A 115,343-nucleotide genomic window follows, 5' to 3' on the forward strand; every position below is an offset into this window, starting at 1 on the left:
TCGGTGCCGTTGGTGTCGCGCTGGTCGTACATGGTCAGTGCCTCGTAGCGCGCGCCGGGGTTCATGCCCCAGCCGACATGCGAGACGGCATAGGCCTCGCGGTCGCCCCAGGACGCGAGATAGGCGCGCATCATCGCGGCGTCGGCGCCCTCGCCTTCCAGGTTGGTGATGTAGTCGTCCCGCATGGTCAGCGTGACGGGTGACGACAGATAACGCTTGAAGGTGAGGTTGATGTCGCCCGGCGCCATCACGATGGTGCCGTTGACCGATTTGCTCTTGGGGAAGCTGACGACGATGCCGCCCGGCCAATGCGCCAGCGTGCCGGGACGATCGGTCCAGCCCCAGACGCCGACGGTGGAGGCACCCTCCATGACGACGTCGAGATCGGTGCCGGCCTTCGACGTCACGCGCATCCGCTTGGTGCCGCGCAGCATCTTGGCGGCGGCACGGACGCGCTTTTCCAGCGCCGCATCGGGCCGCATGCGCTCGAGCGCTTCGGGATGTTCGTTCGAGATCACGAGAATGCGCGCGCCGGCTTTGAGGATGTCCGGCGTCTCCACGGCGTGCATCAGGCCTTCGATGGTGCAGTCGACGACGAAGCCGGCCTGCTGCAAGGCCGTCACGACGGGGCCGAGCTTGCCGATCGCCTCCGAGGCGCCGGTCGAGCGCACCGGCACGGGATGCGGATTACGCGGGGTCGGCACCACGACATGGAAGGGACGCGCGCCCATGCGCAATAGCGCCAGCTCGGCGATGTGCACGTTGAGCGGACGCGACTGCGTCTCCGACAGGATGGCGGCGGTGTCGCCGGCCTTCACGGCGCAGCGCTCGAAGATCTCGCAGAATGCGTCGATCCATTTCGCCTCGATGCGATCCGCCAGCATGGTCGTTCTCCCGAATTGTTGTTGGTTGTGTATCAGACTGAAGGGAAGCCGCGCAGCAGATAGGCGCGCAAGCCCTGCAGCAGGGCGTTGAGAATGAGGCCCAGCAGCGAGATCGTGATCAGCGGCACGAACATGTCGACCGCCTGGAAGGTGCGCGCGGCGGTGACGAGAACGTGGCCGAGCCCGTCGGTCGAGGTGATCATCTCCGCGAGGAACACGACGATGCAGGAGATCACGAGGCCGATGCGGCAGCCGGTCAGGATCGAGGGCATCGCCGCCGGCAGCACCACCTTCCACAGCACGTCACGCGGCTTTGTGCCGGCGGCGAGCGCTGACCAGATCAGCTTCTGCTCGATGGTGGTCGCGCCGTAATAGGTCGACAGCAGGATCGGAAACAGCGCATCAGCCGCCACCAGCATGATCTTGGATTCGTGCCCGAAGCCGAGCAGCAGCAGGAAGGCCGGATAGAGCGCGACCTTCGGCAGCGGCGCCAGCACGCGGACGATCGGCTTAACGGCGGCGTTGATCGGCGGGCTGACGGCGGCGGCGATGCCGAGCGACACGCCGATGATGACGGCGATAGCGAAGCCGGCGAAGAGCCGGAACAGGGTTGCGGCGATGTCCTGCTGGAACGTGACGCTGGAGAGCTGCTGGCCCATACGAAGAAATACCTGCCCGGGAGGCGGCAGCAGGGTCGCCGGCGCGTAGCCGAACGACACGAGGCCTTGCCATAGCAGCAGGACCAACGCGATCGGTGCCGCGCCCAAAAGGATATCGTTGGAGGAGCGCGTCATGAGAAGCTCAGGGGCATGTCGAATTGCGGCTCCGACCAGCGCACCAGGGCGCGCCTGACGATCTCGAACGCGGCATCGAGGCAGATGCCCATCGCGCCGACGATGATGATCATCGCGAACACCGTGTCGTACTGGCCCATGTCGAGCGCGTTGAACAGGATGTTGCCGGCGCCGGACTGCCGGGCGATCATCTCGCTCGTCACCATCGTGATCAGCGCCAGCACCAGGCCGGTGCGGCAGCCGGTGAGGATCTCCGGCAGCGCGGCGGGCAGCACGATGCGCAGCAGGCGCTCGGCCGGCGACAGCCCCATGGCGGCGCCCGACCACAGCATCTTCTCCTCAACCGCCTTGGCGCCCTCAAAACTGTGATAGATCACGGGCAGGCTGACGCCGAGGAAGATCACCAGCGTCTTCGAGATGTCGCCGACGCCGAGCCACAGCATGATGATCGGCATCAGTGCGGCCTTCGGCACGGGATAGATCAGCATCAGCAGCGGATTGAAGAAGGCGGCGGTGGCGCGGCTGCGGCCCATCAGCAATCCCAGCGGGATCGAAAACGCCAGCGCGAGCCCGAAACCGATCGCCATCCGCCGCAGCGAGGCCAGGATGTTGATCAGCGATTCCTTGTCGGTGAGGATCGGCGGGATCGCGCGCAGCGATTCCAGCGCGGTCGGGAAGCTGTCGTTCTTCAGCCCGAGCGAGGCGAGCTGCCACGCAAGCAACAGCCCGCAGCAGGCCAGCACGGGCGCGAGCGGCTTCAAGACGCCATTCATGACGGCAGCTCGTTGTCGCCGGAGGCGTCGAACATGCGCTCGATCTCGACGATGTAGTTCTGATAGCGCGGATCGAGCAGCAGCTCCTCGCGGCGGCGCGGCCGCGGCAGGTCGATGTCGATGACCTCGCGGATGCGGCCGGGCGAGCGCGACATCATGACGACCTTGTCGGAGAGGAACACGGCTTCCTCGACCGAGTGCGTCACGAACAGCACGGTCTTGCGGTCGCGCTCCCAGATGTCGAGCAGGTCGTTCTGCAGCCGCGTGCGGGTGTGCGCATCGAGCGCGCCGAACGGCTCGTCCATCAGCAGCACCTCGGGGCCATAGGCCAAGGTGCGAGCCAGCGCGACACGCTGCTTCATGCCTCCGGACAGCTCCTTGGGATAGAACTTCTCGAACCCGGTGAGGCCGACCATCGCGAGCAAGGTCCGCGCCAGCGCCTCGGCCTTCGACGCCTTCATGCCCTGCTGCAGCGGGCCATACATGACGTTGCCGAGCACGCTCTTCCACGGGAACAGCGCGAACTCCTGGAACACCGGACCGCGATCGGTGCCGGGGCCGGTGATCGGCTTGCCCTTCATCTTGGCGGCGCCGCTGGTCGGCTTGACGAAGCCGCCGACGATGTAGAGCAAGGTCGACTTGCCGCAGCCGGAGGGACCCAGGATGGAGACGAAGGCGCCCTCCTCCACCGAGAGCGAGATATCCGACAGCGCGACGTGGTCGCGGCGCGACGAGGTCTTGAACACCTGCGAGACGTGATCGATCTCGATTATCGGCGTGGCCGCACGGCGGCCGAGCGGCACGCCCGCGAGTTGGCCAGGTCGGATCGGGGTCACGCCCATGTCAGCTTCTCTTTCCGATGCAGCACGCTCACACGCTCCACCATATTGCTCGAGGACTGCCGCAGATTAGCAAGAAACCTGCCAATCGTCGCTCGCGCACGGTCATTCCTGATCCTGATCGAACCAGGGCCATTCAGCAGGCCCCTCGTGCGTGACGGCACCGAGCGGGGCCTGTCCGACCAGCTTGGCATATTTCGCCAAGGCGCCGGCGCGATGGCGCGCCGGTCGCTGCGTCCAGGCACTGCGACGTGCGGCAAGCTCGCGCTCATCGAGCAGCACATCGAGCGTGCGCGCTTTCGCATCGATGCGGATGGGATCGCCATCCTTCACCAGCGCCAGCGGGCCGCCGACGAAGGCCTCCGGCGAGACGTAGCCGATGCACATGCCGCGGGTGGCGCCGGAGAAGCGGCCGTCGGTGATCAGCGCGACCTTCTCGCCCATGCCCTGGCCGTAGATCAGCGCGGTGACCCCGAGCATCTCGCGCATGCCGGGGCCGCCGACTGGCCCTTCGTTGCGAATGATCAGCACCTCGCCGGCTTGATAGTTGCGCGCGCGGACGGCGGCGACGCAGGCCTCCTCGTCCTCGAATACGCGGGCGCGGCCCTCGAACACCAGGCTCTTGAGCCCGGCGACCTTGATGACCGCGCCATCCGGCGCGAGATTGCCCTTCAGCACGGCGACGCCGCCGTCGGCCATGATCGGCTTCGCCGGCGCGAATACGATCTCGCCGTCCGGCGCATTGGCCGCGCCATATTCCTCAGCGAGCGTGCGGCCGGTCACCGTGATGCAGGAGCCGTCGATGTGGCCGCTCTCGATCAGCGCCCGGATCACCACGGCTGCGCCGCCGATGTCGTAGACGTCCTTGGCAGTGTACTTGCCGCCGGGACGGAGATTGCCGATCAGCGGCGTGCGCGCGAAGACTTCGCCGACATCGTCGAGCGTGAAGCGGATGCCGGCCTCGTTGGCGATCGCCGGCAGATGCAGCGCCGCGTTGGTCGAGCCGCCGGTGGCCGCGACGATCGCAGCACCATTCTCCAGGGATTTTCGCGTGACGATGTCGCGCGGCAGCGGTCCGCCGTTGGCGAGCATCTGCATGATCAGCCGCCCCGCGGCGCGCGCGACATGGCCGCGCTCGGCATAGACGCCGGGGATCATCGAGACGTTGGGCATCGACAGCCCCATCGCCTCCGACAGCATGCCCATGGTGTTTGCGGTGAACTGTCCGGCGCAGGCGCCGATCGTCGGTAGGCAGGAGCGCTCGATGCCCTCCAGCGTGGCGGCGTCGATCTCGCCGGTCATGTAGCTGCCGACGGCCTCATAGGAGTCGAGCACCGTGAGCGTGCGGCCCTGATACTTCCCGGGCAGCGCGCTGCCGCCATAGATGAAGATCGAGGGCACGTTGCAGCGAACCATGCCCATCATCACGCCGGGCAAGGTCTTGTCGCAGCCGCCGAAACCGATCAGCGCGTCATAGGCGAGGCCGTGGACCACGGCTTCGATCGAATCGGCGATCAGCTCGCGCGAGAACAGAGAGAACTTCATTCCCTCATGGTTCATGCTGATGCCGTCGGACACCGAGACGGTGGCGAATTCGCGCGGCGTGCCGCCGGCCTCGGAGACGCCCGTCTTGGCGGCATCGACCTGGAAGTCGTGCGTCATGTTGCAGGGCGTCTGCTCGCCCTTCTGGCTGACGATGCCGATCATCGGCTTGGCGATGTCGGCATCATCGAGACCCATCGCGCGCATGAAGGCGCGGTGCGGGGCGCGGTCGAGCCCCTCCACCGTGACGCGCGAGCGCAGCTTCCTCATCGACACAGGCTCCGCGTGCGCCCTACTGGATCGGCGCGACGATCGAGGGATGCTTGAACTGGGCGACGTCGAGCTTCGGCAGCATGCCGGTCTCGGCGTAGATATCGAGCATCTTCTGGATCGCCGGGAAGTTCGGCGCCGCGACGGGATCGCGGCCGAAATCATTGTCCTTGAGAAGATAGGTCTCGATGACGGGCACCGGCACCTTCATCACTTCGGACACGACCTTGAGCGTCTCGTCTCGGTTGGCGAGCGCCTTCTTCATGCCGGCGGTGATGTCGCGGACGTATGCCTTCACGAGGTCCGGGTTCTTGTCGACGAAGTCGGCGCGGCAGGCTTCGAGGATGTGGACGATGTTCGGCATCGCCTCCGAGAGCTGGAACAGCTTGCGGGTGCCGCCCTTGGCCTCGGCGCGCGCGGCGAACGGCTGGTTCATATTGACGGCATCGACGCGGCCCTGGCGCAGCGCGTCCTCGGCGACCGCGAAGCCGACCTCGACCAGCTTGATGTCCTTGGCGGGATCGAGCCCGGCCTGCTTCAGCAGCAGGTTGAACGGGCCCTGCGTGCCGCCGCCGATCACGGAGATGCCGACGGTCTTGCCCTTGAGGTCAGCGATGGTCTTGATCGGCGAATCGTCCTTGACCGCCCAATACACCGAGAACCCGCCCGGCTTCTCATAGACGTGCTGCGCCACGATGTAGGCCTTGAGGCCGCCGCCGACCACGCCGTTCGACAGCGACAGCGGCGCCTGGGTGGCGCAATCCAGCGCGCCGGCGGCGAGCGCCTGCGTCATCGGTGCCGTGCCCTGGAACTGCGTCCACTCGATGTTGTAGGTCTTGCCGAGATCGGGAAACTCGCTCGGCCGCTTCATCATCCAGTACTTGGATTCCTCCGCCGGAATGGTCCAGCCGACGCGGATCGTCTGCTGCGCGAAGCTCGACCCTGCACTCGTCGCCAATGCGACCGCCGACAACGCCGCCAGCATTAACCGTTTCCGCATCACGCCCCTCCGAAATCGTTTAAAAGGAACCTCGCCGGGAATGTTTCATGTCTCAAATATCGGTGCAAGCGCGGAAAACGCTCCGTGCTTGCCTCAGCCGTGAGCAAGAGCCGCTGTGCAGCGCGGCGAGGCTGTGGCGCTCAGGAATGCCGTCAACCGTGTGTCGTGGATATGTCAGCAACGCAAGGTCGTGCGGCGCAGACGACCGCTCAGCCGACTGGCGCTGCCGCGCCGCACGCGCTAGGGAGAGGCCCCGAATTGACCTTAAGGAGTTCTCTCGATGTCCATCCAGCGTTTTGAAGTCGGCCCGCGCATGAGCCAGGTCGTCGTCCACGGCAATACCGTCTATCTGGCCGGTGTCGTCGCGCAGAAGACCGCCGGCGAGAGCGTGACCAAGCAGACCGAGGAAATTCTCGCGATCATCGACGGCCACCTCGCCAAGGCCGGTACCGACAAGACCAAGCTGTTGTCCGCGACGATCTACCTCACCGACATCAAGACCTTCGGCGAGATGAATGCGGTGTGGGACGGCTGGGTCTCCGCCGGCAACACGCCCGCGCGCGCCACCGTCGAGGCTGGGCTGGCTGCGCCGCAGTACACGGTCGAGATCATGGTGATCGCGGCGAAGTAAGTTGGTGCGCTGCGCAGCTGCAGTGAGACGCACGCTTGTGCGTCTTGCTCGCTGCACCTCTCCCCGCTTGCGGGGAGAGGTCGGATTGCATCGTCAGATGCAATCCGGGTGAGGGGGTACAGGTCTCACCGCAAACGCACCTGGCGCGTTTGCCCCTATTCACACTACCCGTGCCGCTGCCCCTCACCCCGGCCCTCTCCCCGTGAAGAACGGGGAGAGGGAGCGCAGCGAGTTCGCGGCTTCTATTTAGTCTCGTGCCGGCCGGTGTTGCGATTGAGCGGGTCGCGGCGCTCGCGCGTCAGCCCTTCCGGTAGCACTGGTTCGGTGCCGGGTAAGGGCTCGGCGCGGACGTCGGCGCCCCACTGCTCCTGCTGGCGGGCTGTGGTCTCGTCCTTGACTTGCTGCGGTTGGGGCAAGCCGTCCTTGCTGACGGGGTCGTAGGCGCCGGAGCGCAGGTCGCGTGTGTCTCTGCCTGTCATGACTCTTCAACAGATGTCGTCACGCATTCGTTCCTCATGGCCACGAGGAACAGAGCGCACGTCGATGAGGCGCGACGGCCGGCCCCGCAGAGGCGCCGGCCGCGCGGGTCTCATCAGGTCAGCGCGTTGGTCGTCGGCGTCGCGTTCATCTGATCGCGCTGCGCGGCGCTGTCGGGGCGGGCCGGGCCGAGGTTGGGCACCTCGCCGAGCGGCTCGAAGCCGGGGCGGATCGAGAACTGGCCCTGGCCATCAAGCGACGGTCCCTCGGAGTAGCGGCCGGGCTCCGGCGGCGTGCCGTTGCGCTCGGTGCCCATGAACATGTAGGCGAACTCGGTCGCCTCCTTGCTGCGATCGAAGCTGTTCGGGATCGGCAGCTGGCCCGGGCCGAGGTCCTCGATCACGGCAAGCCATTGCTGCTGATGCATGGTGTCGCGCGCGATCAGATAGCTCAGCATGTCCTGCATGCCGCGATCGGCGGTCGAGTTGTAGAGCCGCACGGCGAGCGTGCGCCCCGTCGCTTCGGCTGCGACGTTGCAATACATGTCAGCAGCGAGATTGCCGCTGGCATAGATGTGCGAGCAGTCGAACGGCACGCCGTCGGAATTCGCCGGGAACGCCGCCATGCCGGTCGAGAGGATATGCCGGTGCAGCATGCCCTCGATGACGTGACGCGGCCGCTCGCCGCCGCTCATGACGGCGCCGACGACCGGGTTCGCCTGCAACGTGGTCTCCTGCATCGTCGCCGGCGCATTCTCGAGATTGAGCGCCACTGCCGTCGCCAGCATCTCGATGTGGCTGATCTCCTCGGTCGCCGTATTGAGCAGCACGTCGCGATATTTGGCGGGGCCGCGGGCACCCCAGGCCTGGAAGAAATATTGCAGGCAGACGCGGATCTCGCCCTCGACGCCGCCGATCGCCTGCTGCAGCTGACGGGCGAAGATCGGATCAGGACTCTCCACCGCCACCGGATACTGCAGCCGCTTGTCAAAGTAGTACATGCAAAGGTCTCCTGTTCGAAGTGACCTCGCGGCAATGATGTGCTGTGACGGCTGTTCCTACGGCCTGGGCGCCGCAGTTTTACAACGACTCTAAAGCGGAGCCTTCCTAATCCAGGTTAGGACGCGCACCGCATGCGCGTGACCGATCGTCGCGGATCAGTGCCGCTCGCGGATACCGTCGACATCGACCGCAAGCCGCTTGATCTTGTCGTACAGCGTCTGCTTGGGCACGCCGAGCATGGTGGCTGTCGCCTGCACATCACCCAGCTTGCGGCGGAGCGCGTCCTCGATGATCGAGCGCTCGATGTTCTCCAACTGCCGCGGCAGCGACAGCTCGGACGACGTGGCCGCGGACCGGCTCAACACCCTCCGGTCGAGCACGCCGAGCACGAAGCGATCGGCGACGTTGCGCAGCTCGCGGACATTGCCGGGCCAGGCATGGCCGAGCAGCAGCGACATGGTCGCATCGTCCACGATCGGCGCGTCGCGCTCGAAGCGCTTGGCCGCATCCAGAGTAAAGTGCTCGAACAGGATGGGAATGTCCTCGCGCCGCTCGCGCAAGGGCGGCAGCTCGATGAAAGCGACGCCGAGGCGGTAGTAGAGGTCGGCGCGGAACTGCTTGCTCTCGCTGAGCTCGTAGAGATTGGCCTTGCTGGCGGCGACGACCCGGCAATCCACCGCAACGGTCTTGTTCGAGCCGACGCGCTCGATCGCGCGATCCTGCAGCGCGCGCAGCAGCTTGACCTGGACGCTGAGCGGCATGCTCTCGATCTCGTCGAGGAACAAGGTGCCGCCATGGGCGTACTCGATCTTGCCGATGCGCTGCTTGGTGGCGCCGGTGAACGCGCCGGCCTCGTGGCCGAACAATTCGCTTTCGACCAGCGATTCCGGCAGGCCGCCGCAATTGACCGCGACGTAGTTGCCGCCACGCCTCGTGCTGTGATTATGCAGGCAGCGTGCGACGACATCCTTGCCGGTGCCGGTCTCGCCATAGATCGTGACGTCGACATTGGTCGAGGCGAGATTGGCGACCAGGCGCCGCACCTCCTGGATCTGCGGCGAGCGGCCCAGCAGGCTCGCCTCGATGCCCTGACGGTCGGCGAGCGCCGAGCGCAAGGTACGCACCTCGAGCGTGAGCCTGCGCTTGTCGAGCGCGCGGCGGACGACCGAGACGAGCTGCTCCGATGAGCACGGCTTCTCGATGAAGTCATAGGCGCCGTTGCGCATCGCCTCCACCGCCATCGAGATGTCGCCATGGCCGGTGACCAGGATGACCGGCAGGTCCGGATCCAGCCGATGCAGCTCGGCCAGCCATGCCGTGCCGCTCTTGCCGCGCAGCTGCACGTCGGAGACGACCACGAACGGCATGTCGGCGCGGACGACCGCGCTCGCCGCTTCGACCGAGGCGAACGGCGTCACCGGGAGGCCGGCGAGCTGCAGCGCCTGCACGGCGCCGATGCGCACGTCCTCGTCGTCCTCGACATAGATCACGCCGACCGGCTGTTCAGAACTCATGAGCGGACCTTCTCATGCGGCGAGCGGCAGCAGCAGGACGAACTCGGCGCCCATGGGCTCGCAATTGCGCGCCCGCAGCTCGCCGCCGAACGAGCGCGCGATGTGATTGGCGATGACGAGGCCGAGGCCGAGCCCCTTGCCGGCCGGCTTGGTCGTCACGAACGGCTCGAACATGCGCTGCAGAACATCGTCAGCGATCGCCGGCCCGCTATTGCCGATGGCGATACGGCACTGCCCCTCCTCGCGCTCGGCGCTGATGGAGATCGACTTCTGCGCCGCGCCCTCGACGGCGTCGAGCGCGTTGGCGACGATGTTGCAGAGCAGCTGTTCGAGCCGGATCTGTTCGGCGCGGACATGCAGATCCGGCGCGAGATCGATGCTGATGTCGACGCCGCCATCCTTCACCCGCGCGCCAAGGATCTTCAGCGTCTCGGCCACCGCCTGCTCGACCGCAACAGCCTCAAGAGGCGCGTTGGATTTGTAGGCGAACACCCGCAATTGACCGGTCAGGCGCGCCAGGCGGCGCACCAACTCGCCGATGCGGACGAGATTGCCGCGGGCCTCGCCGATCATGCCGCGGTCGACGAACTGCACGGCGTTGTCAGACGCGGTCTGCAGCGCCGCGAGCGGCTGGTTGATCTCGTGCACCATGCCGGCCGACATCTGGCCAAGCACGGCGAGCTTGCCGGCATGCACGAGCTCGTCCTGCGCGGCGCGCAATTCGGCGGTGCGCTCCTGCACCCGGATCTCCAGCCGGTCATTGGCGGCCTGCAGCGCGGCCTGGCTCGCCAGCCGCTGCCGGATCTCGCTGCGGCGCTGCGCGAGCAGGCCGAGCAGCAGCAGCGCCGCGATGCAGGCGAGACCCGACAGTGCACCGATGACATAGGCCACGCGCCGGATCGGCGCCTCGTCGTCGAGCAGCATCAGCTGCCATTGCCGCTCGTGCAGCGGCCGCTCGTCGATGCTGTAGACAGCGCCACGCTCGGTCGCGACCCGCCCGCCGCGATCCGCGCGCTCCATGACGGTCCAGCCGAGCGGCGCGAGGCTGGAGCTGCCATAGGGCTTGGACGTCGCGATCTCCTCCAGCGCATCGACTGCGAGCGGCGTCAGCGGCCGGAAGCGCCACTCGTCACGGGAGGCTAGAATGGTGACGCCGCGGGCGTCGACCAGCAGCATGTCCGCGCCGCGGTTGCGCCATTCGCGCTCGAAGGCATCGAGGTTGACCTTGACCACGGCGACGCCGATCGTGCGCCCATCGTGCTTGATCGCATAGGACAGATAATAGCCGGCGCGGGCGCTGGTGATGCCGATGCCGAAGAACGCGCCGCGGCCGGTCGCCAGTGCCTGGCGCATGTAAGGCCGATAGGACAGATTGCTGCCGACCGGCGTCCCCGGCTGGTCGAAATCGGCGGCCGCGATTGCGTCGCCGTCCACGGTCAGCACATAGAGGTTGTCGGCGCCGGCCAGCAGATTGATCGACTTCAGGTACAGGCTGACACTCTGCTGCAGCGCGCGGTCATCCGGCGTACCGAGCAGCCTGAAAACATCGGCCGAGGTCTCCAGCAGGGACGGCAGATATTCGAAGCGCGAGAGATAGCCGTCGAGCTGGGCGGCCTCGACCGCCAGCCGCTGCTGGGCTGCGGCGTGGCGCTGATCGAGCCCGCGGGAGAAGGCGACGGCATAGCCGAGCCAGGCCGCTGCGCCGACCAGCGCAACAGCGAGGAGTCCGCGCAGGAGCCAGCCCGCGCGCCCCCGGACCATGGCGGCATCGGGATGTCCCTCGAGGCCGATCCGGATGGGAAGGTCCGTCATCTCCTGAGCCAGGCAAATCCGGGGCGTAGCGGGCCGCGCCCATCGCGCCCGCATCAAGCCCTAAGTCTACGATCTTGCTCCGGAATTTGCGACAGTAAAATCGGCCACCCGGACCTCGCGAGCCATCCAGCGGCGGCCGGGACAAGGGCACAGCCGCGACGGTCTCGGCGATCAATGCAGCTTCACATGCGGCTCGGTGCGGCGGGTGATCAGGCGCGCCAGCGTATCCAGCGTGACCTTGGCGAGGCCGTGCAGCGCATATTCATGCATCTTGTACAGCGCCAGATACATCATGCGGGCGAACAGGCCCTCGAACACCAGATTGCCGCCGACCAGCGCGCCCATCATCGAGCCGACGGTCGAGAACTCGCCGAGCGACACCAGCGAGCCGAAATCATGGTAGCGATAGTCGCTGAGCGCCTCGCCCCGGATGAAGCGCGGGATCTGCTTGGTGAGATGTGAGGCCTGCTGGTGCGCCGCCTGCGCTCGCGGCGGCACGTTGCCGCGCTCGCCCCACGCGCAGGCCGAGCAGTCGCCGATCGCGAAGATGCGCTCGTCGCGCGTGGTCTGCAGCGTCTGCTTGACCACGAGCTGGTTGATGCGGTTGGTCTCCAGCCCCGCGATGTCCTTGAGAAAGTCCGGCGCCTTGACGCCGGCGGCCCAGACGATCAGCTCGGCCGGGATGACGCGGCCATCGGCGAGGCTGACATGATCGGCCGCGACCTCGGCGACCTTGGCGCCGACCAGGACCTCGACGCCGAGCTTTTCAAGCAGCTTGCCGGTCTCGCTCGAAACGCGCTCGGGCAACGCGGGGAGCACCCGGGGCGCGGCCTCGATCAGCGTGATCTTGATGTCCTTCTCGGCGTCGACCTGGTCGAGACCGTAAGCCACGACCTCGCGCGTCGTGCGGTGCAGCTCGGCGGCGAGCTCGACGCCGGTCGCGCCGGCGCCGATGATCGCGACCTTGAGCTGATGGGCGGCGATCGGCGACGATTGCGAATGGGCGCGGATGCAGGCGTTGATCATGCGCTCGTGGAAGCGCCGGGCGTCGCGCTGCGACTCCAGCTTGATCGCGTGATCGACCACCCCCGGCGTGCCGAAATCATTGTTCTGGCTGCCGATGGCGATGACGAGAACGTCATAGGGAATAGTCCGCTGCGGGGTCACCTCGCGCCCCTCGGCATCGAGATAGGGCGCGACCAGCACCTCGCGTTTGTCGCGGTCGAGCCCGATCATGTCGCCGATGCGGTAGTGGAAGCCGTGCCAATAGGCCTGCGCGAGGTAGTCGACCTCGTGCGCGGAGATGTCCATGCTGCCGGCGGCGATCTCATGCAGCTTCGGCTTCCAGACATGGGTGCGGTTGCGCTCGACCAGCGTGACGTCCAGCCTGCCCTTGCGGCCATATTTGTCGCCGAGCCGGGTCGCGAGCTCCAGGCCGCCGGCGCCACCGCCGACGATCACGACACGAGGGACTTCCGCCTGCGCAACGGCCATCACCAACTCTCCCCAAGGGGTGACCGTGGCGCTGCCGGTGTCACGCCGTCAGCGCCAAGTCCTCGATAACCTAGATGTCATCGATACCTTAGCAGATCATTTGATGTTGGCCGCATCACGATTGGGCCGTGCCAGCAGGTTCGCCGGCTCTGCTCGAACGGGCCGCGAGATGGCCCGCGCCGCATGGCGTCACCGCGCGCGAGCAGCGGCGACGCCTGCACGGCCACGTTGCTCAGCCGGTCGTGACGGCCACCTCGACATCAGACGGATCGATGTCGCGATCGAGCGCCATGCGCAGCTTGTCGCGGTCGAGCTCGCCCTCCCACCAGGCGACGATCACGCAGGCGACGCCGTTGCCGCAAAGATTGGTCAACGCGCGGCACTCGCTCATGAACTTGTCGATGCCGAGCACGATCGCCATGCCCGGAACGAGCTCCGGCCGGACGGCGGCCAGCGTTCCGGCCAGGGTAATGAAGCCCGCGCCGGTGATGCCCGACGCGCCCTTCGAGGTCAGCATGGCCACGAGCAGGATGGTGATCTGCTCGCCGAAGGAGAGATGCACGTTCATGGCCTGGGCGATGAACAAGGTCGCCAGCGTCATGTAGATGTTGGTGCCGTCGAGATTGAAGGAATAACCGGTCGGAACGACCAGGCCGACCACTGGCTTGGAGCAGCCGAGCCGCTCCAGCTTCTCCATCATCTGCGGCAGCGCGCTCTCCGACGAGGAGGTGCCGAGCACGATCAGGAGCTCGTCCTTGATGTATTTCAGGAACTTGAAGATCGAGAAGCCAGCGATGCGAGCGATGATGCCGAGCACGATGACGACGAAGGCGAGCGCGGTGAGATAGAAGGTCGCGATCAGGCCGGCGAGGTTGCCGAGCGCCTGCGGGCCATAGCGGCCGATGGTGAAGGCCATGGCGCCGAAGGCGCCGATCGGGGCCGCCTTCACGACGATCGCGATGACGCCGAAGATCGCATGCGCCGCATCATCGACGAAGGCCCGCATGGTGTGGCCGCGCTCGCCGAGGCTCATCAGCGCGATGCCGAACAGGATCGAGAACAGCAGCACCTGCAGGATCTCGCCCTGCGCGAAGGCGCCCACCACCGTGTCCGGGATGATGTGGAGCACGAAGTCGACCGATTTCATCTCGCTCGCCTGCTTGGCGTAGTTGGCGACCGCGGCGGCGTTGCTCTGGCCCTGGAACCCCGCCCCCGGCTGGATGAAATTGCCGACGATCAGACCCAGCGCGAGTGCGAAGGTCGAGACGATCTCGAAATAGATCAGCGCCTTGACGGCGACGCGGCCGACCTTCTTGACCTCGGAGACGTGGGCAATGCCGGAGACGACGGTGCAGAAGATGACCGGCGCGATCACCATCTTGATCAGCTTGACGAAGCCGTCGCCGAGCGCCTTGATCCATTCGTTCTTGCCGACCTCCGGCCATACCCAGCCGACGATGACGCCGAGCACGATCGCGACCAGGACCTGAACGTAGAGGACCCGATAGAACGGCTTCTTCGGGGCCGGAGCCGCCGTGGTGGTTGCAGACATCGTCTCTTCTCTCCCTGGTCCTACTCGGTCTACGTCTCGTTCAGCCGCCGACATCAGCGTCTGGAGCTGCGGGCGCGATGCTCTCCGAGCAGCTTGGCGGCCACGTCGACCCGCACGCCCGAACGCGCCGCGGCCGCGAGGGCACGCGCGCGAACGCCGCACAGGCGCAATCGCCTGCTCGCTGCGTCAAAAGCTCATGGGGATGTGGGCTAGCATCCGGACGTCCCCTCGCATCTGTTGTTGTCGAGCTGGCGCTCGTTTGGCGGCTCTTTAAGCAGCATCCGTGCCAGGGGACCGGCGGTCCGCGACCGCCGCATGTCGTCGGATATGCTCCTGTTTACAAAGCGTTAGCGATCTGACCGGGCCGCGCCCCGGTCAGCCCGTCCGAACTTTCGGAAAGCGACCTCCGAGCTCGTCCGAAAATCCGGACAGCCGATCGGGGGCGTCCGGTCAGCGTCGATCCTGTGAGTGGTTCATCAGCCGCTGGATGGTCAGCCCCGCTCCTTGGGCGGGGTCTTCGGATCCAGCCGGCGTCGGCGCGCGCCAAGCCGCGACCGCCGGATGCGCCGCTTGCGGAACTCCAATCCGCACATCGCAACGTCGATGCTCTCGGCCGGCCGCCGCAGCCGGCGGTCGTGAAACCCGAGCCATTTCTCGACCTGACGCATCAGATTGCGGTCGTGTCCAAGACGCCGCAGCAGCTCCTCGCGCGTATGCAATGACGCGATGTCGACGATGTAGTCGAGCTGCTCCGTCGTGGTCCGGCCCACCAGCCGGGCATACTCACTCGCTATCAATAAAGTCACGACCCGCTCAGGCAAATGCGGCTCAGCCATTTCCCATTCCTAGACTTCGCCGTGCCTGCTTGCCGCTCCAGAGTCCCGGCCTTCCAACATGCGCAATCACGACGACCACCGATGCTCATCCGCCGTGCCGCTTCAAAGGCGCCACGGTCATCACCAAGGAGTGGCGTGCCGGCTCATCCCGGTCGACGCCTCCGCTCCTTACGAATAGACCGGCTCGACCACGTGCGGCCCCTGCTCCGGGCTGCGCCGTCCGGCCATGCTCGGCACGAGCGACGCCGTGATCTCCTGGGCGCGCATCGGCAGCACCGACAGCAGCGTGTCGCTCAGGCCGTGCGAGATCTCCGAGCAGCCCTGCAGATAGACCTGCGGCCGAAAGCCCGGGCTGGTCTGGAGGCGATAGTCGCGCTCCAGCGCGCTGCTCTCGATGTAGCGGCTGATCGGATCGAGAAAGGTCGGGATCGGCGACCGCTCATAGCCGGTTGCCAGCACGACTACGTCATAGGTTTCCCGATGCCGGACGTCCTCGTCCTTGTTAAACAGCTCGAGCGTAATCCCGTCCAAGCCGGCTTCGGCGCTGACGATCTCGCTGCGCGGATGGAGCGCAAGCTTTCGCTCGCCAGAGACGCGCTGCTGATAGGTCATACGGTAGAGCTGATCGAGCAGATCCGGATCGACCACGGCATAGTTGGTGTTGCGGAAGCTACTGATAATCGCGGCCCGCTGGCTCTGCTCGCGTGAATGGAAATAATCGGTGTAGTCCGGATTGAAGATCTCGTTGACGAACGGGCTGCTGTCCGACGGCTTGAGCGCATGTCCGCGGAACACGAGATCGATCCGCACATCCGGATGCCGCTCGCTCAGATCGAGCGTGACCTCCGCAGCACTCTGGCCGCCGCCGATCACCGCGACGCGAGGCGCCCTCCCCTTCATCTCGCCGATGACCGGCGATTCGAGATAGCCGCTCGTATGCACCATCCTGCGATCGCCGGCGATCGCCCGGAACATGGCGGGGACATGTGGCACGCCACCGACAGCGGCGACAAGGTTCCGCGCGACGCGCGACTGCTCCGTTCCGTCCTGCGTCCGGGTCACTACGCGAAGCGCGGCGACCGACTGGCCGGAGCTGACCGGCTCGACGGCGACCACCGTCTCGCCATACGCGACCATGCTGCCGAACTGGCCCGCGACCCAGCCCAGATAGTCGTTGAACTCGATGCGGCTCGGATAGAACGTCCTGCAATTGGTGAAGTCGAGCAGCCGTCCCGATTTGTGCAGATAGTTGATGAAGGTGAACGGGCTGGTCGGATCACGCAGCGACACAAGATCCTTCAGGAACGAAATCTGCATGTTGCTGCCGGGGAGCAGCATGCCGCCATGCCATTTGAAGTTGGGCTGCCGCTCCACGAACAGCGCGCGGCAGCTCTGCCGCTGATGCCTGGCGCAATCGTCGAGCGCGATCGCCAGCGCCAGGTTGGACGGCCCGAAGCCGACGCCGACGACATCATATTCCGATGCGAGTTGATAGGACATGAGGTGATGCTCCGTCAGCGTTGGGTCTCGAGGACAGCGTCCTTGGCTGCCGGCTGCCACAGCCGATCGCCGAAGAAACGTTCACGAAGCAACATGACCAGGGTTGCTCGCTTGTGCGGGAAGTCGAAAGTCTTGATCTGGGAAAAGCCGGCGCGATCGAGGTTGCGCAGCTGCTGAACGTGGGCGGCCGCGGGCTCACCGACGATGCGCATGGTGCGGGGATCGTCGAGGAACATGTAGTGCATGAGCGAGGGCAGCCATGCGGTGATGAAGTCCCGGCCGCGAAACGCGTCCTCGCCGACGATGACATGCCAGCCGCGATCATGGTCGCCGGCGTCGTAGAACGGCGCGATCCGGTTCTCCTTGGCCCAATACAGCTCGAAATAGCCGAATGGCCGCTCGCCGAAGCAGCCGATCAACGGCAGCATGTGCGGGTCCGCCAGGATCTTGGAGAGATACTGGCGGTGCTTGTCGAGGTCTCCGGCCTCGTTCCAGAACGCATCCACCCTGGGATCGTTGAGCCAGCGGTGGACGAGCGCGAGATCCCGCTCGACGTGGACGACACGAAAGCTGATCACTTCCGAGAGCCAGGGGATAAAGCGGCCATAAACGCGGCCGGCCGGCTTCGGCGGCCGTCGCGGATGCCGTTTGCCGTCGCTCATCACATAGGACAGCGGATAGGACGGCCGCGCCGCATCCGTCAGCCAGCTCTCCCGCCGCTGCATCAGCATCTCCGGCAGCAACACCGGCGCGCCATCCACCAGCACCACGAGGCCGTCGCGCGCCAGCTCCGATGCGGTCGCCTGCCGCTCTCCGAGATCGAGCACGAGCTGTTCAAGCGACGGATGCCAGCCAAACAGCGCTTCGGCCGCGGCGGATAGCCCGCGTCCCATTTGGCGGGAATCGCCAGGACCGCTCGAGACAGCCAGCACGCCTCGCTCACTGTCGAACCGAAGCGACAGCAACGCCTCACCGTCGGCCATCACGCGGATGCTTGCATTGTCGCGGACGACCGACAGCGCGAGATCGGCGCCGGCCTGAAAGGTCCCTCCTCCGTCGACTCTCGCATCGATTCTTGCATCGAAGCGCGCGCTTGCGTTCATCTGCCCCTCACTCTGTTGCCCTGCGCGAGCTTCACCACCGTCCGCTCCCGTTCAGGATGTAAATTTGTCCAAGCGTCCAAGACAAGCCGGCCGGCGCTCTCTCGATCTAGATTAGTTACAAAGCGGCGAGCTCACGCCCGCGTCGGCTCGCGTGACGCGACGTCGTCTTTGACTCGTGACTTCGGCGAACGCTTCGCCCGCGGCACTTCGCCGCGTCGCGCAGGTTCATCCTCTTCGATCCGTCCATTGCGCAGCCGAACGATCCGGTCGGCGCAGTGGAAGTAGCGGTCATCGTGCGAGATCACGATGATGGTCTTTCCCAGCCGCTTCAGGTCGGCGAGCAGCTCGGTATAGAAGATGTGGCGGAATGCCGGGTCCTGATCGGCGGCCCACTCGTCGAAGACGAGCACCGGACGTTCCTCGATCCAGGCATTGATCAGCGCGAGACGCTTGCGTTGGCCAGTCGACAGGTCGGTGGTCGAGAATGCTCCGTTGTCGACCGAGACCTTGTGCGCGAGCTCGAGACGGTCGAGATAGCGCTGCGCGAAATCCGGCGTGGCGCCACTCTGCTGGAGCAGCGTGTCGAACAGGTAATAATCGGAGAACACCGTGGTGAAGAGCTGACGGTAGTCGTCCCGTGTCTCGCTCACGACGGGCACGCCGTCACGCAGCAGCTCGCCGCCATCGGGGACATAGAGGCCGAGCAGCAGCTTGATCAGCGTCGTCTTGCCGCTGCCATTCTCGCCGACGATGAAGACGATCTCGCCGCGGCCGATGCGCAGATCCATCGGCCCGAGCACAAACGGCTTGTCACCGGCAGCCGGCGCGAAGGCATAGGAGACTCCGCGCAGCTCGATGGAGTCGATCTGCTCGCCGGTGGCTTGCACCGGGTCGGCGAGCAGGTCCTGCTCGGCGGTTGCGAAGCGCTCGGAGAGTTCGGCGATACGCCGCATCGCGACCTGCGCGCGTCCGAGCGAGGGCAGCATGCCGATCAGCTGATCGATCGGACCGCGCATGAACAGCAGCACCAGGACGAAGCCGCTCGAGACCGATGGTGGACTGTCCGGCCAGAGCAGCGGCCGCAGCACGAGCGCGGTGCCGATCACCAGGAACAGCAGCACCGTGCCGAGTGCGCGCGCGGTCACCAGCAGATTGATGGCGCTGATCTGAACGTCGCTGATCCGCTCGACGGTGCGCTGGATCAGGTCGACATGCACATGATGCCGCCGCGGCCGGTGCAGACGCAGCTCCTTGGCGCCCTCGGCGATCGTCCGGTAATGCTTCTGGAGATCGTCCTCATATTGGCGCGCGAGATTGAACCCGGACATGCCGCGCCGGCGCGCCAGAAAATGCGCAAAAGATCCGAGCGCGATCAGCGCCGCCACGACCAGGAACAGCGGCCAGGACAGCACGGCGAGATAGACCAGGCACCCGGCCACGATGACGCCGGAGACCAGGAAGGCCGGGAAGAAGAAGGCGAAATCGCTGATCGCATCGACGTCCTTCGTCAGCACGGGAATCAGCCGGTGTGTCCGGTAGGATTCCAGCTGATCGATCGGCGCCATGAGGATCTTGGCGGCCAAGGATTTGCGCAGCGAAGCGATGATGCGCTGGCCGACGACGTTGGCGCTGATATCAGAGCCGACCGATCCGACCACGATCAGCACGCACAGCCCGACAAACGAGGCGATCAGGCTGCCGACATCGTCGGAGCCGGCATAAAGGCCTCTGTTCACCACGGCGAGCAGGCTGGCGACGCTGGCGCCGCCGACGAGGCCAAGCAGAATGCCGCAGAGAACGAGCTTCCAGTACGGCCGCAGCAGGCTGCCGGCATGGACGATCCCGGGATTGGATGAGGTCGTCATCAGCAGCCGACTCCGGTTTGCTGGGCAAAGGCGAGCGCGAGCCGGGCGCCGATGTCGCCACGCGCCTGCAGCGCGTCCGGCACGACGTTGCCCATCCGCAGGAACTCGTGGATCATGCCGGGATAGATCTTCAGATCGACGGCAACGCCGGCCGCGAGAAGCCGCGCGGCATAGTCCCGTCCCTCGGCGACCAAGGGATCGAACTCGGGCAGCAGCAGCATCGCGGGCGCGACGCCGGACAGATCCGGCGCGGCCAGCGGCGCGAACCGCCAATCGGTCCGGTCGGCGTCATCGCGCAGATAGTGATTGAAGAACCAGTCCACGGTCTCGCGCTCCAGCAGAAAGCCGGAGCCGTATTTCGCGTAGGACTCGGTGACCTGCTGCGGGCTGAGGCCGGGATAGGCCAGCACCTGGAGCAGAGGTTGCGGCAAGGTGCTGTCGTCGCGGGCGGCGATGGCCAGCGCTGCGGCCAGCGTGCCACCCGCGCTGTCACCGCCGACCGTGATACGCTGAGGATCAAGGCCGGCCGCAGGCCCCTCGCGCCCGATCCAGGCGAGCGCGTCGACGCAATCCTCGAACGCGGTGGGAAACCGATGCTCGGGCGCAAGCCGGTAGCCGATCGACAGCACGGCCGCAGCGCTGTCGCTCGCAAGCCCGCGACACAGCGGCTGGTGCGAATCGAGGCTGCCGACGACGAAGCCGCCGCCATGCATGTAGAGCAGCACCGGCAGCGGCGCGGCGCAGTCGGGTATCCGCGGCGCATAGAGCCGGGCTGCGATCTCCGCGCCGTCGCGCATCGGCAGGGACAACTGCCTCTCATGCGAGAGCGGCGGCGGATCGACATCCAGCAGCGGCGACGAGGCGTCGAAATCAGCGCGCGCCTGTGCCGGTGTGAGCTGCGGAAACGGAATGCGCGCGCCGGATTCCGTGCCGAGCTGGATCATGTCGAGCAACGCTGCGATGTCGGGATGAAGGCCCATGATCACCTCATTCTGCCGGTTCGGATTGCAGAGCTGGTACGGCTTGCGCCGTGCCGTTCGGCTCCAGCCATGACGAGATCGACGACAGGAAGGCGTCGTCGGCCAGGATCGAGAAGTGGTCGTCGCCGATGACGCCGAGATCCACCGCCGCCGTCAGCCGCGCCTCCAGCGAAGCGCGCTGCGCCAGACGTCCGGATGTCCACCAGCAGGCAGGTTCGGCGGCGAGATCCGCAGGCCAGTCCGCCGCGTAGGCCAGCCGCGCGAGCTGCCGGCCAACGTTGAATGCACTGACGATCTCATCCGCGCCGAGCAGACGATCGCGCGATTGCACTGGCGTCGTTCCGATCACGCTCGCGATCAGGCTTCTAATTGCCGCGTCCGTATCGGGCTCACCAGTATCGCGCAGCACGGCGGCCTGCGATCTGATCGTGGCCCATTCCACGCCGGGCGCTGCCACGGACAGCAATCCGAGCAGATCATCGGTCCAGTGCTGCGTTGCCTGTCTCTCCGCTCGGCGCTGCGGATCTGGAACGAAGCTGTCGATCAGCCCGAGGCTCGCAACCTCATAGCCGCGGCGCTCCAGTTCTGCCGCGACCAAAGATGCGATCAGTCCGCCGAGCGACCAGCCGATCAGATGATACGGGCCATGGTCCTGCGTCTTCAGGATCTCCTCGACGTAGTCCGCGGCCATGGCGGTCAACGATCCATCGACAAACGACGGATCGATCAAGCTCCGGCATTGCAGCCCGATCAGCTGGCGGTGGCCCTCCATGCGGCGCGCCAGCGGCGCGTAGTCGAACACCGTGCCGAAGCCGCCATGGAAGCAGAAGACAGGCTCCGTGCCCGCCGCGACCGGCGCATTCAGCGGCAGCAGCGCCGATGGCCGCGCCGCCGGGCTCGCGGCGGTGCCGAGCAGCGCCCGGATCGTGGGCTTCTGCAGGAGATCGCGGAGCTTGATCTCGGTGCCGAGGATCGGCTCGCGACGAAGCCGTGCGATCACCTTCAGGCTCAGGATCGAATTGCCGCCGAGCTCGAAGAAGTTGTCGGTGACGCCGACCTGGGGAATGCCGAGAACATCCCCCCACAGCCGGGCCATCGCGATCTCGGCGGGACTTTCGGGCGCGACGAAGCTGCGGGCCCCCGCAGCCTCCGGCGCCGGCAGCGCCTTGCGATCGACCTTGCCGCTCGACAGCGTCGGCAGCCGCTCGAGCAGGACGATCCGGGCCGGCACCATGTAGGCCGGCAGGCTCCGGCGCAGCGAGGCCGCAAGACTCGCAGACAGCCGCTCGGCCGCAGAGCCAGCGGCATTGCGCGCATCCTTCGGCGCCACATAGGCGATGAGCTGGTTGCCTCCGGCTCCTGGCACGGCGAGCACCGCGGCCTGCGCCACCGCCTGTTCGGAGAGCAGCGCCGACTGGATCTCGCCGAGCTCGATGCGAAAGCCGCTGACCTTCACCTGGTCATCGCTGCGCCCGAGATATTCGATGACGCCGTCCGCTTCCCAACGCGCGAGATCGCCGGTGCGATACAGGCGAGCGCCCGGAGCGGACGAGAATGGATCCGGCACGAAACGCTCACCCGTCAGCCCAGCCCTGGCGTGATAGCCGCGCGCCAGACCGACGCCGCCGATATAAAGCTCTCCCGCTGCGCCGGCGGGCACCAGATTGAGCTGGCCATCGAGGATGTAGGCTGAGCGATTACCGACGGGGACGCCGATCGGCGCATAGGCCTTGTCACAGTCGGCATCGCCGTCGACTTTCCAGACCAATGGCGTGACGACCGTCTCGGTCGGCCCATAGCCGTTGATCAGGATCTGCGGCTTGAGCGTCCGCTTCACCTTGTCGAAGCCCGCCTTCGGCATCGCCTCGCCGCCGAACGAATACAGCTTCACCGGCGGCGGATGGCCGGTCTGCTCGACCCAATCGGCGACCTGCTGCAGATAGGCCGGCGGCAGACCGAGATGGGTGACGCCATGCGCGCGCGCGGCCTCGACGGTCTGCTCAGGCGTCCACAACTCCGCATCGCGCATGACGAGCCGTGCCCCTTGCGACAGCACCGTCAACCAGCGCTCGTGCGCCCCATCGAAAGCGAGCGACAGGAAGTGCAGCTCGCAGGATTGCGTGTCGAGCTCGTAGAGCGCAGCGGTGGCATGGCAGTGCATCGCCAGAGGCCCATGCGCGACTGCAACGCCCTTCGGCCGTCCGGTCGAGCCGGAGGTGTAGATCACGTAAGCGAGATTCTCCGGATGCAGGCCCGGCTGCGGCGGATGATCCGGCCCCGTCTCGAAGTCAAATCCCGCAAGATCGATGCGCGCCACGGCATCCGGCGCAGCCACGTCACGCGCCCCGCTCAGCAGCAACGCGGCGCCGCTGTCCTGCAGCACATAGGCGATACGCTCGGGCGGCAGCTCGGGATCGAGCGGCACATAGGCGCCGCCCGCCTTGAGCACGGCGAGCAGCGCAAGCATCGTCGCCTCGGTGCGCTCGACCACCACGCCGACGCGCTGATCCGGCGTCAGTCCGAGGCTGATCAAGTGATGCGCCAGCCGATTGGCGCGGCGCTCGAGCGCCCCATAGGACAGGCTACTCGCGCCAATCGTCAGCGCGATCCGCTCAGGATCGATCACTGCATGCTGGCTGATTGCCTCATGCACGAGCGGAACCGATACGGCGGACACTGCATGAGAGTTACAGGTCTGCGCACGCGCCACGTCCTGGCTGGTTGCAGCATCGATCGCGCCGACCACCGTCGCGGCGTCGCGCGTCAGAGCCGCGAGCAGATGCTCGAACTGCGCCCGGATCCGCTCCGCCTGGTCGGGCGTGAAGTGGCTCGGCATGTAGGTGAATTCGACCTGCAGCGTGTCCTCGACCATGACGGACAGGTCCATCGGGTAGTTGGTGACATCGACATGGCGCAGGCCTGAAAAGCTCAGCGAGCCGTCGCCGACGAGGCCACGATCGACGGGATAGTTCTCGAACACGATGATGCTGTCGAACATCGCCTCGCCGGCCCGGCCGGCCCAGCCCTGGATGTCATAGAGCGGCGTCTGCTCATGATTGCGGATCGCGGCGTTGCGGGTCTGCATCGCGCGCAGCCAGTCGCCGATCGTGGCGGCGGACGGCGGCGTCTCGATCATCGGCAGCGTGTTGATGAACAGGCCGATCATCTGCTCGGCCCCATCCAGGCTCGCAGGCCGGCCGGCGACGGTGACGCCGAACGTCACGGTGCTCTGGCCGGTGTAGCGTTGTAGCAGCAACGCCCAGACGCCCTGGATCAGGGTATTGAGAGTCACGCGCTCGCGGCGGGCAAACGCCTTCAAGGCTGCGGTCGCACTTTCCTCGAGCCTGACGTAGCACCGACTGTGGCCATGCGCGTCGTTGCGGCGGGCACCGAATGCGTCGGCCAACTGCGTCGGCTGCTCGAAGGCGGCCAGTTGACCCCGCCAGAAGCGCTCGGCCTCTCCCGCGTCCTGGGCTGCGAGCCAGGCCATGTAGTCCCGATAATGCGACGGCGCGGGCGCGAGCTGGCGTCCGGCATAGCTCTCCAGGACTTCACCGAGGAAGCGCGCCGAGCTCCAGCCATCCATCAGGATGTGGTGGTAGGTCCAGATCAAGCGGTGGCAATCATCGTCGATCCGCAGCAGACGCACGCGCTGCAACGGCGGCCGCGCCAGGTCGAACTCCGCGTCGCGCTCGCCGGCCAAGGCCGCCGACAGCTTGGCTTCGTCGATCGCTTGCCCGCACCAATCATCGATTTCGAACGGCAGGGACGCGTGGTGATAGACGGCCTGCAGTGGCGAGCCGGACAGCTCGCGCCAGAGGAAGCCCGTCCGCAGCATCGGATGCCGCGCAGAAACGTTCTGCCATGCGGTGCGCAGGCGCTCGGGATCGAGTCCGCGGATCTCGACGCTGATCTGGTTCACATAGACGCCGCTGCCGGCGTCGCGCAGGCTGTGGAACAGCATGCCCTGCTGCATCGGCGACAGCGGATAGATGTCCTCGATCAGGTCCCAATCGAGACCAAGTCGCGCGAGCTCGTCATCGGAAAGGCCAGCCAGCGCGCCACGTGTCAGGGCCGCCTTTGGCCGATCCTCCCGCGCTTCGCGGCTGACCGACGCTAAGAGCTCGATCGTCTGGTGCCGGAACACATCTCTCGGCTCCAAGAGAATGCCGGCACGCCGCGCGCGGCTGACCACTTGCAGCGAGATGATGGAGTCGCCGCCGAGCTCGAAGAAATTGTCGGTGACGCCGACATCGTCGCGGTGCAGCAGCTCGGCCCAGATCGCCGCGAGCGCAACCTCGGTCGGCGTGCGCGGCGCGACACGCGGCGTTTCACTCGGCCTGGTATCGGGTAGCGGCAGCGCCTTGCGGTCGACCTTGCCGTTCGGCGTCAGCGGCAGCTGCGGCAGCACCATCACGCGCGACGGCACCATGTAGTCCGGCAGCACCAAAACGAGCGCCGCGCGCAGCGCTGCACTGTCGACATCATCGCCGCTGACATAGCCGACCAGCTGCCGGCTGCCGCCAAGCTCCTGCGCCACCACGACGCTGTCGCGCACCCCCGGCTGCTCGCGCAGCCGCGCCTCGATCTCGCCGAGCTCGATGCGATGGCCGCGGATCTTGACCTGATGATCGGCGCGGCCGACATGGTCGAGCACCCCATCGGCCCGCCAGCGCGCGAGGTCGCCAGTCCGATACAGCCGTGCGCCGGCAGGGCCGAACGGATCTGGGATGAACCGCTCCGCGCTCAGCGCCGCGCGCCGCCAATAGCCACGGGCGAGGCCTTCCCCGCCAATGAACAGCTCGCCGACCACGCCGACCGGCGCGAGGTTGAGATCGGCGTCGAGCACATGCAGCGTCGTGTTGCCGATCGGCCCCCCGATGACAGGCCGTGGATCCATCGTATCGAGGCGGTGACGCGCCGACCACACCGTGGTCTCGGTCGGCCCATACAGGTTCCAGACCTCGCCGCTCAGCGCCGTCAGCCGCCGCGCCAGATCCGGCGCCAGCGCCTCGCCGCCACTCAGCAGACGACAATGCTCGGGCAACCAGCTCGCCGTCTCCTCATGATCGAGCAGCATGCGCCAGCTCGATGGCGTCGCCTGGATCATGGTCACGCCATGCCGGGCCACGATCGCCTTCAGCACTGCCGGATCATGCGCCGCTATGCGATCGGCGAGCACGATCCGCGCGCCATGTGTCAACGGCAGCCACAGCTCCAGGACGGCGATGTCGAACGACAGCGAGGTCAGACCGAGCACGCGATCCTCACGCGTGAGGCCCGGCTGCTCGGCCATCGTGGCCAGGAAGTTCGTCACCGCGCCATGGCGCACCATCACGCCCTTCGGCAGCCCGGTCGAGCCAGAGGTGTAGATGACATAAGCGAGACTTTCCGGATGTCCCTCGACATCGAGATTGCCGGCATCGCCGTCACCCTGCCCAGCCTCGGCATCGAACAGCCAGGCCTTCGCACCGGTCGCCTCAAGCACCGGCGCGAAGCGATCCTGCAGCTCCGCCTGCGTCAGCAGCAGCTTAGCTCCACTATCTCTGAGCATGTGGGCGATCCGCTCGGACGGATAGTCCGGGTCGAGCGGCACATAAGCTCCGCCCGCCTTGAGAACCGCGAGCAGCGCCACCATCATCGTGACGCTGCGTTCCAGCGCGAGGCCGACGACGACGTCGGCGCCGATCCCGTGTGCCTTGAGACGAGACGCCAGCCGGTTCGCGCGTGCGTTCAGCTCGCCATAGCTGATCGTCTCATCGCCGTGGACCAATGCGATGGCATCGGGGGTACGTTTCACCTGCGTTTCGAATTGAGCAACGAAACTGGTGAACGCCGCGCTCTGCAACGTGGCATTGACGCGCGCGAGCATCGCGAGATCATCGGCGGCATGGGCAACGACGTTTCCGACCTTCCGGTCCGCATCGCCAATGACCGCCGCCAGCAGCTGCACGAACGCCGTCTGCAGCCGGTGGATCTGGACATCGTCGAAATACTGCCGCTGGAAATTGAACACGAGCCGCAGCTCGCCGTCGAGGCCGACGCTGATGAACAGCGGATAGTTGCTGGTCTCCAGGATCTGTGTCCGGCTGGCGCTGAGATCGCCACGCTTCGTCTTCAGGGCCTGGTCGACCGGATAGTTCTCGAACACCAAGATGCTGTCGAACAGCGCGCGCCCAGCCCGGCCGGCCAGCCGCTGGATATCGGCGAGCGGCATCCAGCCGTGCTCGCGCAGAGCAAGATTCCGGTTCTGCAAATCGCGCAGCCAGGCGCCGACGCCCTGCTCCGGATGCCGGGTATCGATCACCGGCAGCGTGTTGATGAAGAGGCCGATCATCTCCTCGGCGCCGGCAAGGCCAGCGGGCCGGTCGGAGACCGTCACGCCGAAGCACACCGTATCCTGACCGGTTTGCCGCCGCAGCAGCTGGGCCCACGCCGCCTGGACGACCGTGTTGAGCGTCACGCGCTCACGGGTCGCGAAGTGCTGCAGCCTCGCGCTGAGATCAGGGTCCACGGCCATGGTCAGAGAGCCGTGACCGACCATGCCTGGGCCGACCGATGTGAGAAGGCTCGGCTCGTCGAGCTCGGCCAACGTCTCGCGCCAGAATGCGGAGGACGCGTCGTGGTCGCGCGTCTGAAGCCAGGCGATGTAGTCGCGATAGCGCAGCTTCTGCGCCGGCAGCGAGCCCTGCTCCAGTAGCAACATCACTTCGGCCATGAACCGGGCCGAGCTCCAACCGTCCATCAGGATGTGGTGATGCGTCCAGATCAGCCAATGACGGTCATCGTCGAGCCTGATCAGGCTGAGGCGCTGCAATGGCGGCCGCGACAGATCGAATCCGTCTGCACGCTCGCGGCGGGCGACCGCGTTCAACGCCTCGTCGAGCGCCGCCGGAGCCATCCCAGCCGCCCGCTCACGCCAGTCCTCAACGATGAAACGCATCTCTGCGCGGCGATAGACGACCTGCTGCGGCGATCCCGACAGCTCTCGCCACACGAAGCCGGTGCGCAGCACGTCATGGCGATCGGTGACCGCCTGCCAGGCCGTGCGCAGCCGCTCCGGATCGAGGCCGCTGATGTCGGCCGTCAGCTGGTTGACATAGAGCCCGGTGTCGTCGTCGTGCAGCGCATGAAACAGCATGCCCTGCTGCATCGGCGACAGCGGATAGACATCCTCGACCTCGCGCCAGTCGAGCGCGAGCGCATCGAGTTCGTCCTGCGTCAGCTTCGACAGCGGCACGTCGGATGGCGTCACGCCGCGGACATCGCCCGCGCAATGATCGAGCAACTCCTCCAGTGCTGCCTTGAAGCCGTCCGCGAGGCGGTCGACCGTCGCCGTGCGGTAGCGCTTGCGGCTGAAGCCGAACGACACTTGCAGACGGCCACCCTGCACCCGGGCATTGATTGCGAGATGGTGCCGCAATGGACTCGACGCAGCGCGCGACGGGCCCGCGCTCTCGGACGCCATGGTGAACAGCGCAGCTTCGTCGGTGCCGTCATCCAGCTGCCCGAGATAGTTGAAGCCGATGCGCGGCTCGCCACGGGCTGCCAGCACTTTGCGCTGCGAATCGGAGCCGAGATAGCGCAGCAGGCCGTAGCCGAGACCGCGATGCGGAACGCCGCGCAGCGTCTCCTTGGTCGCCTTGATCAGCGAGGCCGGATCGAGGCCGCCATGCACGAGCCGGACGGGAAACGCTGTCGTGAACCATCCGACCGTCCGCGACAGATCGAGTCCGGCCCCGATGTCCTCGCGGCCATGGCCTTCGAGCTCGATCACGACATCCGCACAGCCCGACCATTGCCACAGCGCCCGCGACAGCGCCGACAACAGGAGATCATTCACCTGCGTGCGGTAGGCCGCATGCGCAGGTCCCAGCAGTGGCGTAGTCAGTCCGGCCTCAATCTCCAACGTGACCTCATGCGCGTCGGCCACCGTATCGCGGCCGGCGTGGTCGTCGTCGCACGGCAGATCTTCTCTCGGCTTGATGGCCGTCCAGTACGGAAGCTCGGCCGCCAGTTCGTCCGATCCGGCATAGGCGTGCAGCGCTGCGCCCCACTGCGCATAGGCATGCGTCTTGAGCGGCAGCGCTACGCCGTCGTCTGCGCGGACGAGCTGCTCATAGGAGGCCGCGAGATCCTCCAGCAGCACGCGCCAGGACACGCCGTCGACGACCAGATGGTGAACAACGATCAGCAGCCGCTGCTCGCCAGGCAGATCCATCCCGACGACGCGGAGCAGAGGACCCCGCGCCAGCGAGAGACTCGCTTGGACCTCCGCGGCGAGCGCCGTCACCGCGTCGGCATCGGCGACTTCGCATGCGCTGAACAGGTCAGTGCGCCCGGACCGATCGTGCTCTGCACGCCAGACGCTCTCGTCCCGTTCGAAGCGTAACCTCAAAGCATCATGGTGAGCGACGACCGCCTCGACTGCACGTTCCAGCGCGGTCCAATTCAGTCGCTGACGCGACTGCAACAGCAAGGCCTGGTTCCAATGGTCGGGCGTCTCCAGCTCCTGCTCGAAGAACCTGAGCTGAATCGGCAGCAGCGGATGCGCTCCGATGATCGGGCCCTGCTCCGCCTGCGTCACCGACCGCAGCTCGAGGCGTGCCTCGCGGGCGAGCGCTTCGAGGGTCTGGTGCTTGAAGACATCGCGTGGCTCGATCACGAGACCGGCGCGACGGGCGCGGCTGACCATTTGCAGCGAGATGATGGAGTCGCCGCCGAGCTCGAAGAAATTGTCGGTGACCCCGACATCCGGCGCGCGCAGCAGCTCCGCCCAGATCGCAGCGAGCTTGGCTTCGTTCGGCGTTCGCGGCGCGATCCGCCCGGCCGTCGTCTCCAGCTCCGGAGCAGGCAGCGCAGCGCGGTCGACCTTGCCGTTCACCATCAGCGGCAGACGGTCGAGCACGACGATGCGCGACGGCACCATGTAGTCCGGCAGCCGCGCCGCCAGCGCCTCGCGCAGCGCAGCACCATCCAGCGCCCCGCTGCCGCTGACATAGCCGACGAGCTGGTGCCCTGCCCCGAACGCTCGTGCGACCACGGCTGCGGCGCTGACCGCGGGCTGCTGCAACAGACACGCCTCGATCTCGCCGAGTTCGATGCGGAAGCCGCGGACCTTCACCTGATGATCGACCCGGCCGACATAGTCGATCGCGCCATCGCTGCGCCAGCGCGCCAGATCACCGGTTCTGTAGAGCCGCTCGCCGGGTTGACCGAACGGATCGGCAATGAACCGCTCTGCCGTCAGCGCCGCGCGCCCGAGATAGCCGCGCGCCAGTCCGACGCCGCCGATATAGAGCTCGCCGGTCGTCCCCTCGTCGACCAGATTGAGGTCGGCATCGAGAATGCGCAGGATGGTTCCCGGAATCGGATGGCCGATCGGCACTCGCCGTCCGCTCTGCCGGCCGCACGTCCAGAATGTCGCGTTGATCAGCGTCTCGGTCGGTCCGTAGCGGTTGTCGAAACGGACCGAAGGGAAAACGGCCCGGACCTCGTCCATCAGTTGCACCGGCAGCGCCTCGCCGCCGGAGAACAGACGCGTCAAGCTCGTGCAACGCGCAACATCAGGCTCGGCGATGAACTGCGCAAGCATCTGCGGCACGAAGTGCAGCGTGGTGACGCCATGGGCGACGACCGCATCGATCAATCGCCTGGGCTCGCGATGCGCGCCCGGCGGCGCGATCGCCAGTCGCGCGCCTGATGTGAGCGGCCACAGCATCTCCCAGACCGCGACGTCGAAGCTGAACGGCGTCTTCTGCAGCAGGGTCTCGCTCGGCGCGAGTTGGTATTCGGCCTGCATCCATGCGAGGCGCGCCGCCAGCGCGCCACGGGTGCAGCCGACGCCCTTGGGCACGCCGGTCGAGCCTGAGGTATAGATGACATAAGCGAGACTTTCGGGATGCACTGGCATCGAGAGATCGAAGCCGTCGCTCTCCGCCGGGCGATCATCATCAGCCGCATCGGTCACGATCAGATCGGCGTCGACCTCGGCGCTCACGGCGCTGAAGCGGTCGTGCAACGCTGACATCGTCAGCACCAGCCGCGCGCCGCTGTCGCGCAGCATCATCGCAAGCCGCTGGCTCGGATAGTCCGGATCGAGCGGCAGATAGCCCGCGCCCGCCTTCAGGACCGCGAGCACGGCGACGATCATGTCGATACCGCGCTCGAAGGCGAGCCCGACCGGAACATCCAGATCGACACCGCGCGCACGCAGTTGCCGCGCCAATCGGTTTGCGCGCCGATTCAGCTCGGCATAACTGATACGCTCGTTCTCGGTGACCAGGGCGATCGCGGCCCGCGCCATGGCAGCCTGCCGCTCGAACTGCGCGATGACATCATCGAACTCGTCATGGGGCGCCTGTCCGACTGGCCCCGCGCTCCAGCCAAGGACGCGCCGCACACTGGCGTCGTCCAACCCATGCAAATCGGCGAGCGGCCGCGTGCTTGCGTCGGTCATGCGCGCGAGCAGACACGCCAGGGCCGCCTGCAGCCACTCGATCTGTGAACGATCGAACCGGCTGCGGTCATAGCGGAAGCCGAGCCGGATGCTCGCGTCCGTGACGAAGACGGCGATGGTCAGCGGGTAGTTTGTGATCGAGATCTGCTCCGCCCGGCTGGCACGCGGACCGTCGCCCGAGTGATCGCGCAGGACATCGTCGACCGGATAGTTCTCGAATACGAAGATGGTGTCGAACAGCGCGCGGCCGGCGCGGCCCGCGAGCCGCTGGATCTCGTAGAGCGGCATCCAGCCGTGCTCGCGCAGATCGACATTGCGGTCCTGCAGACTGCGCAGCCAATCGCCGACCAGCGTCTTGGGGCTGGTGTCGTCGAGCACCGGCACGGTGTTGATGAACAGGCCGACGATCTCATCCACGGCGGCGATCTCAGGCGGCCGGCCCGACATCGTCGCGCCAAAGCAGACGGCCTGCTGACCGGTCAGCCGCCGCAGCAATTGAGCCCACGCGCCTTGCAGCACCGTGTTCAGCGTCACCCGCTCGCGGCGCGCCAAGGCCTGCAGCCGCTCGGTCCGCGCGGCATCGATGACCAGGTCGATCGATGCATGACCGGTCGCCGCAGGCTCGGGCGCACCAAGCGCGTCGCCCAGCAGCGTCGGCTCTTCGAGGCGTGAGAGGAGTTGCGACCAGAACGCGCTCGACGCGTCCTGGTCCTGCCGCAGCAGCCACGCGATGTAGTCGCGATAGCGCCCCCGCACAGCGGTGAGCGAAACACCCCGGGCCTGCTGCATGATCTCTGCGATCAGCCGCGCCGCGCTCCAGCCGTCGAGCAGGATGTGATGATGCGTCCAGATCAGGCGATGAACGCCGCCGCCGAGATCGATCAGACGGACTCGCTGCAGCGGTGGCCGCGACAGATCGAAGCCGGCCTGACGCTCCTCATGCGCAGCGGCGGCCAGCGCGCTGTCGCGCGCGGCGGCGTCCATCCCAGCGACACGGTCGCGCCAGTCTTCCACAACGAAGGGCACCGCGATCTGGCGATAGACCACCTGCTGCGGCGCGCCGGACAATTCGCGCCAGACGAAGGCCGTCCGCAGCACGGCGTGGCGCGCCGTGACCGCCTGCCAGGCGGCCTGCAACGATGATCCGTGAGCCCCGCTGATGTCGACCGCGATCTGGCTGACATAGCTGCCGCTCTCGGCGTCACGCAGCGCGTGGAACAGCATGCCCTGCTGCATCGGCGACAAGGGATAGATGTCCTCGATCCTGCGCCAGTCATGGGACACGCCAAGGAGATCGAGCTCGGACTGGCTGAGCCGGGACAGCGGAACATCGGACGGCGTGATGCCGTGTGCGCCGCTCGTGCAATGCGCGACAAGCTCGCGCAATGCCAGGGAATAGCAGGCCGCCAGTCGTTCGATCGTGGCGCGACGATAGCGCCTGCGGCCAAAGCTGAACGTCAGCCGCAGCTCCCGATCCAACACCTGTCCGTTGATGCTGAGCCAGCGGCCGAGCGGCGCGCTGGCGCTACGCGCGGGCCCGGCACTTTCCGGCGCGAGGCTGAACGCACTCTCCGCGCCGAGGCTCGATCCGAACTGGCCGAGATAGTTGAAGACGATGCGCGGCTCCGCCACGCTCGCCAAAGCCTCGCGCTGCGCTGGACTTCCACAATAGCGCAGAACGCCATAGCCCAGCCCACGTGCCGGAATGGCGCGGAGCTGCTCCTTGGTCGCCTTGATCAGCGTTGCATCGTCGCTCGCGCAACCAGACAGGCAGACGGGAAAGGCGGTCGTGAACCAGCCGACCGTCCGCGACAGATCGACACCATTGAACAGGTCTTCGCGGCCGTGTCCCTCCAGCTCGACGAGGATGTCGTCGAGCCCGCTCCAGCGTCCGACCGCCCTCGCCAACGCCGCGAGCAGCAGATCATTCACCTGCGTGCGATAGGCCGCAGGTGCATCCTTCAGCAGCTTCGCGGTCAGCTCCGCGTCGAACGCGATGACGACGTCCTCGCCATCGGCCACGCGATCGATATCGCCATGGTCGTCGTCGCAAGGCAGATCGACTGCGACACTGCGCGTCGACCAATAGTCGAGCTGGCCAGCGAGCTCCGCGGTCGCGGCATAGTCTGCGAGACGCTGGCCCCATGAGCGCACAGATTCGCTCTTCGGCGGCAGCGCGATCGCCATGACACCCTGCGCGGCCTGACCGTAAGCAGACGCGAGGTCCTCGAGCAGAATGCGCCAGGACACGCCGTCGACGACGAGATGGTGCAAGACGATCAGCAGCCGTTGGCTGCCATCCTTCATATCCATTCCGACCAGACGCAGCAGCGGTCCTTGCAGCGAGAGACTCGCCTGTGCGGCCGTCGCAAGCCGCGTGATCTCCGCCGCATCCGCAACGCTGCGCGTCCAGAGCAGATCGGTGGATAACGGCGCCTCACCATACTCCGCCTGCCACTCACCGTCAGCCTCCGCGAACCGCACCCGCAACGCGTCATGCTGCGCCACGACGGCAGCGACGGCCCGGGCCATGGCTGCCCAATCCAGCCGCGCATTCGGCTTCAGCAGCACGGCCTGATTCCAATGATGGCGCTCGCCGGCTTCCTCGACAAAGAAGCGACGCTGGATCGGCAGCAACGGCACCGGCCCTTGGTCGGGCTCGGTCGTCTGCTTCGCGAGATCAGGGGCCTGCTCGCTGCGCGCAACTCGGGCCAGTTGTTCGAGCGTCTGATGCCGGAACAGATCGCGCGGCTCGATCGAAAGGCCGCGTTGGCGGGCACGTCCCACCACCTGAAGCGAGATGATGGAGTCGCCGCCGAGCTCGAAGAAATTGTCGTGCAGGCCGACGCGCGCCTGTCCGAGCATCTCGGACCAGATCGCAGCCAGCGTCGACTCCGTCGAGGTCTGCGGAGCGACGTAGTTCGTGTCGGCAGCAGGAACCGTGGGGAGCGGCAAGGCATCGCGGTCGATCTTGCCATGCGCCGTCACCGGCATCTGCGCCACCGACACGATCCGCGCGGGCACCATGTAGTCGGGCAATTCTGCCAGCAGAGCCGCGCGAAGCCTCGCCTCTTCGAGCTCGCCTTCGCCGCAGACGTAGCCGACCAGTTGCTGGCGTCCGCCGAGCTCGTGCGCCACGACCACGGCCGAGCGTACCCCGCTCTGCTGGATCAGCCGCGCCTCGATCTCGCCGGGCTCGATGCGGAAGCCGCGGATCTTGAGCTGATGGTCGGAGCGTCCGACATAGTCGATCACGCCGTCCTCGCGCCAGCGCGCCAGGTCACCGGTGCGATACAGCCGTGCCCCCGGCTCACCATGGGGATCGGGAATGAAGCGTTCGGCCGTGAGACCCGGACGATTCCGGTACCCGGTCGCGAGCCCCTCGCCGCCGACATACAGCTCGGCAGTGACCCCGACGGGAACGACGTTGAGATCGCCATCAAGGATGTAGGCCGAGCGTTGCCCGACCGGCCGGCCGATCGGCGCGTAGGCGCAGTCGATGTCGGCATCGGCATCGACCTTCCAGACCAACGGCGTCACCACCGTCTCGGTCGGGCCGTAGCCGTTGATCAGCTTGCGTGGCCGCAGCGCCTGCCGGACCTTGTCGAAGCCCGATTTCGGCATCGCCTCGCCGCCGAATGAATACAGCGACACCGGCGGCGGATCGCCACGCCATGCCGCGAACTCGGCGAGCTGCTGCAGATAGGCGGGCGGAAAGCCGGCATTGGTGACGTTCTGCGCACGCATCACCTCGAGCGTCTGCTCGGCAGACCAGAGATCGGCGCCCCGCATGACCAGCGCCGCGCCGCAACACAACGCAGTCCACAGCCGCTCATGCGCGCCATCGAAGGTGAAGGAGAGGAAATGCAGCTCGCGCGACTGCCGGTCCATCTCATAGAGCTCGGCCGTCGCCGCGCAATGCCCCGCGAACGGTCCGTGCGCAACAGCGACGCCCTTCGGCAGGCCGGTCGAGCCGGACGTGTAGATCACATAGGCGAGACTCTGCGGATGAACGTCGATCGCTGGATCGATGTCGCTGCCCTCGCCGGACAGCGCGCCGACGTCAAGAACGTTCACGCCCGGCATCGCCGGTCCTTGATCGTCAGTCGCCGCAACCAGCACAACTTTGGCGCCCCCATCGCGAACCGTCGCGGACTGCCGCGCCGGCGGGTGATCCGGATCGAGCGGGAGATACGCCGCGCCGGCCTTCAGCACCGCCGTGAACGCCGCGACGAGCGCGGGCGAGCGTTGCATCGAGATGGCGACGACATCTCCAGGACGAACACCCTGCGCCAGCAGATACCGAGCCATCGCGTTGGCGCGCCGATTGAGCGCCTCATAGCTGATCGTCTCGGTGCCGAACACCAGCGCCGGCGCGGCCGGTCGCTCCTCGGCATGCCGCGCGAACATGCTATGCACCGGCACGAACGGCCCTGAGGCGCGCGTGCCCTCGTTCCACCGCCTGATGTCATCGCGCTGGCGTGCCGAGAGCAAATCGAGCGTCGCGATCGGACGTATGCAGTTCTCGGCCATCGTGTCGAGGATCGCACGCCAGTCGCAGGCGAGACGGTCAATGGTCGAGCGGTTGAACAGCGCGGTGGCAAAGGAGAACACGGCGGAGACGTCGCCGGATGGCAACTCCTCGGTGTCGAGGGCCAGATCGAATTTGACGGTCTCGATCTCCGGCGCGATCGCCTCGATCCGCAGCTCCGCAGCAGCCGGCCCATGCGACGGATCACGGCGGCGCTGATGATTGTAGAGCACTTGGAACAGCGGGTTCTGGCTCAGGCTGCGCTGTGGCTGCAGAGCGTCCAGCAATCGCTCGAACGGCAGGTCCTGATGCTCCTGCGCCTCGATCGTGACCTCGCGCAGCGCGGCAATGAAATCCGCGATCGTGCGCTGCGTATCGATCTGCGTGCGCAACACCTGTGTATTGACGAGCAGCCCGATCAGCCGCCGCGTCTCCGACCGGTCGCGGTTGGCGATGGGAACGCCGACGCAGATGTCGGACTGTCCGCTGTACCGGTGCAGCAGCAGCTTCAGGCCTGCGAGCAGAACGACGAAGATCGTGGTCTGGTGCCGCTGCGCCAATGCCCGCAGGCGGTCAGCCAGGGGACTGCCGAGCGAGAGTCGCACGACATCGCCGGATTGATCGGGCTCCGCGGCGCGGGCGCGATCGAGCGGCAGCTGCAGCATCGTCGTGTCGCGTAGCCGGTTGGTCCAATAGCGAAGCTGCCGCTCGCCCTCCGAAGCGCCCATGCAGAGCCGCTGCCAGGCAGCGAAATCGCCGTAGTCGACGTCGAGTGCAGGCAGTGCATGCGCCTCGCCTCGTAGCTCGCAATGATACAGCTGCCAGAACTCGTCGGTCAGCACCTGCAGCGACCAGCCGTCGGCCACGATGTGGTGCAGCGTGACCGTGAGGATGTGATCCTGATCGCCCAATTCGAGCAGCGCCGCACGCAGCAATGGACCGGACTCGAGGTCGAATGGCTGTGCTGCCTCGTCTCGCCGCACCCGCGCGGCCTGCTGCTCGCGATCCTCGCCGCCAAAGATGATCCGGCGCAGCGCGACCGGCTGCGGCGCACAGACGATCTGCTCAGGCTCGCCGCCGTCCTGCCGGAACACGGTGCGGAGCGAAGCATGGCGCACCACCAGCCGATCGAGCGCCCGCTGCAGGGCATCGATGTCGAGCCGACCGCGCAGCCGGATCGAGACCGGCATATTATAGGCCGAGCTGCCCGGATCCATCCGCCACAGAAACCAGAGTCGGGATTGGGCGAACGACAATGGCGCCCGCTGCAGCTGCTGGCGCGCGATCGGCAGGATCGACAGATCGATGCCCTTCGCGGCCAGCTGCGTCAGGAAGGCCTGCTGCTTCGCAGGCTCCAGCGACGCGAGGCGCCGGGCGATCTCGCTGAGCTGCTGCTTCTGAACTCCGGACTGATCATTCATGGGCGAGCTCGACTTCCTTCAGCAGATCGAACATGGCGGCGATGTCGCCACTGCGCGAATTCTCAGGTGGATCGGCCACCAGCACCGACGCCATTCGCTCGACGGTCGTCAGCTCGAACAGGCGCTTCAAAGGCAGGTCGCGCGCGAGATCGCGCTTGATGCGGCCAACGAGCTGAACCGCGACCAGCGAGTCGCCGCCGAGCTCGAAGAAATTATCGGTGACGCCGACATCGTCCCGGTGCAGCAGCTCGGCCCAGATCGCCGCGAGCGCCGCCTCCGTCGGATTGCGTGGCGCGACACGCTGCGTCTCAGTCGGTCGCGCATCTGCCAGCGGCAGCGCCTTGCGGTCGACCTTGCCGTTCGGCGTCAGCGGCAGTTGCGGCAGCACCATCACGCGCGACGGCACCATGTAGTCGGGCAGCACCGAGGCCAGCGCCGCGCGTAGCGCTGCACTGTCGACATCATCGCCGCTGACATAGCCGACCAGTTGCCGGCCGCCGCCGAGCTCCTGCGCCACCACGACGCTGTCGCGCACCCCCGGCTGTTCGCGCAGCCGCGCCTCGATCTCGCCGAGCTCGATGCGATGGCCGCGGATCTTCACCTGGTGATCGGCGCGGCCGACATGGTCGAGCACCCCATCGGCCCGCCAGCGCGCGAGGTCGCCAGTCCGATAAAGCCGTGCGCCGGCAGGGCCGAACGGATCTGGGATGAACCGCTCCGCGCTCAGCGCCGCGCGCCGCCAATAGCCGCGCGCAAGACTCTCGCCGCCAATGAACAGCTCGCCGACCACGCCGACCGGCGCGAGGTTGAGATCGGCGTCGAGCACATGCAGCGTCGTATTGCCGATCGGACCGCCGATCACCGGCGAGGGATCCGCCGCATCGAGCCGGTGGCGCGCCGACCACACCGTGGTCTCGGTCGGCCCATACAGGTTCCAGACCTCGCCGCTCAGCGCCGTCAGCCGCCGCGCCAGATCCGGCGCCAACGCTTCGCCGCCGCTCAGCACACGGCAGCCCTTCGGCAACCATGTGCTCATCTCATCATGATCGAGCAGCATGCGCCAGCTCGATGGCGTCGCCTGGATCATGGTCACGCCATGCCGGGCCACGATCGCCTTCAGCATCGCCGGATCATGCGCCGCCATGCGATCGGCGAGCACGATCCGCGCGCCATGCGTCAACGGCAGCCACAGCTCGAGCACCGCGATGTCGAACGACAGCGAGGTCAGACCGAGCACGCGATCCTCACGCCTAATGCCCGGCTGCTCGGCCATGGTCGCCAGGAAGTTCGTCACCGCGCTATGGCGCACCATCACACCCTTGGGCAGACCGGTCGAGCCCGAGGTGTAGATGACATAGGCCAAGCTCTCGGGATGTACGTCGACGTCGAGATTGCCGGCATCACTGTCACCCCGCCCAGCTTCGGCATCGAACAGCCAGGCCTTCGCACCGGTCGCCTCAAGCACCGGCGCGAAGCGATCCTGCGGCTCCGCCTGCGTCAGCAGCAGCTTAGCTCCACTATCTCTGAGCATGTGGGCGAGCCGCTCGGACGGATAGTCCGGGTCGAGCGGCAGATAGGCGCCGCCTGCCTTGAGCACCGCGAGCAGCGCCACCATCATCGTGACGCTGCGTTCCAGCGCGAGGCCGACCACGACGTCGGCGCCGATCCCCTGTGCCTTGAGACGAGACGCCAGCCGGTTCGCGCGTGCGTTCAGCTCGCCATAGCTGATCGTCTCCTCACCGTGGACCAGCGCAATCGCGTCAGGCACGCGTGCGGCCTGCGCTTCGAATTGTTGATGCAGACAGCGCGTGTCCTGCTCCCGCGCCGTCGCGTTCCACGCCTGGAGCAGCCGCGCGCGATCCTCTGCCGGAACGACATCGAGCCTGCGCACCGGCATGTCAGGCTCGACCTCCAACGCCGATGCCAGCCGATCGAGCGCCTGCTGCATCATCGCGCAGATCCGCTCCGGCGGCACGGGTCCGACCACCTGGGCCGTCAGGCGCAGGCCATCGCCATCGTCATCGACGGCCAGCATCAGCGGATAGTTGGTGCGCTCCTCGACCCCCAGCCATTCGATCGCCTGCAGCGGGCTTGCAGGCGCCACCGTGACGTCTTGCTCCCTTCGGCTATGGCGATAGTTCAGAATTGCGGTGAACAGCGGCGCCGGCGGCGCGACGCCGCTGCAGCGCTGCGCCATCGCCAATGACGCATGCTCATGCGTCGTCAGCTCGGCCAGCCGGGCATGCGCCGCGCGCACGCTGCTCGCGACCGAGGTGCCGTCGAGATCGAGGCGCAAGGGCAGCGTATTGATGAACAGTCCGAGGCTGCGATCGAGCGCGGCGCCGGCCTGCATCCGACCGAGCAGCACCGTGCCGAACACGACCTGCTCGCGGCCGCTGCTGCGGGCGAGCACCTGTCCGAAGGCGAGGTGGCAGAGGCTGGCGAGGCTGACCCCGATGCGTCGCGCCAGGCATCGGAGCCGACCGTCGAGCACAGAAGCAATCGGCAACTTCGCTTCGCGAACGCCGTCGCCATCGCTGCGCACCTCCATGAGCCCGAACGGCGCAGTTGGCGCATCGATATCGGCGAGCATGCCGCGGAAGAAAAGCTGCTCAGCTTCCTGCGTCACGGCATCGCGAGTCCGCGCGACGAGATTGCGGAACGGGGTCGGAGCCGGCAGGACATGCGCCTGGCCCGACATGATCGCCTCGACCTCCCGGTGAATGGCCTCCAAGGTGGAATGATCACCGATCAGATGGTGCAGCTGGACAAGCAGCAGCACACGATCGTGCTCCGGATCACGCGCGACGGCGAAGCGCAGCAGCGGCGCCTTGGCCAGCTCGATCCGGATCGATCTCGGATCAAACAGCGCGGCGAGTTGCAGATGCGCCGGCGCGTCGCCGTCGAGCGCGACCTCCGTGACCTCGATCCGCGCGCGGCGCCAGACCACCTGCGCCGGAACGGACAGGCCGTCCCAGACGACCGATGTCCGCAGCACGTCATGGCGGTCGATCACCTGCTGAACCGCGCCAAGATAGCGGTCGAGCAGATCGCGGTCGGGAAACGCCATCTGCGCGACCAGCACGTAGGGGTCGCCCTCCGTCGCCAGCATATGATGAAACAGGATGCCTTCCTGGAGTGGCGACAGGGCGTAGATGTCCTGGATGTTGGCGATGCCGCCGGGCACCCGATCGACGACCCGGTCGATCTCGGGCTGGCTGAGCGCGATCAGCGGCAGCATCTCCGGCGTGATCGCCTTCGTCTGGGCCGTGATGAGATTGGCGGAAATGACGGACTGCTCGATACGCCGGACGCCTGACGCGAGCTCGCGCAGGATCGGCTTCACGAACACGGTCTGCGCATTCGTCGTGAGGCCGCGACGCTGTAGGCGGTCGAGCAGACGAACGATCAGAAGCGACTGGCCGCCGAGCTCGAAGAAATGATCGTTGCGCCCGACGCGCTCGATGCCGAGAAGCTCGCTCCAGATCGCTGCGAGCACGCCCTCGATCTCGCCCTCGGGCGCCTCGTAGATCCGGCGCGGCAGAGCGCCGTCATCCGGGGCCGGCAAGGCGCGCCGGTCGACCTTGCCGTTCGGCGTCAGCGGAAGCGCCGGCAGGCAGACGATCGCCGATGGTACCATGTAGTCGGGGAGCCAGGCCTGCAGATCGGCGCGCAATCGGGCGCTCCATTGCGCGGCATCGCCGACCTCCTCGCTCGGCACGACATAGGCCGCGAGCATTGCGTCGCCTTGCGCATTGCGGCGCGCCAGCACCGCGGAGTCGCGCACACCGGCGAGCGCGCTCAAACGCGCCTCGATCTCGCCGAGCTCGATGCGGAAGCCGCGGATCTTGACCTGATGATCGTTTCGACCGAGGAACTCGATATCGCCATTGGCACGATAGCGGCCGAGATCGCCGGTGCGGTACATGCGCGCATCATCAGCGGGCGCAAACGGGTCGGCCGCGAAGCGCTCCGCCGTGAGATCATCCCGGTTGAGATAGCCTCGCGCGATCCCTGCCCCGCCGATCCAGATCTCGCCGACCGCGCCGCGCGGCACCGGCAGACCGGCGTCGTCGAGCAGATAGATGCGGGCATTGGCGATCGGACGTCCGATCGGAACGACATCATCGCTGAAGCGCGCAGGACGGCGCCAGGCAGTGGCGCAGACGGTGGATTCCGTCGGCCCATAGGCGTTGAACACCGTCACGTTTGGCGGCAACGCCGCCATGAGCTCGGCCCTCGGCAGCTCGCCAGCGAGGATCAAAACCTCCAGCGCCGCGAGGCGCGCGAGATCCGTGCGGCCCTGCAGCATCGCCGGCGGCAGCGTGGCGTGGGTAATGCGGTGGTCGGCGAGATAATCGAGCAGCGCCGAGGCGTCGCGATGGGCGTCGCGCCCGATCAGATGCAGCTCGGCGCCGGAGCACAGCGCCATGACGATGTCCCACACACTTGCATCGAAGCTGAGGGACGCGAATTGGACGATGCGGCTGTCCTCGCTGAGGTCGAACAGCGCGATCTGCGCCAGAGCGAGATTGACCAGGCCACGGTGCTCGATCATCACTCCCTTCGGCTTGCCGGTGGAGCCGGAGGTGTAGATCACATAGGCGAGATGGTGTGACGCCAGATTAGTAGTCGAAGGCGCGACATCGGGCGATCCTTGCCACGCTGACGCATCGCGCGGGACGTTGATGACAGGGCACGGGACTTCGCCGAGCGTCGCGATTGCCTCATCGTCGCATAGCAGCAGCAGGGGCGCTGCGTCGGCCAGGATCTCGCGCAACCGCTGTGGCGGGTAGACCGGATCCAGCGGCAGATAGGCGGCGCCCGCCTTGAGCACCGCGAGCAGACTGACGATCGCATCGATGCCGCGCTGCTGGCAGATCGCGACCAGGCGATCCGGGCCGGCGCCGCGCGCGACGAGATGATGCGCCAGGCGGTTGGCCCTCTGCTCGAGCTCCTGATAAGTCAGGCTGATACCGTCATGCACCAGCGCCGTCGCCGACGGCCATCGGTATGCCTGATCGGTGATCAGCTCCTGGATGCAGCGGTCGGGCGGGGTGAACAGATCCGTGCTGTTCCAGCGGTCGAGCAGCAGCGACCGCTCGTCGCTGGACAGCAGATTGATCCGGTGTACCGGCTGACCGATGTCAGTGACCATGGCCCGCAGCGCGGCGATCAGATAGGAGCGATAGCGCAGCACGGTGTCCCGGTCGAACAGCGCCGTCGCATAGTTGAGATGTCCGGTGATGCGACCGGACGTTTCGCTCAGATCAAGCTCGAGGTCGAACTTGATCTGCCGCTGCGCGGTCGCAAGACGCTCGACCTCGATGCCGGGCAGCGCAAGCCGGCCGGTCTCGTTGTTCTGCCAGGCGAACACAATCTGGAAGATCGGCGTGTACTCCGGATCGCGCGGCGGCTGCAATGCGTCGACGAGCTGCTCGAACGGCACATCCTGGTGGTCCTGCGCTGCCAGCGCGGCCGCCTTCACCCGCTCGATCAGTTGCGCCACATCAGGCGCCTCCGTCAGATCGAGACGTAGCGCCAGCATGTTGGCGAAGAAGCCGATCAACCCTTCCACCTGGGCCTGTGTCCGGTTTGCCGTGGGCGTACCGACCACGAGATCGTGCTGACCGGCCAGCCGCGACAGCACGATGGCCCAGGCTGCGAGCACGATCACGAACGGCGTGGCGCCGACCGTGCGGCCAAGCTGCCTGATGGCGCCCGACAGCTCGCTGTCGATCTCCACCGGCACGGCGGCTCCCGCGAGCGATCGCGGCGCGGCTCGTGGCCGATCCGTCGGCAGCGTCAGCACCGGCGGCGCGCCGGCCAACGCCACCATCCAATGATCAAGCTGGCGCTTCAGCCGCTCCTGCGTCAGCGCTCCGCGCTGCCACGCCGCAAAATCCGGATATTGCAGCGCGAGCGGCGGCAGTGGATCATCCTCGCCGGCAATGAATGCGCCGTACAAGGCCGAAAGCTCACGCACGATCACGCCCATCGACCACCCGTCGGCGACGATGTGATGCAGGCTGAGGAGTGCGACATGCAAATCATCGTCGAGCTGGATCAGGTCGCTACGGATCAGGGGTCCGCGAGCCAGATCGAACGGCACGCTCCGGCATCGGTCGAGCAGGTCGTGCAGCTGCTGGTCGCGATCTTGCCGGCCGCGCAGATCATGCGATGTCAACGGCACCGCCGTGTCCGGCGGCAACAGCCGCACCTGGGGCTCGCCCTGCTCGGCAACGAAGATCGTGCGCAACGCCTCGTGGCGCGCGAGCAGACGATCGAGACTGCGGCGCCAGGCCGCGACATCGAGCTGCCCCTCAAGCCGCAGCACGGCATCGAGATGATAGTTCGTGCTGGCGCCTTCGAGCTGCGTCACCAGCCAAAGCTGCTGTTGCGCAAAGGAGAGCGGCAGCTTGCCGTCGCGATCGACGATCGGGATCGCTGCGGGATCGCGCCTTCCGGTCCTGCGGCCACGCTCCCTGGCGGCGAGCGCGAGGCGCTGCAGCTCTTCGGAGCCGAGATCCTTGAGGTTGGGCTTGGCTGATGGTCGTCTCATCATGACTCCGCCTCGATCAGCTCAGCCTCGATCAGGTCTTGCAGCTCGCCCACCTCGAATTCATCCTCGATCAGGCTGATCGAGACGACGCGAGCAAACTCCGCCAATTCCGGGTGAGCGAACAGCTCGGACAGCGGCGGCGCGATGCCGAACTCCTGTGCGACTCGGCTCATCAGCCGCACCGCCAGGAGAGAATGTCCGCCCAGTTCGAAGAAGCGATCCCTGCGGCCGACGCTGTTCACCCCGAGCAGCTCCGCCCAGAGGCGAGCAAGCGTGATCTCGATCTCGCCGATGGGAGCCTCATGATCGTGCTCGGCCTGATCGCCATGGGATGGCGGCGGCAATCTGCGCCGGTCGATCTTGCCGTTCGGCGTCAGCGGCAGCTGCGGCAGCACGATCAGCCGCCACGGCACCATGTAGTCCGGCAGCACCGGGACGAGCGCCGCGCGCAGGCTCGCTGCATCGAGCGCATCGCCGCCGCTGACATAGCCGATCAGTTGCCGGCTTCCGCCGAACTCCTGCGCGACGACCACGCTGTCGCGAACGCCGGGCTGGGCGCGCAGCTGCGCTTCGATCTCGCCGAGCTCGATCCGGCGTCCTCGGATCTTCACCTGGTGGTCGGCGCGGCCGACATAATCGAGCACGCCATCGGCACGCCAGCGCGCCAGATCTCCGGTCCGGTACAGCCGAGCACCGGCCGGCCCGAATGGATCCGGGACGAAACGCTCGGCGCTCAGCCCTGCCCGGCTCCAATAGCCGCGCGCGAGGCCCTCGCCGCCGATGAAGAGCTCGCCCGCCACGCCCGGCGGCGCGAGGTTGAAATTCGCGTCGAGCACATGCAGCGTGGTGTTGCCGATCGGTTTGCCCAGCACAGGTGTCGGATCGTCAGCAGCGAGCCGACGGCGCGCCGACCACACCGTGGTTTCGGTCGGCCCATACAGATTCCAGACATCGTAACTGAGCGCTGTCAGCCGCCGCGCCAGATCCGGAGCCAGCGCCTCGCCGCCGCTCAGGACGCGGCAGCCGTCGGGAAGCCATGCGGCGCGGTCATCGTGGTCGAGCAGCATGCGCCAGCTCGACGGCGTCGCCTGGATCATCGTCACGCCATGCCTGATCACCATCGCCTTCAGCGCCGCAGGATCCTGCGTGGCGGCACGGTCGGCCAGCACGATGCGCGCGCCGCACGTCAGTGGCAGCCACAGCTCGAGCACGGCGATGTCGAAGGACAGCGACGTCAGGCCGAGCACGCAATCCACGCGCGCAATCCCCGGCTGCTCGGCCATCGTGGCTAGGAAATTCGCGACCCCGCCATGGCGCACCATCACGCCCTTGGGCAACCCGGTGGAGCCGGAGGTGTAGATCACATACGCAAGGCTCTCGGGGTGAATGGCGATGCCGGGATTGGCGGCAAGGCCCGCTCCCTGGCCGGCGTCGTCATTGAGCAGCCAGGCCTCGGCGCCACCATCATCGAGCGCCCGCGCAAATCGATCCCTCAGCGAGGCCTGCGTGAGCAGCAGCTTGGCGCCGCTGTCGCGCAGCATGTGAGCGAGACGATCGGCCGGATAGTCCGGATCGAGCGGCAGGTAGGCTGCGCCGGCTTTCAGCACCGCGAGCAGCGCCACCAGCATCGTCGGCGTGCGCTCCAGCGCGAGGCCGATCACCACGTCTGCGCCGACACCATGCGCGACCAGCCGATGCGCCAGCCGATTGGCACGAGCATTCAGCTCGGAATAGCTCATCCGGCGCTCGCCGCGGATGAGGGCGATCGCATCCGGCGTTCGCGCCGCCTGCGCTTCGATCTGCGCGACGAGGTTCTGTCCGGCCGGGATGACGTTGCCGTCACCTCGGCCCCAGCGCAGAACGAATCCGAGCGTCTCTTCGCTGGTCGCCTGCAGACTGCCTGTGGCACGAGCTGCATCCGCCGAGATCTGCAGCAGCCAGTCGCGCATCGTCGCGCTCACCAGCCGCACCGCGCGCTCGTCCAGCTGCGCCCGGTCATAGTTGAAGTCGAGCCGCAGGCCTTCGGCGCCGTCGAACACGGACACCGCCATCGCGTAATTCGTCGGCGTCACATGCTCGACACGTCCGACCTGCGGCGCGCCCGCGCTGCGATCCATCAGTGAGCGATCGAGCGGATAATTCTCGAACACCATGATGCTGTCGAACAGCTGCCGGCCGCCATGCTCGGCAAGGCGATGGATGTCGTGCAGCGGCATCCAGTCATAGTCGCGCGCCGCGAGGTTGCGCGCCTGCAACGTCCTCAGCCAATCACCGACGAGCGCTTGCGGATGCGGCGCGTCGACCAGCGGCAATGTGTTGATGAACAGGCCGACCACCTGCTCTGCGCCGGCAAGCTCTGCCGGACGCCCGGCGACGGTGACGCCGAAGCAAACGGTGGAATGACCGCAGTGCTGGCGCAGCAGCTGCACCCACGCACCCTGCAGCAGCGTGTTCATCGTCACCCGCTGCTGGGTCGCGAACCGCCTGAGGCGGGTCGCGAGACTGTCGTCCAGGACCAGCGTCAGCCGTCCATGTCCGACCGCCGGCCCCACCGCCGCGCTGCTGCGAAGTGCATCGGCAAGCAGCGTCGGCTCCGTCAGATCGTCCAAGGCGGTGCGCCAGAAGCTCGTCGCAGCGTCCTGATCCTGCGTCTGGAGCCAAGCGATGTAGTCGCGATATCTACCGGCTGAGACAGTCGGCGCGGCGCCGCCCGCGCGCTGCAAGACGTCGGCGAGCAGCCGGGCCGAACTCCAGCCGTCGAGCACGATGTGATGATGCGTCCAGATCAGCCAGAGCCGGTCGTCATCGAGCCGTATCAGCCGCAGCCGCTGTAGCGGCGGCCGGGTGACGTCGAAGCCGACGGCACGTTCACGCTGCCCCGCATCCACCAATGCGGCGTCGAGATCGGTCCCGTCACGCAGCGAGACCATGCGGCCGCGCCAATCCTCCTCGACCACCGAAACATCCAGCCGGCGGTAAACGACCTGCTGCGGCGTCTCGGAGAACTGCCAGGCAAATCCGGTGCGGAGCGCCGCATGTTGCGCGCTCGCTGCCTGCCAGGCGTCGCGCAGCTGCGCCGGCGTCACACCGCGCAGCTCGACCGCGAGCTGGTTGACATAGGCGTCGTCCTTGCCGTCGCGAAGCGCGTGAAACAACAAGCCCTGCTGCATCGGCGACAACGGATAGATGTCCTCGACGTTGTGGACATCGAGCGTCGCGCACAGCCGATCGAGCATGGCTTGGTCGAGCTGCGCCAGCGGGACGTCGGAGGGCGTCAGGCCTCCCGCGCTGTCCCGGCAATGATCGACGAGACTACGCAGCGCCGCGCCGTAGAGCTGGGCGAGTCGCTCGATCGTCGCACGCCGATAGCGGCGCCGGCCGTAGCGGAAGGCCAGGCGAAGCGCGCCGTCGCGCACCTCGGCATTGATGGTGAGCCAAGCCCGCAACGGCGTGTCTGACGCCCGCATCGGCCCGGGATCTTCCGCAGCGATCCGATACGCAGCCGCAGCGCCCAGTTCCTGGTCGAAACGCCCGAGATAGTTGAAGACGATCCGCCGGCTCGGCAGCCGCGACAGCGCCAGGCGATGCGCGGGGCTGCCGAGATGACGCAGGACACCATAGCCGAGACCGTGATCGGGAAGGGCGCGCAGCGCCTCCTTCACCGTCTTGATGAGCTCGCCATCGGCGCTGGAGCCGCCCTGCAGGCGGAAGGGGAAGGCACTCGTGAACCATCCCACCGTCCGCGTGAGATCGGCATCGGCAAAGATGTCCTCGCGGCCATGGCCCTCGAGCTCGATCGCGACGTCATCGCGGCCGGACCAGCTCCAGATCGCGCGTGAGAGCGCGGCTAGCAAGAGGTCGTTGATCCGGGTGCGGTAGGCCGACGGCGCAGCCTCGATAAGCTGAGTGGTCAGCTCCGCATCCAGCTGGAGCACCACCTCCTCCGCCTCGGCCTCGACGTCGGCGCCACCGCGATCATCGTCGCAAACAGGCTCGCCGCCTTGAGAAGCGGCCAGCCAGAACGGCAGTTCCGCAGCGAGCCGGTCGGACGTCGCATGTGCGCGCAGCCGCTGCGCCCAGGAGGACGGCGAGTCGCTGTGGGCCGGCAAGGTGACAGCCGATCCGGCTTCGATCTGCTCGCACGCGGTGGCGATGTCCTCGAGCAGGATGCGCCAGGACACGCCGTCGACCGCGAGATGATGGATTGCGATCAGCAGGCGCTGGCTGCCGTCCACCATGTCGAAGCCGACGGCCCGAAGCAGCGCTCCCGACGCCAAGGACAGGCTCGCCTGCGCGGCTGACGCGATCGCGGCAAGGTCAGTCGGCTGCACGGCCGTGCGGACCCAGAGCAGATCCGATGCCGCCGGCACCGCGGCGACCGTCGCCTGCCAGGACTCTCCCATTTGCCGATAGCTCACGCGAAGCGCGTCGTGATGCGTCACGACGGCAGCGAACGCGGCCTGCAACACACTCCACGTGACGCGATCACGCGGCGTCATCAGAACCGCCTGGTTGAAGTGATCGCGGTTGGCGATCGGCTCGGCGAAGAACCGCAATTGGATCGGCAGCAGCTCCGCAACGCCGGCGTTCACGACGCTGGGTGCTGCTGCCGGCGCCGCCACGGCCCGTGTGGAGGTGGTCACGACCACACCGGCCAGGGCCGCGATCGTCTGCCGCGCAAACACCTGCTTCGGGGTCAGGATGAGCCCGCGCTTGCGCAGCCGTGCGATGATCTGCAGGGAGAGAATGGAATCGCCGCCGAGCTCGAAGAAATTGTCGTGGCGGCCGATGCGATCGCGGCCGAGCACCTCGCGCCATACGGCCGCGATGGTCTGCTCGACCTCTCCAACGGGATCGGCGTAGGAAACGGCGGCTTCGTCCTCGGGCTGCGGAAGCGCGGCCCGATCAAGCTTGCCGTTCGCCGTCAGCGGGAGACGGTCGAGCACCATCACGCGCGCCGGCACCATGTAGTCCGGGACCCACGCTGCCAGCTGCGTCCGCAGCGCATCCGGCTGCAACGCTGCCCCCGGCGCCGGAACGCAATAGGCCACCAGTTCCAGACGGTCCTGCCCGGCATCGATCGCGCGCGTCACGACCGCGGCGTCGGCCACGCCGTCGAGCGAGTTCATCACCCGCGCGATCTCCCCCGGTTCGACGCGGTAGCCGCGCAGCTTGATCTGATCATCGCGGCGGCCGAGGAAGACGATTTGTCCCTGGTGATCGCAGCGCACGCGATCGCCGGTGCGGTAGAGACGCTCGCCCGGCGGACCGAACGGATCCGGAATGAAGCGCTCGGCCGTCTGCCCCGGCGCGCCGCGATAGCCCCTCGCAAGGCCCGCGCCGCCGACATACAGCTCGCCGGCGACGCCCGACGGCACGGCGTTCAAGGCATCGTCGAGCACATGAGCGCGCAGATTCGCCAGGGGCACACCGACCGGCACGACCGCGCCGGAGGCCTCGCTCCACTCATGGGTGGTGATCCCCACCGTGGTTTCGGTCGGGCCATAGTGATTGACGATGCGGCATTGCGGACGCAACTGACGAACGTCTGCGATGAGGCGCGGATCGCAGGGCTCTCCGCCCAGCACCAGCACATCGCGCGGCAGCATGTCGGCCGAGCGCCGCGCCTGCAGCAGACCGCGCAGATGGCTCGGCACGATCTTCAGGATGGCGACGTCCCCGTCGCGCATCGCTTGCGCAAAATCGTCGGCGTCGAAGGCCGCATCGGCGGACAGCAGGTTCAGCGTGGCGCCGCTCGCCAGCGCGCCGAACAGGACGGTGTGTCCGAGATCGGCCGCGACGGTCGAGACCATCGCCATGCTGGCATCCGCCGTCGGCCGCAGCCGCGTCAGCAGCGCCTGCACGTAGTTCGCCAGCGCACCATGTGATACGGCGACCCCCTTCGGCGCGCCGGTCGAGCCCGAGGTGTAGATGACGTAAGCGGTCTGCGCAGGATGGACAGGTCGAGGAACAAAGCTATCGGACGCCCCGCCATCGCGCCGTTCGGCGTCAAGCACCAGACATTCCAGCGCCTGGGCGGCTGCGAGACGGTCGCCGGTCGCGATCAGCGTGCGAATGTCCCCGTCTTCAAGAATGCGCTGGACGCGCGCGACGGGCCATGCCGGATCGAGCGGGACATAGGCGCCGCCCGCCTTCAGCACGCCAAGCAGCGCCGCGACGAACGCCGGCGACCGCTCGATCCACAGCCCCACCGGCGTCTCGCGCGCAACGCCGCGCGACGTCAGCGTCCGTGCAATCTGGTCCGACCAGCGTTGAAGCTCGCCGCCCGTGATGGACGTCTGCCCCTGCCGGAGCGCGATCCTGTCGCCGCGGCCTGCGGCCGCCGCGCTGATGAGGCCAAGAATGTCGGCGAACGGGAAGCTGACAGCCTCCTGCGCGATGGCCTGACGAGCGTGAGGGACGAGGACGAAGTCGGCCAGCGGCCGCTCGACGGCTTCGGCGATCTGTCGCAGGAAATCGACGAACTGGACCCCGATCCGCTCGACCGTCGACGTATCGAACAGGTCGGTCGCGTAGTTGAGGCTCGCCGCCATGCCGCCTGCATCGTCGACGACGTCGAGCGCGAGGTCGAAATGCGAGCCGGCCAGATCCATGATACGGGTCTCGGCGCGCAGATCGTCTACTGCGGCAAAGCCGCGCGGCGCCGTCATGTAGTTGAACTTGACCTGGAACAGCGGATTGTGACCACCCGAGCGCACGGGATTGAGCGTCTCGACCAGGCGGTCGAACGGCAGATCCTGGTGTGCGAGGGCCGCGATCACTTCTTCCTTCGCCTGCTTCAGCAGATCGGCGAAGCTCATGTCGTGCACCACCTCGGCGTGTAGTACCAGCGTGTTGACGAAGCAGCCGACCAGCGAAGCAAGCTCAGCCTGCCGGCGGCCGGCGACGGGCACGCCGACCCGCAGATCCGACTGGCCGGAGTAGCGGAACAGCAGCAGTTGATAGGCCGCAAGCATCAGCATGAACATGCTGACGCGCTGCTCCGCGGCCAGCCTTCGCAGCCGCTCGGCCAGATCCTGCCGGATGTCGAGGTGCAAGGTCTCGCCGCGATAGCTCTGAACCGAAGGCCGCGGCCGATCGAACGGCAACGCCATCGGCTCGTGCGTCTCGCCGAGGCGCGCGCGCCAATAGGCCATCTGCCGATCGGCCTCTGGACCGGACAGCCAGCCCCGCTGCCAGGCGGCGTAGTCGGCATATTGCAGCGGCGGCGCCGGCGGCAAAGCTGTTCGGTGCCGAAGCGCACCATAGATGGTCGAGAGTTCACGCAGCAGCACATCGAGCGACAGGCCGTCGGCCACGATGTGATGCGCCGAGAGCAAGAGCTCGTGCCGATCTTCGGCCAGCTGCAACAGGACGGCGCGCAGCAGCGGGCCATTGACGAGATCGAACGGCCTCCCAAGCTCCTCCCGAATTCGTGCCGCGGCCCGCACGGCGCGATCGGCCGCCGCGCAGCGTCGCAGATCTTCGACGGCGACGGGCACCTCCTGAACGGCATGGATCACCTGCGTCGCCCGCCCCTCCTGCGAGACAAAGGTGGTTCGCAGCGGCTCGTGGCGCGCGACGATCTCGCTCAGCGCCTGCACGAGCAGCGCCTGATCGAGCGCGCCATCGAATCTGATCACGCAGGCGACCGTGTAGGCCGTGCTGGCCGGGTCCATGCTCCAGAGAAACCAGAGCCGCTCCTGTGCCGGCGACAGCAGCCGGCGCGCCTCAGGCGCTGCGGCCTGCAGGGGCGGCAAGACGTCGGCAGTCAGCCCCGCTGCATCGATATGGGCAGCCAGCGCGCCAAGCGTGGGCGCATCGAAGAAGCTGCGCAGATCGAGCTCGACACGCAGGCGCTCGCGCACCACGCCGGCAATCTGCGCAGCCGCGATCGAATTGCCGCCGAGCATGAAGAAGTCGTCGCCGCGGCCGACGGCTGCGATACCCAGCACGTCCTGCCAGATCGACGCGAGACAAAGCTCGGTCTCGGTGAGAACGGCAGCGCCCGACTGTTCGGTCGTCTGGCGACCCCGCGCGAACACCATGAAGCTGTCGAGCGTTCCCTGCATCCAGCCCGCACGGCACGCCGAGCGCTGCAACTTGCCGCTGGTCGTCAATGGCATGCCCTGCGGATTCAACAGCACGACGACAGCAGGATATTCCTGGGTCTGCCGCATGACGGCATCGCCGATCGCCTTGATCAGGACATCGGACGGAGTGCGCTTGAGCACCGTCCTGCTGAACTCCGCGGCAATGCCGATCCCCTCGGTGCCGTCGATCTCGACGGGAAATGCCGCCACGCGTCCCTTGCGGACCTTGCTCACCCCGATCTCGACGGCCTGCTCCAGGTCGAACGGATAGATATTCTGGCCGCGAACGATCAGCAGGTCCTTGAGCCGGCCGGTCACGACCAGCGCGCCGTCGCGGAGATAGCCAAGGTCTCCGGTGCGGAGCCAACGCGAGCCGTCTCTCTCAACGAAGGTCTGCTGCGTCGCCTTTGCGTTCTTCCAATAGCCCTGCGCCACGCTCGGGCCTGCGACCCAGATCTCGCCGATCTCATCCGCATCGGCTTCGCGCGAAGCATCCGCTCGCATGATCCGCACGGCGTGATGCTCGGCGGCGACGCCGCACACCATCAGCGGCGCGCCCTCGTCCGCCTCGGCGACACGTCCGCTCGCCAGCGCGACCGGATCGAGCGTATGGCACGCCGCCTGGTTGGCGCGATCGCCGGCCGTGACCAGCAGCGTCGCTTCGGCAAGCCCGTAGCACGGCGTCAGCGCGCGCGAATTGAAGCCGGCCGGCCGGAAGCGCTCGGCAAAACGATCGAGCGTCGCACGGCGCACGAACTCGGAGCCGGAGAACGCATAACGCCAGCGGCTGAGATCGAGACGTGCGATCGTGTCGTCGGAGATCCGATCCGCGCAGAGCGCGTAGCCGAAATCCGGCCCGCCGCTGATCGTGCCACCGTGTCGATGGACGGCATCGAGCCAGCGGCGCGGCTGCTCGAGGAAATTGCGCGGCGACATCAGCACCGTCGTGTAGCCGGTGAACAAGGGGCTCAACATGCCGCCCATCAGTCCCATGTCGTGATAGAGCGGCAACCAGCTGACGAAGACGTCGTCCGTCGTCGCACCGGCGACCGCCTCCATCGCGATCTCGTTGGCCACCAGGTTTCCGTGGGTGACGCAAACACCTTTCGGCTGCGAGGTCGAGCCGGACGTGTACTGAAGGAATGCGATCGCATCGCCCTTCAGTCGGGACTCGCGCCAGGATGACGCCTGATCCACCGGCACGGCGTCGACGGCAATGACATGGGTAGCGGTCTGGCCGAGAGACGCTGTGATCGTGTCGCGCAGTCCCGTCGCGGTCAAGATGAAGCGAGGCGCCGCGTTGCGGAGAATGCCATCGAGACGATTCGTATAGCGCTCCTTGCCCTCGGGCGGATAGGCCGGCACCGCAATTACGCCGGCATAGAGACACGCATAAAACGCCACTGCGTAGTCGAGGCTGCTCGGCAGCAGGATGACCGCCCGTTCGCCGACGCCGCCGAGCTCCTGCAGTTGCGCGGCAAGGGCGCGAACCCGCTGATCGAGAGCAGCAAAGCTTAGCTCTCCAACGACATCATCGCCTTCGATGAAGCGCAGCGCCAGATGATCGCCTCTGAGGGAGGCGTGCTCACGCAATCGTTCGACGAGAGTTTCTGGGCGCATGTCGTGGATATCCGGTGGCAGCGAGGGCTCGATCAGCAGGCTCGGCGGAGGCGGCTCATTGCAGGCGGTGGGCCTGCGCCATCGCGACGATCACGCGGCGCGGTCCCTTGAACGGTTCGCGCGCGTGCGCCGTCAGCATGTTGTCCAACATCACGACGTCGCCCGTCTGCCAGGGAAAGATGATCTTGTGCCGGTCGAGCACGCCGCGCACCGCGGCGAGCGTCGCATCCTCGATCGGCGAGCCGTCGCCGTAATAGGCATTGCGCGGCAGCTCCAAGGGATCACCGACGATGTCGAGCAGGCTGTCGCGCACCTCCGGTGCGAGGCTCGAGACATGGAACAAATGCGCCTGGTTGAACCACACGACGTCCCCGGTCACGGGATGGACCGCGGTGCCCTGGCAGATCTGCCGGGTGCGCAACTCATCGCCATCCTTCCATTCGCAGGTGATCTCATGGGCGGCGCAATAGGCCTCGACCTCCGCCTTCGATTCTGTGCCGAACACCTGCCGCCAGTCGACATCGAGGCCGCTGCCGTAGTTGCGGACATACATGACGCCCTTCTCGGCAAACCGGTTTCGGATCGCAGCGGGCATGTCGCGGTAGATCAGCCGGCTGTCGGCGATCGGCGTCTCGCCGCCTTGTTGCGCGGCCTGCTGGCAGTAGAACCAGATCTTCATCGGCCAGTCGCGCGTATAGGCCTGCTCGTTGTGCAGCGGAATGCTCTGATGCGGCGGATACTCCGTCGAGGTGTAGACGCCGGAGCTGACCTGCGTGCGCGGCGTCGAGCCGAACTCATAGGTGAGCAGCGGATCGCCGAAGCTTGCGGCGAAGCTCCTGAAGCCTTCAGCGCCGTCCAGATGGAAATCACGGAACAGAATCCCGCCGCTCGCATACAGCTGGCGCTGGATCATGTCGCGCAGCTCGCTGACGACATCCGTCAGGGGCTGCTGCTTGCGGCTGGCCCGCAGAAGGAAAGGAAGCGCCTCCTGATCTATTTTAGGTTGCATCATGAACATGATTCCTCCCCACTTCCTTCCAAATCAGCATCAGCTCGTCTTCAACAATCCAGTCCAGCCGCTCGCTTGCGAGCCTCACCCCACCCCGGCTGCCGCAAGCCGCGGAGATCGCTGCCGCGCCAGCAGCGCGGTGATACGGCTCAACAGCTCGGCTTGCTGGGAGTGAATGAAGAAATGGTCGCCGGGCAGCATGTCGAGCCCGAAGCCCGCCGATGTCTCATCGCGCCAAGCCTCGAGCGCCTCACGGCGCGTCTCGTCGCTGTCGCCGCCGAACACATGGACCGGACAAGACAATGGCGGCCGCTGCCGATGGACGTAGTTGCCGCACATCAGGAAGTCGGCACGCAGGATCGGGAGCGCGTGACTCATGATCTCCATGCTCTGCAGGGCCTCCTGCGGCGTCCCTTTCAATCTCGTCAGCTCCTCGCGAAGCGCGTCATCGCCGAGCGGCTCCCGCCAGCGGCTGCCGTCACGCACGGCCGGCGCCTCGGTCCCCGACACCAGCAACATCTCTGGCTGCCCTACCCCGCGCGCGAGCAACCCGTGCGCAACCTCGAATGCAATCAATCCACCGAGACTATGCCCGAACATCACGTAAGGCGTCGTCCATCGCTCGCCGGCCAGCTCGGCCGCAAGCTGGTCCGCCAACGCAGCCGGATCCGCCTGCAACGGCTCATCCATCCGCATGCCGCGACCCGGCAGCTCCAGGGGGACGACGTCGATCCATACGGGAAGAACTCGTCGCCAGCGCGCATAGATCATTGCGCTGCCTCCCGCGTAGGGCAAACAGATCAGCCGCATCGCAGCCAGCCTCCCTTGCTTCAGGATTGCGCTGCCGGTGTGCCTTGAGAATTGTCCTGCATGAACTTGCGCAGCGAGAGCGGCCGCATGTCGGTCCAGACCCGCTCGATATGGTCCAGACATTCCTTCTTGCTGCCGGTCACGCCGACAGCAGTCCAGCCGTTCGGGATGTCCTTGAACGTCGGCCAGATCGAATATTGCTCTTCGTGATTCACGACGACGGTGAAGGTGACGTCGTCTCTGTCGAAGACCATCATGTCCGGCTACTCCTACTAACAAGCGATGGCGATGAACCAGGGGTAATGCAGTTGAGAATGACAGTCAAAAGGATACCGCCACTCCAACTTTTTAATCTCTCCAAGGTGACGTCTTCGCGACGACTCAACATCAGGGTGCAAGCGCATTCGGCGAGTGAGCAGGCATATCAATGACGGTTCGAACGACCATCACGCATCTTGCGTCAGCCCGATCGTGCGCATGAACTATAATTTTAACGAGTCGCTTTAGCGCTAATTGAGACGAACTAATCGCTCTGAAATCATTGGCCGCCGCGCATCTTCCCGCGGCGGCCTCATGGTTGGATTTCTGTCTGTCGCGTCAGAAGTTGAACGTTGTCGACACCAGATAGGTGCGCGGTGCTCCAAGCGTGATCACGCCGCTATAGGCGGATGCCCAATAGGCCTTGTTGAACACGTTCTCGACGCTGGCACGAACGACGATCGGCTTTCCATTCCAGGGAGACTTGAAGGTGTAGCGCGCGCCGAGATCGACGCGAGTCCAGTCCGGCAACGAAATGGTGTTCGTGGCATTCACGTATTGTGCCCCGGTATAGACGAAGCGTCCGGTCAGGGTCAGATCCCGCATGAAGGACGTATCCCACTCGGCACCGAGACTGACGGTGAGCTCCGGCACGCCGACCGCACGCTTGCCGTCAGTTGCTCCGCCTTGGGTCTGCTCCTGCACGCCGTGCGTATAGGCGACACCACCCAGCAGCCGCAGCGACGGCATGACCTCGCCGAACACGTTGAACTCGGCGCCGGTGTTGCGCTGCAAGCCGTTGAGCACCTGAGTTGCCTGCGTCGCGCCAGCCGCGGTCACGCTGATGACGCTCGGCCGCGTGATATCGAAGGCGCTGACGGTCGTCGTGATGCGGCCGAAATCGACCTTGACACCGGCCTCGACCTGCTTGGTCTGGCCAGGCGGGAACACTGTGCCGACATTCGTGAAATTGCCGGTCACGACGACCGGCGTCTGCAGGCCCTCGATGTAGTTGGCGTAGAGCGAGACATGCTCGACCGGCTTGATCACGAGCGCATAGGCCGGCGTCCACACCGAGGTGTCGGCAAACGGCCGGCTCGCGCCGTTGGGGAGAAAATTCGCGACTTCCGTGCCTGCCGTTTGCCGTCGAGCGCCGACCGTCAGCTGAATCCGCTTGTTGAGAATGGACATCGTGTCTGAGACACCCACGCTCCACAGATTGGCCCCGACCTGCTGATTAGCCGCCAGATTGGGAGAGAATCCGGTCAACGGGATGTTGCTCGGATCGGCATAGAGGTTCCACGACGTTGCCGGTATGGTCGCGGCCGTGACGACGCGCTGCGTATAGGTGCGGTCGGTGACGGAATAGCCGACATTGAGGGCATGGTTGATCGGCCCGGTGTCGGCCGTCAGGCGCAGCCCGGCTTCGCCGGCAAATGTCTGGTAGGTCTCGCTTCCCGTCAATGGAAGACCGCTCAGGGCGCCCGTGTTCGTAATCACCGGCGACGGATAGCGGTAGTTGATGTTGCTGTCGTGATACCCGAAGCCCGCATAGGCCGTGATGCGATCATTCAGATCGACCTCGCCCTTCACCGTGGAGAAGAAATCGGTCGGGGCATAGTACGCCCACGGCACCTGGAAGTTGGTGCCGGCCGACGGCGGCGCCGGAATGCTGGTCGTCGTCGCGCCGACGGTGAAGAACCGCAGCGGCGGATTCAGCTGATCGGCCTGATAGCCGACATCCGCGTCGATCCGCACGTTCTCGCCGTGATAGTCGACGGCGAGATGGGCGTTGCCGAACTCGTCCTTCTGACGGTCCCACGGCGTGTTGCCGTTCACATAGGTGCTGTTGAGCCGGACGCCCCATTCCTTGTGCTCGCCATACCGGCGACTGACGTCGACCTGCTCGCCGAATTGCGACTTCGAGGCGTAAGTCGTGGTCAACTGCGTGATGTCAGCATCGGGCGCATGCTTCGTCACCAGATTGACGCTGCCGCCGACGGCGCCGCCGCTCGATGCGCCGGTGCCGCCGACGGTCATGCCGTTGAGCAGAGCCGCTGGTCCCTTCAGCAGCTCGACGCGCTCGATGAAGTTGGCGCCCGTCGAGTAGTACGGCGCGATTCCGGCCAGGCCGTTCAAGGCGTAGTCGCCGCTGTCGTAGTAGAAGCCGCGGATGAACAGGCTGTCGGCGCCGCCTCCCGCCGCCTGGATCGTTCGCACCGAGGGATCGTTGACCAGCACGTCGCGGATGGTGCGGGCCTGCTGGTTCTGGATCAGTTGCGAGGTGAAGCTCGTCTGGTTGAACGGCGTGTCCATCACACCGCGATTGCCGAGCAGGCCGAGGCCGCCGCCGGTTGCGACCTGGCCGCCGGCATAGGGCGACGGCGGGGCACCGATGGTGCCAGTGGAGGGCGTCACGTAGGGCACGGGAGCCCTGGGAGGCAGGTTGCGGGTGGCAACACGGCGTTGCACGTTCCGCGTCGTCGTGGCCTGGCTTCGCTGCGTGGCCTGCCGGGTCTTGGGCTTGGGTGCATCGACGGTCACGTCGGGAAGTTTCGTCTGGGCGGATGCCTGCTGAATACCCCCGATCCCCAGAGTGAGCGCCAATGAGCTCACGAGCCCCCACGACATCGTCAACCTGACGTCTTTATCCTTCGCACGACAAACCATTCCGACACCCCAATCATTCCAAGTTCCAACTTGGTTCGTCGGCGCTCCTAACACACAGGTATTTGAGGATGGCGTCCTGCCACGTAGAACTGGTCTAACGAGCGACAGGACTGCGCGCGATTGCGATTCAAGGGATTGTCGTTACAGCGGGATTTTCTTCGCTGATGCTTCTTCGAAGACTTCCAAAGAAGCGCAGGATGAGACGACAGCGACGCAGAACTGCGCGGTCGACTCGACGGGAATGAGATCTGATCGTTCAACTCCCGGTCAGGCCTGACCTTCTTGAACAATTTTAACTCATCAGTCTACAAATTTTTGCTGTGATGTTGCTGCACGCCCGCCGCAGACGGGACGAACCACGTCCTCTCATGTGACGATAGGCGTCAGTTCATGTCTGATTGTAGAACGCGCTGCTCGCCTCCGCGGCTCTTGGACGAGCAGCGCAGTGACGGAGTGAGGATCAATGACTCCAGATAGACGCACGCCATTCAACGTCATGCGTTCGTATGGCGCGGGGCGTCGCACATGTGCGAGTGAACGGCATGACCTCGGATCCGGGTCAGCACCATTTTCGATAACGATGTGCTCGGCTTGGATGCGAGACGCGCGATCACTCAGAAAGCCGCGTCGCTCGGGTGGGCCTGACGGCCATCATCGACAGCCTTTCCCCGCCGATTCCACCGCGTGCCATAGATCAACGACAGCAGCACCGGCACCGACAGTCCGAGCCAGCAGAGGCCATCCCACAGGCCTTCGCCAAACAGCCCGAAGGCGAGCCCGGCTGCGGCGACGAGGCCGATCAGCAGCGGGGCGCGGAACACCTGCCAGGTCGAGAGTTGCGGCAGCCGCGCCGCCGATGTCGCAGACGAGCTCATGACGACACCACGGCGGCTGCCGCCTGTGCGGGGACGCTGGACGTCCTGCGCCTGCTGCCCCATCGCTTGGCCACCCAGAGATACAGGCCGCTGCACAGCACGATGATGGTGATGATGTCGAGCAGAGCCCAGATGATCTTCAACGGCAGCCCACCATAGTCGCCGAAATGCAGCGGCCGCGACACTTGCAGCGCGCGCAGATACCAGGCCAATGCCGGCGCGACCATCTTCGTGCTGTCCAGCGCATCGACCAGCACGGGCGAGAACATGCGCGCGGTGAACGGCGTCTTGCCCTTGGTCCACACGATGAGGTGTTGCGGGCTGCCGAACCGCGACGTGGTCGGCATGGTCACCGATGCCACCTGCCGATCGGGATGAGCCGTGCGCACGGCGTCGACCGCGGCCTCCACCGACGTCGCTTCGGCAAGCGGCTCGCCCTGATAGGGCGCGAGCAGCGCCGGCATCGTCTGCGCGCGCCAGAGATCGGACAGCGGCACGGCGAGCGTGTTGATGGTGCCGGTGATCCCCACCGCGAGCGTCCAGCTCACCGTGACGATGCCGAGCAGATTATGCAGGTCGAGCCATTTGAGACGCGCCGAGCGATCCCTCACCGTGCCGAACTGCAGCCGCCGCATGAACGGCCAGTAGACCACGACGCCGGATACGATCGATGCCGCGAAGACGAGCCCCATCAGACCGAGGAAGAGTTCGCCGGCCAGACCGGTGAACATGTCGCGGTGAATGCGCAGGATGACGTCCATCACGTCTTGATGCGGCGCCTCCTCGCCCAGCACAGCGGCGGTGCGGGCGTCGACCGTCACGCGATGCAGCTGTCCCGGCACCGGGATTGCGGTCGGCGACAGCGCGACGACCACGAGCGGCTCAGCCGTCTTCAGGGACACGAACAGCACGTGCTGCTCCGGTAGCTGCTGCCTGGCCGCGGCGATCAGGCGATCGAGCGGCAGAAGGGGCGTATCCGCCGGCATCGTAGGCGCTGCGATCTCGTCCTCGAGAAGATGATTGATCTCGTCATGGAAGATCAGCGGCAGTCCCGTCAGACACAGCATCAGCAGGAAGACCATGCTGATCAGCGATGTCCATGTGTGTACCTGAACCCAAACCCGCATTGCGCTCGAACCCACCTTGCGTCATCACCTGCCGAAGCGCGCCCCGCCGCGCGCCAGATCGTTTGCGTTCAATATCACCGAAGGCCTCAGCCAAGATCTCAGCCGCGAGCGGATGCCGACCTCGCAATTGAAACGCGACAAATCCAGAAACGATCAAGCCACGATCGCAGGGTGCACGATAGCAGCGGAAAAAAGGACGTTGTCCTGGCGGATCAGAACCGGTCCGGACGTTGCAACGGCAAGACTTCTGAACACTCAGATCAATCGTGATCCGGCATCTTGCGGATCATGTCGCGCCGATCAAATGATTTCAGCGTTGCCTCCGCTGGAATCCCTTTAAGGTAGAGCACCAATTGTGGCTTGCTCGCTCCAGAGCTATGCGTGAGCTGAGCGCTGCGATGGTCGCACCGAGGCGACATTCAGGCTGTCGGCGCGATGCGCGAATGAGGCTGTGACGAAAGCAGGGCCGGCCACATGCGCGAGCTCTGAGAGCTGGACGAAGCGCCCTCCTCGCGGCCTCGGCCTTGATGCTGCCCGACGCTCCCATCGAATGCAGCGGACGGTGCCGTGCGTCTCGCGGCCAACGCCAACAGAGCCGTCTCATCGGTCCGAGCTCATTCGGACAGGAACCCTTCCCTGCGGCGGCTGTTGCGGTCCCAGACGTCCGGCAGCTCATTCTCCAAGGGAGACTTTCATGGCAGTCCAGATCGTGATGGATCGAACAGGCGACAGCCGCTACCCGTTCGATCCGGCGAGCGCGGCGCAGGTGGCGGAGGCCGAGCGGCGCTTCCGGCAGTTGACCGGGCGCGGCTTCACGGCGACCGCCCGCGTCGCGCCGGGGCGCGTGGAGATCATCCGCTCATTCGACCCGCAGGTCGAGGAATGCGTGTTCTTCCCGCGGCTGGTCGGCGGCTAATAGAACCGGTCATGTTCGGCGTCGTCAGATCGCAGTGGCGGGTCTTGCTGCGCCGGCGGGCAGCGCGGCTCTTGGTCTGCCAGCACCGGGTTCACCGTACGCCGGCCGGCCGCGCGCGGCGTCTGTTGCAGCAATGGCTGACGCCGGCGCAATGGAAGCAGTTTTCCGCGCGCGGCTATTTCGACGTGACAGGCTCCCATAGCGGCCGTCGCTACCGGATCTTCAACGGCACGGCGATGAATGTCTGCCTGCTCGACGACCGCGGCCGCGTCCGCCGCGGCATCTGCTTCGTGCCCGTCGGCGACCTGCCGGCCGGAGACGTCATGCTGGCGCAGAAGCTGGCGCTGGAGCTCTGCGAGGACAGCGCGATCCTGGTCGCGCGGGAGTTCATCCCGCGCGGACAGTATTGGAGCTGACGCCCGGGAGGCCCGTTCGTCGGCAACTCACGAGCGTCGAGCCGAGCGTTCATCCATTCGCGCCTCCCGTCGACTTCATCGCCAAGGGGGTGGGCTCATGCTGCTGGCGAAACCTCCATGCGAGGCGCATGAGACAGCAGCGCTACGGGGCGAGAAATCTCGAGCAACTGCGGGAGTGGCCGGACGCAGCTCAGGTCTGTTAAGACGACGGGCAGTCAACTCCAGGCATTTTGGTCAAAACCCGTGACATTTCTTCGGAGCCGCGCCAAAACATTCGTGATCATCGGCTGGATTGTGTTCGTGATCGCGATCCCGGCATGCTTGGTAATCGGCGGAATGGCCGGCTTCAGCATGTTCTATTTCTCCGCAAGCCCGCAATATCAGCTGCATGCCTACGATCTCCAGGCGAGCAACCTTGTTCTTGCCGTCGGAGCGTTCACCACGGCGGCATCCACGATCGCTCTGGCGCTGAAGTTCCGGGCGATCGCATCGGCCTTGGTGATCGTGATCTGGAGCACGAGCCTCATCGGCACTCAGGTTGCACGCGCCTTCGTCAAGCCGGGACCGGACACTTTCGAGCGGCATGTCGGCGACGAGGTCTTTTCGCTGCCTTGGACGTACGCGCCCGCGTCTCCTGGATCAGCCCCGCCGGTCGCCGTCTCGCATGAGAACGGCTTTACCGCACAGGTTTGCTTCGCCAACCTCGGTGGTCGGACCGATGCCAGCTGCGGCATGTTCCAGGAGGTTCGAATTTCGCCTGACGAGGACGGCACCGCTGGCCCGGACTTGCAGTCCTGGCGCAAGCGCCGCTCGGAAATGATCCAAGGTCCGGACCGCAACGGCTATCAGACGTTCGACTTGAGCTATACCGTGCAGCCGAGCGGAATCGCGCGCATTCAACGTTACTACGCTCGGCTGAACCCCTCCGGGCAGCTCGCTCGGCTGGTGGTCTGTCAAGCTCCGCGCGAGATATTATGTACGCACCACGCGCTCGTTGGCCATTATTGGCTCGGATACCATGCTGACCTGGCGGCGGGTGATGAAGCGCTCGATGCGAGGCTCGCAGGACTGATCGAGTCATGGCGGCGCAATTAGCGCGTTTTGGGCGCGTTCATTGCCGATCTACGCTTTGTCCCGCTTCGCGATGAGGGCGGGTCGATTCTCACGACGCGTAGAGCCGGCGCCCTCGTGCTAGCTCGATCCGTGTCGCAGAGTGAAGGCCTCAATGAGATGCCCGCGGATCGACGCGATTGCGGGTGACGAGCCGCATTTCGACGGACGGAGCTGGACGGGTGGATTGGCACATCGTCCCAGGGGCGCGCGCTCACAGTCAGGATAAAGGAGGGGCGGGCCACCAGGCCGGCCCCTTGCCCGCAACTCAGCTCCTCGTGCTGGCGGTCTTGTCGAGCGCGGCGCGCAGGCCTTCCGCCAGTCTGACGGCGTCGTCGTTCGCCCAGAAATGCATGAAGAACAGCCGCGGCTCCTCGTCCAGCATATGGCTGTGCAGGGCCGTCACCTCGATGCCGTGCGTCCGCAACGCCAGGATGACCGGGTTCACTTCGTCGCGGGTGAGAACGAAGTCGCCGGTGACCGCCGCCTTGCCGCCTCCGGTCGGTTGAAAGTTGATGCCGATCGCAACGCCCAGCGGCCCAGCAGGTGTCAGCGACATGCCACCCTGCGTGATCGGGTCGCGCCGCTTGACGTTGAACTGGTAGACGCCGCCATTGGCCTGGCCTTTGACGCCGATGATCTGGTCGAGCTTTGATGTGTCGAGTTCGACGGCGGGCGGCGGACTCGTCGATGCCGCTGCCGTCAGTGGCGTCCTGCTCTCGGCCAGCGCGTCGTGGATGGCCGAGGCCAGCTTGACCGGGTCGCCCTGGCCGGCGACGTGCATGTAGAATGTTGCCGGGGTCGCACGCAGCAGATGATTGTGCACGGCGCTGATCTCGAGACCACTCGCGATCATCTTCGCCATCACCGGATTGATCTCGGTCTCGAGCAGCACAAGGTCGCCCATCACCATGGCGCCGCCATGAGCGGGCTTGAACGCGACCCACCCGCCGAGCGCCAGCGCCGGTTTGATCGTCACGCCGTCCAATGTCACGGCGAGATCACTGCGCGGAAAGCCGTAGCGGCGGACGTCGTCGGAGATGGCGGGCTTGCGGCCCAGTACGTCGTCAACGCGCTGCCAGTCTATGTCTTGGCCGTAGGCCGGGATCGACGGATCGAAGCGAAAGGCGGAAAGGCAGATGGCAAGGCCGATCAGGGCCCGGGGGATTCTTTTCATCGTGCTACTCCTTGTGATCAGCTTCGCTTCAGGCTCTGACCGCTGCCGTCTGCTCGTGCGGCTGTGACGCGCGCAAACCGCGAAGCGGAGCTACCGCAGATCGACGTGCACGACGATCGCCGCACCTATCGAAGGGAGACCAATCGTCGGGATGGAAAGAGCTGAGGGTTGCGGACATGCGGCGCCCTTGGTGATCAGGACGCGATGCTTGGGCATGTCGCCTCGTGGGGAGATCGCAATCCCCATCGTCGCCCAATCATCAGATGGGAGGAAGGTTCCTACGCTTCCCAAGAAATTCGGGGGGCTCACACGGCTCCGAGCCTCGACGGCGGCCGCCACGGTCGCCGTGCAGCGTCGGCGGGCAAGGAATAGCGAACGGATGAGGCGCGCCTGGACACGAAATTCTTTTGACCGTCCAAGCTGATTTGCCCTGTCCAGTCCCTCGGCGAAAAATATTCTTCTTTCGTTTTTTCCGTATTCATGCTTATCTACGCTCGTCCCGCCTCGCCATGAGGGGCGCATCGCGATCGTCACGACGCGCGGGGTGGGATGCGGTGGGTGCGAGGGTCTCGCAGCGTGGCCTCAGGCCATGCGGACGAACGAGGCCGCGCGCCGGCGAAGTCGCATGGTCCTGGTCTCCCGACGCTGAGGCCAAGCGGATGGTCATGATGATCCGTCCGTGACGGGGGCAAGACAGCCCGGTCCCCGGGGAGAGTGCGTATAAGCCGCCCAACCATCGCGCGGGGAATGCCGGGATGCCTCGGCTGAACCTGTGGTGACTGCCGCCTGCTTTTTTTCTGCAGGCGGGCCATGGGTGCGGCCAGCGCCCGGCATTCCCCGCGCCCTCATGATCCCGAGGGCGGACATCCCCGATCAACTCGGGCGCTCCCTGGCGCCGCGAGCCGGTGACGCGCATGCCGAGAATTCGAGCCACATCAGACGCAAGCGACAGCCGCCGAAAGCGGCCCAGGCGGATGCGACCCGCGTCCGCGCGATCAGTCGGACGATGCGTAATGCAGATAATCAGGATTGAACATGGCCGCATCCGTCAGCGCCTCGAAATCCGGCACGGTCAGCGTCCGGTCGCGCAGCACGATGAGGCCGGCGGAGCGCAGCTCCTGCAGGGTGCGGTTGACATGGACCACCGACAGGCCGGTGGCGTCGGCGAGATCCATCTGGGTGATCGGAAACGCGCAGCTCTCGCCTTCGACGAGCCCGACCGCCCGCAGCCGCGTCATCACCTCGCACAGCAGATGCGCCACGCGCTCGTAGGCGTCGCGGCGGCCGAGGTTCAAGGTCCATTCGCGCTGGATCGCGGCGTTGGAGAGCGTCTCGCACCAGAAGGCTTCCGCCAGCTTGCGGTCGCAGGCGATCAGGCTCTCGAACCGCTCGCGGTCGAGCTCGGCATAGCTGACCGGCGTCAGCGCCGCGATCGAATGATCGAGCCGCTTCACGAGATAGATCTGCGCATCGCAGGTGTCGCCAGGCAGGACAAGGTTGACGATCTGCCGGCGGCCATCTTCCAGCGCCTTGTAGCGCACGGCCCAGCCGGTCAGCATCATTCGGATGGTGGCCGCGACGTCGCCCTCGGCGGCCAGCTCCTGCCCGGCCGAGGCCAGCACGACATGGCCCCGCACGGACTGTTCGAGCTTCGCCGCCGCCTCGTCGGAGATCGCGCGGAACGCGCGCAGCCGGCGAAGCACGACATCCGCCGTGGACGCGCTGATGCCTCGGCCGCTCATCGCTGTGATGTCGCGGGGCTCTGGACGAAACTGCGGCTGAGCGGAAGGATGATCTGGAATTGCAGGCCCGCCGGATTGAACGACAGCTCCGTCCTGCCCTTCAGCTCGAACGCCAATGTCCGCTCCAGGATCTCGGTGCCAAATCCCTTTCGCTGCGACGGCTTCACCTCAGGCCCTCCTCTCTCGCGCCATTCGAACACCAGTTCATTGGGATCGACGCTCTCGTCGATGTGCCAGCTGATCTCGACCCGTCCGGCCGGCTGGCTCAGCGCGCCGTATTTCACTGCGTTGGTCGCTAGCTCATGAATGGCGAGCGACAGGGTCTCGGCCGCCTTGGGCTGCAGCCGCATCGACGGACCGGAGATGCGCACCTGCTCGCCCTCGCGCGCCTTGTAGGCCATCAGCTCGTCGGCCAGGAGATATTCGAGGTCGACGCCCGCTTCGGGATCGCGCGTCACCGCCGCCTGGGTGCGCGCCAGCGCGCCGAGCCGGCCGTCGAGATGGGCGGCATATTCGTCCACGGTCGAAGAGGTCTGCGCCGAGCGCCGCGCGATCGAGCGGACGACGCCCAGCGTGTTGCGCACGCGGTGCTGCAATTCGGCCAGCAGCAGGCGCTGGCGCTCCTCGGCGCGGGTGATCGCGGTGACGTCGATGAAGGTCATCACCACGCCGGCGATGAAGTTGTCGACGCTGCGATAGGGCAGCATGCGTACGATGTATCGGGTGCCGCTGTCGGGTGCCGTCAGCTCGCGCTCGGCGCTCGCCAGCGTGCGCAGCACCCGGCGGATGTCCTCGTACAGCTCCTCGATCGGGATCTTGGCCTTGATATGCGCGATCGGCCGGCCGACATCGGTCTCCACCAGATGCAGCACCTGGGTGATCGCGGGCGTGAAGTTCATCACCCGGAGATCATTGTCCACGAACACGGTCGCGATCTGCGTGCTCTCGAGGAAATTCTTCAGGTCGCTGGTGGCGCGCGTCAGCTCCTGGACGCGATGCGCGAGCTCGCCATTGACCGTCGTGAGCTCCTCGTTGACCGATTGCAGCTCCTCGCGCGAGGTCTCGAGCTCCTCATTGGCGGATTGCAGCTCCTCGTTCAGCGACTGATATTCCTCGTTGGAGGATTTGAGCTCCTCATTGGTGCTCTCGAGCTCCTCGATCGTCGCCTGCAGTCGCTCGCGCGTCGCCCGCAGCTCGCTTTCGAGCCGCTCGACATGCTCGCTGCGCACCAGCGCGCTGTTGCCGCTCGGCAGCGCGGTGGACGGACGCAGCGGGCCATCCTTGAACAGCACGACGAAGTTGCGGTGGCCGTCGGCCCCGTCCTCGACCGGCTCGACGGTGATGTCGACGCCGACCGTATGGCCGTTGACACCGAGCATCACCTGGTCGGCATGCACGATCTGGTTGGAGTCGCGCGCATGGCCGAGCGCCGTGCGCAATTCGAGCCTGAGGTCGCGATGCACGAGGCTGAGCAGATCCAAGGTCGCAGCACCCGCGGTCGGCTCGATGAAGCGGCCGGTGCGGCCGGAGAAGTGCAGGATCTGGAAGTTGCCGTCGGTGATGACATAGGCGGGCGCATAGCGCTCGGCGATGCGCTGGGCCTTGCGCTCGAGCCCGACATCGGCGTTGACCGTCCGGATCGTCGGCATCTCGACGGTCGCGCGCCCCGCAGCCGTGCTGATCGGGAATTCCGGCGGCAGCCGCGAGCCGCTGTCGAGCTTGCGGAAGATGCGCGCGCGACGGTCGACCGGCGCGAACAATTTCGGATGCCGGGTGACGTTTTCCGAATTGCCGAGGAACAGAAAGCGGCCAGGCAGCAGCGAGAAATGGAACAGCGGGATCACGCGGTTCTGCAACTCGGCGTTCAGATAGATCAGCAGATTGCGGCACGACACCAAATCGAGCTTGGAGAACGGCGCATCCTTGATGACGTTGTGCTGGGAGAAGATGCACATCTCGCGCAGCTCCTTGACCACGCAATAGGTGTCCCCCTCACGCACGAACCAGCGTGCGAGCCGCTCCGGCGTGATGTTGCCCTCGATGTCGGTGCGGTAGCGGCCGACCCGCGCCGCGGCCAGCGCCCGGCCGTCGATGTCGGTGGCGAAGATCTGCAGCGATGGCGGCGCGTCGAGCTTGGCCGCCTGCTCGCGCAACAGGATGGCGATCGAATAGGCCTCCTCGCCGGTCGCGCAGCCCAGCACCCAGACCCGGATCTGCTGCCCGCTCTGCTTGCCGGCGAAGATCTGGGGAATGACGTCCTGCTCCAGCACCTCGAACTCCCGCTTGTCGCGGAAGAACTCGGTCACGCCGATCAGGAGGTCGTTGAACAGGTGCTGCACCTCGTCCTTGTCGTTGCGGAGGAAATCGACATAGGCCGCGATGTCGCCGATCTGCACCACCTGCATGCGGCGCTGCACCCGGCGCAAGAAGGTGTTCTGCTTGTAGCCGTGAAAATCGTTGCCGGTCTTGTTGCGCAGGATGTCGGCGATGCGGCCGAGCGAGGCGGCGGCCGCGGCAAGCACCTCGTCGAAGCCCTGGCGCTCCTCGAGCCGGCGCAGGTGGCGGGCATAGACCTGGATGTGGTCCGCGATGTCCTCGGCCGGCAGCACGAAATCGGCGATCGCGGCGGCCCGGCTGCTGTCCTGCAGCTCTTCGGCTTCGTCGGCGAGGCGCTCGGCGAGCGCGAGCCCGCCATGATCCTTCAGCACGGCGACGCCGAGCGTGCCGTCACCGCCGGTGCCGGCCAGGATGACGCCGATCGCCTGCTCCGCACGCTCCTCGGCGAGCGACACCAGGAGGCTGTCGATGGTGGCGCGCTCGCCGGGCGCCTGCGGGCTCTGCCGCAGGAGGACGCGGTTGTCCTGCAAGGTGGCGATCATGTTGGGCGGGCAGAGGTAGATCGCCTGCCCTTCGATCTCGGCGCCATCCTCGAGATCCCGCAGGCGGACGCTCTCGAGCGGTTGCAGCACCTCGCGGAGCCAGCCTTCGTCGAGCGCTTCGCGATGCTGCAGCACCAGGACCATGGCGAGATCCTGATCGAGCGCGGCCTTGGACAGGAACCGGGCGAGGCTCGCCGTATTCCCGGCCGAGGCGCCCACACCGATCACCAGCGGCCGCCGCTTCTTGTCGCCAGATTGAGACTCGCCGCCCGTCGTCATACCTTGTCGCAAATCAAATCCGCCTCAGCCAAAAACAGAAAGAAACTAGCCGATCCGTCCTGCAAACAAAATAGCCGCAGGACACCGCCAACGCAGCAAGAAAGCAGGCTTTCCGCCGACGAATCCGGCCCGCGCGGCTTGATCTGCCGCAACATCGATGGTGCCGGTTTCCTCTACCTGTCGACCCATGACCGAGCCACTCAGCCTACCGATTCTGCAAATGCAGCTGGACCGTTTGGTTCCCGGCCAGGGCCTGCATCTGGCGACAGCGGATGTCGAGCGGATGTTCGGCTACAACGACGTCGCGACCGGGCGTATCAGGAACTTCGCGGACGGGCATGGCTGCATGTTCGCCTGGTGCGCGACAGGCGTGCAGTTCGTGAAGCTGCCCCGCCGCGACGGCTGACGCATCGCCACCGGAGCGCGCAGGCCGCCCGGCGGCCCTGCGTGTCAGGATTTCAGCTCGCGCTGCTGGCGGAGTCGCAGATAGGCCAACCGTTGCTGAATGAGCGCGCGATGCCGCTCCCACTCCGCCAGGCTCTCGCGTATCAGCACCGCGAGCCGCTCAGCCTCTTGCTTCGTCCTGTGGCCAACCGAGCTGGCGCAAGGCTGGCCCATGGCAGCGACCAGCCGCTCCTGGTTGCGCAGACGCGTTCGCCCCTTCAGAATGTCCGCGACGGCCTTGCGCAGCTGCATCTCCTCGGCACGGATCTCGGCCGCAATGGTCTCCGCCGAAAACATCGGGGCTTCTCTCCCCATCTTTCACCCCCCTGTTGCCGCCGGCAGATCGAGCGACTTGAGGACGACCTGCCTGATCAGATCGGCATAGCGCCTGTACTCGATGCATCTGTCGTCGTACATCTCGGCAATCGCCGTGCGGCCGCTGGCGCGCGCATCCTCGGCCATGCGGCGCACCAGCTCGGCGCGCTCCTCGATGATGCGCAGCGCCACTCGCATCGCCTCGTCGACCCGGCTCTCCTGCTCCCTGGCCAGCACGTCGGCCGTGAAGGCGTGCCCCACCTGGCAGCGAAACCGCAGCGGCTTGTCGACGGTGACGTGCGACAGCACGCCGCCGCAGCTCGGGCAGGTCAAGGCCGCCGGTCTGGAGATCGTCCCGAGGGTCTCGCTGTCGATGCGCTCGCCGGCTGCGATGTCCACCTCCAGGCGGATGTCAGGCGGAGCGGGCCCCGCCGCGTCGGCCTTCGCCTTGGTCAGGCCGGCGAGGACATCGCCGATCTCAGCGCCCGGCAGGCAGTAGTCGACGGAACTGGCTTCGAGCGCACGCCGCGGCATCTCATCAGCAAGCGCATCCGTCGGCGCCTGCACCATCGCCACCCCGCCGCAGCGCTTAATGGCGTTGAGGCCGGACGCACCGTCTGATAGAAGACCACTTAGGATAATACCGATGACCCTGGGCCCATAATGCAGCGCAGCAGATCGGAACAGGGGATCGATGGCCGGACGAACCATGTTCTCGCGTGGGCCGCGGCCGAGCATGATCTCGCCATTCACGACCAGCAGGTGATGATCGGGCGCCGCGAGATACACCGTTCCGTTTTCGATCGGCATCCCATCCATGGCGTGCTTGACCGGAAGCCGGCCCGCCGCGTGGACGACCGTCGACAGGATGCCGATTCCGCGTGCGGGAATGTGTAGCACGACAAACACCGCGGCGGGGATATCAGGCGGCAGCCGCCCGAGAATCTCCTTCAGCGGTGCGGTTGCTCCCGATGAGCCGCCGATGACGATGATGTCTCGGTTGAACAAGATCCGATCCTTCTCGAGCGTCGCACAGGAACACGGGTTGTTTTGTACCGTTGGGCGACAAGGTATTTGTCCATCGGTCGTTCCTATCAGTCATTCTCATAGGAGAACTTCATGCATCATGGATCGGCCATTCCGCGGACGTCCTCACAGCCATTTGCCGGACGATCGATCCTGATTGTCGAGGACGAGTATTTTCTGGCCGATGATCTCGCCGATGAGTTCCGGCGCCGCGGCGCTGAGGTGATCGGACCGATGTGTGATATCGACGAGGCGCAGGCGCTGCTGCGGTCCGGGCAATCGTTCGATGCCGCCCTGCTCGACATCAATGTCCGCAGCGAGATGATCTTCCCGGTGGCGCGCATGCTGCGCGAGCGCAACATTCCATTCGTCTTTACGACTGGGTATGACAAGGCGTCCATACGGCCCGAATTCGCCGACGTTCCACACTGGGAAAAGCCGATCGATATCTCGTCCGTGGCCGACTTTCTTGCGGCGAGGCTGCGCGAGCATTGATATCTCGACCTGACGTCTCCTCGCGTCTCGCTCACCGCGCGGCGATGGCACTGGCAGGCCGCCGTGCCATCGCCTGCTGGCCGTCAGCGGCAGCGGTGCATGCGGCCGTCCACGCCCTGCACCATGGCGCCGCGCGGGCATGCGACCCAGTTGCCGGCGACGTTGCCGGCCGTGTAGGTGCCGACGTTAGACTCATCGCCATTGCCCCACCCCGCGCCGCCGCCCATCATCGCGTAGGAATTGTCCCAGCCCGAGTTGCCCCAGCCGCTATCCCATGCCCCCACCGGGCGGAACGGAGCCGTGGCGATCGCGCCGGCAGCACCGACCGCATCACCGACGACGTCGCCCGCAGCCTCGGCCGGCGCGAAGTCGTTGTCGCTACGCCGCGCGTGGGCGCGGCTTGCGCGCCAGTGGCGCGACCGGTTCACATCACCACGCCTTTCGAGCGTGGGGCCGGTGCCGGTGTAGGGATTGCCAGGTCCGAGGTTCTGGCAATTCGCGTTTGGAAATTCCGCCTCGCAACGACCGGGGTCGTTGATCACCGGTTGCGCCAGCGCGGGAGCGGCGCTCATCGCCGTGAGCGCGAGCGCTCCGAGAACATGTTTCATCGCTATCATTGCAAATCTCCTGATGTGTTCGATGTTGTCAACGTGTCGATCTGGACCGTGTGAGCGTCTGCGGCTAAGCGAAGGCGCATCGCAACGTTCCAATGAACATACGATCGGCCTCGAACCGACGCCGACGATCATTGCCGCCCCCGGCGATCCGCGATCAGCGCCGGAACTCCGATGGGACGCGCGGTGTTTGCGTGGGGATGGTCAAATCCCCAGCTCCGCGCCAATCCCCAACCTCCGCCCGCACCTCGCAATCGCGAACGCAACGGCCGCCGTCGTCCGCGGCCTCGCTCGGCCTCATCGCAGCTCATCTGCTGCAAGCACGGCAGAGGCCGACATCTCCCGGTTTGCTCTTCATTGCGAGCCACGAGCCCCGCGCCGAACGCCTCGCCGCTGCACTCCATGCGATGGATCCCGCCTGCGGCGTTCTCGTGCTGCCGCGCTTCGACACCTTGCCCTTCGACAACGTCGAGCCGTCGCGCGAGCTCGCCGGACGCCGCGCCCATGTGCTGCGGCGCCTGGCCGAGCGCGCGAGCAAGCCGCTGCTGATTTCGACCGTCGAGGCCATGCTGCCGCGCGTTCCGCCATGGCAATGCTGGGCCGATGCCTGCCTGCGCATCGAGACCGGATCATCCATCGACCTCGACGGATTTCGCAGCACGTTGGTCAGCTTGGGCTATACAGCCGACGAGCCGCCCGACGATCCGGGCGGCGTGCTGTTTCACGGCCAGACCACCGAGCTGTTTCCGGCCGGCGCCCTCGGGCCTGTCAGGATCAGTCATGCCGACGGCGTGATCAGCGGCATTCATTTCTTCGATCCCGTGCACCAGGACGAGATCGCGGCGATCCAGACATTGCTGATCGATCCAATGTCGGAACGCGGCATTGGCGGCGAGGCGAAGCCCGTCGACATCTTCGACTATCTAAGCGACGCCGAGATCATCGCCGACAACGACGTTCCGGAGCGCGCGGAGCTGCGGCTTGCAGCACTCGATGAGAGCGGCGTCGACAACAGCCGCCGCGAACGCGCCTTCATCGGCCGCAGCGGCTGGCAGCGCGCGTTGCGCAGCGGACTGCTTCTGCCAAAGACCGACGATGGCGAGCCGATCCCGCGCTTCGTCGAGCAGAGAGCAGCTCGCACTGCGCTTCGGCGGTTCATCGAAAGCTGCAGGCGGCGTGGCGCCAAGATCACCTTCACCGCGGCCGCCGAGAACGATCTGCAGCGCATGGAGCGCCTCGCCGGGGTTACGACCGAGCGGCGCGTCAATTGGGCCGCGGCAACGCGAACACGAGGCGACGTGATCACCTCGCTGCTCGTCGATCTCGATCGCGGCTTTACGACCGACGCGAGCCGCCCGAGGATCGTCATTACCGCGGCGGAGGTGCTCGGCAGCAGGGCTCGGCATCTCCTGCCGATGGCACGCCAACAAGCAGCAGCTGCGGACGCCGCCAGCATTCCCGTGCCAGGTAGCGCCGTGATTCATCTGCAGCGCGGGCTCGCGCGGCTCGACGGGCTGGAGATCGTCGCGGCGCCGGATGTCAGCCCGCGCGAGATGGTCCGTCTTGTTTTCGCCGACGACGAGGCAATCCTCGTGTCGCTCGCCGAGCTCGCGATGGTGTGGCCGTATGCGCGCGATCCGAGCGGGATCAAGCTCGATGATGCCGGTGGTAGCTCGTGGGCGTCACGTTGTCTGCAGGCTGAAAGTGAGATCGACCGTACGGCTGAGATGCTGTCCGAGCAGATCCGCACGCGGCTTCGCACCGAGGCGCCGCGCATCGTCGCTCCCGCGATGGAGTACGAGCGTTTCGTGGCGCGATTCCCTTACGTCACCACGCCGGATCAGGCTGCCGCGATCGAAGACGTGCTGAGGGACCTCGGTGCGGGACATCCCATGGACCGGGTCGTGTGCGGCGACGTCGGCTTCGGCAAGACCGAGGTCGCGTTGCGGGCCGCAGCGGCGGCCGTGCTCGCCGGCCGGCAGGTCGCCCTGATCGTGCCGACGACGGTGCTCGCCGCGCAGCATGTCCAGACATTCACGAAACGCTTCGCGCCATTCGGAATCGGCATCGGTCATCTCTCGCGCTTGTCATCAGCAGCTGACGCGCGCAGCACCAAGCGGCAGCTCGAGGACGGTTCGCTCAAGCTCGTCATAGGCACAACGGCGCTTGCTGCAGACGACGTGCGGTTCGCGGATCTCGGTCTCGTCATTATCGACGAGGAGCAACATTTCGGGACCGCCGACAAGGCCAGGCTCGCGACATTGCGCACGGGCCTCCATACATTGACGATGAGTGCGACGCCGATCCCGCGCACCATGGCGAGCGCTATCGCGGGCATGCGCGATCTCAGCGTCATGGCGACGCCGCCGACGCAACGTCGCCCCGTGATCACCAGGATTGCACCTGTCCTCGATGCCACGCTGGCGATCGCGCTGCGCAAGGAGCACGCTCGGGGCGGGCAGAGCTTCGTGATCTGTCCGCGGATCAAGGATCTCGGCCCGATGCAGGAGCGGCTGCGGCAAGTGGTCCCCGAGCTCAGCATCACTGTGATCCACGGACGCATGCCGGGCCGGGATATCGATGCACAGATGATGCGTTTCGTCGCAGGCGAGGCCGACGTCCTGCTGGCGACCAACATCGTCGAGAACGGCCTGGACATTCCCCGCGCCAACACGATCCTGATTTCCGGCGCCGAACGCTTCGGCCTGTCCCAGCTGCATCAATTGCGCGGGCGTGTGGGGCGCGGCGGCACCCGCGCCTTCGCCTATCTGCTCACTGATGCGGCCGGCGACGAGGCCGAGAAACGGCTCCAGGCCTTGCAGGAGCTGAGCTTCGCCGGTGCGGGGTTTCAAATCAGCGCACGCGATCTCGATCTGCGCGGCGCCGGTGATCTGCTGTCGGAGCAGCAGGCGGGCCATGTCCAGATCTTCGGGCCGCCGCTCTATCACGAGCTGCTGTCACGCGCCTTGAACGGACGGCCGCACCGCGCCGCCGAGATCTGGCTTCCGGAGCTGCGTGTCGATCTGCCGGCATTCCTGCCGACGGACTACGTCCAGGACCAGCCGACACGGCTCGATGTCTACGCCCGACTGGCTCACGCCGAGAGCGCCGCAGAGATCGACGACATCGAGGATGACATCCGGCTTCGCTTCGGCCCGTTGCCGCCGGAAGCGTGCAACCTGATCGCGACGACGCAAATCGGCCTCGAGTGCCGTGCCCTCGGCATCGCACGGCTGGATGTCGGCACGAGCGGCATCGCCGCGCGGCTGCGGCCCGCCTCCGTTTTGCAAGGCGCCAAGGGCAGGCGATCACGCCTGCTCTACAAACACGACATCCGCCACAGTCGCATGCTGGACACGGCAATCAGATTCCTCGCCGCGCTCAAGCGCACCGCATCTCCTTCAAACAGGTTGTAGAGCGGAGTTCGAGACGGACCATGCGACGAGTTCACCATCGCCATGCGCCATACGAGTGGCGCCATGAGCAGCAAAACAGCGGTCCCGATAAAGTCATCGCGACGGTCGAAGATCGAGAAGATCGTATCAACGATCAGAAGCGCGGGCTTGATGCCGCGTCGTTTGAGGTCGTCGATGGCCGCCTGGACGTGGTCGTGGAAACGCTGCCCGGCGTCCTCGCCCGGGTTCCTGTAGGAGTCCGGCGGCGAACGCTGGCCGACCTCGGGCTCAATGAGCCGATAGTCGCACTCGGTGTGATCCTGCCGGCGGCATCTGCGCCCAAGGCGATCGCCTTCCAAGGACGGTTAGTGAACGAGCCCCGACGAGGTGGACGCACCCATCAGTGTCGCGGCTCGCCGCAATCATCGATCCTTGTCCAGCATGTTGGTCCGTTCTGGACGATAGCTGCCCGCCGGAGCACCGATTCTAGGCCGGATAGGTGTCGTTGGTGTAGACGGCACAGCTGTTGATGAAGTTATCGGCGTTGATGCCGACCTTGAAACCCGTCAGAAAGCGCCCGTAGACCTGCGGCGCGATCTCGTTGTCGAACCCTCCAGGACCCGCTGTGAAGGACTCAGGCTGCGGCGGCGTGCCAGGGATAATCGAGTTGATCACGATCTGCCGGAAACTGCCGTACCCGTAGCCCGAATCGTGCAGCAGCATCTCCTTGAGATACTCGCGCGGTGCGAAATTGTACGACGTCAATGTGTAGTCCACGTCGTCGGCGCCGCCCACGCTCGCCTTCTCTCCGTTGAGATAGGTCCATTTCATGCCGCGAATCTTGTCGCCGTCCCAGCGGACGGCAAGATACCTGATGACGGAATCCGGGTTATGCAGATCGACCGTATTGGCAGCCGCGTTAGGATTGCCGATGGTGTCAGAGAGCGTCTCAGTCATGATGCTGGTCCTTTCCTGTCAGAGGAGTTGGGGGAGGAAGTTGGGAACGACGTTGGCGCTCTTCACCACACCGAAGACGGTGCGCGGTGCATTGACGATCACGGAACGCATACTTTGCGGTAGGCGCTCCCAATTCGACGGCGGTGGCGGTGAAATTCCAAACATGCTCTGCTCCTCGCTGCTGTAGTCGAAGGTCCGCGCGGCAAAGCTTCGCTCGGCTTCGGCGATCGTCCGCGTGCCCGTCAACCTCAGCAGAGCCTGCGACCCGGTGCCTAGAGCCAGCGCACCTGCCGCGCCGGTGGCCATGCCCATCAACATCGCCGTTCCCCAGCCATTATCGAGCGCGCGCCCCGCAATCGAGTTGGACGCGACAGTCTGGATCAAGCTGCTAACCGATCCCGTCGTCGCACCCATGACGACGTTGACGCCGAGGCGTCCTGCGGTGCTCAACCCGAGAGCCGCCGACTCTCCGATCGTCGTCGCAGCCGCGGAACCCGCGGCGCCGAGGAACCCGACCGCCGCGCCGACTCCGAGCGACATCCCCCAGCCACCCCACGAGCCCACCGAGCCGTTTTGATGGAGATTTTGAGCATTGTAGATCAGACCGCCAATGCCGGCGCCGAGCAGCGTCGAACCGACGACGTTCGCGGCGCCACCTGTCAGCGTCAGCACCGCGATCCCTCCGACGATCAGCCCGGCATCGACGACCCCCATCACGAAGGCCGAGCCGATGCTCTTGATCTCGTCCCATACCGAATGGCCGTCGGGATCGAACAGCGAAAGCGGATCGTTGATCGCGAACGCATAGCTGTTGAATGTATCGCGCACCAGCAGGCCGGCCGAAAGCTGGTCGTCGGAGCTGACGAAGCGCCCAAGCGACGCGTCGTAATAGCGCGCACCGTAGGCATAGAGTCCCGTCTCGGCGTCGCGCTCGCGCCCGCAGAAGGTATGGCGCGTCGCGTCCGGTCCCGACACCGTCGCGACGGCTCCGAACGGCAGATATCCGTAGCGGGTCTGAACCGAGCCGTCGGCGGCGGTCACCAGACGCGTGCAGCGCCGGTGATCGGCGATCACATACGCCGTGCCGGGCAGCGCGATGCCGTTTGCGCCGCCAGGCGGCGTGCCCGCGTCGACGATCGTCACCAGCGCGCAGCGGGCGCCATTCGCGTCGAACAGCGCGACTGTATGCTGCGCGCTTCCGTCCTTGAACTGCGTCGTCTCGTAGTCGTGCGTCACGTAGCGCGTCACCGTCCCGTCGACGGATGTCTTGCTCACACGTCGTCCGCTCTGATCGTACGCCAACGCCGCGCCGCCACCCCCGCTCATTCGTCCCTCGCCGTCGTATGCGAGCGTGAGCGTCGCAGCTTCGTTCGTCTTCTGCACGAGGTTGCCGTCACCGTCGTAGCTCAGCGACGTTGCACCGTCGGCCGCGCTGCGCACCTGGTAGCCGACGGAGGTCTCTCCGGCGCCGTTCTGCGCGGTCCGGTTGCCCGATCCGTCGTACGCAAAAGTCATCGCGCCGTACGGTCCGCTCGCCGATATCAGGCGCCCGCCCGCATCGTAGCCGAAGCTCTCGCCGTCCGTAGCGGTCACGGTATCCGTCAGCGCGACCACGCTGTTGAGCGCATTGCGGGTGAGCGCCGCGCCGAAGACCGTTGCCCCCTTCACGCTCGATGTCCGGGACGCAAGCTGCCACAGCGGGTCGTAAGTCGACGCCGTCGTGACACCGTTGTCGGACGTGGTCGTACCCGGCCGCCCAGTGGGACCGAAGTTCGCGAACGAGACGCCGGCCAGCGCCGCGCCCGTCGCACTCTCGAGCGCGGTGCGCTCGAGCACGTCGCCGCCCGTATAGAGGTCGGTGCGGACGGAGCCGTCGGGAAAGGTCGCTGTCGCAACCGCACGCGACGGACGATAGGTCGTCGTTGTCACGAAGTGCTCCCCGGCGATTGTCGCATCCGAGCGCGTCGTATTCCCGGCGGGGTCGTAGGCGAAGGCGAAGACGTCGCCATTCGGCCGGGTCACCTGCCGCAGGCGGCCGCTGCCGTAGCCGTCCCCGTCATAGGCGTACATCGTGGCGCCATCCGCCGTCGTCGTGCTGATCGCGCGCTGCAGGGCATCGTGGACATATGTCGTCGCGCGTCCGCTCAGAGTGGTCTCGACGAGCGTTCGGGCGGCGTCGTCATAGGTCTGTGTGACGCCTGCGAACGCTGTGCCGTCCGCCGTCTTCCGCGTGGTCGAGCGTTGACGACCGATGCCGTCGTAGGTCGCCTCCGTGCGAACGCCCGTCGGGTCGACCACGGACGTGATCCGGCCGAGCGCGTCGTAGGCATATGTCGTCGTGCCCGACGGATCGGTCTTCGACAAGACGACGTTCTGGCCGTTGATCTTCGCGTGGGCCGACGTGATCGTCCGCGCGACGCTCGTTCCCTCCGCCTGGACTTCGACCGAGCGCGTGACCGTCGGATATGTCGTCGTCGTGACGGTCGTGCCGCCGGCCGGGGATGGCCGTTCGATCTTCACGACGCGTCCGTAGGCGTCGTAGGTGGTCCGCACCGTGGTCGTGGGGTCGCCGGCATAGGTCGGCAACGTCTCGCTCAGCACGCGGTCGCAGCCATCATAGGTGCGCACGATCTCGACCGGACGCACCCCGTCCGGCCCGAGCTTCGCGTCCCGCACGGTGCGGGAGAGCCCGTCGACATAGGTGCGCTCCCACGTCCACGTCTCGGCGTCCCAATCGAGGCGCCGTCGCCGCTCCTCGACGAAGCCGTCGGCGCCGAACGACCAGCTCCAGGCCGCGACCTGGACGAGCTTTCCCGCAGGGTTCAACTCGTCGCGTCGGATCGTGCGCCCGAGACCATCGAGGATCATCTCCTGGCGATTCCCGCTCGGCTCCACATGGGCGATCCGCGTGCCGAAGCGAGCGTCGTAGGTGGAGCTCCACGTCAGCACGGATCCCTCACCGATCGTGACGCTCTCCGACACCGGGAACGTCGCCGTCCGCTCGTCATACGCCGTGGTGCGGACGCCCCCGGCCGGATCGATAACGTTGGTGCGATTGCCGAAGCGATCGTAGCGGTAGCTCGTGGTGATCCACGTGTCCGATGCACCGTCCCGCCAGGACTCCGCGGTGACCGCGCGCGTCAGGGGATCGTAGCTCGTGCGTGTGTGCGTCAGCACGGAGGTGCCGTCGGCATCGGCGCTGCGCACCTCCTGGAGCCGATCGCCAAACCACCAGCGCTCCGCATCGCCTGCATAGGTCGACCGCGTGTAGAGCGTCGGGCCACCGCCGTCCCCCGTGTCCGAGGCGAACACCACGTTGTCCCATGCATCGTAGCGCATCATGCGTGTCGCGATGGCGTCGGGCGCGCTCGTCGAGCCGCCCGGCGTGAACAGCTTGGTTGCTATCCGGACCACGCGCACCTGCGGCACGGCGTAGGTTGCCGGCGCGGGCTCCTCGTAGGTATGGGTCGTGCGATAGAGCAGCGCGTCACCCGGCAGCGTGCGGACCTGCAGCTCGAGGATGTTCTGCTGGAACGGGAAGTCCTGACGCAGCACGGTCCGTGTTCGAGTGCCCGCGGCCGGATCGTCATATGTGACGCTCGCGAAACCGAGCCACCCGCGTCCCTGCAGATCGAAGCGCGATTCCGTATAGCGATAGGCGTACCGCGTCGTCGCGCCGCGCGCGTCGTCCTTGACGCTGTTGGCGACGACATACATCGGAAAGGCCGCGCGCGACTGCCCGAACGTCGCACCGGGCGAGCCCGCGGCCAGCGGCGTTCCCGTCGCGTAGACCGAGCCCGAGATGCCGCCACTGATCAGCCGGCCGGCGTCGATCAACCCGCTTTTGGGCGCGCCCGGCGCGTACACGCTCGGGTCTGTCATCGGCTTATAGGCAAGGCTCCAGCGTCCACCGATGCCGTTGGCGATGCCGACGAGGAGGTCGGGGTAAGGTGTCGCGCCGTGCATCGCCAGCAACGTTCCCTTGCCGCCTGCGTCGAAGGCGTAGAACAGCCCGGTCTTGCCGGTGCCGAGCAGATCCAGGGGCAAGGCCACACCGGACGCAGGCATGACGCTACCCGGCTGCGTGATCGCAGTGCTCGTGAACGCCGTGCCCGACGAAATCAGTGCATGCAGCGCGATCCCGTTCGGCTGCGGGATGACGACGAGAAGATCCGTGCGGCCGCTGCCTGCCAGACGCGCTGGCATGACCGTCGCGCCTGCTCCCGCCCCTTTCACGACGGACAGCCCGCGCGGTACGAAGGCGTCGCGCGCGTTCGACTGCAGGACCTCGAGCCGGAGATCGCCCGTTGTCGGGTCCGTCGTCATCGAGACGAGGTCGATGCATCCGTCGCCATCGACATCGAGCGGGATCAGCGTGCCGCCCCAGGGCAGCGGCTTGGGAACAACGCCGCTCGGACGCTCGATGTAGCCGCTTCGCCCACGCGCGGCGTACAGCCCGAGGCCGAGCTTGCCGCCGGCATCGTAGGCGTAGGCGAGATCGATGCGTCCGTCGCCGTCGAGATCGACTGGAAGCAGCCGGCCACCCGAGGGCAGCGTTGTCGCCGTGACATCGGTCGATGATGGTGCGAAAGCGCTGCCATCGGAGAACAGCGGCAGCAGTCCGAGCGTTCCCGCGTCATCGTACACATAGACGAGGTCGGTGAGGCCGTCGCCGTCGACGTCGACGGCCAGGAGTGATCCTCCGCTGGGCAGGTTCGCCGGCCCTGCGCGATTGAGGGCGCCTGGGACCAGCGTCGGTCGGCCCTGCGCATCGATTGAGCTCTTGAAGACCGTGAGCCCGAGCTTCCCTCCGTCATCAAAGGCGTAGACCAGATCAGTCCGACCATCGCCGTCGATGTCCATCGGGAGAAAGGTCCCACCGAAGGTGAGGCCCTGCGTCACGACGTCGACGCGCGGTTCGAGCGTGCCGTCGGCAGATGCGATAAAGATCGAGAGTGCGAGCGCGCCGCCGCTCTGCCAGGCGTTGACGAAGTCGACACGCCCATTGCCGTCGAGGTCCATCGGCAAGAATACATCGTTCCAGCCGGAGACCTGTGCCGCGAGCGTCGTGGCCGGCAAGAGCAGCGCCGGATCGGCATTCTGCCAAGTGAACACCGTCGGCGGGAGCGCAATGCCGTTCGCATCCGCGCGCACTAGCTGCAGCAGTCGGCTGCGTCCAGTGACCGGCGCCTGCTCGTATATCAGCGCATACGTGCCCACGAGCTGCTCGCCGAGATAGGTCTGCACGCCGGTGAGCCGCCGTCCAAGCGTGACGGGCTCTCCTGCGGCGAAGGAAGTCGACGGATCGGGCCGAACGGCCGTCGTGAACCGCACCGAACGCTGTGCCTCGACGCCGTCGTTGCTGGTGTAGTCGATCCGGCTCGGATAGGCAGTGCCCTGATCGTGCGTATAGCGATAGGCAATCGTGTTGCCGAAGAGGTCGCGACGGCGCCTCAGCAGCCAGACGCGCACACTTGGATTCGTCGCCGAGGCCGTCAACACCGAATCATCGGTGCCGCCATAGGTCAGGACGCTTCCATCGCGGTGCGTGACGGTGAACGACGCCGGGCCGATGCGGCCTGCCGCGCCATCGTACACCGGTACGACCCGGCTCCACGTCTGCACCTCGGTGAAATAGACCGCTGACGGATCGTGGTAGCTGGCGCCGTGACCCGCCTGCAGCCGCGCCCCGTCGAGCATCCAACGGTCGGCATCGCCATAGGCGACTGCGGAAATCTCATTGTCGCGCGCCAGCGTCGAGCCGACGCGCGTGATCGCTGAGAGGCCGCGCAGCGTCCACCCCCATCCGAGGATGCCGTCCCGCGCGACGCTTTGATAGGCTAGAGCCAGCGACGGTGCAGCGCCATGCGTGCCCGGCGGCACAACGATGTCGACCGTGTAGACGGCGACGCCATTGTGATCGACGCTGATATTCCCGTCGATCGTCCCGGCATATCCAGAGTCTTGCAATTGTCGAACGGAAACATTCATCGTGCTCACGATCGCCTCGTCAAATTTATTTGCACCGATGCTGTCGTCTTCATATCAGCACGTGACGTGCGAAGACTCGGATGGCCAGCACTGGATCTGGACAAAACTCGCTGCTCAATATCGGGCAGGCGCACGCATCAACTAATGGATGTATTGACGAATACATACTCTTCGTTGAGCTCGGTTCCTAGACCTCCGTGGATCCGTGATTGTCGGTTCCTTTATCGCTTACTCAAGGAAGACACGCGATTTCAGTAAAGGTCGTCTCAAACTAACTCATCGGAGCGTCCGGCTACGATGCAGTGATCGGCTCCGAAGCCAGCCGGTACCAACGCGTGTTGTCTTCGTCCCCGGTGTCGTCGAACAGGTTGGCGTAGAGACGGAGGCAGAGGCGCAATGAGATCGGTGGGGCCTCGGAGCTGTTCACGCTGGATGCACGTCGTTGCGGGGCATGACGGGGACGTGCCGAGCACCGGCGGAAACCGAAACCAGCACAGGATGTCCAGATGAGGGGATGCCGAATTTCCAAATGCGCCTGAGCGCATGCCGGAGGCACGTGATTTTATGTAGCGAGATCCAGGGGAGAAACCTGGCTGGGGCGGGAGGGATCGAACCTCCGAATGGCGGAATCAAAATCCGCTGCCTTACCGCTTGGCTACGCCCCATCAGGCAGGCCGGATCGACGGGGCGCGCGGGCGCCATGCGATTCCGGGTCGGCGTCCGTGGTCTACAGAGCGCGCCGGTCCATTTCAACCGCTGCGCGGCAGGAATTTTACCCCTGCCGCGGGTGATCCGCGAGCACCGGCAATTCGTCAATGGAGGCAAGCCCTTATCCCATTCACCCCAGAGCGCCGCGGCGGCCCGCCACAGGGGCCTGCGAAAAAGTTGAGGCCCGGGCGGTTTCATGGGATGACGGCGGCCAAACCGGCAACCGTTCAAAGCCCCCGAGGACACGCCATGACCTATCGCGCCCCGCTCAATGACATGCTGCTCGCCCTCAACCATGGCGCCGGGCTGAAGGCGGCGGTCGAGGCCGGCCATTACGGCGATTTCGACCCGGACATCACCACAGCCGTGCTCGAGGAAGCCGGCAAGTTCGCCTCCGACGTGCTCGCGCCGCTCAACAAGGTCGGTGACAAGAATGGCGTGAAGCTCGCCGACAAGAAGGTCACCACCGCGCCGGGTTGGCCGGACGCCTACAAGCGCTGGACCGAGGCCGGCTGGAACGCGGTGTCCGGCCCGGAGGCGCATGGCGGCCAGGGCCTGCCGCTCGCCATCAACGCCGCCTGCACCGAAATCTGGAGCGCGGCCAATGTCGCCTTCGGCCTGTGCCCGCTGCTGACGCTCTCCGCGATCGAGGCGCTCGACGCCCATGGCAGCGAGGAGCTGAAGGACATCTATCTGGGCAAGCTGATCTCCGGCGAATGGACCGGCACGATGCAGCTGACCGAGCCACAGGCCGGCTCCGATGTCGGTGCGCTGCGCACCCGCGCCGAGCGCGCCGCCGACGGCACCTATCGCATCAGCGGCGCCAAGATCTTCATCACCTATGGCGAGCACGACATGACCGACAACATCGTGCATTTCGTGCTCGCGCGGTTGCCGGACGCGCCGGCCGGCACCAAGGGCATCTCGCTCTTCCTGATCCCGAAATTCCTCGTCAACAAGGACGGCTCGCTCGGCGCCCGCAACGACATCTACGCCACCGGCGTCGAGCACAAGCTCGGCATGCACGCCTCGCCGACCTGCACCATGACGATGGGCGACAATGGCGGCGCCATCGGCTATCTGATCGGCGAAGAGAATGCCGGGATGCGCTGCATGTTCACGATGATGAACCAGGCCCGGCTCGGCGTCGGCCTCGAAGGCGTCGGCGTCGCCGATCGCGCCTATCAGCAGGCGCTGGCCTACGCCCAGGACCGCAAGCAGGGCCGCGCGGTCGGCAGCAAGGCGACCGGCTCGGACGCGATCATCGCCCATCCCGACGTCAAGCGCATGCTGATGCAGATGCGCGTCCTGACCGCCGCGGCGCGCTCGATCTGCTACGCCACGGCGGTGGCGCTCGACGTGTCCGTCCGCGCCAAGGACCCCGCGGTACGCAGCGAGGCTGCCGCGCGCGGCGCGCTGCTGACGCCGATCGCCAAGGCGTTCTCGACCGACATCGGAAACGAGGTCGCCTATCTCGGCGTGCAGATCCATGGCGGCATGGGCTTCATCGAGGAGACCGGCGCCGCGCAGCATTATCGCGACGCGCGCATCACCGCGATCTACGAGGGCACCAACGGCATCCAGGCGATCGACCTGGTGACGCGCAAGCTCGGCGCCAATGGCGGCGCCTCGGTGTTCAAGCTGCTCGACGAGCTCAACGAGATCGTCCGCCGCGTCGAGGCTTCGAACGATCCGGCGTTCGGCACCACCGGCGCCAAGCTGCGCGAGGCGCTGGGCAGCCTCGACCGCTCCAGCCGCTGGCTCTTGGAAAAGCTCGGCACCGCGCCGAACGACGCGCTTGCCGGCGCCACGCCTTATCTGCGCCTGTTCGGCTCCGCGCTCGGCGGCTGCATGCTGGCCAACGAGGCGCTCGCCGCCTGCAGCGAGAACGAGACCGACGGCGCCCGTCATGTGGCGCTGGCCCGCTTCTTCGCCGAGACGTTTGCGGTGCAGGCGCCGTCCTTGGAAAAGACCGTCACCGACGGCGCCGACGCGGTGCTCGCCGCGGAGGCGGTTCTGGTGGCGTGAGGCGCTGGCGTCCCACATTCGGTGCCGTCCCGGGCTTGACCCGGGACCCATAGCCACCGGCCGTTGTGGCCGGGCGAGATCGGTCCACCATCGTGCCCCACACTGCTCCCTGGGGTTATGGGTCCCGGGTCAAGCCCGGGACGACGGGTGAGCTTTGGGCGAACGCTCTGCCTCACGCTCGTCGCACTCATTGATCCATACCATCAGACAGCCTGTCGCGCCGAAGATGAGCATCAGCGCTCTCGCGACGCATTCCGCGCCCGAGCTATGCTTCTAAGTCCCGCCCTCTCGATATGGAGGGCGCGAGGAAGGCCGGGCCTCGGCTGAGGCCCATGGCCCGCCTGCAGAAAACAAAGCAGGCGGCAGTCACCACAGGTCCAGCCGGACAGACCCGGCCTTCCCCGCGCGATGGTTTTAACGGGCTATAGCGTGCTCTCCCTGGTGCGCCGGGCTTTCTGGCCACCATGTCGCGCAATGCGCTTTCGTGCATTACGCTGGATACTAGCGTCGGAGTATCAGGACCACACGCCTTGACCGTCCGCGAGCCAACGTTCGTCCGTGCTCGAAAGCACTGCGCCGCCCGCGTCCACCGCATCCCGCTGCCAACGTCCGTGACGACCGCGAACCGTCCCCTACCGTGCAACGGGATGTGCGCACCATACTGCTGATTTGGGGAAGCGGCCAAGCGATTTATGTTTTTCAGAACGACTTGACATCCCGTCTTCGGATTAACGTGATTTGCCCGACGAGCACATCGGATCGGTGCATTCAGCCACCGCATCCTTGACTTCTGATCGCGACCCCGCCAGTGCTAACCACGCCGTTCCGTCGCGATGTGGACCACGTCTTTCAGGTCGATCTGCGAAGGGATTGGTAACGTTCTGCATAGTTGATTGCATTTCATCATATCCATTCGGAGACGACTTATGAAATCGCTCGCAGCCGCGCTGTTTGCCGCTACCGTCCTGCTGTCCCCCGCCCCCGCCTCCGCGGTCGTTCTCGATCTTTCGACCATGAGCTGCAAGCAGTTCGTCGAAAGCGGCGACGATACCATCAAGATGGTGCTGATCTGGCTGGACGGCTGGTACAAGGGCGACCAGGACGAAGCCCTGTTCGACACCGATGAGTTCGTCGCCAACGCCAAGAAGTTCGGCACCTACTGCGCCGAGCATCCGACGGTCAGCATCGTGACCGCTGCGGAGAAGATCCTGGGCAAGTAATAGGCAGTCAGGCTGACGCCAACGACGCAGGGCGGACGAGCGGAGCGTGATCCGTCCTAGCATCGCTCGGCCGATGGCGGATGACGCTTCGCTCATCTCTCACCGAACCGACTTGCAAACCGGCGACGACCTCGCGCCCCGATTGTAGCCTCACGATTCGGCGTGTAGAAAATTCGTGCTCATGAGGAGCATGGAGCAGAACATGAAATTTGCAGCAATCGCTTTTCTCGGTCTCATTGCTTCAAGTCCCGCGCTCGCCTGGGAGGGCGAGAACAGCACAGCAGGCGCACGCGCCTGCATGGCCAAGTATAAATTTACCTACGCAGAGTGGCGTGCCTATACTGTCCCTGCCGCGAAGGCAGAACCCTATCGCGCTTGTCGCGACGCTTGGAACAACAGCCATCCGAAAGAGGTCGCTGCGATGAAGTCCCGCATGGGGCAATAGTACAGCCGTCAACGAAGATAACCGCGTGTGGCTTGCAATGCGCGCGGCGACCGCCGGGCCTGACGTCGGTAGCATGGCGGGTAAGCAACAGCTTGACCCGCCATGCTATCGCTTAACCGATGGCGACGACGCTCCGCTCATCCGCTTGCCTGTTGGCTCGAACGCCCAACACTCCAATCCCCCCTCTTCTCACCTACACGCCGAACCTTCCAGTCGGCTGACGTCTCGGGGCTGGCTCCGGACAAGCAAGCTGCCTGCCCCGTTTTGCCGCCAGCCGAACTGCGGCTCCAGACATCTTCGGACGCAACTTGCCGCGCCAGCTTGCGGCAGCATCTGCGTTCAAGGAGCGAGCTGCGCATTCGCGCAGCGCAGCCTCTCATGATGCGAGACCTCATGTCGATCAGCTCCGTCACGACGGCCATCACGGCCGGCTCGTCCCAGTCCGCCACCACGACTCAATCCACCTCGTCGACATCAGTGACGTCGGCCACGAGCGCGTCGGACAGCACGTCCGGCAGCGGCGGCTCGTCGTCGGGCAAGACGGTCGTCAGCGAGGTCTCGATCACGCTGGGCGGCATCACGACCACGACGATCACCTATTCCGACGGCTCGACCGAGGTGAGCAAGGCCGAGGCCAGCACGGACACCGGCGCCAAGGGCGCACAGACCTACAACGCGCAAGGCGCCACAGGAAACGCAGCAAGCGGCGGCACGACGACCGCGGTCACGACCTGAGACCTCGCGCGGCAGCTGAGTTGTGGTCGCGCGCGGTCAATCCGCGTCGCTCTTCCAGCTCATCAGGTTCCGTCAGCGGAACAGATGCGATCGTCTTGATGAAGCGGCAAGCGAGGTGGTGTCGCCGGTTGCAGGCGTTGCTCAGGCATCACGTCCAGTGACACCACCAAGCAACACTCCGCATCCGATGTCACCCGCCCGTCATTGTTAATTTGTGCCCGCGCTCCGAGTCACGCCTGTTGGCAGCGGTAACGACAACGGGGAGATGTCGATGTTGCGGGGCGTGATTGGCGCGGGGCTGTTGATGCTCGCGATGGAATCCGGGGTGCAGGCGGCCAATGAGGCGGGCGCGGAGACGCGGATGTCGTGCTCGGAGGTGCGCTACTACGTCGAAAAGTATACCGCCGAGGTCGCCGAGATGTATGCGCGGAGCCGCGGCGCGACCGATGCGCAGATCAACCGTGCGCGGCGCTGCCTGACGCCGGTGCACGTCCGCCGGGCAGAACGGTGGCGGGCCTACACGGAATAAATCGAGACACCGACCGACGACACAGCGTGGCGCGAGCGCATGAAGCTGCTCGATCTCGCGACGCGCCCCCTGCCTGTCGGGACCAGCGTCATCCTCGGGCTCGTCTCGCCTGCGCGGCCCAACTTAGCTCGGCCAAACTCGGCTCGGCAAAAGGCGCGGGCTCCCATGCTCTACGACGCGAATGACTTGGATGGCCGGCACGAGCCCGGCATGCCAGCCGTGGAACAGACGGCGCAATAACTCACAAGCCGAATCTGATCGCGCGGATCGCGACACCTGCAACTGACGCGAGGACATCGCGTCATGTCCTCACGCCCGTTGATTTACGGAAGCAGGAGAGCGCGCCGGTATCAAAACACTTTCACTCTCGCGCTCATGTGCAAGCTTGCATGCAGAGCCTGTCGCCGTTCAGCAACAATCGTAAACAAGGCGTAAAGGCGGCACACAATTCGTCACGCTGACCCGTGAATTCCAGCCCCACCGACGATAGCGTGAGCGGGCTTTTTCAGAGTCCGGTTTTCGCACCAGCAGTCAGCACTGCTGATAGTTCGTCGAGGCATTGATGTCATTGCAGCTGATCGCCACGCTTTCACGCACCCCATTTTTGACGCGCAAGCGGGCGCAACGCAGCTGGCGTATGGCCTGGCTCGCCGGCACCGCGCTGGTCGCGATCACCAATAGCGCGCATGCGATCGATGTCGCCTCGCAGGCCGACTGGGACACCGCCGTGGCCGCGGTCGCGGCGGCCGGCGCCAACTCCACGGTGAGTATCAACTTCACCGCCGGCTTCACGCTGTCGAGCTCGATGAGCGCGCTGGTGGCCAATGCCGGCAATGTCACGGTCAACATCACCGGCAACAACAACACGCTCAACGGCGCCTCGACCTATCAGGGCATCCAGGTCAGCGGCACCAACGCACCAGTCGTGACGATCTCCAACCTCACGATCAACGCGATGCGGGCGCGTGGCGGCAATGGCGGCGGCGGCGGTGACGGCGGCGGCGGCGGCGGTCTCGGCGCGGGCGGCGGCCTGTTTGTCGCATCCGGCGCCAGCGTCACCATCGACGGCGTGTCCTTCACCAACAATGCCGCGGTCGGCGGCAATGGCGGCTCGGCCGGCTCGCACTCCGGCGGTGCCGGCGGCGGCGCGCTGAATGGCGGCACGGGCGGCACGCCGCCGGGCGGCAGCGGCACCGGTGGCGCGGGCGGCGTCGGCGCATCGGCAACGCTGTTTCCTGGCAATGGCGGTGTCGCCGGCACGGGCGGCGGCATCAACACCGCCAATGGCGGCACCGGCGGCACTGGCGGCACTGGTGGTGGCGGCGGCGGCGGCGGTGCGGCGACGAACACCTTCGCCGGTGGCGCCGGTGGCGCCGGCGGATTCGGCGGCGGTGGTGGCGGCGGCGGCATCGGCGGTACCTTTCCGCAGGCCGGCGCCGGCGGCACCGGCGGCTATGGCGCGGGCGACGGCGGCGACGGCAACAACGGCCCCGGCAGCGGCGGCGCCGGCTATGGCGGCGCCGTGTTCGTGATGGACGGCGCGACGCTGACCGTGAAGACCTCGACCACCTTCAGCGGCAACTCCACCCAGGCCGGTACCGGCGGAACGCCGGTGGCGGCGAAGGGCCAGGACCTCTACATCAACGGCGCCACGCAGGTGGTGACGTTCCAGATCAATTCCGGCAGCGCCACGTTCGGCGGCAGCACGCAGACGACGCAGGGCAACATCGCCGGCGAAGGCGGCATCGCCAAGACCGGCGCAGGCACGCTCACCTTCACCGGCACCAACACCTATAGCGGCGCCACCACGGTGAATGCCGGCACCTTGCTGGTCAACGGCACGCTCACGAACTCCGCGACCACTATCAACAATGGCGGCACGTTCGGCGGCACCGGCACGGTCAATAACGTGACGGTGGCCAGTGGCGGCACGTTTGCGCCGGGCTCCGGCATCGCCGGCACCACGATGGCCGTGCAGGGCAGCCTGGCGTTTGCGAGCGGCGCGATCTACCTGGTGCAGGTCGATCCTTCGACGGCCTCGCGGGCGAACGCCACCAGCGCCACGCTCGGCGGTGCGACCGTCAATGCGAGCTTCGCGGCCGGCAGCTACGCGGTCAAACAATACGTCATCCTGCAGACGACCGGCGGCGTGTCGGGGACATTCGGCAGCGTGGTCAACACCAACCTGCCGTCGGGCTTCTCGACCAGCCTCTCCTACGACGCCAACAACGTTTATCTCAATCTCGGCCTGGGCTTCACGCCGCCTTCGGGGCCGCTGACCACCAACCAGGCCAATGTCGGCAACGCGCTCACCAACTACTTCAACAGAAATGGCAGCATTCCGCTGGTGTTCGGCACGCTGACTCCGGCGGGTCTCAACCAGATCTCCGGCCAGGCGGCGACCAGCACGCAGCAGACCACGTTCAACGCCATGACGCAGTTCATGGGCGCGCTCACCGATACCTTCGGCGCCGGCCGCGGCGACGGCGCGGCGGGACCGGGCCCGACGGCGTTCGCGGACGAGACCGATCAGGCGAACGCCTATGCGACGAATGGGCGCGGCCGCAACGGTGCCGAACGCGACGCCTATGCGATGCTGACCAAGGCGCCGGCCGCCGATGCGGCGCGGCGCTGGAGCGTGTGGGCGGCCGGCTTCGGCGGCTCGCAGACCACTGACGGCAATGCTGCGCTGGGCTCCAACACGACCACCTCCACGCTGTACGGCACGGCCGTCGGCTTCGACTATCGGCTGTCGCCGAGCACAGTGGCCGGCTTCGCGCTGGCCGGCGGTGGCACCAGCTTCAGCGTCGCCAACGCGCTGGGCTCCGGACGCTCCGACCTGTTCCAAGCCGGCGGCTTCGTCCGCCACACTCTCGGCCCGGCCTACATCACCGCCGCGCTGGCCTATGGCTGGCAGGACGTCACCACCAATCGCACGGTCACGGTGGCCGGCATCGATCAGTTGCGCGCGCAGTTCAAGGCCAGTTCCTGGTCCGGCCGGCTCGAAGGTGGCTATCGCGTGCTGTGGCCTGCGATCGGCATCGGGCTCACGCCTTATGCGGCCGGGCAGTTCACGACGTTCGATCTGCCGGCCTATGCCGAGCAGGCGGTGGCCGGCGCCAACACGTTTGCGCTTGCTTATGGCAGCCGTAGCGTGACGGCACCGCGCACCGAGCTCGGCCTGCGCACCGACAAGGCGTTCGCGATGCCGGACGGCGTGCTGACTTTGCGCGGCCGCTTCGCCTGGGCGCATGACTACACCACGGGCCGGACGCTGACGCCGACCTTCCAGACCCTGCCCGGCGCGAGCTTCGTCGCGAACGGCGCGCAGCAGGCCGCGGATCGTGCGCTGGTGAGCGCGACCGCCGAGATGAAGTGGATGAACAACTGGTCGGCGGCGCTGACCTTCGACGGCGAATTCGCCAACATCAGCCGCAGCTATGGCGGCAAGGGCGTGGTGCGGTATTCGTGGTGAGGACGCGACGCGTCGGCGGCGCGCTGTTCGTGAGTGCGCCTCCCACAGCACTTGCTCCTCATGGTGAGGAGCGCCGCGCCGATCTGGCCCATGCGAGGCCAGATCGCGGTGCGCGGCGCGTCTCGAACCATGAGGCCCGGCTGAGGGCCTCGCCCTTCGAGACGCCCGCCTTTGGCGGGCTCCTCAGGGTGAGGGGAGAGAGCGGTGTGAGAGCCGTGGACTGATGAGTGGAATCGACGCAATCCCGTAGGGCGGGTTAGCCGAAGGCGTAACCCGCCATCTTCGCTCGACAAGCGGCGGATTGCGCTTCGCTAATCCGCCCTACTTCTTGATCACGCCTGCTCGATTGCCGCTGGCATCTTGGCGACCGACATCAGCGATCTTGCCACCTGGTTGAGCAGCTGATCCGCGTTCTCCTCTTCGGCCAGCGACTTCGACAGCAGCGCGACGACGGCGCTGTGGCGGAGCTGCTGGGCGAGATTGCGGGCTGTCGTGTAGCCGGACATCTCGTAATGCTCGACGCGCTGGGCGGCGCCGATCAAGGCGAGGTCAGCGGCGGCGTCCTCCTTGTCCTCGCCCTGCGCCATGATCTCCTGCCCCTCCTCGACCAGGCCCATCATGCCCTTGCACGGTTTGGCACGCGGATTTTTGCCGAGCAGCTCGAAGCACTCGTTGATGCGCTCGATCTGCGCTTCGGTCTCAACCAGATGCTGCTCGAACAATTCGCGCAGCTGATCGAAGCGGGCGGCCTCCGCCATCTTCGGCAGCGCCTTGGTGAGCTGCTTCTCGGCATGCAGGATGTCACGCAGCTCCTCGATCAGGAGATCGCCGAGACCGGCTTCATCGGCCGGCGGCGAGCTCTCGGTGACGATCGCGCTGGACGCGCCGTTTTCGCTCGCCTGGATCGCCGGCGATTCCGTGAACACCCAGTCGCCCCCCTCATTCCAGGGGCCGCGGGTGTCGATCTCGCCATGATCGCCCGTGCCGGTCGAGTCGTTGAAGAACTGATCGACCAGGCCCGGCGTCGGCGCGATGCGGCCGACGCTGAAGGCCGGCTTGTTCATGCTCTCCAAGGCTAGTGCGAACGCCTTCATGTGGGTGATCTCGCGCGTCATCAGGAACTGCAGCGCGTCCTTGGTACCTGCATCGTCGGTGAAATTGATCAGACGCTCATAGACGATCTTGGCGCGGGCTTCGGCGGCGATGTTGCTGCGCAGGTCGACATCGAGCTCGCCGGTGATCTTGAGATAATCGGCGGTCCACGGGTTGCCCTGCGAGTTGAACAGGTTGACGCCGCCACCACCGGCGATCGCGATCAGCGGATCGGCCTCGGCCGCCTCGCGGTCGAACTTGGCGGGCTTGAGATGCATGCGGGCGAGCGTGCCGACCACCTCGAGATGGCTGAGTTCCTCGGTGCCGATGTCCATCAACAGATCTTTGCGATCCGGGTCCTCGCAATTGAGGCCCTGGATCGAGTACTGCATGGCGGCGGCAAGCTCGCCATTGGCGCCGCCGAACTGCTCCAGCAGCATGTTGCCGAACCGCGGATCCGGCTCGTCGACACGGACGGTGAACATCAGCTTCTTGACGTGGTGATACATGGGAAGGCCTCGGACGTTTTGGGGGGCATGCAAGGTCCGAACGGCCCGAGGTGCATGGTTGTTCCGTACCTCCCGCGCGGGAACGGCAGCGCCAGGTGGGTTGGCCGTACGCGATGCGTCAGCGATGATGCCGCATCAGCCGGGCGTCGCTATTGTCAGGCCGCTGATATGCACGTTGAGACGCACTCCGGACGGGTGCCGGCGCTTCGCGCGTCCGTGCCAGAGATCGGCATGAGGAACCTGCCGAGGTCCGCCCTTTCCAGCACCCGCGGGGGTTGCCCCGCGACATCCTGTTGGCAGCTCAACAACTGCCTCTTGCTAAGGTTTTCCCTGCTCGCCTAAGCTGTTCCGCTGGAGAGTGACATGTTGATGCGAACACCGGCCAGGGAGAAGCCAGGTCTCGGCGAGCGAGTCCGCCGGGTCATCGAGCGACTCCGCGACCACGCATCGTCACTTGCGTCATCGTCGCGCACGAATGGGGCGACAGTGCGGAAGCCGTCCTATCATGTCGTCGACGACGAGCCTGACGACAGCAACATGGAGGTCGCGCTGGCGGCGTTGATCGATCAGATCGAACGTCCCGCGCGAACTCCGCCCTCGCGCTTTCCGAGCATGGCGCGCGTCACCTCGTCGCGGCAGGCGCCGCACATTCCCGTCTATGAGCGGCCGCCTTATTTTGACATCGAACCGCGGCAGCTCGAAGCGCGTCATGTCGAGGTCGAGCCGCGGCGGATGCCGCACGACGAGCCGGCCGAGCGGATTGTCCCGGAGGACGAACTGTCCGAACTGCGCAAGGATCTGATGAGCGCGATCTCGGCGCGGCTCGGGTCACCCGAGGATCATCTGGCGACGATCCGGACGCTGCTGCGGTCGGTGAAGTGATGTGGGGCCGCAGCAACATCGGCAAGACGGTCGAGGAGCTTACCGATCATCTGCGGCTGGTCGATCACGTGCGCGCGCTGCAGGACGGCCAGAAGGAGATCGCAGAAGCGATCCGGGCGGTGAACCAGCGGCTGACCTCGATCGAGGCCGAGTTCAGGGTTCTGAAGGCGGAGACACAGCGCGACGCACTGCGCGAGGTGCAGCACGCCGTGCAAGGCGTGCAGACCTCGGTGCATGACGAACTGACCCGCATGGCGACGCGGCTCGCGGTGCTGGAGCAGGCGCTGCGTCGCGAGGCGGTGCGGCAGCAGCCGCAGCCCGCCGCCACTCCGCGTCTACCCGGCACGCCGCCGCGCCCGGACGGATCGCGCTGATGGTCTCGCGTCGGCCTTGATAAGCAATACGTCTCACGACGTGCATGTCACAACGAGCGCGGCTCGCGACGCGCATCGATGTGCGATTGCGCCCCGTTGCTGTTGCAAACCAATCGTAAACCAACGTGGCAGGCGGACGGACCTGCGAGCTCCCTCGCCCGCTCTCCTGCGGCAGCATCCGCCCTTGGCGCAACCGGCGGATGATGTAGGCTGCGACCGGAGAAGCGAGAGCGACGACTCGCATGACCGGCGACAATGCGGCCGCCGGCACGCACGCATGAGGGGCCCATGACCGACCATCTGATCGTCACCGACGAGGGCGAGACGCGGACGATCAAGCTCAGGCGACCGGAGAAGAAGAACGCGATCACGCAGGCGATGTATCTCGGCATGAGCGATGCGATCGACACCGCGCAGAACAATCCGCTGGTGCGCTGCATCATCATCACCGGCGGCTCCGGCGTGTTCACCGCCGGCAACGACCTCGAGGATTTCCTGCAGGCCGGCTCGGCCGGCAACGAGGCGGTGCGCACCTCGGCGGCGACCAAATTCCTGTATTCGCTGGCGCACAACGTGAAGCCGATCATCGCTGCCGTCGACGGCGTCGCGATCGGCATCGGCACCACGATGCTGTTTCATTGCGACTACGTGCTGGCCTCGACCACGGCGACGTTCTCGACGCCCTTCATCCATCTCGGCCTGGTGCCGGAGGGCGCCTCCAGCTTGCTGATGCCGCGGACCATGGGCTATCAGCGCGCCTTCGCGATGCTGGTGATGGGGCGCACCATGAGCGCGGCGGACGCGCATATCGCCGGCTTCGTCAACACCGTGGTGGCGCCGGGCCATACCGAGGTCGAGGCGCACAAGGTGGCGCGCGACATCTGCCGGCTGCCGGCCGAGGCGGTCGCGATCGGACGCAAGCTGATCCGCACCGCGCCGGACGAACTGACCCGGCGGATCGACCAGGAGGCCTATCTGTTCGCCGAGCGCATGACCTCCGAGGAGGCGATCGGTGCGTTCAAGGCGTTCCTGTCGCGCAAGAAGAAGAAATGACGCCGGGGCCGTCGAAAGCCGCATGCCGAAGTTTGATGTCATCGTGATCGGCTGCGGCGCTGTCGGCAGTGCCGCGCTGCTGCATCTCGCCAAGGCGGGCCGGCGCGTGCTCGGCATCGACCGCTTCCAGCCGCCGCATCAATTCGGCTCGACCCATGGCGAGACCCGCATCACCCGCGCGGCGATCGGCGAAGGGGTCGACTACACGCCGCTGGCGCAGCGCTCGCATGTGCTGTGGCGCGAACTGGAGCGTGAGACCTGCGCGCGCCTGTTCGAGCAATGCGGCTGCCTGTTCATTCCGAGCCAGCATGGCGGCGAGGTGCATGGCGTCACGAGCGCGCAGTTCTTCGCCAACATCGAGAGTGCCGCGCGGCTGCACGGAGTCGATGGCGAGACGCTGTCATCTGAGCGCTTGCGCGCGGACTATCCGGCGTTTGCCATGACGCCCGGCGATCGCGCCTTCCTCGATCGCGAAGGCGGCTATCTGCTGGTCGAGGACTGCGTGCGCACCGAGCTCGCAGTCGCGGCGCGGCTGGGCGCAGAGATCCTCACCGGCCGACGCGTAACGGCGTTCCGCCGCGCGGCGGGTGAACTCACCGTCACGATGGACGACGGCGCGACCGCATCAGGGACGACGCTGATCGTCACCACCGGGCCGTGGATCACGGAGCTGATCGCACCGCTGCGGCGGCGCGTGAATGTCACGCGGCAAGTGCTGTACTGGTTCGAGGTGCTGTCGCATCCGCAGCGCTTCGGCCCGAACACGCCGGTCTTCATCTGGGACGTCAGCGGCCGCGAGCGCGCCGCCTCCGACATCTACGGTTTTCCCTGGCTCGGTTCGCCCGATCATGGCGTGAAGATCGCCAACGAGATGCTCACGAGCGAGACCGATCCGGACCACGTCGCGCGCGAGGTCACGGCCGAGGAGATCGCCGCGACCTATGAGACCTATGTCCGGCCGTTCGTGCCGGATCTTGGCCCCCGCTGCCTGCGCAGCGCGGTGTGCCTCTACACCAATGCGCCGGGCGGCCGCTTCATCATCGATCGCGATCCCGGCGATGCGAATGTGATCTACGCCTCCCCCTGTTCCGGCCATGGCTTCAAGCATTCGCCGGCGGTCGGCGAGGCGCTCGCGGCGATGGCACTGGGCCAGCCGCCGCGCGTCGATATCTCCGGCTTCACGCTGGACCGGCTGGCCCTGGTGTGACGTCTACTTGCCGGACTGCAACGCGGCCGTCTGCTTGGCGAGACCGTCGTTGAACTGCCCCTCGAGCTTGTCGAGATAGGCGTTGAACTCGCCCGGCTTGACGAACGGGTTCGGTGCGCCGTCGGCGATCTTTGCGCGCTTCTCGGCCATGCCATACATCTCCGGATGCGGCGCCAGCAGGATGTCCGGATGCACCGTCTTCGCCCAGGCATAGGTCTTCTTGTAGTCGTCGACGATGCCCGGATAGGTGGGACGGCCCACGAGCTGATTCAGCGCCACCGTCGCACTGCAGAAGAAGATCACGCTACGCGTCGCGTCACCGTCCTTCACATCCGTCGTCCAGCTGGTGCAGCCTGGCGAATGGCCGGGCGTCTCATGCGCCATCAGGGTGACGCCGCCGAGCGCGACCGTGTCGCCCTCCTTCACGGCGCGGTCGACCTTGACCGGCGGAAAGTTGAGGTAGCGCTGGTCCTCGCGGCCCGGATAGAAGCCGCCTTCGAGCAGCGGCACGTCCTTCGCGCCGGCCACCATCTGCGCGCCGGTCTCCTGCTTGATCTGCGCCAGGCCGCCGGTGTGATCGATATGGGCGTGGGTGTTGATGATGTATTTGATGTCGGCGACCTTGAAGCCGAGCTTGGCGATGCTGGCCTCGATCTGCGCGGTCGATTCCGGCATCACGGTATCGATCAGGATATGGCCCTGCGGCGTGGTGATCAGATAGGAGGCGAGCCCATTGGTGCCGACATAATAGATGTTGTCGACCACCTTGAACGGCTCGGTCGGGGTATTCCAGGCCGCGATCACCTGCTTCATGAAGTCGGGCAGCGATTGCGCTGCAGCGGGACCGGCCGCCAGCGACAACGTCGCAGCGAGCAGCATCATTCTTTTCATTGCGGGCTCTCGATGTATTGTTGTTATGAAACCGTTTTATGTCATCGCGACCGCGGCGAGGCAATCGCACATCGTCCCACCGCCCGCATCACACGTGACCCGCCATGAGCCTGCTCCACCGTTTCGCCTTCGCCGTTCTGCTGGCCGGTGCCGCCGCGGCAAGCCTTGCCGCCCTGCCCGCATCCGCCGAGGACGAGCCGGTGAGCTTGCGCATCCTCGCCATCAACGATTTCCACGGCAATCTGAAGCCGCCGAGCTCAGGCATCCGCGTCGCCGATCCCAACGACCCGACCAAGAGCAGCGTGGTGCCGGCCGGCGGCGCGGCGCAGATGGCGAGCCTCGTCAAGCTGCTGACGGACGGCCAGCCCAACACGATCTTCGTGTCGGCCGGTGACCTGATCGGCGCGAGCCCGTTTTTGTCGGCGATGTTCCACGACGAGCCGACCATCGAATCGATGTCGCAGATGGGGCTCGCGCTATCGGCGGTCGGCAACCACGAGTTCGACGAGGGCAAGGACGAGTTGCTGCGGATGCAGAACGGCGGCTGCCATCCGACCGACGGCTGCCGCGGCCCGCAGCCATTCACCGGCGCCAAATTCCACTATCTCGCCGCATCGACCTTTCTCAAGGGCACCGACAAGACGGTGTTTCCGCCGTACGAAATCCGCACCTTCGAGGACATCCCGGTCGCCTTCATCGGGCTGACGTTGAAAGGCACCGCGGGCATCATCTCGCCGGCCAGTTCGGCGGGCCTGGAATTCCGCAACGAGGCCGAGAGCGTCAACGCGCTGATCCCCGAATTGAAGGCCAAGGGCGTGCAGGCGATCGTGGTGCTGATCCATGAGGGCGGCTGGCCATCAGGGGGCATGAACGAATGCCCCGGCCTGTCCGGCCCGATCGTCGACATCGTCAAGGATCTCGACAGCGCCGTCGACATCGTCATTTCAGGCCACACTCACCAGGCCTATGTCTGCACCATCGACAAGCGGCTCGTGACCTCGGCCGACAAGTTCGGCACGCTGGTCACCGCGATCGACGTCAAGCTCGACCGCACGACGCACGGCATCATCAGCACCAGCGCGACCAACATCGTCGTCGACGCGACGCTGCCGAAGGACCCGACACAGACCGCGCTGATCGACGCCTACGAGAAGCTCGCCGCGCCGATCGCTAACCAGCCCGCGGGCGTGATCACGCAGGTGCTGTCGCGGCTGCCGAACGCCGCCGGCGAGAGCGCACTCGGCGATGTCATCGCGGACGCCCAGCTCGCAGCCACATCGGCGCCGGACAAGGGCAGCGCCGTGATCGCGATGACCAATCCCGGCGGCATCCGCACCGATCTCGCCCGGCGCGACGACGGCGCGGTCAGCTTCGCCGATGTGTTTGCGAGCCAGCCGTTTCGCAATCAGCTCGTGACGGTCACGCTGACCGGTGCCGAGATCAAGGCCGCCCTCGAACAGCAATGGCTCGACCCGGCGCGGCCGCGCATTCTGCAAATCTCGCACGGCTTCTCCTATGCGTTCGATGCGAAGCAGCCGGCCGGCGCGCGCATCGATGCCGCCACGATGACGCTGAACGGCAAGGCGGTCGACCCGGCCGCATCCTATCGCGTCACCCTCAACAACTATCTCGCGCTGGGCGGCGACGGCTTCACCACTTTCAAGAGCGGCCGCGAGCCGATCGTCGGCCCCTATGACGACGAGGCGCTGTTCGCCTATCTCAAGGCCAACAGTCCGCTGGCGCCGCCGCCGCGCGACCGGATCGTCAACAAAGCTCAGTGAGCGCGCGCCAACCGGCCGGAATCCCGGTCATATCGCCCGTCATGGCTCTTTCCGAGGCTGCGTTCAGCGCATAGATTGGACACTCCCGCAACGCGCGAGTGGCAGGATCTGTTGAATGTCGACGCTGTACCTCTCTCATGAAGCCTGCCTCGATCACGCCACGCCTTCCGGACATCCCGAGCGCGCCGACCGCCTGCGTGCCGTCGAGGAGGCCCTGACCGAGGAGCGCTTCGCCCTCCTCGATCGCGACGAGGCGCCGGAGGCGGACATCGAGCTGGCCCTGCTCTGCCACAACGAGCATTACGTCACTGAGCTTCGCCAGATGGCCCCCACCTCGGGCATCATCTATCTCGACGGCGACACCTCGATGTCGCCCGGCACCTGGGAAGCGGTCATGCGCGGCGTCGGCGGCGCGGTCGCCGCCACCGAATCCGTGATGTCCGGCAAGCACAGGAACGCCTTCGTCGCCGTGCGCCCCCCTGGACACCATGCCGAGATCGCAAAGCCGATGGGCTTCTGCTTCTTCGACAACGTCGCGATCGCCGCCCGCTACGCGCAGCGCACCTTCGGCATCGAGCGCGCCGCGATCATCGATTTCGACGTCCACCACGGCAATGGCACCCAGGACATCTTCTGGGCCGACAAGAGCGTGATGTATTGCTCGACCCACCAGATGCCGCTGTTCCCCGGCACTGGCGCCCGTGGCGAGCGCGGCGAGCACGACACCATCGTCAACGCGCCGCTCGCCTCCGAGGACGGCAGCCTCGAATTCCGCTCGGCCTTCGAGAACCTGATCCTGCCGCAGCTGACCAAGTTCAGCCCGGAGCTGGTGATCATCTCGGCCGGCTTCGACGCGCATTATCGCGACCCCCTGGCGTCGCTCAACCTGCGGGCCGAGGACTTCGGCTGGGTCACACGCAAGCTGATGGAACTCGCCGACAAGACTGCCGGCGGGCGTGTCGTCTCGGTCCTGGAAGGCGGCTATGATCTTCAGGGCCTTAAGGAATCCGTCTCCGCCCATGTCGCGGCGCTGACCGGGGCGTAATCCCCAGCTTCTCGCCGATCCTCCGCGGCAGGGCCTGACACGGCGCTGACCGGGGTGTAAAAGCACGGCCCCGGAGTTGAGTATCTGCAGGGAACCCGTATGGCGGACAACACCGTAGCCGACGTCAAGAAGCTGTCGTTCGAGCGCGCGATCGAGGAGTTGGAGTCGATCGTGAAGCGGCTCGAGGACGGCAAGGTGCCGCTCGAGGAGTCGGTGACGATCTATGAGCGCGGCGAGGCGCTGAAGCGGCGCTGCGAGGAGCTGCTGCGGCAGGCCGAGGCGCGGGTCGAGAAGATCACCACCGATGCCAGCGGCCGGGCCACCGGCACCGCGCCGCTCGACGTGCAGTAAAACCGCGCGGCGTTTTGAGACCCAGTCGCAGCTAGAGTGTCGAAAGAGCGCCGTTTTGGCGGTCTCACGCCCGAAACGTCGGCTTTCCGGGCAACAGCCGACATTTTTTCGCGTTTTGCGACCCGACCGTCGCACGCGTGATATCCGCCTGCCGATCGAGCAAATCAGCCGGAAAACGCAGCAATCGTCCCCTGGCCCTTGGGAGATCGACCGCGTTGTCGGCGTGATGCGAGAACGTCCCCGACACGAACGTCGCGCCCCCGAGCCTTGCATTAACGCTATCTCTCGAAACAGGCTTAACGGCGCCTGTCGCGGAACCAGGGCCGAACAACGGAATGGCTCAGCCGTCGATCGCTCGCGGACAATCTCGAGTGTGTCGAGCTCGTTCGGATTTGATCCGGTGGACGGCTCGGGCAGCCACCATCGGTCGCTGTTCGACTGCGCCGGAGCGCTGCCGAGACTCACCTCATCGTGGAGAGCGTTCACTGCCGGCGCGTCGGGCCATCGTGTCCAGTTCGCCTACGAAACGCCCTACGCCCATGACTTCTTCATGATCATGGACGGGCCGATCCCCTGACGCGAACGCATAGCTCCTCCCGCCGCAACGCGCGCAAATCGTGACTGCGATGGATTCTGTGGCCCGGGAAAAAGCCTGGACCAGGCTCGCGTCTCCGGATAATTCCGGGCCGGCGCTTGCCGTCGATTTGAGCAGCCTCGTGGAACCCCCAACGCGTCGCCGAGGTTGAGATCTGGCGCAACGGTACCGTTTGCGGGCTTGCCATCTGCCGCCGGGTTGGCTTTAAGACGGGCTTTGGTGTAAAGCTTCTCGCAACTGCGGGTTTTTGGAAGTGTCCATTCTCACCGGGAGGATGGAAACAAGCGCTTGTAAAAGCTCGGCAAACTGACTTGGCTGAACGACTTGGCGATCTCTTGCGACTAACGAGGACGGCAAGGCCACCAAGAGTGACTTACATCACATAGATCGATCCAAAAGCCGGCTAGGGTCCGGTCTGCGGCTTCGATCCGCGCGGATGTGACCTTCAAGGCTCCAGGTTTCGCCGCCCGTTACGATGAACCTCTCAGACGTCGGCCCTTGAACCCGACCTGCAAAATTGGAATGTCACCGTGACCACATTTAGTAAGACGCCGCTTCTCGACACCATCAAGACTCCGGAAGATCTGCGCCGGCTGAAGGTCGAGCAGGTCCGGCAGGTCGCCGACGAACTGCGCCAGGAGACGATCGACGCGGTCTCGGTGACCGGCGGTCATTTCGGTGCCGGTCTCGGCGTGGTCGAGCTGACCACCGCCATCCATTACGTGTTCGACACCCCGCGCGATCGCCTGATCTGGGATGTCGGCCACCAGGCCTATCCGCACAAGATCCTGACCGGGCGCCGCGACCGCATCCGGACGCTCCGCACCGGCGGCGGCCTTTCCGGCTTCACCAAGCGCACCGAGAGCGATTACGATCCGTTCGGCGCCGCGCACTCCTCGACCTCGATCTCCGCCGGCCTCGGCATGGCGGTCGCTCGCGACCTGTCGGGCGGCAAGAACAACGTGATCGCCGTGATCGGCGACGGCGCGATGTCCGCCGGCATGGCCTATGAGGCGATGAACAACGCCGGCGCGATGAACTCGCGCCTGATCGTGATCCTCAACGACAACGACATGTCGATCGCACCGCCGGTCGGCGCGATGTCGGCCTATCTGTCCCGCCTCTACTCGGGCAAGACCTACCGCACGCTGCGCGACGCGGCGAAGCAGCTCGGCCAGCATCTGCCGAAGGTGATCGCCAACCGCGCCAGCCGCGTCGAGGAATATTCCCGCGGCTTCATGATGGACGGCGGCACGCTGTTCGAGGAGCTCGGCTTCTATTATGTCGGCCCGATCGACGGTCACAACCTCGACCATCTGCTGCCCGTCCTGAAGAATGTCCGCGACATGGAGACCGGTCCGATCCTGGTCCACGTCGTGACCCAGAAGGGCAAGGGCTACTCGCCGGCGGAAGCCGCCGCCGACAAATATCACGCGGTCGCCAAGTTCGACATCGCCACCGGCACCCAGGCCAAGGCGAAGCCGAATGCGCCGGCCTATCAGAACGTGTTCGGCCAGAGCCTGGTCAAGGAAGCCGAGAAGGACGACAAGATCGTCGGCATCACCGCCGCGATGCCCTCGGGCACCGGCATCGACATCTTCGCCAAGGCTTTCCCGAAGCGCACCTTCGACGTCGGCATCGCCGAGCAGCACGCGGTGACCTTCGCCGCCGGCCTTGCGAGCGAAGGCTACAAGCCGTTCTGCGCGATCTACTCGACCTTCCTGCAGCGCGGCTACGACCAGATCGTCCATGACGTCGCGATCCAGTCGCTCCCGGTGCGCTTCGCGATCGACCGCGCCGGCCTGGTCGGTGCCGACGGCGCCACCCATGCCGGCTCCTTCGACAACGCCTATCTCGGCTGCCTGCCGAACATGGTGATCATGGCGGCCTCCGACGAGGCCGAGCTGGTGCACATGGTGGCGACCCAGGTCGCGATCGACGACAAGCCCAGCGCGGTCCGCTACCCCCGCGGCGAAGGCCGCGGCGTCGAGATGCCCGAAGTCGGCGTGCCCCTGCCGATCGGCAAGGGCCGCATGATCCGCCAGGGCAAGCAGATCGCCCTGCTCTCCTTCGGCACTCGTCTCGCCGAGTGCGAGAAGGCGGCCGACGAGCTCGCCGCGCACGGCCTGTCCGCCTCGATCGCCGACGCGCGCTTCATGAAGCCGCTCGACGAGGAGCTGATCATGAAGCTCGCCCGCGAGCACGACATCCTGATCACCATCGAGGAAGGCTCGATCGGCGGCTTCGGCTCGCATGTGATGCAGTTCCTGGCTGACCAGGGCATGCTCGACGGCGGCCTGAAGATGCGCTCGATGGTGCTGCCGGACGAATTCCAGGACCACGACACGCCGGCGGCGATGTACGCCCGCGCCGGCCTCGACGCCAAGGGCATCGTCCGCAAGGTGTTCGAAGCGCTCGGCAAGGACTACGCGACCGAGGCCGTCAAGCTCGCCTGAGGCGGGCTTGGTGACGGTTCAGTTTTACTCTGATGCCGGATACGTGCGAGAAAGGCCAAACGTCGCTTCTCGGGATCGCTGCCAGCGATCCCTGCTTTGCGGCTAACCGGCAGTTCTTTGGCAAATTCCGGATATTGATCTTCGATTAACATAAGCAATGATGGCGAGGTGTACGAAAAGAATATGTCCCACGCCAGAGCTAGAACAAAGTGCACTCCAATGATCCACCAGACGCCCCAAGTTGGAGATGCATGCCCAAGGGCACGACCGACGATGTCGCTCCCTAGCGAAACAGCGACAAACAGCCAGAACTGAGCGCGGTAAAATATTCCCAACCGGTTGGTTACATCTAGGTTTGCCCAGTACATACCGGAGCGAATCTGCGGCAGGCTCGGATCCTTAGATTCGAGAAAGAGCCCGTAAGCAAAGACTGAATGCAGCAATCGTTGATAAACGCCTTGGTCAATGTACCAGAAGGCAGCCACGCCAGCGCTACCGACCAGGCAAATGATCGCCCTAAGATAGGCTAAAGCGTCGCTGCGTATATCAATCAAACCAATAGGGACTAGCTGGCCATCTTTGGGTACGGCTATCGGTGTTGCGCCGGTCGTAATCAAAACAGCAATCGCAGCGAGTACAGTTGCTGTCCAAGCAGACGAAATTGCTCGAAGCTGGCTCTGCGACTTGTCGAAATCACCTTCGAATGTGTGCAGATGAACGTAAAAGGCCACGCGGTCTTCTGTAAATATCGACATAGCAATCTCGCGCATATAAATGAGAAATATAGTTCTAGATTAGACGAGGTCGGGCAGAAAGCAATGAAGGTCTATCTCGCCGGCCCGGATGTTTTCCTCCCGGACGGAATTGAAGTCGGGCGGCAGAAGTTAGCGACCTGCGCGCGCTATGGCCTGATTGGGCTTTTTCCGCTCGACAACACTGTCGATCCAGAGTGCTTCACTGCGTCGCGGGACATATTCCGCGGCAACGAGACCATGATGAACGATGCCGATGCCATCATAGCCAATCTCACCCCGTTTCGCGGCCCGGGTGCCGACGCAGGCACAGTCTACGAATTGGGCTACATGGCTGGCCGGGGGAAGCTCTGCTTTGGCTATTGCAACGATCCGGCCGTCTATGCCGACCGCGCCCGGCGCTTCACGACAGTAAGCGAGCAGGATGGCCGTTTGGTCGATGCCGAAGGGCTGACCGTCGAGGATTTCGGGCTGCCCGACAATCTGATGATGATCCACGCGCTCGAGCTGCATGGCAATCCGCTGGTACTGCCACGCGAGCGGCCGGCGGATGTCTGGCGTGACTTGTCGGCGTTCGAGACGTGCGTGAGGCGCGCAGCGCAGCGGCTGGGCGCGGAATCGTAGGGTGGGCAAAGCGGCGCCGAGGGCGACGCGTGCCCACCGTCCATCCGCAACGCGGTCAACATGGTGGGCACGGCGCGTCAATTGCGATACGAGCTTGCGGCAGCACCGGTGCACGCGCCTTTGCCCACCCTACATATCTTGCTGTGAGGCGCGATCTCGCACCAATCTCAGCCGTCGTCCCGGCGAAAGCCGGGACCCATAACCAAAGGACGTCGTGTTGGGCAAACGCGTAGTTGCCAGCGTCCTACAAACTACGTCCTGTGGTTATGGATCCCGGGTCGGCGCACCGCCGCGCAATGCGCGTCGGTGCTTGCCCGGGACGACACCGAATTCTTGAATGCGACCTCCACAACTCATGACAGCCCATAACTGCGCAACCCATGCCCCCTCCCCGCAAACGCGCTGACATCCTTCTCGTCGAACGCGGCCTGTTCGAAAGCCGGGCGCGGGCGCAGGCGGCGATCGAGGCGGGACTGGTGTTTGCCAATGACAAGCAGGTCGGCAAGGCGTCCGAGACCGTTCCCGTCGACGCTGTCGTGCAGGCTGAGTCGGCCCATCCCTGGGTGTCGCGCGGCGGCGTCAAGCTGGCGGCGGCGCTGGAGCACTACGGCGTCGAGGTCGAGGACCATGTCTGCCTCGATGTCGGCGCCTCCACCGGCGGCTTCACCGAGGTGTTGCTGGCGAACGGTGCGGCGGTCGTGTTCGCGATCGATGTCGGCCGCGACCAGCTGCATCCGTCGCTGCGCAATCATCCGAAGATCGTCTCGATGGAGCAGACCGATATCCGCAGCTACGAGGGCAAGCGGCTGCCGCAACGGCCGGACGTCGTCGTGATCGATTGCAGCTTCATCTCGCTGAAAGCCGTGCTGCCGGTGGCGCTGACCTTGGCGGCGTCGCCGATGAGTCTGCTGGCGCTGATCAAGCCGCAATTCGAGGCCAAGGGTGCGCACGGCAAGGGCGGCATCATCAAGGATGCGAGCGTGCATCAAGCCGTGTGTGACGACATCGCCGCTTTCGCCGCCTCGCTCGGTTGCAGTGATATCGAGATCTTTCCGTCATCGATCAAAGGCGGCGACGGCAACGCCGAATTCTTCCTGGGAGCACGCCGCCGTGGTTGAACGTCTGATCATCGACCATGTCGGCCACCGCGGCGACGGCGTGTCGCTGTCTTCAGGCGAGGCGCTGTACGTGCCTTACACGCTCGCCGGCGAGACGGTCGAGACCGCGGCCATTCCCGGCCATCCCGACCGCCGCAAACTGCTCGCGGTGGAGACGCCAAGCGCGGAGCGCATCGCGCCGTTCTGCGCGCATTTCGGCGTGTGCGGCGGCTGCGCCATCCAGCACTGGTCGCCCGCGTCCTATCAGCAGTGGAAGCGCAACATCGTCATCGAGACGCTGCGCGCCGCCAAGGTGAATTGCGACGTGGCCCCGCTGACCGATGCCCATGGCGCCGGCCGCCGCCGCGCAACCTTCCACGCGCGCATGGGCACGCACGACATTCTTCGCGTCGGCTTCTCCGCCGCCAACAGTCACGAGATCGTCCCGATCGATCGTTGCCCGATCCTCGATCCCGCGCTCGACGGCGCGCTCGAGGCAGCGTGGGCGCTGGCGGAAGCGCTGAAGCCGACCGGCAAGCCACTCGATATCCAGGCCACCGCAACCAGCAACGGCCTGGACATCGACATCCGCGGCTCCGGCCCGCTGCCGCCGCCGCGCGTCGCCGCGCTGTCCCGCCTTGCCGAGCAGCACCGCCTGGCCCGGCTGACCCGACACGGCGAGCTGGTGCTGATGCGCAATCCGCCGGTCGTGACGATGGGCACGGCGCAGGTGACCTTGCCGCCTGGCTCGTTCCTGCAAGCCACCGTGCAAGGCGAGGAGACGCTGGCGCAGCTGGTGCTGGAGCGCGTCGGCAAGGCCAAGCACGTCGCCGACCTGTTCTGCGGCGTCGGCCCGTTCGCGCTGCGGCTCGCCGCGCGCGCCCGCGTCACCGCGATGGACAATGACGCCGGCTCGATCGCAGCATTGCAGAAGGCCGCGGGCACGCCAGGCTTGAAGCCGATCAAAGCCGAAGCCCGCGACCTGTTCCGCCGCCCACTGATGCCGCCCGAATTGCGCGACCTCGACGCCGTCGTGTTCGACCCGCCGCGCCAGGGCGCCCAGGCGCAGGCCAAGCAGCTCGCGGCCAGCAAGGTGCCGGTGATCGTCGCGGTGTCCTGCAACGTGACCACCTTCGCGCGCGACGTGCGCATGCTGATCGACGGCGGCTACAAGCTGGAGACGGTGGTGCCGGTCGACCAGTTCAGGCACACGCCGCATGTCGAGCTGGTGGCCAGGCTGGTGCGGTGAGATGGGGCTGATGAGTTGTCCAGCTCCTACTCACGGTGCTTTGAGTGAATTGCTCGTAGTTGGATCCGAGCTGGTTCACAGCAAGCACTGCGCTCCCTCTCCCCGTTCTTCACGGGGAGAGGGTCGGGGTGAGGGGCAGCCGCACGGGAAGGCTTAGTAGTAAAGCCGAGCTCCGTTCAACAAATCACGGATATCCAACGCAATTTGCAGCGAAGTATCGTCGGCACAATCGCGGCATATGAATTAGACCACCCGTGCCGCTGCCCCTCACCCCAGCCCTCTCCCCGTGAAGAACGGGGAGAGGAAGCACAGCATGCTCGAGGCTCAGCCCGTCCTACCTCAACACACTCACCTTCACCGGTGCGACGCCGGTGTTGATCATGCCGAGAGCTTGCGCGGCGGAGTAGGACACATCCACCACGCGCCCCTGCACGAACGGGCCGCGATCGTTGACACGTACCACCACCGAACGGCCGGTCTTGACGTTGGTGACCTGCAGGCGCGTGCCGAACGGCAGGCTGCGATGCGCGGCCGTCAGCTCGGAGGGATCGAAGCGCTCGCCGCTCGCGGTCTTGTGTCCTTCCGAATAGTAGCTGGCGAGACCTGACGACGCGGAATGCGCCGCGGGTGGACTGGCTTCGGCATGGCGGACGCGAACCACCGATTCCGGCGCCGTCTCGGCGCGCTGGACCGTGGGCCGAAACTCGGCGGCCGCCGGCGCGGTGAGGCGCGCCTGCCGGACAGCCGATGATTGCGCGCAGGCCGCCAGCGAGGCTGCGGCCGCACACACCAGCGCGCCCCGCAGGAGCTGTCGGGCCAGCGCTGCACGTTGGCACTGAATGAGCGAATGCCGCGCGTCGCGCTGCCTGGGACGTTCTGTCTGGTCGATGATACGCATGTTCTGTGCGCCTCCGCCTCAACCGCTTCATGGTCGCGGCCCAATCGCGGCGGCACGGTGGCAAAGCGAATTTCGTCGCTCCGCAACTCCTGGTTTTTAGGAGAAGTGTGGCCACGAGGTCACACATTCGATGGATCAGTGATGGAACGCGGTTTTCCACACGCGATCGAGATACCGCCGCTTGCGCCCGCCGCCCGTTCGCCGGGTGCGCAAATGCCGCTGCGGGCGTGATCGTGGCTGGAGCCGCGGCCGCGTTACCGCCCCCACCGATCCTGCCAGATCTTCTCGCCGATCAGGCACGACACCCGCGGCTCCTTGTTGCCGTCATCGGCGACCGGGACGATGCGCGGCGGGGGTGCGCGTCCGGCCACTTCCATCAGCAGCTTGGTACGGATCGCCTCCTTGAACTCGTCACGGCTCTTGATCGTGACCACGAAGGAGCCGCGGCCGCCGGTGACGCAATCCTTGTAGTAGAGGTCGAGGTTCTCGATATCCATGGTCGAGTAGGACGGCTCCTTGACCATGATCGGCAGGCCGTTGATCGTGATCCCCTTGTTGACCGCCTCGTCGCGCGCCATCGTCACCGGCGAGGGACCGTTGTTGTTGGGGCCATCGCCGGAGATATCGATCACTCGGCGCAGCCCGCGATAGGGGTTGTCGTCGAACAGCGGCATCGCGAAGTAGATCGCGCCGGAGATCGAGGTACGCGAGGCCCTTCGGATCGGCGTCTTCATGATCTCGGCGGCGACGGCGTCGGCGCTCTCAGGCCCGTCGATCACGCGCCAGGGGATGATGATCTTCTGATCGCCCGCGGCGGCCCATTCGAAATAGGTCACGGCGATCCGGCCGTGCACGCCGTTCTTCAGCGCCTGCAGGAACTCGCGCGAGCAGAGCGCCTGGGCGTAGCCTTCGCGCTGGATGGCGAGTTCGTCGAGATCCATCGAGTAGGACACGTCGACCGCCAGGATCAGCTCGACGTCGACCGAGGCTTCCTTCTCGCTCATCTGCTGAGCGGACTTGCCGCCCGGCGCTGCCGCGACCGTGGCGACGTCGCCGCCAGCCAAGATGCCAGCAAAGGCGCCCACCACACACGCCGCCCCGATCGAGATCCACCAGCGCATCAGCTGCCCTCCAATCGCGTCGGATGATGGTGACACGCAATCCCCGGTCAGCAAAGCGGGAACGCACGGGTCCATTCACATTCCAGTTAGTTTAAGGGCCTGCCCGGATGTTGATCAGCTCAGCGGCTCCGTGCAGTCTTCGCTAGGCGGCCCTGCACCCCGTGGTTTCCCGGAGCGGCCGAAGGCTGTATTGTGGCGGCTGCCGCATCAGGAACACAGGGCGTGCTGCTCACATGAACGACGCCGTCGCCAAACCGAAGACGAAGGTCCGCACCAAGGTCGAGCGGCCCCGGCTCTACAAGGTCATCCTCGTCAACGACGACTTCACGCCGCGTGACTTCGTCACCATGATCCTGAAGGCGGAATTCCGCATGACCGAGGATCAGGCCTACAAGGTGATGATCACGGCGCATAAGCTCGGCGTCTGCGTGGTGGCCGTGTTCACCAAGGACGTCGCCGAAACCAAGGCAACGCGCGCGACCGACGCCGGCCGCGCCAAGGGCTATCCGCTGCTGTTCACCACCGAGCCGGAGGAGTGAGGCGGCGAACTAATTGGTTTCCTCGCGCAGCCCGAACACGCGCTGCTCCGTCGAGAGGCCGGCGATCGGGAATTCGCCGAGATCGGTCCAGAGATCGGTCACGGGCTCCGGACAGGCGCCGGCGAAGGCCTCGGAGGCGACCACCGTCCGCTTCAGCTTGGCTGCGATCTTCTCCAGCCGGGCCGCCAGATTGACGGCGGGGCCGATGCAGGTGAAGTCGAGCCGGTTACCGCCGCCGATATTGCCGTAGAGCAGCCGGCCGACATGCAGCGCGACGCCAAAGCGGAAGCGCTCCCCGGCGCCGCCGGCTGCATATTCGAGCGCGTCGACGCGAGCTCGCGACGCGCGCGCCGCCGTCAGCACGCGGCTGCAGACTTCGGCCGGATCGCCACCCTGGCGGCGGATTGGGAACACCGCGAGCAGGCCGTCGCCCATGAACTTCAGCACCTCGCCGCCCTGCTCGCGGATCGGCTCCACCTGGCAATCGAAATACTGGTTGAGAATCTCCACCACGTCCTCGGCCGGCAGCCGATCCGACAACGGCGTGAAGCCCCGCAGGTCGGACAGCCAGATCGCCGCGTCCATGGCGTCGGTGTGGCCGCGGCGGATCTGGCCGCCGAGGATGCGCTCACCGGCGCTGTTGCCGACATAGGTGTCGAGCAGCATCGAGGCGGTCCGGCGCAGCGTGACGATCTCGGTGTAGCGCGCCAGAGCCGGCGCCAGGGACCGGATCGCGTTCAGCTGCTCCTCGGTGAAGCCGTCCGGACTCCGGGTGGTCCAGCTCGCCGCGTGAATGGCCCGGTCGATGAAGGTCAGAGGCAGGCTGACATAGTCGGTGACCCCCTCGGCGCGCAGATCCATCAGGATCGGAAACTGCTCGGCCAGGGGACCACGCGGATCGGCCCTGAACTCGGTCCCCTGCTCGAATACGCGGGCCAGCGGACTGTCGCGGTAGGCCGGACTGCTCTCGAAGCCGAAAGCGACCGTGCCCATCTCGACCTCGCCTCCCTGGCGCCAGATGAAGCTGCGGCCGGCGATGTCAGGATGCAAGGTGCGGACGAACACGCCGACGCGCCACAAGGGGATGCCGAGGGCCACCAGCCGCGCGCAGCATTCAGCCATCATCTCGCTCGGCGTCGCGGTGGAACGCGCGCCGTCGACCAGCCACTCCTTGATGTCCTGCAGCTTGGAGATGTCCATGGCCCAGCTTAGGCGAGCGATGTGACAACAGCAAACAGACGTTGAACCGCTACCCGACCTGACCGCGATGGCGCAGCAGATGATCGGCGAGCACACAAGCCATCATCGCCTCGCCCACCGGCACCGCGCGGATGCCGACGCAGGGGTCGTGCCGGCCCTTGGTCAGGATCTCCGTCTCGTGGCCCGAGCGATCCACCGTCTGCCGCGGCGTCAGAATCGACGAGGTCGGCTTGACCGCGAAGCGCACCACGATCGGCTGGCCCGTGGCGATGCCGCCGAGGATGCCGCCGGCGTTGTTGGACAGGAACCGCGTGCCGTCATTGGCCGAGCGCATCTCGTCGGCATTCTCCTCGCCGGTGAGCTCGGCAGCAGCAAAGCCCGCGCCGATCTCGACGCCCTTCACCGCGTTGATGCTCATCATCGCTGCGGCGAGGTCTGCATCGAGCTTGCCGTAGAGCGGTGCGCCGAGGCCCGCCGGCACGCCCTCGGCCGTGATCTCCAGCACCGCGCCGATCGACGAGCCGGACTTCCTGATACCGTCGAGATAGTCCTCGAAGAACGCCGCCTTGTCCTTGTCGGGACAGAAGAACGGATTGCGCGCGATCTCGTCCCAATCCCAATTGTCACGGTTGATCTTGTGCGGGCCCATCTGCACCAGCGCGCCGCGCACCTTGACGCCGGCGATGATCTTGCGCGCGATGGCGCCGGCCGCGACACGCGTGGCGGTCTCGCGCGCCGAGGAGCGGCCCCCGCCGCGATAGTCGCGCAGGCCGTATTTCGCCTCATAGGTGAAGTCGGCATGGCCGGGGCGGAACTTGTCCTTGATCTCGGAATAGTCCTTCGAGCGCTGGTCGGTGTTCTCGATCTCAAGCGCGATCGGCGTGCCGGTGGTGACCTGCGCGCCGCTGTCGGGATCGGCCATCACGCCGGACAGGATCTTCACCTGGTCCGGCTCCTGGCGCTGGGTGGTGAAGCGCGACTGGCCGGGACGGCGGCGATCGAGATCGGTCTGGATCTCGGCCGCCTCCAGCGGAATGCGCGGCGGGCAGCCGTCGACCACGCAGCCAATGGCCACGCCATGGCTCTCGCCGAAGGTGGTGACGCGGAACATGTGGCCGAAGGTGTTGAAGGACATGGACTGATCACCCAATCGGAAAGCCGTCATTCCGGGACGGTCCGAAGGACCAGACCCGGACTTTGGAGATTCCGGGTTCGCCTTTCACGAGGCGCCCCGGAATGACGGGCATAAACTAACTGAACTTCTCGAACCCGTTCTCGCCGAAAACATACACCGCCCCCTGCTGGATCGGCAGGTCGACGGCGTGGTTTGGCGTGGCGAAGCCGAGCGCGACCATCAGCGCCCGTGCCGTGCCGCCATGGGCCACCGCCACGATATCGCCGGTCAGCCCATCATACCAGTCGCGCACCCGGACCTCGACGTCGGCATAGGTCTCGCCGCCCTCCGGCGCCAGCGTCCATTTCTCGGTCAGGCGCTTGGCATAGAACACGGGATCGGCGGCCTGCATCTCCGGCAGGGTCGCGCCCTCCCACTTGCCGTAGCCGATCTCGCGCAGCCGCGCGTCGAGGCCGTAATCGGGCACCGGCAGCTTCAAGGTTTCGCGCACCAGCTCCATGGTCGCGCGGGCGCGGATCAGCGGGCTTGCCACATACGGCAAGCGCGCCGCGTCATCGCCGTTGCGCGTCACCAGCTCGCTGAGGATGTTCCCAGCCTGCACCGCCTGCACGCGGCCGAGCGCGTTCAGCGGAATGTCCTGCGTGCCTTGCAGCCGACCGAGCGCATTCCATTCCGTCTCGCCGTGGCGGATGTAGTAGATCGTGGGCCGGGGCATTGCGGGCGATCAGCTAGTCCTTGGCGCCGACGGAATTGCTGAGCGAAATGTCCGGCGCCTCCGGCCGCTTCATGCCGACGACGTGATAGCCGGAATCGACGTGGTGCACCTCGCCGGTGACACCGCGCGACATGTCGGACAACAGATACAGCGCGCTGTCACCGACCTCGTCGATGGTCACGGTCCGGCGCAGCGGCGCGTTGTACTCGTTCCACTTCAGGATATAGCGGAAATCGCCGATGCCCGAGGCGGCCAGGGTCTTGATCGGACCTGCCGAGATCGCGTTGACGCGGATGTTCTTCTCGCCGAGATCGGCGGCGAGGTAGCGCACGCTGGCCTCCAGCGCGGCCTTGGCGACGCCCATCACGTTGTAATGCGGCATCCACTTCTCGGCGCCGTAATAGGTCAAGGTGATGATCGAGCCGCCGTCGGTCATCAGCTTCTCGGCGCGCTGCGCGATCGCGGTCAGCGAGTAGCAGCTGATCAGCATGCTCTTGGAGAAATTGTCCTGCGTGGTCTCGATGTAGCGGCCGTCGAGCTGGTCCTTGTCGGAGAAGGCGATGGCGTGGACGACGAAATCGATCTTGCCCCACTTCTCCTTCAGCACGTCGAACACCGCATCGATCGTCGCGGGATCGGTCACGTCGCAATGGCCGAGCACGAGGCCGCCGAGTTCGGCGGCCAGCGGCTCGACCCGCTTCTTCAGCGCGTCACCCTGATAGGTCAGCGCGATCTCCGCGCCGGCCGCGCGCGCGGCCTTGGCGATGCCCCAGGCGATCGAGCGGTTGTTGGCCACGCCGAGGACGACCCCGCGCTTGCCCTGCATCAAACCTGAAATCTGCGCCATGCGGCTTCCCATCGAACTGATTATTAACGAGTGGACGTACACCACCGGTCTGGCCCGGTACAGCCCCATTCCGCCCGCTCTGTGGCAAAGTCCGGGCAGGCCTTGCCGGGCCGGAATAGGCCCATCATCGCGGGGTTATGATCGTTGCAAGGCGCGGTTGCGGCCCGCGTCGCTGTCACAACATTGGACGGCCGCCGGACACCCCATGAGCGCGTTTCGCCAGAGCGTCGAGGCCATGATCCCGGCATTGCGCCGCTATGCCCGGGCCCTGGCGCGCGACGTGGATGCGGCCGACGACCTGGTCCAGGATACCCTGGTGCGGGCGTTGCGGTCCGAGCGGCTGTTCCTGGGCGGGGATCTGCGCAGCTGGCTGTATACGATCCTGACCAACCTGAACAAGAACCGCCGCCGCTCGCTGGCGCGGCGGCCGCATTTCATGCCGCTGCAGGACGACAATCCCGATGCCAGCGGCACCGAGGCCGAGGGCCGCGACATCGAGCGCGCGCTCGCGACCTTGGTGGAGGAGCAGCGCGCCGTGCTGCTGCTGGTCGTGCTCGAAGGCATGAGCTACCGCGAGGTCGCCGATATCCAGGGCGTCCCGATCGGCACCGTGATGTCGCGCCTCGCCCGCGCCCGGGCCCATGTCCGGGCCGTGCTGGAAGGCGAGCGCCCCGCACTGCGGAGGGTTAAATGAGCCTGCCATCGACCGCACAAAAGCCGCGCGACCGCGGTCGCATGACTGCAACGAGACCAAGATCATGACCGAGCCGACCATTCCCGTCACCGAGGACGAGCTGCACGCCTATGTCGACAACGAGCTGCCGGCCGAGCGCCGCAGCGATGTCGAGCGCTGGCTTGCTGCGCATCCAGCGGATGCCGAACGGGTGGCCTCCTGGCGCAGCATGACCGAGGCGCTGCATGCCCGCTACGATTCGGTCGTCAACGAGCCGGTGCCGCGGCGCCTGGACCTCGATCGGCTGGATCATCGTCCCCGGCGCTGGATCGTCGGCGCCGTCGCGGCGAGCGTCGTGGCGTTTGCGGTCGGCGGCGCCGTCGGCTGGGTGGCACATGGCGCGGCCACCTCCCCTGCACTGCTCCAGAACCTCGCTGGCGAGGCGCTCGACGCGCACCGGCTCTACGTCGTCGAGGTGCGCCACCCGGTCGAGGTGCCCGGCGAGGAGAAGGCGCATCTCCAGCAATGGCTGACGAAGCGCTGCGGCCGCACCGTGCAGGCCCCTGAGCTGGAAGCCACCGGGCTTAAGCTCGTCGGTGGCCGGCTGCTGCCGGGCCCGACCGGGCCAGCCTCCTTTCTGATGTATGAGAGCGCCTCCGGCGAGCGCTTCACGGTGTATGCGACCAAGGTCGGGATCGAAGCGGCACAGATGCGCTACACGGCGCAGGGCAATACCTCCGCGCTGTCCTGGGCGGAGCGCGGGGTCAGCTACGTCGTCAGCGGCGGCAGCGACCGGACACGTCTCACTCAGGTTGCACGCCTTGTTTATGACCAGTCCGAACGTGCGGGCGGCTAGCGGTCTGCCATCGCCGGGCTTCCGCTGACGCCGGCCTCTTCGGGATTTTCAGCATCATCAGAAGCATTTGCAGCCGAGCTGGAAGCGATACCCCTGAGGGCGGGCCTCTTCTCATCTCATGGGCGGAGGACACGCTGAGGTCGACGCCGCAATTCCGTCACCGAAAATCTGGAATCAGGGCACGGACCCGTCTCAATATCGCT

The 115,343-nt window shown here is 66.1% G+C and carries 71 protein-coding genes and 1 tRNA gene (1 of these 72 running past the window's edge); 27 read left to right on the plus strand and 45 right to left on the minus strand.

Annotated features, from left to right (window positions below; all coding sequences use genetic code 11):
- From BRAD285_RS22490 to BRAD285_RS22515, 6 genes are all read right to left on the minus strand, one after another.
- Positions 1–884, minus strand: the 5' portion of a protein-coding gene (locus tag BRAD285_RS22490) for a hypothetical protein (protein WP_006614890.1). 163 nt of this gene lie to the left of the window's left edge; the window shows 884 of its 1,047 coding nt (coding positions 1–884); its start codon is at positions 882–884; its stop codon lies off the left edge, out of view.
- A gap of 32 nt (positions 885–916) precedes the next feature.
- Positions 917–1,678 (minus strand): ABC transporter permease, encoded by a 762-nt coding sequence (locus BRAD285_RS22495; RefSeq protein WP_006614889.1) that lies wholly within the window; start codon positions 1,676–1,678, stop codon positions 917–919.
- Positions 1,675–2,451 carry an ABC transporter permease gene (locus BRAD285_RS22500; RefSeq protein ID WP_006614888.1) on the minus strand — a complete coding sequence of 259 codons (777 nt, stop codon included), beginning with the start codon at positions 2,449–2,451 and terminating at the stop codon, positions 1,675–1,677. Before BRAD285_RS22500 ends, BRAD285_RS22495 begins: the two co-directional genes overlap by 4 nt.
- Positions 2,448–3,293 (minus strand): ABC transporter ATP-binding protein, encoded by an 846-nt coding sequence (locus tag BRAD285_RS22505; RefSeq protein WP_006614887.1) that lies wholly within the window; start codon positions 3,291–3,293, stop codon positions 2,448–2,450. The genes BRAD285_RS22500 and BRAD285_RS22505 overlap by 4 nt, the downstream gene beginning before the upstream one ends.
- Before the next feature lie 102 nt (positions 3,294–3,395).
- Positions 3,396–5,102 carry a dihydroxy-acid dehydratase gene (gene ilvD, locus BRAD285_RS22510; protein WP_035648511.1) on the minus strand — a complete coding sequence of 569 codons (1,707 nt, stop codon included), beginning with the start codon at positions 5,100–5,102 and terminating at the stop codon, positions 3,396–3,398.
- Between the two features lie 22 nt (positions 5,103–5,124).
- The gene (locus BRAD285_RS22515) at positions 5,125–6,102 is read right to left on the minus strand and encodes an ABC transporter substrate-binding protein (protein WP_006614885.1); all 978 of its coding nucleotides are present in this window, start codon (positions 6,100–6,102) and stop codon (positions 5,125–5,127) included.
- 280 nt (positions 6,103–6,382) lie between these two features.
- Between BRAD285_RS22515 and BRAD285_RS22520 the strand changes: the two genes are divergently transcribed.
- A complete protein-coding gene (locus tag BRAD285_RS22520; protein WP_006614884.1) occupies positions 6,383–6,733 on the plus strand; it encodes a RidA family protein in 351 nt (116 codons plus the stop codon).
- Positions 6,734–6,975: 242 nt separating this feature from the next.
- Here BRAD285_RS22520 and BRAD285_RS22525 read toward each other — a convergent pair whose 3' ends face one another.
- The 20 genes from BRAD285_RS22525 to BRAD285_RS22620 form a co-directional block, all read right to left on the minus strand.
- Positions 6,976–7,212: a hypothetical protein gene (locus BRAD285_RS22525; RefSeq protein WP_006610932.1), complete on the minus strand. Its 237-nt coding sequence runs from the start codon at positions 7,210–7,212 to the stop codon at positions 6,976–6,978.
- A 113-nt stretch (positions 7,213–7,325) separates the two neighbouring features.
- Positions 7,326–8,210, minus strand: coding sequence for a manganese catalase family protein (locus BRAD285_RS22530; RefSeq protein ID WP_006610933.1), 885 nt, complete (start codon positions 8,208–8,210; stop codon positions 7,326–7,328).
- Positions 8,211–8,366: 156 nt separating this feature from the next.
- Entirely contained in the window at positions 8,367–9,725 is a 1,359-nt protein-coding gene (locus BRAD285_RS22535; RefSeq protein ID WP_006610934.1) for a sigma-54 dependent transcriptional regulator, read from the minus strand.
- Between the two features lie 12 nt (positions 9,726–9,737).
- The gene (locus BRAD285_RS22540; RefSeq protein WP_050886805.1) at positions 9,738–11,537 is read right to left on the minus strand and encodes an ATP-binding protein; all 1,800 of its coding nucleotides are present in this window, start codon (positions 11,535–11,537) and stop codon (positions 9,738–9,740) included.
- A 171-nt stretch (positions 11,538–11,708) separates the two neighbouring features.
- On the minus strand, positions 11,709–13,031 hold the full coding sequence (locus BRAD285_RS22545; protein ID WP_035645634.1) for an NAD(P)/FAD-dependent oxidoreductase: 1,323 nt from the start codon (positions 13,029–13,031) through the stop codon (positions 11,709–11,711).
- Positions 13,032–13,263: 232 nt separating this feature from the next.
- Positions 13,264–14,583, minus strand: coding sequence for a dicarboxylate/amino acid:cation symporter (locus BRAD285_RS22550; protein WP_006610937.1), 1,320 nt, complete (start codon positions 14,581–14,583; stop codon positions 13,264–13,266).
- 491 nt (positions 14,584–15,074) lie between these two features.
- The gene (locus BRAD285_RS22555; protein ID WP_244422139.1) at positions 15,075–15,419 is read right to left on the minus strand and encodes a hypothetical protein; all 345 of its coding nucleotides are present in this window, start codon (positions 15,417–15,419) and stop codon (positions 15,075–15,077) included.
- A gap of 168 nt (positions 15,420–15,587) precedes the next feature.
- A complete protein-coding gene (locus BRAD285_RS22560) occupies positions 15,588–16,919 on the minus strand; it encodes a lysine N(6)-hydroxylase/L-ornithine N(5)-oxygenase family protein (protein ID WP_035645636.1) in 1,332 nt (443 codons plus the stop codon).
- Between the two features lie 14 nt (positions 16,920–16,933).
- Complete coding sequence (locus BRAD285_RS22565; RefSeq protein ID WP_006610940.1) at positions 16,934–18,022, minus strand: GNAT family N-acetyltransferase; 1,089 nt, start codon at positions 18,020–18,022, stop codon at positions 16,934–16,936.
- Positions 18,023–18,153: 131 nt separating this feature from the next.
- Positions 18,154–19,887: a cyclic peptide export ABC transporter gene (locus BRAD285_RS22570; RefSeq protein ID WP_006610941.1), complete on the minus strand. Its 1,734-nt coding sequence runs from the start codon at positions 19,885–19,887 to the stop codon at positions 18,154–18,156.
- On the minus strand, positions 19,887–20,867 hold the full coding sequence (locus BRAD285_RS22575) for an alpha/beta hydrolase (protein ID WP_035645639.1): 981 nt from the start codon (positions 20,865–20,867) through the stop codon (positions 19,887–19,889). Before BRAD285_RS22575 ends, BRAD285_RS22570 begins: the two co-directional genes overlap by 1 nt.
- Positions 20,868–20,874: 7 nt before the next feature.
- The gene (locus BRAD285_RS22580) at positions 20,875–37,278 is read right to left on the minus strand and encodes a non-ribosomal peptide synthase/polyketide synthase (protein WP_006610943.1); all 16,404 of its coding nucleotides are present in this window, start codon (positions 37,276–37,278) and stop codon (positions 20,875–20,877) included.
- Entirely contained in the window at positions 37,271–43,843 is a 6,573-nt protein-coding gene (locus tag BRAD285_RS22585) for a non-ribosomal peptide synthetase (RefSeq protein ID WP_006610944.1), read from the minus strand. The genes BRAD285_RS22580 and BRAD285_RS22585 overlap by 8 nt, the downstream gene beginning before the upstream one ends.
- On the minus strand, positions 43,840–53,553 hold the full coding sequence (locus BRAD285_RS22590) for a non-ribosomal peptide synthetase (RefSeq protein WP_006610945.1): 9,714 nt from the start codon (positions 53,551–53,553) through the stop codon (positions 43,840–43,842). The genes BRAD285_RS22585 and BRAD285_RS22590 overlap by 4 nt, the downstream gene beginning before the upstream one ends.
- Positions 53,554–53,608: 55 nt before the next feature.
- Positions 53,609–54,571: a TauD/TfdA family dioxygenase gene (locus BRAD285_RS22595; protein ID WP_006610946.1), complete on the minus strand. Its 963-nt coding sequence runs from the start codon at positions 54,569–54,571 to the stop codon at positions 53,609–53,611.
- Positions 54,572–54,646: 75 nt separating this feature from the next.
- Positions 54,647–55,333 carry a thioesterase II family protein gene (locus BRAD285_RS22600; RefSeq protein WP_006610947.1) on the minus strand — a complete coding sequence of 229 codons (687 nt, stop codon included), beginning with the start codon at positions 55,331–55,333 and terminating at the stop codon, positions 54,647–54,649.
- 59 nt (positions 55,334–55,392) lie between these two features.
- Positions 55,393–55,629: an MbtH family protein gene (locus BRAD285_RS22605; protein WP_006610948.1), complete on the minus strand. Its 237-nt coding sequence runs from the start codon at positions 55,627–55,629 to the stop codon at positions 55,393–55,395.
- Between the two features lie 340 nt (positions 55,630–55,969).
- Complete coding sequence (locus BRAD285_RS22610) at positions 55,970–58,300, minus strand: TonB-dependent siderophore receptor (protein ID WP_006610949.1); 2,331 nt, start codon at positions 58,298–58,300, stop codon at positions 55,970–55,972.
- A 614-nt stretch (positions 58,301–58,914) separates the two neighbouring features.
- Positions 58,915–59,175, minus strand: a complete 261-nt coding sequence (locus BRAD285_RS22615; protein ID WP_006610950.1) for a hypothetical protein — start codon at positions 59,173–59,175, stop codon at positions 58,915–58,917.
- A complete protein-coding gene (locus tag BRAD285_RS22620; protein WP_006610951.1) occupies positions 59,172–60,302 on the minus strand; it encodes a PepSY domain-containing protein in 1,131 nt (376 codons plus the stop codon). Before BRAD285_RS22620 ends, BRAD285_RS22615 begins: the two co-directional genes overlap by 4 nt.
- Before the next feature lie 694 nt (positions 60,303–60,996).
- On the opposite strand from BRAD285_RS22620, the gene BRAD285_RS22625 reads away from it, so the two are divergent.
- From BRAD285_RS22625 to BRAD285_RS22635, 3 genes are all read left to right on the plus strand, one after another.
- Positions 60,997–61,218: a hypothetical protein gene (locus BRAD285_RS22625; protein WP_006610952.1), complete on the plus strand. Its 222-nt coding sequence runs from the start codon at positions 60,997–60,999 to the stop codon at positions 61,216–61,218.
- Between the two features lie 11 nt (positions 61,219–61,229).
- Complete coding sequence (locus BRAD285_RS22630) at positions 61,230–61,634, plus strand: hypothetical protein (RefSeq protein ID WP_050886807.1); 405 nt, start codon at positions 61,230–61,232, stop codon at positions 61,632–61,634.
- Between the two features lie 276 nt (positions 61,635–61,910).
- Positions 61,911–62,729 carry a hypothetical protein gene (locus BRAD285_RS22635; RefSeq protein ID WP_035645647.1) on the plus strand — a complete coding sequence of 273 codons (819 nt, stop codon included), beginning with the start codon at positions 61,911–61,913 and terminating at the stop codon, positions 62,727–62,729.
- Positions 62,730–63,012: 283 nt separating this feature from the next.
- Here the strand turns inward: BRAD285_RS22635 and BRAD285_RS22640 are convergent, their stop codons facing one another.
- From BRAD285_RS22640 to BRAD285_RS22650, 3 genes are all read right to left on the minus strand, one after another.
- On the minus strand, positions 63,013–63,921 hold the full coding sequence (locus BRAD285_RS22640; protein ID WP_006610955.1) for a DUF1259 domain-containing protein: 909 nt from the start codon (positions 63,919–63,921) through the stop codon (positions 63,013–63,015).
- A gap of 995 nt (positions 63,922–64,916) precedes the next feature.
- Positions 64,917–65,663, minus strand: a complete 747-nt coding sequence (locus BRAD285_RS22645; RefSeq protein ID WP_006613551.1) for a Crp/Fnr family transcriptional regulator — start codon at positions 65,661–65,663, stop codon at positions 64,917–64,919.
- Positions 65,660–68,821 carry a CheR family methyltransferase gene (locus BRAD285_RS22650; protein ID WP_035647628.1) on the minus strand — a complete coding sequence of 1,054 codons (3,162 nt, stop codon included), beginning with the start codon at positions 68,819–68,821 and terminating at the stop codon, positions 65,660–65,662. Before BRAD285_RS22650 ends, BRAD285_RS22645 begins: the two co-directional genes overlap by 4 nt.
- Before the next feature lie 220 nt (positions 68,822–69,041).
- Here BRAD285_RS22650 and BRAD285_RS22655 point away from each other — a divergent pair, with 220 nt between their 5' ends.
- Positions 69,042–69,227 carry a hypothetical protein gene (locus BRAD285_RS22655; protein ID WP_009026863.1) on the plus strand — a complete coding sequence of 62 codons (186 nt, stop codon included), beginning with the start codon at positions 69,042–69,044 and terminating at the stop codon, positions 69,225–69,227.
- Between the two features lie 44 nt (positions 69,228–69,271).
- Here the strand turns inward: BRAD285_RS22655 and BRAD285_RS22660 are convergent, their stop codons facing one another.
- Both BRAD285_RS22660 and BRAD285_RS22665 read right to left on the minus strand, forming a co-directional pair.
- Entirely contained in the window at positions 69,272–69,580 is a 309-nt protein-coding gene (locus BRAD285_RS22660) for a hypothetical protein (protein ID WP_006613548.1), read from the minus strand.
- 3 nt (positions 69,581–69,583) lie between these two features.
- The gene (locus BRAD285_RS22665; RefSeq protein ID WP_006613547.1) at positions 69,584–70,588 is read right to left on the minus strand and encodes a chemotaxis protein CheB; all 1,005 of its coding nucleotides are present in this window, start codon (positions 70,586–70,588) and stop codon (positions 69,584–69,586) included.
- Between the two features lie 111 nt (positions 70,589–70,699).
- On the opposite strand from BRAD285_RS22665, the gene BRAD285_RS22670 reads away from it, so the two are divergent.
- Positions 70,700–71,101 carry a response regulator gene (locus BRAD285_RS22670; protein WP_006613546.1) on the plus strand — a complete coding sequence of 134 codons (402 nt, stop codon included), beginning with the start codon at positions 70,700–70,702 and terminating at the stop codon, positions 71,099–71,101.
- A gap of 83 nt (positions 71,102–71,184) precedes the next feature.
- Here BRAD285_RS22670 and BRAD285_RS22675 read toward each other — a convergent pair whose 3' ends face one another.
- The gene (locus BRAD285_RS22675) at positions 71,185–71,718 is read right to left on the minus strand and encodes a hypothetical protein (RefSeq protein ID WP_006613545.1); all 534 of its coding nucleotides are present in this window, start codon (positions 71,716–71,718) and stop codon (positions 71,185–71,187) included.
- A 404-nt stretch (positions 71,719–72,122) separates the two neighbouring features.
- Between BRAD285_RS22675 and BRAD285_RS22680 the strand changes: the two genes are divergently transcribed.
- Entirely contained in the window at positions 72,123–75,131 is a 3,009-nt protein-coding gene (locus tag BRAD285_RS22680) for a DEAD/DEAH box helicase (protein ID WP_244422298.1), read from the plus strand.
- On the opposite strand, the gene BRAD285_RS35480 is transcribed toward BRAD285_RS22680, so the two are convergent.
- The 4 genes from BRAD285_RS35480 to BRAD285_RS22695 all read right to left on the minus strand — a co-directional run bounded on the left by BRAD285_RS35480 (position 75,035) and on the right by BRAD285_RS22695 (position 82,723).
- A complete protein-coding gene (locus tag BRAD285_RS35480; RefSeq protein WP_139020667.1) occupies positions 75,035–75,469 on the minus strand; it encodes a hypothetical protein in 435 nt (144 codons plus the stop codon). The two genes, BRAD285_RS22680 and BRAD285_RS35480, sit on opposite strands and share 97 nt — an antisense overlap.
- Before the next feature lie 127 nt (positions 75,470–75,596).
- Complete coding sequence (locus tag BRAD285_RS22685) at positions 75,597–76,067, minus strand: hypothetical protein (RefSeq protein ID WP_006613543.1); 471 nt, start codon at positions 76,065–76,067, stop codon at positions 75,597–75,599.
- A gap of 18 nt (positions 76,068–76,085) precedes the next feature.
- On the minus strand, positions 76,086–82,037 hold the full coding sequence (locus BRAD285_RS22690; RefSeq protein WP_035647620.1) for an RHS repeat-associated core domain-containing protein: 5,952 nt from the start codon (positions 82,035–82,037) through the stop codon (positions 76,086–76,088).
- Positions 82,038–82,648: 611 nt separating this feature from the next.
- A tRNA-Gln gene (locus BRAD285_RS22695) sits at positions 82,649–82,723 on the minus strand.
- A gap of 292 nt (positions 82,724–83,015) precedes the next feature.
- On the opposite strand from BRAD285_RS22695, the gene BRAD285_RS22700 reads away from it, so the two are divergent.
- The 6 genes from BRAD285_RS22700 (at position 83,016) to BRAD285_RS22740 (ending at position 91,198) form a co-directional block, all read left to right on the plus strand.
- The gene (locus tag BRAD285_RS22700; protein WP_006613540.1) at positions 83,016–84,794 is read left to right on the plus strand and encodes an acyl-CoA dehydrogenase; all 1,779 of its coding nucleotides are present in this window, start codon (positions 83,016–83,018) and stop codon (positions 84,792–84,794) included.
- Positions 84,795–85,720: 926 nt separating this feature from the next.
- Positions 85,721–86,014 carry an HdeA/HdeB family chaperone gene (locus BRAD285_RS22710; protein ID WP_006613538.1) on the plus strand — a complete coding sequence of 98 codons (294 nt, stop codon included), beginning with the start codon at positions 85,721–85,723 and terminating at the stop codon, positions 86,012–86,014.
- Between the two features lie 202 nt (positions 86,015–86,216).
- A complete protein-coding gene (locus tag BRAD285_RS22715) occupies positions 86,217–86,459 on the plus strand; it encodes a hypothetical protein (protein ID WP_139020666.1) in 243 nt (80 codons plus the stop codon).
- Positions 86,460–86,852: 393 nt separating this feature from the next.
- A complete protein-coding gene (locus BRAD285_RS22720; protein ID WP_035647614.1) occupies positions 86,853–87,194 on the plus strand; it encodes a hypothetical protein in 342 nt (113 codons plus the stop codon).
- Positions 87,195–87,465: 271 nt separating this feature from the next.
- Complete coding sequence (locus BRAD285_RS22725; RefSeq protein ID WP_006613535.1) at positions 87,466–87,723, plus strand: hypothetical protein; 258 nt, start codon at positions 87,466–87,468, stop codon at positions 87,721–87,723.
- 562 nt (positions 87,724–88,285) lie between these two features.
- On the plus strand, positions 88,286–91,198 hold the full coding sequence (locus BRAD285_RS22740; protein ID WP_244563558.1) for an autotransporter domain-containing protein: 2,913 nt from the start codon (positions 88,286–88,288) through the stop codon (positions 91,196–91,198).
- Between the two features lie 332 nt (positions 91,199–91,530).
- Here the strand turns inward: BRAD285_RS22740 and BRAD285_RS22745 are convergent, their stop codons facing one another.
- Positions 91,531–92,799 carry a DUF892 family protein gene (locus tag BRAD285_RS22745; RefSeq protein ID WP_006611431.1) on the minus strand — a complete coding sequence of 423 codons (1,269 nt, stop codon included), beginning with the start codon at positions 92,797–92,799 and terminating at the stop codon, positions 91,531–91,533.
- 486 nt (positions 92,800–93,285) lie between these two features.
- Here BRAD285_RS22745 and BRAD285_RS22750 point away from each other — a divergent pair, with 486 nt between their 5' ends.
- The 4 genes from BRAD285_RS22750 to solA all read left to right on the plus strand — a co-directional run bounded on the left by BRAD285_RS22750 (position 93,286) and on the right by solA (position 96,315).
- Entirely contained in the window at positions 93,286–93,681 is a 396-nt protein-coding gene (locus tag BRAD285_RS22750; RefSeq protein WP_244422164.1) for a hypothetical protein, read from the plus strand.
- A complete protein-coding gene (locus BRAD285_RS22755) occupies positions 93,681–94,055 on the plus strand; it encodes a hypothetical protein (protein ID WP_035645971.1) in 375 nt (124 codons plus the stop codon). Before BRAD285_RS22750 ends, BRAD285_RS22755 begins: the two co-directional genes overlap by 1 nt.
- Positions 94,056–94,343: 288 nt before the next feature.
- Complete coding sequence (locus BRAD285_RS22760) at positions 94,344–95,108, plus strand: enoyl-CoA hydratase-related protein (RefSeq protein WP_006611434.1); 765 nt, start codon at positions 94,344–94,346, stop codon at positions 95,106–95,108.
- A gap of 22 nt (positions 95,109–95,130) precedes the next feature.
- Positions 95,131–96,315 (plus strand): N-methyl-L-tryptophan oxidase, encoded by a 1,185-nt coding sequence (solA, locus tag BRAD285_RS22765; RefSeq protein ID WP_006611435.1) that lies wholly within the window; start codon positions 95,131–95,133, stop codon positions 96,313–96,315.
- A gap of 3 nt (positions 96,316–96,318) precedes the next feature.
- Here the strand turns inward: solA and bla are convergent, their stop codons facing one another.
- Positions 96,319–97,206, minus strand: a complete 888-nt coding sequence (bla, locus tag BRAD285_RS22770; protein ID WP_006611436.1) for a subclass B3 metallo-beta-lactamase — start codon at positions 97,204–97,206, stop codon at positions 96,319–96,321.
- Positions 97,207–97,310: 104 nt separating this feature from the next.
- Here bla and BRAD285_RS22775 point away from each other — a divergent pair, with 104 nt between their 5' ends.
- The 4 genes from BRAD285_RS22775 (at position 97,311) to dxs (ending at position 103,434) form a co-directional block, all read left to right on the plus strand.
- Positions 97,311–98,987, plus strand: a complete 1,677-nt coding sequence (locus tag BRAD285_RS22775; RefSeq protein WP_006611437.1) for a bifunctional UDP-sugar hydrolase/5'-nucleotidase — start codon at positions 97,311–97,313, stop codon at positions 98,985–98,987.
- A gap of 115 nt (positions 98,988–99,102) precedes the next feature.
- Positions 99,103–100,032: a histone deacetylase family protein gene (locus BRAD285_RS22780; protein WP_006611438.1), complete on the plus strand. Its 930-nt coding sequence runs from the start codon at positions 99,103–99,105 to the stop codon at positions 100,030–100,032.
- Positions 100,033–100,131: 99 nt separating this feature from the next.
- Positions 100,132–100,383, plus strand: a complete 252-nt coding sequence (locus BRAD285_RS22785; RefSeq protein ID WP_006611439.1) for an exodeoxyribonuclease VII small subunit — start codon at positions 100,132–100,134, stop codon at positions 100,381–100,383.
- Positions 100,384–101,508: 1,125 nt separating this feature from the next.
- Complete coding sequence (gene dxs / locus BRAD285_RS22795) at positions 101,509–103,434, plus strand: 1-deoxy-D-xylulose-5-phosphate synthase (protein ID WP_006611440.1); 1,926 nt, start codon at positions 101,509–101,511, stop codon at positions 103,432–103,434.
- On the opposite strand, the gene BRAD285_RS35485 is transcribed toward dxs, so the two are convergent.
- The gene (locus BRAD285_RS35485) at positions 103,404–104,189 is read right to left on the minus strand and encodes a hypothetical protein (RefSeq protein ID WP_139020607.1); all 786 of its coding nucleotides are present in this window, start codon (positions 104,187–104,189) and stop codon (positions 103,404–103,406) included. The two genes, dxs and BRAD285_RS35485, sit on opposite strands and share 31 nt — an antisense overlap.
- 63 nt (positions 104,190–104,252) lie before the next feature.
- Here BRAD285_RS35485 and BRAD285_RS22800 point away from each other — a divergent pair, with 63 nt between their 5' ends.
- The 3 genes from BRAD285_RS22800 (at position 104,253) to BRAD285_RS22810 (ending at position 107,156) form a co-directional block, all read left to right on the plus strand.
- Positions 104,253–104,810 (plus strand): nucleoside 2-deoxyribosyltransferase, encoded by a 558-nt coding sequence (locus BRAD285_RS22800; protein ID WP_006611442.1) that lies wholly within the window; start codon positions 104,253–104,255, stop codon positions 104,808–104,810.
- 380 nt (positions 104,811–105,190) lie between these two features.
- Positions 105,191–105,928: a TlyA family RNA methyltransferase gene (locus BRAD285_RS22805; protein WP_006611443.1), complete on the plus strand. Its 738-nt coding sequence runs from the start codon at positions 105,191–105,193 to the stop codon at positions 105,926–105,928.
- Complete coding sequence (locus tag BRAD285_RS22810) at positions 105,921–107,156, plus strand: class I SAM-dependent RNA methyltransferase (protein ID WP_006611444.1); 1,236 nt, start codon at positions 105,921–105,923, stop codon at positions 107,154–107,156. Before BRAD285_RS22805 ends, BRAD285_RS22810 begins: the two co-directional genes overlap by 8 nt.
- A 334-nt stretch (positions 107,157–107,490) precedes the next feature.
- On the opposite strand, the gene BRAD285_RS22815 is transcribed toward BRAD285_RS22810, so the two are convergent.
- Positions 107,491–108,054 carry a septal ring lytic transglycosylase RlpA family protein gene (locus BRAD285_RS22815; RefSeq protein WP_006609444.1) on the minus strand — a complete coding sequence of 188 codons (564 nt, stop codon included), beginning with the start codon at positions 108,052–108,054 and terminating at the stop codon, positions 107,491–107,493.
- Between the two features lie 254 nt (positions 108,055–108,308).
- The gene (locus BRAD285_RS22820; RefSeq protein ID WP_006609443.1) at positions 108,309–109,175 is read right to left on the minus strand and encodes a DUF1194 domain-containing protein; all 867 of its coding nucleotides are present in this window, start codon (positions 109,173–109,175) and stop codon (positions 108,309–108,311) included.
- Between the two features lie 233 nt (positions 109,176–109,408).
- On the opposite strand from BRAD285_RS22820, the gene clpS reads away from it, so the two are divergent.
- Positions 109,409–109,714 carry an ATP-dependent Clp protease adapter ClpS gene (gene clpS, locus BRAD285_RS22825; RefSeq protein WP_006609442.1) on the plus strand — a complete coding sequence of 102 codons (306 nt, stop codon included), beginning with the start codon at positions 109,409–109,411 and terminating at the stop codon, positions 109,712–109,714.
- Positions 109,715–109,723: 9 nt separating this feature from the next.
- Here clpS and BRAD285_RS22830 read toward each other — a convergent pair whose 3' ends face one another.
- The 4 genes from BRAD285_RS22830 to fabI all read right to left on the minus strand — a co-directional run bounded on the left by BRAD285_RS22830 (position 109,724) and on the right by fabI (position 113,611).
- Positions 109,724–110,914, minus strand: a complete 1,191-nt coding sequence (locus BRAD285_RS22830; protein WP_006609441.1) for an adenylate/guanylate cyclase domain-containing protein — start codon at positions 110,912–110,914, stop codon at positions 109,724–109,726.
- 49 nt (positions 110,915–110,963) lie between these two features.
- Positions 110,964–112,049, minus strand: a complete 1,086-nt coding sequence (gene aroC, locus BRAD285_RS22835; protein WP_035644491.1) for a chorismate synthase — start codon at positions 112,047–112,049, stop codon at positions 110,964–110,966.
- A gap of 115 nt (positions 112,050–112,164) precedes the next feature.
- Positions 112,165–112,764: a histidine phosphatase family protein gene (locus BRAD285_RS22840; RefSeq protein ID WP_006609439.1), complete on the minus strand. Its 600-nt coding sequence runs from the start codon at positions 112,762–112,764 to the stop codon at positions 112,165–112,167.
- A gap of 13 nt (positions 112,765–112,777) precedes the next feature.
- Entirely contained in the window at positions 112,778–113,611 is an 834-nt protein-coding gene (gene fabI, locus BRAD285_RS22845; protein WP_035644487.1) for an enoyl-ACP reductase FabI, read from the minus strand.
- 205 nt (positions 113,612–113,816) lie between these two features.
- On the opposite strand from fabI, the gene BRAD285_RS22850 reads away from it, so the two are divergent.
- Both BRAD285_RS22850 and BRAD285_RS22855 read left to right on the plus strand, forming a co-directional pair.
- On the plus strand, positions 113,817–114,305 hold the full coding sequence (locus tag BRAD285_RS22850; protein ID WP_006609437.1) for a sigma-70 family RNA polymerase sigma factor: 489 nt from the start codon (positions 113,817–113,819) through the stop codon (positions 114,303–114,305).
- Between the two features lie 64 nt (positions 114,306–114,369).
- On the plus strand, positions 114,370–115,140 hold the full coding sequence (locus BRAD285_RS22855) for an anti-sigma factor (protein WP_006609436.1): 771 nt from the start codon (positions 114,370–114,372) through the stop codon (positions 115,138–115,140).
- The last annotated feature ends 203 nt before the right edge of the window (positions 115,141–115,343 follow it).

Source organism: Bradyrhizobium sp. ORS 285, assembly GCF_900176205.1.
Taxonomy (GTDB): domain Bacteria; phylum Pseudomonadota; class Alphaproteobacteria; order Rhizobiales; family Xanthobacteraceae; genus Bradyrhizobium.

Bases quoted from the DNA above. Each gene is read 5' to 3' on its own strand.
- BRAD285_RS22655 (WP_009026863.1), top strand. From the start codon at position 69,042: ATGCAGCTGGACCGTTTGGTTCCCGGCCAGGGCCTGCATCTGGCGACA.
- BRAD285_RS22840 (WP_006609439.1), bottom strand. From the start codon at position 112,764: ATGCCCCGGCCCACGATCTACTACATCCGCCACGGCGAGACGGAATGG.
- BRAD285_RS22515 (WP_006614885.1), bottom strand. From the start codon at position 6,102: ATGCGGAAACGGTTAATGCTGGCGGCGTTGTCGGCGGTCGCATTGGCG.
- BRAD285_RS22570 (WP_006610941.1), bottom strand. From the start codon at position 19,887: ATGACGACCTCATCCAATCCCGGGATCGTCCATGCCGGCAGCCTGCTG.
- BRAD285_RS22630 (WP_050886807.1), top strand. From the start codon at position 61,230: ATGTTCGGCGTCGTCAGATCGCAGTGGCGGGTCTTGCTGCGCCGGCGG.
- BRAD285_RS22700 (WP_006613540.1), top strand. From the start codon at position 83,016: ATGACCTATCGCGCCCCGCTCAATGACATGCTGCTCGCCCTCAACCAT.
- BRAD285_RS35485 (WP_139020607.1), bottom strand. From the start codon at position 104,189: ATGTCGATATTTACAGAAGACCGCGTGGCCTTTTACGTTCATCTGCAC.
- BRAD285_RS22625 (WP_006610952.1), top strand. From the start codon at position 60,997: ATGGCAGTCCAGATCGTGATGGATCGAACAGGCGACAGCCGCTACCCG.
- ilvD (WP_035648511.1), bottom strand. From the start codon at position 5,102: ATGAGGAAGCTGCGCTCGCGCGTCACGGTGGAGGGGCTCGACCGCGCC.
- BRAD285_RS22500 (WP_006614888.1), bottom strand. From the start codon at position 2,451: ATGAATGGCGTCTTGAAGCCGCTCGCGCCCGTGCTGGCCTGCTGCGGG.
- BRAD285_RS22670 (WP_006613546.1), top strand. From the start codon at position 70,700: ATGCATCATGGATCGGCCATTCCGCGGACGTCCTCACAGCCATTTGCC.
- BRAD285_RS22820 (WP_006609443.1), bottom strand. From the start codon at position 109,175: ATGCGCTGGTGGATCTCGATCGGGGCGGCGTGTGTGGTGGGCGCCTTT.
- BRAD285_RS22555 (WP_244422139.1), bottom strand. From the start codon at position 15,419: ATGGCTGAGCCGCATTTGCCTGAGCGGGTCGTGACTTTATTGATAGCG.
- BRAD285_RS22775 (WP_006611437.1), top strand. From the start codon at position 97,311: ATGAGCCTGCTCCACCGTTTCGCCTTCGCCGTTCTGCTGGCCGGTGCC.
- BRAD285_RS22850 (WP_006609437.1), top strand. From the start codon at position 113,817: ATGAGCGCGTTTCGCCAGAGCGTCGAGGCCATGATCCCGGCATTGCGC.
- BRAD285_RS22815 (WP_006609444.1), bottom strand. From the start codon at position 108,054: ATGCGTATCATCGACCAGACAGAACGTCCCAGGCAGCGCGACGCGCGG.
- BRAD285_RS22780 (WP_006611438.1), top strand. From the start codon at position 99,103: ATGTCGACGCTGTACCTCTCTCATGAAGCCTGCCTCGATCACGCCACG.
- BRAD285_RS22725 (WP_006613535.1), top strand. From the start codon at position 87,466: ATGTTGCGGGGCGTGATTGGCGCGGGGCTGTTGATGCTCGCGATGGAA.
- BRAD285_RS22785 (WP_006611439.1), top strand. From the start codon at position 100,132: ATGGCGGACAACACCGTAGCCGACGTCAAGAAGCTGTCGTTCGAGCGC.
- BRAD285_RS22605 (WP_006610948.1), bottom strand. From the start codon at position 55,629: ATGATGGTCTTCGACAGAGACGACGTCACCTTCACCGTCGTCGTGAAT.
- fabI (WP_035644487.1), bottom strand. From the start codon at position 113,611: ATGGCGCAGATTTCAGGTTTGATGCAGGGCAAGCGCGGGGTCGTCCTC.
- BRAD285_RS22805 (WP_006611443.1), top strand. From the start codon at position 105,191: ATGCCCCCTCCCCGCAAACGCGCTGACATCCTTCTCGTCGAACGCGGC.
- BRAD285_RS22505 (WP_006614887.1), bottom strand. From the start codon at position 3,293: ATGGGCGTGACCCCGATCCGACCTGGCCAACTCGCGGGCGTGCCGCTC.
- BRAD285_RS22675 (WP_006613545.1), bottom strand. From the start codon at position 71,718: ATGATAGCGATGAAACATGTTCTCGGAGCGCTCGCGCTCACGGCGATG.
- BRAD285_RS22525 (WP_006610932.1), bottom strand. From the start codon at position 7,212: ATGACAGGCAGAGACACACGCGACCTGCGCTCCGGCGCCTACGACCCC.
- BRAD285_RS22855 (WP_006609436.1), top strand. From the start codon at position 114,370: ATGACCGAGCCGACCATTCCCGTCACCGAGGACGAGCTGCACGCCTAT.
- clpS (WP_006609442.1), top strand. From the start codon at position 109,409: ATGAACGACGCCGTCGCCAAACCGAAGACGAAGGTCCGCACCAAGGTC.
- BRAD285_RS22540 (WP_050886805.1), bottom strand. From the start codon at position 11,537: ATGACGGACCTTCCCATCCGGATCGGCCTCGAGGGACATCCCGATGCC.
- BRAD285_RS22575 (WP_035645639.1), bottom strand. From the start codon at position 20,867: ATGGGCCTTCATCCCGACATCGCAGCGTTGCTCGACATGATCCAGCTC.
- BRAD285_RS22685 (WP_006613543.1), bottom strand. From the start codon at position 76,067: ATGACTGAGACGCTCTCTGACACCATCGGCAATCCTAACGCGGCTGCC.
- BRAD285_RS22645 (WP_006613551.1), bottom strand. From the start codon at position 65,663: ATGAGCGGCCGAGGCATCAGCGCGTCCACGGCGGATGTCGTGCTTCGC.
- BRAD285_RS22620 (WP_006610951.1), bottom strand. From the start codon at position 60,302: ATGCGGGTTTGGGTTCAGGTACACACATGGACATCGCTGATCAGCATG.
- BRAD285_RS22650 (WP_035647628.1), bottom strand. From the start codon at position 68,821: ATGACGACGGGCGGCGAGTCTCAATCTGGCGACAAGAAGCGGCGGCCG.
- solA (WP_006611435.1), top strand. From the start codon at position 95,131: ATGCCGAAGTTTGATGTCATCGTGATCGGCTGCGGCGCTGTCGGCAGT.
- BRAD285_RS22550 (WP_006610937.1), bottom strand. From the start codon at position 14,583: ATGTCTGCAACCACCACGGCGGCTCCGGCCCCGAAGAAGCCGTTCTAT.
- BRAD285_RS22830 (WP_006609441.1), bottom strand. From the start codon at position 110,914: ATGGACATCTCCAAGCTGCAGGACATCAAGGAGTGGCTGGTCGACGGC.
- BRAD285_RS22545 (WP_035645634.1), bottom strand. From the start codon at position 13,031: ATGGCCGTTGCGCAGGCGGAAGTCCCTCGTGTCGTGATCGTCGGCGGT.
- BRAD285_RS22535 (WP_006610934.1), bottom strand. From the start codon at position 9,725: ATGAGTTCTGAACAGCCGGTCGGCGTGATCTATGTCGAGGACGACGAG.
- BRAD285_RS22520 (WP_006614884.1), top strand. From the start codon at position 6,383: ATGTCCATCCAGCGTTTTGAAGTCGGCCCGCGCATGAGCCAGGTCGTC.
- BRAD285_RS22755 (WP_035645971.1), top strand. From the start codon at position 93,681: ATGTGGGGCCGCAGCAACATCGGCAAGACGGTCGAGGAGCTTACCGAT.
- BRAD285_RS22660 (WP_006613548.1), bottom strand. From the start codon at position 69,580: ATGGGGAGAGAAGCCCCGATGTTTTCGGCGGAGACCATTGCGGCCGAG.
- BRAD285_RS22715 (WP_139020666.1), top strand. From the start codon at position 86,217: ATGAAATTTGCAGCAATCGCTTTTCTCGGTCTCATTGCTTCAAGTCCC.
- BRAD285_RS22615 (WP_006610950.1), bottom strand. From the start codon at position 59,175: ATGAGCTCGTCTGCGACATCGGCGGCGCGGCTGCCGCAACTCTCGACC.
- BRAD285_RS22585 (WP_006610944.1), bottom strand. From the start codon at position 43,843: ATGATGAGACGACCATCAGCCAAGCCCAACCTCAAGGATCTCGGCTCC.
- BRAD285_RS22590 (WP_006610945.1), bottom strand. From the start codon at position 53,553: ATGCGCCCAGAAACTCTCGTCGAACGATTGCGTGAGCACGCCTCCCTC.
- BRAD285_RS22610 (WP_006610949.1), bottom strand. From the start codon at position 58,300: ATGGTTTGTCGTGCGAAGGATAAAGACGTCAGGTTGACGATGTCGTGG.
- BRAD285_RS22800 (WP_006611442.1), top strand. From the start codon at position 104,253: ATGAAGGTCTATCTCGCCGGCCCGGATGTTTTCCTCCCGGACGGAATT.
- BRAD285_RS22560 (WP_035645636.1), bottom strand. From the start codon at position 16,919: ATGTCCTATCAACTCGCATCGGAATATGATGTCGTCGGCGTCGGCTTC.
- bla (WP_006611436.1), bottom strand. From the start codon at position 97,206: ATGAAAAGAATGATGCTGCTCGCTGCGACGTTGTCGCTGGCGGCCGGT.
- BRAD285_RS22720 (WP_035647614.1), top strand. From the start codon at position 86,853: ATGTCGATCAGCTCCGTCACGACGGCCATCACGGCCGGCTCGTCCCAG.
- aroC (WP_035644491.1), bottom strand. From the start codon at position 112,049: ATGTCCTTCAACACCTTCGGCCACATGTTCCGCGTCACCACCTTCGGC.
- BRAD285_RS22740 (WP_244563558.1), top strand. From the start codon at position 88,286: ATGTCATTGCAGCTGATCGCCACGCTTTCACGCACCCCATTTTTGACG.
- BRAD285_RS22495 (WP_006614889.1), bottom strand. From the start codon at position 1,678: ATGACGCGCTCCTCCAACGATATCCTTTTGGGCGCGGCACCGATCGCG.
- BRAD285_RS22595 (WP_006610946.1), bottom strand. From the start codon at position 54,571: ATGTTCATGATGCAACCTAAAATAGATCAGGAGGCGCTTCCTTTCCTT.
- BRAD285_RS22760 (WP_006611434.1), top strand. From the start codon at position 94,344: ATGACCGACCATCTGATCGTCACCGACGAGGGCGAGACGCGGACGATC.
- BRAD285_RS22680 (WP_244422298.1), top strand. From the start codon at position 72,123: ATGGATCCCGCCTGCGGCGTTCTCGTGCTGCCGCGCTTCGACACCTTG.
- BRAD285_RS22710 (WP_006613538.1), top strand. From the start codon at position 85,721: ATGAAATCGCTCGCAGCCGCGCTGTTTGCCGCTACCGTCCTGCTGTCC.
- BRAD285_RS22530 (WP_006610933.1), bottom strand. From the start codon at position 8,210: ATGTACTACTTTGACAAGCGGCTGCAGTATCCGGTGGCGGTGGAGAGT.
- BRAD285_RS22565 (WP_006610940.1), bottom strand. From the start codon at position 18,022: ATGAACGCAAGCGCGCGCTTCGATGCAAGAATCGATGCGAGAGTCGAC.
- BRAD285_RS22580 (WP_006610943.1), bottom strand. From the start codon at position 37,278: ATGAATGATCAGTCCGGAGTTCAGAAGCAGCAGCTCAGCGAGATCGCC.
- BRAD285_RS22600 (WP_006610947.1), bottom strand. From the start codon at position 55,333: ATGATCTATGCGCGCTGGCGACGAGTTCTTCCCGTATGGATCGACGTC.
- BRAD285_RS22745 (WP_006611431.1), bottom strand. From the start codon at position 92,799: ATGTATCACCACGTCAAGAAGCTGATGTTCACCGTCCGTGTCGACGAG.
- BRAD285_RS22640 (WP_006610955.1), bottom strand. From the start codon at position 63,921: ATGAAAAGAATCCCCCGGGCCCTGATCGGCCTTGCCATCTGCCTTTCC.